The 109283-nt window shown below is 65.9% G+C and carries 119 protein-coding genes and 1 riboswitch (2 of these 120 running past the window's edge); of the genes, 49 read left to right on the top strand and 70 right to left on the bottom strand.

Annotated features, from left to right (window positions below):
• Positions 1–396: the beginning of a tRNA (adenosine(37)-N6)-threonylcarbamoyltransferase complex dimerization subunit type 1 TsaB gene (tsaB, locus tag ACK4FK_RS04165; protein WP_409741521.1), read on the bottom strand. Its footprint begins 756 nt before the window's first position; only the first 396 of its 1152 coding nucleotides appear in the window; the start codon lies at positions 394–396; the stop codon falls past the left edge of the window.
• Between the two features lie 29 nt (positions 397–425).
• Between tsaB and ddpX the strand changes: the two genes are divergently transcribed.
• A complete protein-coding gene (gene ddpX / locus ACK4FK_RS04170) occupies positions 426–1001 on the top strand; it encodes a D-alanyl-D-alanine dipeptidase (protein ID WP_409741524.1) in 576 nt (191 codons plus the stop codon).
• Here the strand turns inward: ddpX and ACK4FK_RS04175 are convergent.
• Genes ACK4FK_RS04175 through sppA form a run of 5 tightly spaced genes read right to left on the bottom strand, consistent with a single transcriptional unit; the run spans position 956 to position 4670 of the window.
• A complete protein-coding gene (locus ACK4FK_RS04175) occupies positions 956–2110 on the bottom strand; it encodes an FAD-dependent oxidoreductase (protein WP_409741526.1) in 1155 nt (384 codons plus the stop codon). The two genes, ddpX and ACK4FK_RS04175, sit on opposite strands and share 46 nt — an antisense overlap.
• Positions 2107–3054 carry an ornithine cyclodeaminase family protein gene (locus ACK4FK_RS04180; protein ID WP_409741529.1) on the bottom strand — a complete coding sequence of 316 codons (948 nt, stop codon included), beginning with the start codon at positions 3052–3054 and terminating at the stop codon, positions 2107–2109. The genes ACK4FK_RS04175 and ACK4FK_RS04180 overlap by 4 nt, the downstream gene beginning before the upstream one ends.
• A gap of 10 nt (positions 3055–3064) precedes the next feature.
• Positions 3065–3373: a LapA family protein gene (locus ACK4FK_RS04185; RefSeq protein ID WP_409741532.1), complete on the bottom strand. Its 309-nt coding sequence runs from the start codon at positions 3371–3373 to the stop codon at positions 3065–3067.
• A gap of 17 nt (positions 3374–3390) precedes the next feature.
• A complete protein-coding gene (ihfB, locus tag ACK4FK_RS04190) occupies positions 3391–3699 on the bottom strand; it encodes an integration host factor subunit beta (RefSeq protein ID WP_409741534.1) in 309 nt (102 codons plus the stop codon).
• 41 nt (positions 3700–3740) lie between these two features.
• On the bottom strand, positions 3741–4670 hold the full coding sequence (sppA, locus tag ACK4FK_RS04195) for a signal peptide peptidase SppA (RefSeq protein ID WP_409741536.1): 930 nt from the start codon (positions 4668–4670) through the stop codon (positions 3741–3743).
• Between the two features lie 92 nt (positions 4671–4762).
• On the opposite strand from sppA, the gene ACK4FK_RS04200 reads away from it, so the two are divergent.
• Both ACK4FK_RS04200 and ACK4FK_RS04205 read left to right on the top strand, forming a co-directional pair.
• Positions 4763–5185, top strand: coding sequence for a hypothetical protein (locus tag ACK4FK_RS04200; protein WP_409741538.1), 423 nt, complete (start codon positions 4763–4765; stop codon positions 5183–5185).
• On the top strand, positions 5182–6102 hold the full coding sequence (locus ACK4FK_RS04205) for a sterol desaturase family protein (protein ID WP_409741541.1): 921 nt from the start codon (positions 5182–5184) through the stop codon (positions 6100–6102). The genes ACK4FK_RS04200 and ACK4FK_RS04205 overlap by 4 nt, the downstream gene beginning before the upstream one ends.
• Here ACK4FK_RS04205 and ACK4FK_RS04210 read toward each other — a convergent pair.
• Positions 6099–6662, bottom strand: a complete 564-nt coding sequence (locus ACK4FK_RS04210) for a PAS domain-containing protein (protein WP_409741543.1) — start codon at positions 6660–6662, stop codon at positions 6099–6101. The two genes, ACK4FK_RS04205 and ACK4FK_RS04210, sit on opposite strands and share 4 nt — an antisense overlap.
• A 135-nt stretch (positions 6663–6797) precedes the next feature.
• Entirely contained in the window at positions 6798–7328 is a 531-nt protein-coding gene (locus ACK4FK_RS04215; RefSeq protein ID WP_409741545.1) for a sigma-70 family RNA polymerase sigma factor, read from the bottom strand.
• A 172-nt stretch (positions 7329–7500) separates the two neighbouring features.
• Between ACK4FK_RS04215 and ACK4FK_RS04220 the strand changes: the two genes are divergently transcribed.
• The 3 genes from ACK4FK_RS04220 to ACK4FK_RS04230 are packed head-to-tail and all read left to right on the top strand — an operon-like array spanning position 7501 to position 9714.
• A complete protein-coding gene (locus tag ACK4FK_RS04220) occupies positions 7501–8082 on the top strand; it encodes an invasion associated locus B family protein (protein WP_409741546.1) in 582 nt (193 codons plus the stop codon).
• Between the two features lie 4 nt (positions 8083–8086).
• Positions 8087–9262 (top strand): 23S rRNA (adenine(2503)-C(2))-methyltransferase RlmN, encoded by a 1176-nt coding sequence (gene rlmN, locus ACK4FK_RS04225; protein WP_409741548.1) that lies wholly within the window; start codon positions 8087–8089, stop codon positions 9260–9262.
• On the top strand, positions 9259–9714 hold the full coding sequence (locus ACK4FK_RS04230; RefSeq protein ID WP_409741551.1) for a hypothetical protein: 456 nt from the start codon (positions 9259–9261) through the stop codon (positions 9712–9714). Before rlmN ends, ACK4FK_RS04230 begins: the two co-directional genes overlap by 4 nt.
• Here the strand turns inward: ACK4FK_RS04230 and ACK4FK_RS04235 are convergent, their stop codons facing one another.
• From ACK4FK_RS04235 to ACK4FK_RS04255, 5 genes are all read right to left on the bottom strand, one after another.
• Entirely contained in the window at positions 9715–11979 is a 2265-nt protein-coding gene (locus tag ACK4FK_RS04235) for a methyl-accepting chemotaxis protein (RefSeq protein WP_409741553.1), read from the bottom strand. It lies immediately after the preceding gene.
• A 236-nt stretch (positions 11980–12215) separates the two neighbouring features.
• Complete coding sequence (cynS, locus tag ACK4FK_RS04240) at positions 12216–12665, bottom strand: cyanase (protein ID WP_409741556.1); 450 nt, start codon at positions 12663–12665, stop codon at positions 12216–12218.
• Between the two features lie 37 nt (positions 12666–12702).
• The gene (locus tag ACK4FK_RS04245) at positions 12703–13569 is read right to left on the bottom strand and encodes an ABC transporter ATP-binding protein (protein ID WP_409741559.1); all 867 of its coding nucleotides are present in this window, start codon (positions 13567–13569) and stop codon (positions 12703–12705) included.
• Between the two features lie 10 nt (positions 13570–13579).
• Positions 13580–14419 carry a nitrate ABC transporter permease gene (ntrB, locus tag ACK4FK_RS04250; RefSeq protein WP_409741562.1) on the bottom strand — a complete coding sequence of 280 codons (840 nt, stop codon included), beginning with the start codon at positions 14417–14419 and terminating at the stop codon, positions 13580–13582.
• Positions 14420–14467: 48 nt separating this feature from the next.
• Positions 14468–15859, bottom strand: a complete 1392-nt coding sequence (locus ACK4FK_RS04255) for a CmpA/NrtA family ABC transporter substrate-binding protein (protein ID WP_409741565.1) — start codon at positions 15857–15859, stop codon at positions 14468–14470.
• A 185-nt stretch (positions 15860–16044) separates the two neighbouring features.
• Here ACK4FK_RS04255 and ACK4FK_RS04260 point away from each other — a divergent pair, with 185 nt between their 5' ends.
• From ACK4FK_RS04260 to ACK4FK_RS04270, 3 genes are all read left to right on the top strand, one after another.
• On the top strand, positions 16045–17958 hold the full coding sequence (locus ACK4FK_RS04260) for a sigma 54-interacting transcriptional regulator (RefSeq protein ID WP_409741567.1): 1914 nt from the start codon (positions 16045–16047) through the stop codon (positions 17956–17958).
• Between the two features lie 143 nt (positions 17959–18101).
• On the top strand, positions 18102–18347 hold the full coding sequence (locus tag ACK4FK_RS04265; protein ID WP_409741570.1) for an AbrB/MazE/SpoVT family DNA-binding domain-containing protein: 246 nt from the start codon (positions 18102–18104) through the stop codon (positions 18345–18347).
• Positions 18348–18468: 121 nt separating this feature from the next.
• On the top strand, positions 18469–19263 hold the full coding sequence (locus ACK4FK_RS04270; protein ID WP_409741572.1) for a MipA/OmpV family protein: 795 nt from the start codon (positions 18469–18471) through the stop codon (positions 19261–19263).
• 59 nt (positions 19264–19322) lie between these two features.
• Here the strand turns inward: ACK4FK_RS04270 and ACK4FK_RS04275 are convergent, their stop codons facing one another.
• Positions 19323–20519, bottom strand: coding sequence for a M20 aminoacylase family protein (locus tag ACK4FK_RS04275; protein WP_409741574.1), 1197 nt, complete (start codon positions 20517–20519; stop codon positions 19323–19325).
• A gap of 204 nt (positions 20520–20723) precedes the next feature.
• Here ACK4FK_RS04275 and ACK4FK_RS04280 point away from each other — a divergent pair, with 204 nt between their 5' ends.
• The gene (locus ACK4FK_RS04280) at positions 20724–22001 is read left to right on the top strand and encodes an MFS transporter (protein WP_409741577.1); all 1278 of its coding nucleotides are present in this window, start codon (positions 20724–20726) and stop codon (positions 21999–22001) included.
• A 20-nt stretch (positions 22002–22021) separates the two neighbouring features.
• Here the strand turns inward: ACK4FK_RS04280 and ACK4FK_RS04285 are convergent, their stop codons facing one another.
• The 3 genes from ACK4FK_RS04285 to ACK4FK_RS04295 form a co-directional block, all read right to left on the bottom strand.
• Entirely contained in the window at positions 22022–23401 is a 1380-nt protein-coding gene (locus ACK4FK_RS04285; protein ID WP_409741580.1) for an MATE family efflux transporter, read from the bottom strand.
• Between the two features lie 100 nt (positions 23402–23501).
• Positions 23502–23726, bottom strand: a complete 225-nt coding sequence (locus ACK4FK_RS04290; RefSeq protein ID WP_409741581.1) for a hypothetical protein — start codon at positions 23724–23726, stop codon at positions 23502–23504.
• Between the two features lie 11 nt (positions 23727–23737).
• Positions 23738–24805, bottom strand: a complete 1068-nt coding sequence (locus tag ACK4FK_RS04295; RefSeq protein ID WP_409741584.1) for a class I SAM-dependent methyltransferase — start codon at positions 24803–24805, stop codon at positions 23738–23740.
• A 144-nt stretch (positions 24806–24949) separates the two neighbouring features.
• Here ACK4FK_RS04295 and ACK4FK_RS04300 point away from each other — a divergent pair, with 144 nt between their 5' ends.
• Together ACK4FK_RS04300 and ACK4FK_RS04305 are read left to right on the top strand one after the other, a co-directional pair.
• Positions 24950–25984 (top strand): GlxA family transcriptional regulator, encoded by a 1035-nt coding sequence (locus ACK4FK_RS04300; RefSeq protein WP_409741586.1) that lies wholly within the window; start codon positions 24950–24952, stop codon positions 25982–25984.
• Positions 25985–26103: 119 nt separating this feature from the next.
• Entirely contained in the window at positions 26104–27138 is a 1035-nt protein-coding gene (locus tag ACK4FK_RS04305) for a methionine synthase (RefSeq protein WP_409741588.1), read from the top strand.
• Between the two features lie 72 nt (positions 27139–27210).
• On the opposite strand, the gene ycaC is transcribed toward ACK4FK_RS04305, so the two are convergent.
• From ycaC to groES, 4 genes are all read right to left on the bottom strand, one after another.
• Positions 27211–27855 (bottom strand): isochorismate family cysteine hydrolase YcaC, encoded by a 645-nt coding sequence (gene ycaC / locus ACK4FK_RS04310; protein ID WP_409741591.1) that lies wholly within the window; start codon positions 27853–27855, stop codon positions 27211–27213.
• 131 nt (positions 27856–27986) lie between these two features.
• Entirely contained in the window at positions 27987–28976 is a 990-nt protein-coding gene (locus tag ACK4FK_RS04315) for a LysR family transcriptional regulator (protein ID WP_409741594.1), read from the bottom strand.
• A gap of 93 nt (positions 28977–29069) precedes the next feature.
• The gene (gene groL, locus ACK4FK_RS04320; RefSeq protein ID WP_409741596.1) at positions 29070–30719 is read right to left on the bottom strand and encodes a chaperonin GroEL; all 1650 of its coding nucleotides are present in this window, start codon (positions 30717–30719) and stop codon (positions 29070–29072) included.
• Between the two features lie 48 nt (positions 30720–30767).
• Positions 30768–31082, bottom strand: a complete 315-nt coding sequence (groES, locus tag ACK4FK_RS04325) for a co-chaperone GroES (protein WP_409741599.1) — start codon at positions 31080–31082, stop codon at positions 30768–30770.
• Between the two features lie 267 nt (positions 31083–31349).
• On the opposite strand from groES, the gene ACK4FK_RS04330 reads away from it, so the two are divergent.
• The 4 genes from ACK4FK_RS04330 (at position 31350) to ACK4FK_RS04345 (ending at position 36724) form a co-directional block, all read left to right on the top strand.
• Positions 31350–31754 carry a PaaI family thioesterase gene (locus ACK4FK_RS04330; protein ID WP_409741602.1) on the top strand — a complete coding sequence of 135 codons (405 nt, stop codon included), beginning with the start codon at positions 31350–31352 and terminating at the stop codon, positions 31752–31754.
• Positions 31755–31772: 18 nt separating this feature from the next.
• Positions 31773–32927: an alanine racemase gene (locus ACK4FK_RS04335; protein ID WP_409741606.1), complete on the top strand. Its 1155-nt coding sequence runs from the start codon at positions 31773–31775 to the stop codon at positions 32925–32927.
• A gap of 66 nt (positions 32928–32993) precedes the next feature.
• Positions 32994–34775: a sensor histidine kinase gene (locus ACK4FK_RS04340; protein ID WP_409741609.1), complete on the top strand. Its 1782-nt coding sequence runs from the start codon at positions 32994–32996 to the stop codon at positions 34773–34775.
• Between the two features lie 122 nt (positions 34776–34897).
• Entirely contained in the window at positions 34898–36724 is a 1827-nt protein-coding gene (locus ACK4FK_RS04345) for an ATP-binding protein (protein WP_409741612.1), read from the top strand.
• Positions 36725–36727: 3 nt separating this feature from the next.
• Here ACK4FK_RS04345 and ACK4FK_RS04350 read toward each other — a convergent pair whose 3' ends face one another.
• From ACK4FK_RS04350 to rsmI, 8 genes are all read right to left on the bottom strand, one after another.
• Positions 36728–37534, bottom strand: coding sequence for a dienelactone hydrolase family protein (locus tag ACK4FK_RS04350; protein ID WP_409741615.1), 807 nt, complete (start codon positions 37532–37534; stop codon positions 36728–36730).
• Between the two features lie 16 nt (positions 37535–37550).
• Positions 37551–38681 (bottom strand): DUF2336 domain-containing protein, encoded by a 1131-nt coding sequence (locus tag ACK4FK_RS04355; protein WP_409741618.1) that lies wholly within the window; start codon positions 38679–38681, stop codon positions 37551–37553.
• A gap of 183 nt (positions 38682–38864) precedes the next feature.
• Complete coding sequence (locus ACK4FK_RS04360) at positions 38865–39485, bottom strand: class I SAM-dependent methyltransferase (RefSeq protein WP_409741621.1); 621 nt, start codon at positions 39483–39485, stop codon at positions 38865–38867.
• Entirely contained in the window at positions 39482–40438 is a 957-nt protein-coding gene (gene gshB, locus ACK4FK_RS04365; protein ID WP_409741624.1) for a glutathione synthase, read from the bottom strand. The genes ACK4FK_RS04360 and gshB overlap by 4 nt, the downstream gene beginning before the upstream one ends.
• A 35-nt stretch (positions 40439–40473) precedes the next feature.
• Positions 40474–41310: a SirB1 family protein gene (locus ACK4FK_RS04370; protein ID WP_409741627.1), complete on the bottom strand. Its 837-nt coding sequence runs from the start codon at positions 41308–41310 to the stop codon at positions 40474–40476.
• 19 nt (positions 41311–41329) lie between these two features.
• Entirely contained in the window at positions 41330–41944 is a 615-nt protein-coding gene (locus ACK4FK_RS04375) for a BON domain-containing protein (RefSeq protein ID WP_409741630.1), read from the bottom strand.
• A 55-nt stretch (positions 41945–41999) separates the two neighbouring features.
• Positions 42000–42362: a YraN family protein gene (locus ACK4FK_RS04380; protein ID WP_409741633.1), complete on the bottom strand. Its 363-nt coding sequence runs from the start codon at positions 42360–42362 to the stop codon at positions 42000–42002.
• Positions 42349–43251 carry a 16S rRNA (cytidine(1402)-2'-O)-methyltransferase gene (rsmI, locus tag ACK4FK_RS04385; RefSeq protein WP_409741635.1) on the bottom strand — a complete coding sequence of 301 codons (903 nt, stop codon included), beginning with the start codon at positions 43249–43251 and terminating at the stop codon, positions 42349–42351. The genes ACK4FK_RS04380 and rsmI overlap by 14 nt, the downstream gene beginning before the upstream one ends.
• 55 nt (positions 43252–43306) lie before the next feature.
• On the opposite strand from rsmI, the gene ACK4FK_RS04390 reads away from it, so the two are divergent.
• The 3 genes from ACK4FK_RS04390 (at position 43307) to ACK4FK_RS04400 (ending at position 45893) form a co-directional block, all read left to right on the top strand.
• Complete coding sequence (locus ACK4FK_RS04390) at positions 43307–44665, top strand: penicillin-binding protein activator (protein WP_409741638.1); 1359 nt, start codon at positions 43307–43309, stop codon at positions 44663–44665.
• A 176-nt stretch (positions 44666–44841) separates the two neighbouring features.
• Entirely contained in the window at positions 44842–45375 is a 534-nt protein-coding gene (locus ACK4FK_RS04395) for a response regulator (protein ID WP_409741641.1), read from the top strand.
• Between the two features lie 23 nt (positions 45376–45398).
• Positions 45399–45893, top strand: a complete 495-nt coding sequence (locus tag ACK4FK_RS04400; RefSeq protein ID WP_409741643.1) for a hypothetical protein — start codon at positions 45399–45401, stop codon at positions 45891–45893.
• A 96-nt stretch (positions 45894–45989) separates the two neighbouring features.
• Here the strand turns inward: ACK4FK_RS04400 and ACK4FK_RS04405 are convergent, their stop codons facing one another.
• Positions 45990–46583: a HupE/UreJ family protein gene (locus ACK4FK_RS04405; RefSeq protein ID WP_409741646.1), complete on the bottom strand. Its 594-nt coding sequence runs from the start codon at positions 46581–46583 to the stop codon at positions 45990–45992.
• A gap of 103 nt (positions 46584–46686) precedes the next feature.
• Positions 46687–46918, top strand: a riboswitch (cobalamin riboswitch).
• Positions 46919–47032: 114 nt separating this feature from the next.
• On the opposite strand from ACK4FK_RS04405, the gene cobW reads away from it, so the two are divergent.
• From cobW to ACK4FK_RS04455, 10 genes are read left to right on the top strand one after another with little or no spacing between them, the layout of a single operon-like run.
• Positions 47033–48073 carry a cobalamin biosynthesis protein CobW gene (gene cobW, locus ACK4FK_RS04410; RefSeq protein WP_409741649.1) on the top strand — a complete coding sequence of 347 codons (1041 nt, stop codon included), beginning with the start codon at positions 47033–47035 and terminating at the stop codon, positions 48071–48073.
• A 24-nt stretch (positions 48074–48097) separates the two neighbouring features.
• Positions 48098–51853, top strand: a complete 3756-nt coding sequence (gene cobN, locus ACK4FK_RS04415; protein WP_409741652.1) for a cobaltochelatase subunit CobN — start codon at positions 48098–48100, stop codon at positions 51851–51853.
• Positions 51850–52494: a cob(I)yrinic acid a,c-diamide adenosyltransferase gene (gene cobO / locus ACK4FK_RS04420; RefSeq protein ID WP_409741655.1), complete on the top strand. Its 645-nt coding sequence runs from the start codon at positions 51850–51852 to the stop codon at positions 52492–52494. The genes cobN and cobO overlap by 4 nt, the downstream gene beginning before the upstream one ends.
• 15 nt (positions 52495–52509) lie before the next feature.
• Entirely contained in the window at positions 52510–53556 is a 1047-nt protein-coding gene (locus ACK4FK_RS04425) for a sirohydrochlorin chelatase (protein ID WP_409741658.1), read from the top strand.
• Positions 53553–54233, top strand: coding sequence for a precorrin-8X methylmutase (locus ACK4FK_RS04430; protein ID WP_409741662.1), 681 nt, complete (start codon positions 53553–53555; stop codon positions 54231–54233). Before ACK4FK_RS04425 ends, ACK4FK_RS04430 begins: the two co-directional genes overlap by 4 nt.
• On the top strand, positions 54230–55432 hold the full coding sequence (gene cbiE, locus ACK4FK_RS04435) for a precorrin-6y C5,15-methyltransferase (decarboxylating) subunit CbiE (RefSeq protein WP_409741665.1): 1203 nt from the start codon (positions 54230–54232) through the stop codon (positions 55430–55432). The genes ACK4FK_RS04430 and cbiE overlap by 4 nt, the downstream gene beginning before the upstream one ends.
• A gap of 10 nt (positions 55433–55442) precedes the next feature.
• Positions 55443–56162, top strand: coding sequence for a precorrin-2 C(20)-methyltransferase (gene cobI, locus ACK4FK_RS04440; protein ID WP_409741668.1), 720 nt, complete (start codon positions 55443–55445; stop codon positions 56160–56162).
• Entirely contained in the window at positions 56159–57961 is a 1803-nt protein-coding gene (cobJ, locus tag ACK4FK_RS04445) for a precorrin-3B C(17)-methyltransferase (protein ID WP_409741671.1), read from the top strand. The genes cobI and cobJ overlap by 4 nt, the downstream gene beginning before the upstream one ends.
• Complete coding sequence (gene cobM, locus ACK4FK_RS04450; RefSeq protein WP_409741674.1) at positions 57958–58761, top strand: precorrin-4 C(11)-methyltransferase; 804 nt, start codon at positions 57958–57960, stop codon at positions 58759–58761. The genes cobJ and cobM overlap by 4 nt, the downstream gene beginning before the upstream one ends.
• An 8-nt stretch (positions 58762–58769) precedes the next feature.
• The gene (locus ACK4FK_RS04455) at positions 58770–59186 is read left to right on the top strand and encodes a protease inhibitor I42 family protein (protein ID WP_409741676.1); all 417 of its coding nucleotides are present in this window, start codon (positions 58770–58772) and stop codon (positions 59184–59186) included.
• A gap of 2 nt (positions 59187–59188) precedes the next feature.
• Here the strand turns inward: ACK4FK_RS04455 and ACK4FK_RS04460 are convergent, their stop codons facing one another.
• Together ACK4FK_RS04460 and ACK4FK_RS04465 are read right to left on the bottom strand one after the other, a co-directional pair.
• On the bottom strand, positions 59189–59962 hold the full coding sequence (locus ACK4FK_RS04460) for a cobalt-precorrin-6A reductase (protein WP_409741678.1): 774 nt from the start codon (positions 59960–59962) through the stop codon (positions 59189–59191).
• On the bottom strand, positions 59962–61074 hold the full coding sequence (locus ACK4FK_RS04465; protein WP_409741680.1) for a cobalt-precorrin-5B (C(1))-methyltransferase: 1113 nt from the start codon (positions 61072–61074) through the stop codon (positions 59962–59964). Before ACK4FK_RS04465 ends, ACK4FK_RS04460 begins: the two co-directional genes overlap by 1 nt.
• On the opposite strand from ACK4FK_RS04465, the gene cobA reads away from it, so the two are divergent.
• The 6 genes from cobA (at position 61073) to ACK4FK_RS04495 (ending at position 65859) form a co-directional block, all read left to right on the top strand.
• A complete protein-coding gene (gene cobA, locus ACK4FK_RS04470) occupies positions 61073–61936 on the top strand; it encodes a uroporphyrinogen-III C-methyltransferase (RefSeq protein ID WP_409741683.1) in 864 nt (287 codons plus the stop codon). The two genes, ACK4FK_RS04465 and cobA, sit on opposite strands and share 2 nt — an antisense overlap.
• Entirely contained in the window at positions 61918–63246 is a 1329-nt protein-coding gene (locus tag ACK4FK_RS04475; RefSeq protein WP_409741686.1) for a cobyrinate a,c-diamide synthase, read from the top strand. Before cobA ends, ACK4FK_RS04475 begins: the two co-directional genes overlap by 19 nt.
• 88 nt (positions 63247–63334) lie before the next feature.
• Complete coding sequence (locus ACK4FK_RS04480) at positions 63335–63805, top strand: hypothetical protein (RefSeq protein ID WP_409741689.1); 471 nt, start codon at positions 63335–63337, stop codon at positions 63803–63805.
• Entirely contained in the window at positions 63802–64614 is an 813-nt protein-coding gene (locus tag ACK4FK_RS04485) for a GAF domain-containing protein (protein WP_409741692.1), read from the top strand. Before ACK4FK_RS04480 ends, ACK4FK_RS04485 begins: the two co-directional genes overlap by 4 nt.
• A 149-nt stretch (positions 64615–64763) precedes the next feature.
• Positions 64764–65294, top strand: a complete 531-nt coding sequence (locus ACK4FK_RS04490) for an SH3 domain-containing protein (RefSeq protein ID WP_409741695.1) — start codon at positions 64764–64766, stop codon at positions 65292–65294.
• A gap of 55 nt (positions 65295–65349) precedes the next feature.
• Complete coding sequence (locus ACK4FK_RS04495) at positions 65350–65859, top strand: group III truncated hemoglobin (RefSeq protein ID WP_409741698.1); 510 nt, start codon at positions 65350–65352, stop codon at positions 65857–65859.
• 7 nt (positions 65860–65866) lie between these two features.
• Here ACK4FK_RS04495 and ACK4FK_RS04500 read toward each other — a convergent pair whose 3' ends face one another.
• Complete coding sequence (locus ACK4FK_RS04500) at positions 65867–66535, bottom strand: glutathione S-transferase family protein (protein ID WP_409741700.1); 669 nt, start codon at positions 66533–66535, stop codon at positions 65867–65869.
• Between the two features lie 81 nt (positions 66536–66616).
• On the opposite strand from ACK4FK_RS04500, the gene ACK4FK_RS04505 reads away from it, so the two are divergent.
• On the top strand, positions 66617–67207 hold the full coding sequence (locus ACK4FK_RS04505; protein WP_409741701.1) for a TetR/AcrR family transcriptional regulator: 591 nt from the start codon (positions 66617–66619) through the stop codon (positions 67205–67207).
• Positions 67208–67210: 3 nt separating this feature from the next.
• Here the strand turns inward: ACK4FK_RS04505 and ACK4FK_RS04510 are convergent, their stop codons facing one another.
• The 5 genes from ACK4FK_RS04510 to irrA all read right to left on the bottom strand — a co-directional run bounded on the left by ACK4FK_RS04510 (position 67211) and on the right by irrA (position 71028).
• A complete protein-coding gene (locus ACK4FK_RS04510; RefSeq protein WP_409741704.1) occupies positions 67211–67819 on the bottom strand; it encodes a pyridoxamine 5'-phosphate oxidase family protein in 609 nt (202 codons plus the stop codon).
• Between the two features lie 43 nt (positions 67820–67862).
• Positions 67863–68453 (bottom strand): DUF3501 family protein, encoded by a 591-nt coding sequence (locus ACK4FK_RS04515; protein WP_409741707.1) that lies wholly within the window; start codon positions 68451–68453, stop codon positions 67863–67865.
• A 54-nt stretch (positions 68454–68507) separates the two neighbouring features.
• Entirely contained in the window at positions 68508–69872 is a 1365-nt protein-coding gene (locus ACK4FK_RS04520; RefSeq protein ID WP_409741710.1) for a heterodisulfide reductase-related iron-sulfur binding cluster, read from the bottom strand.
• A gap of 101 nt (positions 69873–69973) precedes the next feature.
• Positions 69974–70393, bottom strand: a complete 420-nt coding sequence (locus ACK4FK_RS04525; protein ID WP_409741713.1) for a rubrerythrin family protein — start codon at positions 70391–70393, stop codon at positions 69974–69976.
• A 215-nt stretch (positions 70394–70608) separates the two neighbouring features.
• Positions 70609–71028 (bottom strand): iron response transcriptional regulator IrrA, encoded by a 420-nt coding sequence (irrA, locus tag ACK4FK_RS04530; protein WP_409741716.1) that lies wholly within the window; start codon positions 71026–71028, stop codon positions 70609–70611.
• A gap of 310 nt (positions 71029–71338) precedes the next feature.
• Between irrA and fabA the strand changes: the two genes are divergently transcribed.
• The 4 genes from fabA to ACK4FK_RS04550 all read left to right on the top strand — a co-directional run bounded on the left by fabA (position 71339) and on the right by ACK4FK_RS04550 (position 74711).
• On the top strand, positions 71339–71863 hold the full coding sequence (gene fabA, locus ACK4FK_RS04535) for a 3-hydroxyacyl-[acyl-carrier-protein] dehydratase FabA (protein WP_409741719.1): 525 nt from the start codon (positions 71339–71341) through the stop codon (positions 71861–71863).
• A 105-nt stretch (positions 71864–71968) separates the two neighbouring features.
• Positions 71969–73201, top strand: a complete 1233-nt coding sequence (fabB, locus tag ACK4FK_RS04540; protein WP_409741722.1) for a beta-ketoacyl-ACP synthase I — start codon at positions 71969–71971, stop codon at positions 73199–73201.
• A gap of 50 nt (positions 73202–73251) precedes the next feature.
• Positions 73252–74082 (top strand): enoyl-ACP reductase, encoded by an 831-nt coding sequence (locus ACK4FK_RS04545; RefSeq protein WP_409741725.1) that lies wholly within the window; start codon positions 73252–73254, stop codon positions 74080–74082.
• Between the two features lie 77 nt (positions 74083–74159).
• Positions 74160–74711 (top strand): PAS domain-containing protein, encoded by a 552-nt coding sequence (locus tag ACK4FK_RS04550; protein WP_409741728.1) that lies wholly within the window; start codon positions 74160–74162, stop codon positions 74709–74711.
• Positions 74712–74717: 6 nt separating this feature from the next.
• On the opposite strand, the gene ACK4FK_RS04555 is transcribed toward ACK4FK_RS04550, so the two are convergent.
• Positions 74718–75869 (bottom strand): aminotransferase class V-fold PLP-dependent enzyme, encoded by a 1152-nt coding sequence (locus ACK4FK_RS04555; protein ID WP_409741731.1) that lies wholly within the window; start codon positions 75867–75869, stop codon positions 74718–74720.
• A 140-nt stretch (positions 75870–76009) separates the two neighbouring features.
• On the opposite strand from ACK4FK_RS04555, the gene ACK4FK_RS04560 reads away from it, so the two are divergent.
• Complete coding sequence (locus ACK4FK_RS04560) at positions 76010–76891, top strand: EamA family transporter (RefSeq protein WP_409741734.1); 882 nt, start codon at positions 76010–76012, stop codon at positions 76889–76891.
• A 31-nt stretch (positions 76892–76922) separates the two neighbouring features.
• Here the strand turns inward: ACK4FK_RS04560 and ACK4FK_RS04565 are convergent, their stop codons facing one another.
• The 3 genes from ACK4FK_RS04565 to ACK4FK_RS04575 all read right to left on the bottom strand — a co-directional run bounded on the left by ACK4FK_RS04565 (position 76923) and on the right by ACK4FK_RS04575 (position 77951).
• Positions 76923–77075: a hypothetical protein gene (locus tag ACK4FK_RS04565; protein ID WP_409741736.1), complete on the bottom strand. Its 153-nt coding sequence runs from the start codon at positions 77073–77075 to the stop codon at positions 76923–76925.
• Between the two features lie 112 nt (positions 77076–77187).
• Positions 77188–77457 carry a hypothetical protein gene (locus ACK4FK_RS04570; RefSeq protein ID WP_409741739.1) on the bottom strand — a complete coding sequence of 90 codons (270 nt, stop codon included), beginning with the start codon at positions 77455–77457 and terminating at the stop codon, positions 77188–77190.
• Positions 77458–77651: 194 nt separating this feature from the next.
• Positions 77652–77951, bottom strand: coding sequence for a hypothetical protein (locus ACK4FK_RS04575; protein ID WP_409741742.1), 300 nt, complete (start codon positions 77949–77951; stop codon positions 77652–77654).
• 239 nt (positions 77952–78190) lie between these two features.
• Here ACK4FK_RS04575 and ACK4FK_RS04580 point away from each other — a divergent pair, with 239 nt between their 5' ends.
• On the top strand, positions 78191–78403 hold the full coding sequence (locus ACK4FK_RS04580) for a hypothetical protein (RefSeq protein ID WP_409741745.1): 213 nt from the start codon (positions 78191–78193) through the stop codon (positions 78401–78403).
• Positions 78404–78445: 42 nt separating this feature from the next.
• Here the strand turns inward: ACK4FK_RS04580 and pssA are convergent, their stop codons facing one another.
• From pssA to ACK4FK_RS04600, 4 genes are all read right to left on the bottom strand, one after another.
• Positions 78446–79294, bottom strand: a complete 849-nt coding sequence (gene pssA / locus ACK4FK_RS04585) for a CDP-diacylglycerol--serine O-phosphatidyltransferase (RefSeq protein ID WP_409741748.1) — start codon at positions 79292–79294, stop codon at positions 78446–78448.
• Between the two features lie 81 nt (positions 79295–79375).
• Positions 79376–80068: a phosphatidylserine decarboxylase gene (locus tag ACK4FK_RS04590; RefSeq protein ID WP_409741751.1), complete on the bottom strand. Its 693-nt coding sequence runs from the start codon at positions 80066–80068 to the stop codon at positions 79376–79378.
• 106 nt (positions 80069–80174) lie between these two features.
• Complete coding sequence (locus ACK4FK_RS04595; RefSeq protein ID WP_409741754.1) at positions 80175–80588, bottom strand: VOC family protein; 414 nt, start codon at positions 80586–80588, stop codon at positions 80175–80177.
• A 61-nt stretch (positions 80589–80649) separates the two neighbouring features.
• The gene (locus ACK4FK_RS04600; protein WP_409741757.1) at positions 80650–81540 is read right to left on the bottom strand and encodes a LysR family transcriptional regulator; all 891 of its coding nucleotides are present in this window, start codon (positions 81538–81540) and stop codon (positions 80650–80652) included.
• 108 nt (positions 81541–81648) lie between these two features.
• Between ACK4FK_RS04600 and ACK4FK_RS04605 the strand changes: the two genes are divergently transcribed.
• Both ACK4FK_RS04605 and ACK4FK_RS04610 read left to right on the top strand, forming a co-directional pair.
• Positions 81649–82290, top strand: a complete 642-nt coding sequence (locus ACK4FK_RS04605) for a glutathione S-transferase family protein (protein ID WP_409741759.1) — start codon at positions 81649–81651, stop codon at positions 82288–82290.
• Between the two features lie 6 nt (positions 82291–82296).
• Positions 82297–83229, top strand: a complete 933-nt coding sequence (locus ACK4FK_RS04610) for a pyridoxamine 5'-phosphate oxidase family protein (protein WP_409741762.1) — start codon at positions 82297–82299, stop codon at positions 83227–83229.
• 21 nt (positions 83230–83250) lie between these two features.
• Here ACK4FK_RS04610 and ACK4FK_RS04615 read toward each other — a convergent pair whose 3' ends face one another.
• Positions 83251–83571, bottom strand: a complete 321-nt coding sequence (locus ACK4FK_RS04615; protein ID WP_409741765.1) for a hypothetical protein — start codon at positions 83569–83571, stop codon at positions 83251–83253.
• Between the two features lie 135 nt (positions 83572–83706).
• On the opposite strand from ACK4FK_RS04615, the gene ACK4FK_RS04620 reads away from it, so the two are divergent.
• Positions 83707–84333 (top strand): TetR/AcrR family transcriptional regulator, encoded by a 627-nt coding sequence (locus ACK4FK_RS04620; RefSeq protein ID WP_409741768.1) that lies wholly within the window; start codon positions 83707–83709, stop codon positions 84331–84333.
• Here the strand turns inward: ACK4FK_RS04620 and ACK4FK_RS04625 are convergent.
• Positions 84330–86150, bottom strand: a complete 1821-nt coding sequence (locus ACK4FK_RS04625; protein ID WP_409741770.1) for an ABCB family ABC transporter ATP-binding protein/permease — start codon at positions 86148–86150, stop codon at positions 84330–84332. The genes ACK4FK_RS04620 and ACK4FK_RS04625 overlap by 4 nt on opposite strands.
• Positions 86151–86276: 126 nt before the next feature.
• On the opposite strand from ACK4FK_RS04625, the gene ACK4FK_RS04630 reads away from it, so the two are divergent.
• Positions 86277–87125: a fumarylacetoacetate hydrolase family protein gene (locus ACK4FK_RS04630; RefSeq protein WP_409741773.1), complete on the top strand. Its 849-nt coding sequence runs from the start codon at positions 86277–86279 to the stop codon at positions 87123–87125.
• Positions 87126–87177: 52 nt separating this feature from the next.
• Here ACK4FK_RS04630 and ACK4FK_RS04635 read toward each other — a convergent pair whose 3' ends face one another.
• From ACK4FK_RS04635 to ACK4FK_RS04740, 22 genes are all read right to left on the bottom strand, one after another.
• Positions 87178–88221, bottom strand: a complete 1044-nt coding sequence (locus ACK4FK_RS04635) for a quinone-dependent dihydroorotate dehydrogenase (protein WP_409741776.1) — start codon at positions 88219–88221, stop codon at positions 87178–87180.
• Positions 88218–88901, bottom strand: coding sequence for a hypothetical protein (locus tag ACK4FK_RS04640; RefSeq protein ID WP_409741779.1), 684 nt, complete (start codon positions 88899–88901; stop codon positions 88218–88220). Before ACK4FK_RS04640 ends, ACK4FK_RS04635 begins: the two co-directional genes overlap by 4 nt.
• A complete protein-coding gene (locus ACK4FK_RS04645) occupies positions 88898–89242 on the bottom strand; it encodes a DUF952 domain-containing protein (RefSeq protein ID WP_409741782.1) in 345 nt (114 codons plus the stop codon). Before ACK4FK_RS04645 ends, ACK4FK_RS04640 begins: the two co-directional genes overlap by 4 nt.
• Positions 89243–89288: 46 nt before the next feature.
• Complete coding sequence (locus ACK4FK_RS04650) at positions 89289–89693, bottom strand: 3TM-type holin (protein ID WP_409741784.1); 405 nt, start codon at positions 89691–89693, stop codon at positions 89289–89291.
• A gap of 12 nt (positions 89694–89705) precedes the next feature.
• Positions 89706–90164 carry a cell wall hydrolase gene (locus tag ACK4FK_RS04655; protein ID WP_409741786.1) on the bottom strand — a complete coding sequence of 153 codons (459 nt, stop codon included), beginning with the start codon at positions 90162–90164 and terminating at the stop codon, positions 89706–89708.
• Positions 90165–90180: 16 nt separating this feature from the next.
• Positions 90181–90477 (bottom strand): hypothetical protein, encoded by a 297-nt coding sequence (locus ACK4FK_RS04660; RefSeq protein ID WP_409741789.1) that lies wholly within the window; start codon positions 90475–90477, stop codon positions 90181–90183.
• A gap of 21 nt (positions 90478–90498) precedes the next feature.
• Positions 90499–92037: a phage terminase large subunit gene (gene terL, locus ACK4FK_RS04665; RefSeq protein ID WP_409741792.1), complete on the bottom strand. Its 1539-nt coding sequence runs from the start codon at positions 92035–92037 to the stop codon at positions 90499–90501.
• Positions 92030–92317 (bottom strand): hypothetical protein, encoded by a 288-nt coding sequence (locus tag ACK4FK_RS04670; protein WP_409741794.1) that lies wholly within the window; start codon positions 92315–92317, stop codon positions 92030–92032. Before ACK4FK_RS04670 ends, terL begins: the two co-directional genes overlap by 8 nt.
• Positions 92318–92394: 77 nt before the next feature.
• Positions 92395–93582, bottom strand: a complete 1188-nt coding sequence (locus tag ACK4FK_RS04675) for a hypothetical protein (protein WP_409741797.1) — start codon at positions 93580–93582, stop codon at positions 92395–92397.
• On the bottom strand, positions 93579–94919 hold the full coding sequence (locus tag ACK4FK_RS04680; protein WP_409741800.1) for a radical SAM protein: 1341 nt from the start codon (positions 94917–94919) through the stop codon (positions 93579–93581). Before ACK4FK_RS04680 ends, ACK4FK_RS04675 begins: the two co-directional genes overlap by 4 nt.
• Positions 94920–94926: 7 nt before the next feature.
• Positions 94927–95862 (bottom strand): hypothetical protein, encoded by a 936-nt coding sequence (locus tag ACK4FK_RS04685; RefSeq protein WP_409741803.1) that lies wholly within the window; start codon positions 95860–95862, stop codon positions 94927–94929.
• Between the two features lie 10 nt (positions 95863–95872).
• The gene (locus tag ACK4FK_RS04690; protein ID WP_409741806.1) at positions 95873–97720 is read right to left on the bottom strand and encodes a hypothetical protein; all 1848 of its coding nucleotides are present in this window, start codon (positions 97718–97720) and stop codon (positions 95873–95875) included.
• Positions 97721–97733: 13 nt separating this feature from the next.
• Positions 97734–98216: a hypothetical protein gene (locus tag ACK4FK_RS04695; protein ID WP_409741809.1), complete on the bottom strand. Its 483-nt coding sequence runs from the start codon at positions 98214–98216 to the stop codon at positions 97734–97736.
• Positions 98216–100126: a hypothetical protein gene (locus tag ACK4FK_RS04700; protein WP_409741811.1), complete on the bottom strand. Its 1911-nt coding sequence runs from the start codon at positions 100124–100126 to the stop codon at positions 98216–98218. Before ACK4FK_RS04700 ends, ACK4FK_RS04695 begins: the two co-directional genes overlap by 1 nt.
• Positions 100126–100695, bottom strand: coding sequence for a hypothetical protein (locus ACK4FK_RS04705; RefSeq protein WP_409741814.1), 570 nt, complete (start codon positions 100693–100695; stop codon positions 100126–100128). The genes ACK4FK_RS04700 and ACK4FK_RS04705 overlap by 1 nt, the downstream gene beginning before the upstream one ends.
• Before the next feature lie 150 nt (positions 100696–100845).
• Positions 100846–101115, bottom strand: a complete 270-nt coding sequence (locus ACK4FK_RS04710) for a hypothetical protein (protein WP_409741817.1) — start codon at positions 101113–101115, stop codon at positions 100846–100848.
• A gap of 10 nt (positions 101116–101125) precedes the next feature.
• Entirely contained in the window at positions 101126–101944 is an 819-nt protein-coding gene (locus tag ACK4FK_RS04715; protein ID WP_409741820.1) for a phage capsid protein, read from the bottom strand.
• Between the two features lie 242 nt (positions 101945–102186).
• Complete coding sequence (locus tag ACK4FK_RS04720; protein ID WP_409741822.1) at positions 102187–102918, bottom strand: capsid assembly protein; 732 nt, start codon at positions 102916–102918, stop codon at positions 102187–102189.
• A 40-nt stretch (positions 102919–102958) separates the two neighbouring features.
• On the bottom strand, positions 102959–103195 hold the full coding sequence (locus ACK4FK_RS04725; RefSeq protein WP_409741825.1) for a hypothetical protein: 237 nt from the start codon (positions 103193–103195) through the stop codon (positions 102959–102961).
• Positions 103192–104829, bottom strand: a complete 1638-nt coding sequence (locus ACK4FK_RS04730) for a portal protein (RefSeq protein WP_409741828.1) — start codon at positions 104827–104829, stop codon at positions 103192–103194. The genes ACK4FK_RS04725 and ACK4FK_RS04730 overlap by 4 nt, the downstream gene beginning before the upstream one ends.
• A gap of 5 nt (positions 104830–104834) precedes the next feature.
• Complete coding sequence (locus ACK4FK_RS04735) at positions 104835–105074, bottom strand: hypothetical protein (RefSeq protein ID WP_409741830.1); 240 nt, start codon at positions 105072–105074, stop codon at positions 104835–104837.
• Between the two features lie 38 nt (positions 105075–105112).
• Positions 105113–105583, bottom strand: coding sequence for a hypothetical protein (locus ACK4FK_RS04740; protein WP_409741832.1), 471 nt, complete (start codon positions 105581–105583; stop codon positions 105113–105115).
• 149 nt (positions 105584–105732) lie between these two features.
• Here ACK4FK_RS04740 and ACK4FK_RS04745 point away from each other — a divergent pair, with 149 nt between their 5' ends.
• The 3 genes from ACK4FK_RS04745 to ACK4FK_RS04755 form a co-directional block, all read left to right on the top strand.
• Positions 105733–106365, top strand: coding sequence for a helix-turn-helix transcriptional regulator (locus ACK4FK_RS04745; protein ID WP_409741835.1), 633 nt, complete (start codon positions 105733–105735; stop codon positions 106363–106365).
• Between the two features lie 5 nt (positions 106366–106370).
• On the top strand, positions 106371–109160 hold the full coding sequence (locus tag ACK4FK_RS04750; protein WP_409741838.1) for an ATP-dependent DNA helicase: 2790 nt from the start codon (positions 106371–106373) through the stop codon (positions 109158–109160).
• Between the two features lie 110 nt (positions 109161–109270).
• Positions 109271–109283 carry the 5' portion of a tellurite resistance TerB family protein gene (locus ACK4FK_RS04755; RefSeq protein ID WP_409741841.1) on the top strand. It continues 419 nt past the right edge of the window, so 13 of the gene's 432 nt are visible here — the first part of the coding sequence; it begins with the start codon at positions 109271–109273; its stop codon lies off the right edge, out of view.

The following is a 109283-nucleotide window of genomic DNA, read 5'->3' on the forward strand; positions in this document are numbered from 1 at the left end:
ACCGGCATCGGCCGCGGCAAAGCCCTGCAGATAGACCTCGCCGCGCCGCGCATCGATTACGGCCACGATTCCCTTTCCGGGCTGCGCCGCCGCGAAGGCCAGGGCTTCGGTTGTCGTGACGCCATGCACCGGCCGGTTCAGGGCAAGCCCCAGGGCGCGCGCCGTGGCCAGGGCCGTGCGGATGCCGGTGAACGATCCCGGTCCGATGGTGGCCGCGATGGCATCGAGCTGCCGCAGTTCGAGGCCGGCCAAACTGCGCGCCTGCTCGAGCACCGGCAGCAGGCGTTCGGCATTGCCCTTGCCGCCGGGGGAGATCACGCGGGCCAGCACCTTGTCGCCATCGAGAATGGCGGCCGAGCAGGCATCGAGGGCCGTATCGATCGCCAGCAGCTTCACGGCCACGATCCGCAATGGTAGGAGAAGGCATGATCCAGCCTTCCCTCCACAATGCCGGCCTGGTCGAGATCGCCGGGCCGGATTATCCGGTGCTGATCGACATGCGCTATGCCGGCCACGACAACATCACCGGCGCGCCGATCTACAAGCGCCCGGCCTGCTTCCTGAACGCAGAAGCCGCCGCGCTGCTGCGGCGCGCCATCCAGCTTGCCGCGCAGATGGGGCTGCGGCTGAAAATCTTCGATGCCTTCCGCCCCACCGAGGCGGCCTGGGCCTTGTGGAATCATAACCCCGATCCGAATTTCCTCGCCGATCCGCGCAAGGGCTCGCCCCATTCGCGCGGCGCGGCGGTTGATGTCACGCTGGTCGATGCCGATGGCCACGATCTCGACATGGGCACCGATTTCGATGCCTTCACTCCGCTGGCCTTCCACGGCAACCTCGACGTCGCACCGGCGCAGCAGAAGAACCGCGCCCTGCTGCTGGGCATCATGACCGCCGCCGGCTGGGACTTCTATCGCAACGAATGGTGGCACTACCAGCTTTTCCAGCCGCGCCGCTATCCGCTGCTGTCCGACGCGGCGGCGGGAACCTCGATGATGTGACCGGCCGCCCAGCGCGCGGCCGTTTCGAAATCCACCTTCTCCTGCAGCACGGCAGCGATCCGCTCGCCCAGCGCGGGCCCGAACTTGAAACCATGGCCTGAGGTGCCGCACAGGGCATAACCGCATGCGCCGAGCCGGCGAAGCTGGAAGCGTTCCTCGGCTTCGACATCGTAGAAGCAGGTCTTGCCCTGCAGCACGCGATAGCCCTCCAGGCCGGCGATGCGGTGTCGCGCGCCATCCAGTATGGCGTCGATCTCGGCCGCCGAGGGATCGCGGCTGCCATCCGGGTCGGCGGCGGGCCCGAAGCGGTGGTCGCTGATCTTCAGCCCCGTGCGCATGCCATCCCGCGTCACCCGCGGCGGCACCAGATAGAAGCCTTTCACGGCTCCGATTTCGAGCAGCATCGGCGCGGTATGCCAGGCGGCGGTGAATTCAGCCGGCGGCTGCAGATAGACCACGGTCTGCCGTGACGGCCGCGATACCGGCGCCAGATCGGGCAGCAGCCGCGACGTCCAAGGGCCGGCGGCGACCAAGATACGGTCGGCGCGCAGACTATCGCCATCGGCCAGCTTCACGATGCCGGCTTCCGCATCGATGGCGGCGACGGCCTTTCCGGTCAACAGCGGCACGCCGCGCTCGCGCAGATGGCCGCTGAGGGCGGCGATAATCGACTCGGCAAACAGCAGGCCGCCCGAAGGGCAATAATAGGCATCCTCCAGCCCGTCGCCCACCAGCATCGGCCAGCGGCCGATCACGGTTTCTGCGTCGAAGGAGAGATGCTCGATTTCCTCGGCCGCCAGCGTGACGACGCATTCCTTGGCCCAGGCATCGCCCATGCCGCTCAGGACCAGCGTGCCGGTCTCGGCATAGAGCCGCATCTTCAGGTCACCCCACAGCCTCTCCCAGCCATGATAGGCCTCGCGCACCATGCGCAGATAGCCGCGCTGCGCGCCGTAGGGATAGCGGATCAGGCGATGTTGGTCGACCGAGCTGCCGAGCGGATTGGGCAGCCGGCCCTGCTCCACCACGCTGACATCGGCACCAGCGCGCTTCAGGGCCCAGGCCGTGGACAGCCCGACGATGCCGCCGCCCACCACGACGACCTTCATGGCTGCACGCTTTCTGCCACCAGCTCGGCCGCGGCAAGATCCTCGAGCGCGCTGCCGACCGACTTGAACAGCGTGATTTCGCCATCGTCCCGGCGCGCGAAGGCATCGGTGCGGCACAGGTCGAACAGATCGCCGCGCACCTGCTCGGCCGTCAACGCGCCATTGCGGATCGGCGCTACCAGATCGCCGGCCTCCTTCAGGGCGCCGGCGCGGGTATCGACCCAGACGGATGCACGCTGCAACGTCGCGTCGTCGGCCTCGCGCATCTCGGGCGTGAAGCCGCCGACGAGATCCACATGGGTGCCGGGACGCAGCCACTCGCCGCGCACCAGCGGTTCGCGGCTGAGCGTGGCGCAGGAAATCGTGTCGGCGGCGCGCACGGCGGCCTCCAAGTCGTCGACCACAGCGATCGAGGCATTCAGGTCGCTGAGTTTTTCCGCAATCGCCTCGGCGCGGAAACGGTTGCGGTTCCAGACCTCGATCCGCTTGTAGCGCCGTACGGCATGGTGCGCCCGGATCAGATGCGGCGCCAGCGAGCCGGCACCGACCATCAGGAACTGCTTCGCATCGCGCCGCGCCAGATAGTCGGCCGCCAGCGCCGAGGCGCAGCCGGTGCGCCGCAATGTGAGCGCGACGCCGTCGATGATTGCCTTCGGCGCTCCGGTCTTGGCATCGAGCAGCAGATACGAGCCTATCACCGAGGGCAGGCCGAGTTTCGCATTGTCGGGATAGACGCTGACCGCCTTGATGCCGATATGGCCGCCAGGTACCCAGGCCGGCATCACCAGCAGGGTACCGCCGGCGCCGCCGGCAGGATCGTCGATATGGAAATGGCTGCGCAGGGGAATCTGGCTGCCCTGGCTGCGGAAGGCGACACGCAGGTGCTGTACCAGCTTGCCATAGGGCAGCGCGGCGTGGACGGCGGCGGCTTCGATACTGCGCATCTTTCCGCCGTCAGACAGCCGGCGGCGGCACGGAGGGCAGATTGCCCGACGGCTCAGGCGGGGCAGCGGATCGTGCTGCCGCTTTCAGCGCATCCGCCTGGCGTTTGCGGCGGGCCGAGGACCAGGCGTTCAGGCGGCCCAGTACCGCGCCGGCGATCAGGCCGGTCAGGAAGATCAGGAAAACCAGCAGATACAGCGGCAGGTCGAGGATGAAGGGCAGCGGCTCGAGGCTGACGACGACGACCTGGCGGTTGGATACCGCAAAGACCACCAGGACAATCAGCAGTAGGGCGGCAAACAGGACGCGCAGAAAGCGCATGGCAGCCCCTTCAATGTTTACTCGTCGGAATCCGAAGTCTGGTCGCCCGACAGATTGAGCTTCTGACGCAGTTCCTTGCCGGTCTTGAAGAACGGCACGAATTTCTCCTGCACCTCTACGGCGGCACCGGTGCGCGGGTTGCGGCCGGTGCGTGCCGGGCGGCGCTTGACCGAAAAGGCTCCGAAACCGCGCAATTCGACGCGATCGCCGCGCGAGAGCGCGTTGGCGATTTCATCGAAGATCGTGCCGACGATCCGCTCGATGTCGCGTTGCGTCAGATGCTGATTGCGTTCGGCCAGTCGGTTGATGAGTTCAGACTTGATCATCGGCGTTTCCCTGCGCGGCGGTGGCGGGGCCCCCTCGTTCTTTACTCAGGGTGCCAAAGGGAGATCAGCCCGTCAAGCTTAAGCCGTTCGGAGAAAAGGCTTTTTCCAAAAAAGGCGCTCATGGCCCGGCTTCCCACCCCATCCAGCAAGCCGGTCGGGGGCTCGGACGGGATGTCCCGGAGCGGCAATTCGGCTGCGATTCCCCGGTTCCGGGCCAGCCAATCGCGCGCCTCGGCGAGGCCGCCCAGACCGTCGATCAGGCCGCTTTCCAGGGCTATCCGGCCGGAATATACCCGCCCATCCGCCAGCCGGGAGACCGTTTCGACCGGCAGATTCCGCCGCTCGGCCACCAGTTTGACGAACCAGGCATGGGTCTCCTGTACCATGCGCTGGATCTGGGCGCGGCCTTCCGGGCTCATCGGCCGGGTCGGGTTGGGCTGGTCCTTGAGCGGGCCTGATACGATGGTTTCGGCGCTGACGCCGATCTTTTCCATCAGTTTGGAGAATTCCGCGGTCTGGAACAGCACGCCGATCGAGCCGGTCAGCGAGGTCTCGCGCGCCAGTACCTGGTCGCCGGCAATGGCGATCATGTAGCCGGCCGATGCGCCCAGCGTGCCGATCACCGACACCACCGGCTTTTCCTCGGCCACCCTGCGTATCGCGCCGAACAGGGCCTCGCCGCCATAGGTGCTGCCGCCGGGGCTGTTGACGTGGACGATCAGGGCGCGGACGCGGTCGTCTTCGGCCGCCTCCTGCAGCTTTTCCATCCACCAGTCGTTCTCGGCGATCACGCCGCTGATCTCCAGCCGGGCCACATGGGCCTGGTGGCGGCGAATGACATTGCCGGGATCGACCCAGTAGAAGGCGCCCAGCGCGGCGACCATGACGGCAAGCACGGCGACGAAACGCCACCAGTTCAGACGGCGCGCCAGACGGCGGCGCTCCAGCCAGGCATCGGTATCATTGGACATGGCGACAAGGTAAGGGCGGCGGACCGGCTTGCCAAGGGAGCCGCCGCCAATAACACCTTGCCGCTGCACATAAAGCTACCAATACTGCGGCCATGGCCCTGCCGCTCGACCCCACCGTGCCGCTGGCCGGCATCGCGCTGATCCTGTTGCTGGTCTGGCTGACCGGCGGCCTGCGCCATGCGCGCCTGGCCGATACCAGCGAGGCCGCCGCCCTGCTGGGCGCCGGTGAGACCGGGTTCGCGGCCGCGGATATCGCCATATCCCGCAGCCACGACTGCGCCATCGCCCATGATGGCCAGGGCCATGTGGCCATGGTGTTTGCCAGCGGCGCAAAGCTGGCCGCCCGCAAACTGCAGCGCGACGAGGTCGCAACGGTGACGCTGACGCCGCAGGATGACGGCTGTGCATTGCTGGCGATCCGCACGTGGGCCTTCACGCATCCCAATTTTACGCTGCTGCTGGATCAGGCCGCAGCCGAAGACTGGCGCCGGCGCGTGACGGAGATGCCGGCATGAGCGAGCTGGCCTTTCGGCTGCCCGATCCCGTGATCCTTGCGATCCCGGCCTTCATCGGCCTGGCGGCTCTGGAGGTTCTGGTTGCGCGCCTGCGGCGGCATCCGGCCTATGAATTGCGCGATACCGCCGCCTCGCTGACCATGGGGCTGGTCAACCTGGTGCAGGCGGTGCTGTTTTCCGGCCTGATATGGTGGACCCTGCAGGCGGTGCATGGATGGCGGCTGTTCGACCTGCCCTTAACCCTGTGGACCTGGATCGCCCTGCTGTTCGCCGAGGATTTCATCTATTACTGGTTTCACCGCCTGAGCCACGAACATCGCATCTGGTGGGCGGCGCATGTGAATCACCACTCCTCGCAGCATTACAATCTCTCGACCGCATTGCGGCAGCATTGGACCGGCAACCTGGTCTTCACCTGGGCATTGTGGCTGCCGCTGGCCTTGCTGGGCTTCCCGCCGGCGCTGATCGTGTTCCAGAAGGGCGTCAGCCTGGTCTATCAGTTCTGGATCCATACCGAGCTGATCCGCCGCCTGCCGCGCTGGTTCGAAGCGGTGTTCAACACGCCCTCGCATCACCGTGTGCATCACGCCACCAATCCGCGCTACCTCGACCGCAATTACGCCGGCATCTTCATCATCTGGGACAGGCTGTTTGGCAGCTTCGCGCCGGAAGACGATGCCGAGCCCTGCCGCTATGGCATCGTGAAGAATATCGGCAGCTTCAATCCGCTGCGCATCGCTTTCCATGAATGGGTCGAGATCGGCCGAGACCTGCGCCGCGCCACCTCGCTGAGAGCGGCACTGGGCTATCTGTTCGGCCCGCCGGGCTGGCGGCCCGACGGCAGCGGCATCACGTCGGATATGCTGCGCGCGCGCTGGCAGGCCGAACGGGCGGGCCTGCACGGCACGGCCGACTAGAGCGCATCGAGCATGCCGCGGAATGTGGCCTGCAGTACGCCCTTTTCCAGGGCCTGAATGGGAATGCGCTGCGGCTCCGGCTGCTTGCCTGGCCCGGCCGAAACGCTCCAGGTCACGGCCCCCAGAACGAAGGCGACGCGCGCGGCATCGGCATCAGCCGCCACCGGCAACAGCAGACGGCGGACCCGGCTCATGCCCTCCTCCGGCCAGCGCTGCGTGCTTTCGGCATAGAGCGGCTGCCCCGTCTCGATCACCGTGGCATAGAGCTGCTCCATGTAGTCCCGGTAGGCGCCGCTGTATATTTCGGCAGTGGTCTTTCCCGTGGCATCGCGGTGGAAGCGCTGTACCAGTTCAGTGCCGACCAGACGAAAGCGCATCACCCTGCCGGTGCCGGCGGGCTCGGCCAGCACCAGGAAGGGCAGCAGACGGCGCGGCATGTCGAGGGGATCGATGGTGCCGCGCAGGGGCAGCGCATCCTCGACCCGTCTGGCCGACCAATAAGCGGCCAAATTGAGCAGGATGCGGTCGTCGGCAAAGGGAAGCGGGAGACCGGCGGTCACTGAAGATAACAACTATGTGATGAGGCGAATCGCTGAGGTGAATTGTGATTCGACAGTCAGGCAATTTTCATTTTATTACAATGAGTTACAACCTTACGGCGAATCGTTATCAATGGAAATATCGCCTAAGTCCGGTCAGCCTTCCATTCCCTCACCGTCTAGCTGTGTGCGCAGGCGCGCGAGCGCGAGGCGAATGCGCGACTTTACCGTGCCGAGCGGCAGCTTCTCGCGGTCGGCAATCTCGCGGTGGGAAAGATCGCTGAAAAATGCGAGTTGCAGAAGATGGGTCTGGTCGGCTGACAGGGCCTGCATCGCGCGCCGCAACCGTGCCTCGGCCTGCGCCTGATCAACGCCGCTGTCTGGCGCCGGCATCTCGTCGGGCACCAGAGCCGGATCGTTGGGATCGATCTCGGGCCGCCTCTCGCGGCGCAATCGGTCGATGCGCTTGTTGCGCGCGATGGTGAACAGCCAAGTGGCGACCGAGGCCTGCGCCGGGTCGAAGGTGGCGGCGCGGCCCCAGGCCGAGATCAGGCTTTCCTGCGCCAGTTCCTCGGCGACATCTTCGGGAGCACCGAGCCGCATGATGTAGGCCTTCAGGCGCGGCGCGTAATGTTCATAGAGCGCAGCGAAAGCGGCGCGGTCGCCGGCTTGGGCTACGGCTTGCATCAGAGCTGCCTGCCGGTCGCGGTCCATCCCTCTCTGCTCCATGCCGCCATGCTGCGCGAAGCGAGGCGATAACGCAAGACAGCCAATGATTTAAGGCAGCGTCGCCGGCCCTGCCATGATGTTGCCATGAAATCGGGTGGAAATCCCCCGACACCACCGCTATGTTCCCGCCATGACCGACAACAGGGTTTATCGACTGGCAGCTCCGCTGCTCGCCTCGCTCCTCCTTTTTCTGCCGCCCGGCCATGGCGACGCCCAGGCCCAACAGAAGCCGCAGAACAAGCAGACTGCTGCCAAGAGCGAGACCAAACGCATTGGCAGTTTCTCGGGCTGGGATGCCTATGAGCATACCGACAAGGGCGCCAAGCTTTGCTACCTGCACGCCCAGCCGGAAAAGAAGGAGCCGGCCGGCGCGAAGCGCGGCGAGATCTACATCCTGGTGACGCATAAGCCGAAGGAGAAGATCCGCAACGAGGTGAGCATCTATTTCGGCTATCCGCTGAAAACCGAGGTGCCGGCGCAGGCTGTGATCGGCACGGCCACCATCGAGATGTTCACCTACCAGGAAGCGGCCTGGGCGGCGGATGCTGCCACCGACCAGAAGCTGGTGGAAGCCCTGCGCAAGGGCAAAACGCTGGTGGTGAAAGGCGAATCCGCGCGCGGCACCAAGACCACCGATACCTACGACCTGAGTGGATTCACTGCCGCCCTGCAAGCCATCGACAAGGCCTGTGGCCTTGGGGCATCGTCGTGACGTCATGACCGCCATCGTGCCGGATATCGCCGCCCGTCCCGCCGCTGCGGCGACTTCGGGGCCGCGCGACCTGCTGGGCCTGACGCGGCTCGAGATCGCCGCCGCGCTGGTCGCCGCCGGCGAGCCGGAAAAGGCCGCCAAGATGCGGGCCAACCAGCTCTGGCACTGGATCTACTATCGCGGCAGCCGCGATTTCGCCGAGATGACCACGCTGGCCAAGGACATGCGCGAACGTCTGGCGGCAAACTTCACCGTGGGCCGCCCGCAGGCGAGCCGCGACCTGAAGAGTGTGGACGGTACACGCAAATGGCTGCTGAAATTCAGCGACGGCGAAGAAGCCGAATGCGTGCACATTCCGGAAGACGATCGCGGTGCGCTGTGCGTCTCCAGTCAGGTCGGCTGCACGCTGACCTGCAAGTTCTGCCATACCGGTACGATGAAACTGGTGCGCAACCTGGATGCCGGCGAAATCGTCGGTCAGGTGATGCTGGCGCGCGACCACCTCGAAGAATGGCCCTCGCCCAAGGACGGCCGCATGCTGTCCAACATCGTGATGATGGGCATGGGCGAGCCGCTGTATAATTTCGACAACGTATCCAAGGCGCTCAAGATCGTGATGGACAACGAGGGCATCGCGATCTCGAAGCGCCGCATCACGCTCTCCACCGCCGGCGTGGTACCGATGATCGAACGTTGCGGCGCCGAACTGGGCGTCAATCTTGCGATCAGCCTGCATGCCGTGCGCGACGACATCCGCGACGTGATCGTACCGATCAACAAGAAATACCCGATCAAGGACCTGCTGGCCGCCTGCGCCGCCTATCCGGGCCTGAGCAACGCACGCCGCATCACCTTCGAATACGTGATGCTGAAGGGCGTGAACGACACGCCCGCCGACGCCAAGGAACTGGTGCGGCTGCTGAAGGGCATTCCGGCCAAGGTGAACCTGATTCCGTTCAACCCCTGGCCCGGCGCGCCGTATGAATGCTCCAGCGACGAGGCGATCCGCAAGTTCAGCGACATCGTGTTCAACGCCGGCTATTCCTCGCCGGTGCGCACGCCGCGCGGGCGCGACATCATGGCCGCCTGCGGCCAGCTCAAATCGGCCAGCGTGAAACGCAGCAAGGCCGACATCCTGCGCGAACAGGCGGCCAAGGAAGCCGCCGGTCTGTCGGCATGACCATGGCGCCGCGCCTGTTTGTTCTTTCCGGACTGGCGGCGGCCGTTCTGCTGGCGGTAGGGGGCGGCGCACAGCCGGCATCCGGCCAGGTCATGCCTCCGGCGCAGCCTGCCGGCATCGGCGCCAGCATTGATGACAGCACCGCTTTCAACAGCACCGAGCGCTGGCTGATCCCGTATTATTTCCAGCGCAAGCATGCGGACCGGGCGCGCGCTTCGCGGGCCAAGTCCGTCCAGCGCAGTCTTCCTGCCGGCATCGCCACGGCGCCCCGGAAGGGTGACACCCTGCCGCTGGATGTGGCGGCCAGGCTGCACAATCTGCCCGGGCCGCTGCTGCGCGATCTTCCGCCCGCGCGACCCGACACCGCACGCCTGGTTGTCGGTGCCGATGTCATCCTGCTGCGCCGTTCCAGCGGCGAGGTGCTGGATGTGATGGCTGGGGTGATCAACTGATCAGGCCGCCCGCGCCGGCAGCCTGGCATCTCCGCGCATCTCCGCCATCCTTCCCGGCTTGGCTGGGGTTTCTGCCGCGGTCCTGAAAAACCCTACCAGTTCGGCCAGGGCGCCGGCCTGTTCGGCCAGGGCCTGGGCAGAGGCGGTGGTTTCCTCCACCAGCGCGGCATTGCGCTGCGTGGACTGGTCCATCTGCGCCACCGCCATGTTCACCTGCTCCAGCCCGGTCGCCTGCTCGCGCGAAGCGGCGGCGATCTCGGCGATGATGTCGGTGACGCCACGGATCGCCTGGTTCACCTCGGCCAACGCGCTGCCGGCGCGATCCACCAGGCCGGCGCCGGCACGCACATGGGTATTGGAATCCTCGATCAGCCCCCTGATTTCCTTGGCCGCATTCGCCGAACGCTGGGCCAGGGCGCGCACTTCATGCGCCACCACGGCGAACCCCTTGCCCGCTTCGCCGGCACGCGCGGCCTCCACGGACGCATTCAGCGCCAGAAGATTGGTCTGGAAGGCGATCTCGTTCATCACCGCAACGATATCGCCGATGCGCGCGGCGCTGGCCTCGATCCTGGCCATCGCATCGACCACGCCCTGTACCACCGTTCCGCTCGCGGCGGCTTTGTCGCGCGCCACCATGCTCAGGCCATCGGCGCGGGCCGCATTATCGGCATTCTGTTTCACTGTCGCAGTGATCTGCTGCATTGTCGCGGCGGTCTGCTCCAGCGCCGCCGCCTGGCTTTCGCTGCGCTGGGCAAGATCGAGGCTGCCGGTGGAAATCTCGGCCGATGCGGCCCTTACCTGCGTGGCGCTGTCGCCCAGCCGCGCGGCCACATCCCGCAGCATTGCCGCCATGCCGTTGGCACTCTGCTTCAACGCGCCGAATATGCCGGCGTAATCGCCCGTCACCTGCTGCCCGGTATCGCCACGGCCCAGCGCCTCGGTCACCTGGGCCAGCTCGCCCACCATGCCCTGCAGCATTTCGGTCAGGCGGTTGAGCTGGCGGCTGACATCGAGGAAGAACCCGTCTTTGCCATCCTGCGCCAGGCGCCCTGAAAGATCGCCGGCGATGATGCGGTTGACCAGTTCGGTGATCTCGGCTGCCGCCACCTTCTCGCGCGCCTCGCGCTCGGCCAGCTTGAGCCGCTCGCCGTCGCGCAGCACCTGACGCTCGCGCGAGGATTTGCGGCGTGCCCGCGCCTCGTCCCGCCATACGCGGTAGGCATGCCGAAGGGTGGCGAAACGCGCACCGCCCCCGAATAGGAGGCCGGCCAGAGCCACCAGGGGCAGGCCAAGCGTGAGGCAGGCGGCGAAGATGTCGGCGAACCTATCCTTCGGCTGCGCCAGCAGTTGCGTACAGGCGGCGCGCAGATCGGCGGCGACGCAGTCGCGCACACGGTTGATCTGCTCGATCCGTTGCGTGGTGACCTGGAACCAGTGCGGCGCCGCGATGCCGCCGGTCGAACCATGGGCGAAGCCGTCATAGATTGCCGTGCGCAGGCCTTGCACGGCGGCGAAGGCCGGCTCTCGGAAGACAGCATCGCAGAAGGCGATCTGGTCCTTGGTGGCGTGAGCACGGAACACGGTGAAATCGGCCTCCTGCAGAAAGCCAAGGCTCATGAAGCGCTGGAACACCGGCAGGTCGAAACGGCCTGCCGCCAGCGCGCCCGAGCCAGTGGCACGTTCCTGCGCAGATTTCTCCAGGCCCTCGAGCAGGGCGAGGAACGCATCCAGGCCGCGCGCCAGTTCGACATTGCCGAGCAGGTAGCCGATGCCGCGTACGCTTTCCAGCGCATGGCGGATCGGCGTGGTCCAGTTGGCGAAGGATTGCTGGGTGGTGAAATCCAGCCTGTCGATGAGTGACCGTGCCTGACGTGCGTGATCCAGCAGGCGGCCGAGCTCATCGCCGGCGGCAACCAGCGGGGCCAGCAGCGCATGCGCACGGCAGACATCCGTGGCAGCCTGCACCGCCAGTGCGTTCTGATCCATGGCCGCGCGCGCCGCCTGAAGCTGCTCGCGGAATTCGTGTCCCTTGCTGCCGATGAACAACGCGCTGGAGCCGCGCTCCCGCTGCAGGTCGTTGGCCAACTGGCCGATGGCGATGGCATAGCCGATTGCCGCACCGGCCGCGGGCGCCTCGTCGCGCAACTGCCGCTCCTCGAACAGGCGCGTGGCTGCGAATCCGACGAAGCCGAGAATGGCGAGGTTGGCCGACGCGGTCTTGCGGGCTGGCTTGGCGGGCGCGGTCTGGGGAGAAGTCGGCATGCGGCACCTCATTTATCGCTTTTGGGTAGCCGCCGAGGGCAGCACCATGACTCAAAAGCAAGCATGATCCGTGCCAGGAAAACTTTTGCGGAAACTGATCGTCACCATACGCACGGTCAACGAGCAGCGTCGCTGGCAGCACCAAAAGCAAAAAAATGCCGCCCGGCCTTGGCCGGACGGCATGCGCTGCGATGTTGCGCGGAAGGTAAAGCCGCCTTGGCCGCGGCGCGGCCGCGTCAGTAGCGCTTGTAATCGAGGAACTTGCCGGTCATGACGATCTTCACGCGATCGCCCTTGGGATCGGGCAGGCGTTCCATCGTCATGTTGAAATCGATGGCCGACATGATGCCGTCGCCGAATTCTTCCTGGATCAGCTCCTTCCAGGTGGTGCCGTAGACCTGCACCAGTTCGTAGAAGCGATAGATCAGCGGATCGGTCGGCGGGCCCGGCGGCAGCGAACCGCGATAGGGCGTTTCGGCCAGCAGCTTTTCCTCCAACTTGCCCAGGCCAAACAGCTTGGCCGTCTTGGCGGCCTGCTGCGGCGTCAGCTTCATCTGGCCGAGCAGGCCGGCGGTGAGGAAGATCGGCGACTGCTTAGGGTCGATCTTCTTGGTGATCTCTTTCCAGCTCCAGCCTTTCAGCCGCTTGGTGTCGAGGATCTTTTCGGTGACGGACTCGCGCTTCACGGTGTTTCTCCTGTTTCTTCAGATGGCGACGGACAATTCATTCGGCGGCGGCGCCGCCCAGACCGATCTTGGGTGCGGCGGCGTATACGTGCGGCGGCTTGCGGGACTCCCAGCCGGCCGGGGGCGTGAAGGCTTTCGAGCGCCGCACCAGGAAATCGAGCAGGTGATTGCGGATCGGATAGTAATCGGGCAGCTGATGCAGGGTCTCGCGCGTGCGGTCCTTGGGCAGCGTATTGACCAGGATCTCGGCGATCTTGGCGCCTGGCCCGTTGGTCATCAGCACGATGCGGTCGGCCAGCAGCATGGCTTCGTCGACGTCGTGGGTGATCATGAAGACGGTGAGGTTGGTGGCGGCCCGCAGGCGCAGCACTTCATCCTGCAACGTGCCCCGCGTAAGCGCGTCCAGCGCCGAAAAGGGCTCGTCCATCAGCAGCGTCTTGGGTTCAATCGACAACGCGCGGGCAATGCCGACACGCTGTTTCATGCCGCCGGAAAGCTGCGCCGGTTTTTTGGCTTCCGCGCCGCCCAGGCCGACCATGGCGATGTATTTGCGGGCATGCTCGGCCGCCTTAGCCTTGGACCAGGATGGCCAGCGCGACTGCACGGCAAACAGCACGTTATCGAGCACGCTCATCCACGGCATCAGGGCATGGCCCTGGAACACCACGGCACGGTCCAGGCTAGGCCCTTCGACGGCCTTGCCGTCGAAAATGATGGCCCCGTCGCTGGGCTTGTCCAGGCCGGCGAGGATGTTGAGCACGGTGGTCTTGCCGCAGCCGGAATGGCCGATGATGCAGACGAACTCGCCCTTTTCGACGCCAAACCACAGATCCTCGAACACTGCCTTGTCGGTGCCGGGAAACTGGCGCTTGAGGCCTTCGACGGAGATGAAATGCTGACTCATGGCGGCGGCCTCACTCCGGATAGGTGACGAGACGGGTGAGGAAGCCGAGCAACTGGTCGAGCAGCATGCCGATCACGCCGATGAACAGGATGGCGTTGATCACGTTGGCAATGGAAAGATTGTTCCACTCGTTCCACACGAAGTAGCCGATACCCGTTCCGCCGACCAGCATTTCGGCGGCAACGATCACCAGCCAGGCGATCGAGATCGAGATGCGCATGCCGGTGAGGATGGTCGGCGCAGCCGCTGGCAGGATGACGCGGAAGATCTTGCGGAAGGTGCCGACTTCCAGCGTGCGCGCCACGTTCAGCCATTCCCGGCGCACATTGGCGACGGCGAAGGCTGTATTCGTCAGCATCGGCCAGACTGAGCAGATGAAGATCACGAAGATGGACGAGATCGCGCTGTCCTTGATTGTGTAGAGCGCCAGCGGCATCCAGGCCAGTGGCGAGACCGGCCGCATCACCTGGATGAAGGGGTCGAGCGCCTGTCGGAACAGCGGCGACAGGCCGATCAGGAAGCCAAGCGGCACGGCGAACAGCACCGCCAGGCCGAAGCCGAGCGCAACTCGGCCGATGGAGTAGGCGAGTTGGATGCCGATGCCCTGATCGTTCGGTCCCTTCACGTAGAAGGGATCTGCCAGATGCTTCCACAACACGCCGCCCACATCGAGCGGGCCTGGCATGGCCGACTTGCCCTGGGTAGCGGTCAGGCCCATCAGCTTGGCATATTCCGGGTCCATGGCCTGGGTCTGGCCGGTGCCCGAGGTGGCGATGTGCCAAGCCCCGAGCAACGCGACCAGCAAAGCCACCGACACGATGGCGGCACGCAGGCGGAACGACATCTTCATTCCAAAGACTCCACGATTACTGAATCCAAGATCACTGGCCGGTGCCGCTCAGACGCGCTTGATCTTGAACGAGTTGATGTAGTCGTTCGGCTTCGAGGGATCGAAGGGCTTACCCATCACCGAGAAGGTCTTGTACGGGCTGCTCGGCGGCGTGAGACCCACATCCTGCATCAGCTTCTGCGTGTCGGTGGCCAGGAAGACCTGCTCGGCCACCTTCTGGTAATCGACATCGCCCTTGATCTGGCCCCAGCGCTTCATCTGGGTGAGAATCCAGATGCCAAAGCTCTGCCAGGGGAAAGGCGCGAAATCGATGCGGTCGGGCACCTTCTTCACGTTGCCCAAACCATCGGCATAGGTGCCCGTCAGCACCTGCTCGACCACCGTGACCGGCTGATTCAGATAGGCCGCCGGCGCAATGGCCTCGGCAATCTGCTTGCGGTTTTCCGGCTTGGTGGCGTAGGCCGTAGCCTCGATGATCGCGCGCAGCAGGGCGCGATAGGTATTCGGCGCCGTGGTGACGAATTCCTGGCTGGCAGCGAAGGCGCAGCAGGGATGGCCGTCCCAGATTTCCTTGGTCAACAGGTGAATGAAACCGACGCCATCATAGACCGCGCGTTGGTTCACCGGATCAGGCGCCAGAAAGCCGTCGATATTGTCGGCGCGCAGGTTCGCCACCATTTCCGGCGGCGGCACGGCGCGGATCTGCACATCGGTGTCAGGATCGACGCCATGTTCGGCAAGATAATAGCGCAGCAGATAATTGTGCATCGAATAGTCGAAGGGCACCGCCAGCTTGAAGCCCTTCCACTGCTTCGGATCCCGCTTGTCCTTGTGCTTCATGGCCAAGGTAATGGCCTGGCCGTTGATGTTCTCGATGGCCGGCGCCGCATAGGGGATCGGGTTGGAGCCGGTGCCGGTGGTGATCGCCAGAGGCATCGGCGAGAGCATGTGGGCGGCGTCGTATTCCTTGTTGATGGTCTTGTCGCGGATCACCGCCCAGCCGGCGGTCTTGATCACGTCGACATTCAGGCCATGCTTGGAATAGAAGCCCATCGGATGCGCCATGATGATCGGCGTGGCGCAGGTGATGGCGATGAAGCCGACCTTGAGGTCCTTCTTTTCCAGCGGGCCCTTGTCCTGCGCGAAGACCTCGCGTGCGGTGGCCAGCGGGAAGACCTGTTCGATCGCGGCCAGCAGCGTGCCGGCGCCGATGGCATGCAGCACGCGGCGGCGCGTCATGTCGTTGGGGATCAGGGCCCGCACCACGGCCTGATCGACCGCATTGGTCAGCCGCTTTTCCTCGTCGGCGGCCACGGCGAGCTGCTGCTGGCGCTGCAGCATGGCCAGCTCGGTATTGTGCTCGGCGAGCGAACGGTGGGCGCCGCAGGGACAGGCCGAAAGATCGTTCTGGTGATCGAACGGATTCTTGAACAGTGACATGCTGCCTGCCTCTCCTGTTGCGGTTGCCTCAGGCGGAAATCAGCAAGGAGCGTGCCATGGTCGTGAAAGCCACGATTGCCAAGGCTTTGATTGCCAGGCTATACTACGAATATTCGCAATATACGATTTTTCGTAGTTCTTATTACGATTAATCGTAGAATCGAGCTGCCCGGAAGGAGCACGTCATGGACGACTTCGGCTGCGCCTTCGAAGCCAATCCCCAGGCCATGCTGGCCATCGACCCGGCGCTGGACCGCATCATCGACGCCAATCCGGCGGCCTGTCGTCTGCTGGGGTACGACCGCGCCGCGCTCTGCGCGCTGAAGATGACCGAACTGCATCCGGGCCAGCGGCCGGCGCTGATCGTGTTCAGCGAGGCGGTGGCGGCCAAGGGCCGCTACTGGACGCGGAACCTAAGCCCGCGCCATGCCGGCGGCGGCGAGGTGAAGGTGGAATATCTCGGCGCGGCCCTGGAGGGCCGCGAAGCCGGGCGGCCGCCGTGCCTGCTGCTGATCGCGCAGGATCTGGAAGAGCTGCGCCGGCACAATGTCGACGACGAGGCCGATCACTACGTGCGCGGCGGCCTGGCGGAATGGCAGCGCGTGGAACGCTTCTTCCGCGACATCGAGCGCGAAAACCAGCTGATCCTGCGCGCCGCGGGCGAAGGCATCTACGGCGTGAATGCCGAAGGCAAGACCACTTTCGTCAACCCGGCGGCCGAACGCATGCTGGGCTGGAGCGCCGAGGAACTGGTTGGCCGGGACATCCATTCGATGGTGCATCACAGCCACCCCGACGGCTCGCATTATCATGGCCACGACTGTCCCATCTACGGCGCTTTCCGCGACGGCCATGTGCACACGGTGGACAACGAGGTGTTCTGGCGCCGCGACGGCACGCCGTTCTGGGTCGAATACACCTCGACGCCGATCCGCGACCGTGGCGCCCTGGTCGGCGCTGTGGTGGTGTTCCGCGACGTCAGCCTGAAGCGCGAGGCGGACGACAAGCTGCGCGCAGCGCTGGAGGAAGTGGAAAGCCTGCGCCAGAAGCTGGAACTGGAAAACGCCTACCTGCAGGAGGAAATCCGCGCCGAAAGCAATCATCGCGGCATCATCGGCAAGGCGGCCGCTGTGCAGAACATCCTACGCCAGGTGGAACTGGTGGCGCCCACGGATGCCACCGTGCTGGTGACCGGCGAGAGCGGCACCGGCAAGGAGCTGATTGCGCGCGCCATTCACGAAGCAAGCAAGCGCAGCGACCGACCGCTGATCCGCGTCAACTGCGCCGCGATCCCGCGCGAACTGTTCGAGAGCGAGTTCTTTGGCCATGTCCGCGGCGCCTTCACGGGTGCCCTGAGGGACCGCATCGGCCGCTTCGAGCTGGCCGATGGAGGCACGCTGTTCCTCGACGAGGTCGGCGAGATTCCGCTGGAACTGCAGGGCAAGCTGCTGCGTGTGCTGCAGGAAGGCCAGTTCGAGCGCGTGGGCGAGGAACGCACCCGCCATGTGGATGTGCGCGTGATCGCCGCCACCAACCGCGACCTGAAATCGGAGGTGCGGCTGGGGCGCTTTCGCGAGGACCTGTATTTCCGCCTGAACGTGGTGCCGATCGAATCGGTGCCCCTGCGCGAGCGGCGCGAGGACATCCCGCTGCTGGCCGCGCATTTCCTGCGCGGCGCCAGCCGCAAGCTCAAGACCGCCGGCCTGCGCCTGACCGAAGGCGACGCGCGGCGGCTCAGCCATTACGACTGGCCCGGCAATGTGCGCGAACTGGAAAACGTGATCGAGCGGGCGGCCATCCTGGCGCGCGACGGGCGCCTGCGCATTGAACTGCCGCAGGCGGCGCTGCCACAGCGCCAGGCGCCGGCCGCGGCCGATCCCCATGGCGGCCTGCTGACCGACGAGGATCGGCGCGAACGCGACCGCGCCAATATCCGCGCCGCCCTGGCCGCCTGCGGCGGCAAGGTGTTCGGCGCCGATGGTGCCGCCGCCCTGCTCGGGGTGAAGCCGACCACGCTGGCCTCGCGGATCAAGGCGCTTGGCCTTTCCCGCACCGGCTTTGCCGAAAAGGCAGGCAGCAGCCCCGCCCAGCAGCCCTGATTCCAGGCAAACCACAAAGGCTGGTGGTGCTGGCTGGCACTCCCACCCTCTTGTCTGCCAAAGCATTAGGCGCTTCACTCAGCAGGCCGTCCCGGGCCCGCCGCCGTTGCCTGCGCATGCTTTTCTCCTGCTGCGAGGCGATCATGGCCATCATTCGTCTGGACAAACAGGGCAGGCTGATCCTGCCCGCCGAACTGATCGGCAGCCACCATTGGCGCGCCGGCACCGAATTCAGTATCGAGGACCGGCCCGACGGCCTGCTGCTGCGGCCTTTGCGCGCCCATCCCAAATCCGCCAGGGCCAAGGCCGACGGCCATCATGGCAGTACCGGCCGCGACAGCGCGCTGGCCGATGCCGTGCGCGACCGCTACGCCAGACTGGGGCACTGATCCGGGCATCCTGCTGCCGGTGTGATGAAGGTCACAACCGGCCTACTCTCGCCAGATTTCCTTCCCGGCATATCTATGCGACGTCGTTCAACCGCTGTTGCAGGATATTAAAGGGAAAATCATGGCATTGAGCCGCCTGTTTGCCGGAGCCGTTGTTTCAGTCACATTGCTTGCTGCCGTGCCGCCGGCCCTGGCGCAGAATGACGGTGCCGGGAAGTCCGACTGGCGCCTGACGCTAGGTGCCGGCACCATGATGGCGCCAAGCTATCTTGGATCGGACGACTACGATGTCAGTGCGCTGCCGTTGCTCGATCTGCGTTATGCCGACCGCGTTTTCCTCTCTACGCGCGATGGCCTGGGTGCCAATCTGCTGCGCGACGGAAACCTTAGCGCCGGCCCGGTTTTGAAGTACCGGTTTGGCCGCGATCAGGATGACGATGATGCCCTGCGCGGCCTGGGCGACGTCGATCCGGCCGGTGAGGCCGGCGCCTTTGTAAAATACAGTGTCGCCAAGCTCAGCATGGGCGCCGAACTGCGCCAGGGCTTCGGCGGGCATGAGGCGGTCATCGGCGAATTCTGGCTCAACCGGCGCTTTGACCTAACCGAGAAGCTGGATTTCAACATCGGCCCAAAACTGACGCTGGCCAGCGGTGACTTCACCGAAACCTATTTTGGTATCGACGCCAGCCAGGCGGCGCGCTCCGGCTATCGCCGCTATGATGCGGACGGCATGTTTGTCAGCTACGGACTGAATGCAGCCCTCGGCTATAAGCTGACGCGGCAAGTCAGGCTGGGGGCTTTCGCCGGGATCGAGCAGATCGGCGGCGACGCAGCAGACTCGCCGATCGTCGATCAGGCCGGTTCGGCCACGCAGGCCAGATTCGGCCTGACACTCAGCTATAGCTGGATCTGGTAGACATATCGCTTGGCCGGACCGGATAAGATCGCCGGGTCCGGCCATCACGACATCGTCCGTCAGGCCGCGTCGCCGAGTTCCACATTCACCAGATTCACCCAGTAGGCCGCACCGGTGACGAGGATCTGGTCGTTGAAGTCGTAATGTGGCGTGTGCACGTAATGGCACGAGCCATCCTCGATACTGCCGCCATTGCCGATCAGGATGTAGGCGCCGGGCTTTTTCTCGAGCATGAAGGCGAAATCCTCGGCGCCGGTCAGCTTCTCGACATCGCCATCGGTCTTCGCCTCGCCCACGGTCAGCGCCGCGGCCTTCAGCGCCAGGGCGGTCTGTTCCGGCGCATTCACCAGCGGCGGATAACGGCGCAGATAATGATATTCCGCGCCGCAGCCATGGGCCTGGGCGATGCCCTGTGCCACTTCGGCCAGCCGCCGTTCCAGCAGGTCGCGGTCGGCCGGCGTATAGCTGCGCGCCGTGCCGCGGATCAGGACTTCGGAAGGGATCACGTTGGGCGAGCCATAGGCGCCGGCGGCGATATGGCCCACGCTGATCACGGCGGCATTCTGCGGCGAGACATTGCGGCCGATGATGCCCTGGGTGGCGGTGATGAAATTCGCCGCCGGCTGGGTCGGATCTGTGCCCATCTGCGGCATCGCGCCATGGCCGCCGGTGCCACGGAATTTGACGGTCCAGGTATCCGACGCCGCCATCATCGGACCCGGCCGGATGGCGAAATGGCCGGTGGGAAGCCCCGGCATGTTGTGCATGCCGTAGACGGCGTCGCAGGGAAATTTCTCGAACAGGCCATCCTCGATCATCACCCGCGCGCCGGCCTCGCCCTCCTCGGCCGGCTGGAAGATGAAATGCAGCGTGCCGGCGAAATCGGGATTCTGCGCCAGGTGCTTGGCAGCGCCGAGCAGCATGGTGGTATGGCCGTCATGTCCGCAGGCATGCATCTTTCCGTCATGCACGGATTTATGCGCGAAGGTGTTCTTTTCCTGCAGGTTCAGGGCATCCATGTCGGCACGCAGGGCAATGGCGCGCTGCCCCTGGCGTTTGCCCTTCAGGGTGCCGACCACGCCGGTCTTGCCCAGGCCGCGATGGATCGGGATGCCCCATTCGGTGAGCCTGGCCGCCACGATGTCGGCGGTGCGGTTTTCCTCGAAGGCCGTTTCCGGATGCTTGTGGATGTCGTGGCGGATCGCGGTGAGCTCCTCGCGATAGGCCTGCATCTCCTTCAGGAGGTCCTTGCTCATGACGGTTACCTTTTGGTGCGTTGGTATTTATGGCCGGGAAAGCTGGATCCAGCACAGCACCAAGCCGGCCGGCTGGCAAGAGGACCCGGCCGCGAATTGCACCGGTACATTACTGCCTCTGGACTAAAACGGAGACCGGCCCCATCATCCCGCCTGCCTGTCCGTCAGGCCGTCCCGAGACAATAATCATAACGAGCCCTAGCCATGGCCACCCGCAGCCTGTCGCCCCGCGTGCCCTTCCACCACGATTCGCTCAGCCAGTGGCAGAGCGTGTCGATCCTCTCCGGCGCCGCCATCATGCTGTCGCTGGCCATGGGCATGCGCCAGAGCCTTGGTCTGTTCATGCAGCCGATCACCCGCGACATCGGCATCTCGGCTGCCGACTTTGCCTTCGCGCTGGCGGTGCAGAACATCGTCTGGGGCATCGCGCAACCCTTTGCCGGCGCACTGGTCGACAAATACGGCACGCGCATGATCGCGCTGTTTGGTGGCCTGCTTTATGCCGCCGCCCTGATCATCACCGCCTATGCCGATGCCGCCTGGATGATCACGCTGAGCTCGGGCGCCATGATCGGCGTGGCGCTGGCCTGCACCACATCGGGCATCGCCGCCAAGATCGCCGCCAAGGTCGTGCGCCCAGAACGCCGCAGCCTGGCCTTCGGTCTGGTCTCGGCGGCCGGCTCCATCGGCACCTTCTTCTGCGCGCCGCTGGCCCAGGGCGTGATCCAGTCGAGCGGCTGGCAGATGGCGATGTTCGCCTTCGTGGCGCTGGCCGCCGCGATGCTGCCGGCAGCCCTGATGGGCGGCCGCGCCGACAAGGTACCCGTCGGCGGCCCCGCCGGTGGCCAGGCCGAGACGATGCGCAGCACGCTGGCCGAGGCGCGGCGCCATGGCGGCTATATCGTGATGGCCGCCGCCTTTTTCGTCTGCGGCCTGCAGCTCGTATTCCTCACCACTCACCTGCCGACCTTCCTGGCCGATTGCGGCGCCGACCCGATGCTGGGCGCGCAGGCGCTGGCGGTGATCGGCGCCTTCAACGTGTTCGGTTCATGGCTGTTCGGCTGGCTGGGCGACCGTTACCACAAGCCCATGCTGCTCGGCCTGATCTATATTGCGCGCTCGGTGGCCATCGCGCTGTATTTCATGCTGCCGGTGAGCAGTTTCTCCACGCTGGTCTTCGCCGCCGTGATGGGCACGCTGTGGCTGGGGGTGATCCCGCTGGTCAACGGCCTGGTGGCGCAGATTTTCGGCATCCGGTATCTCGCCACGCTGACCGGCATCGCTTTTTTCAGTCATCAGGTGGGCAGCTTCCTCGGCGCCTGGGCCGGCGGCGTGATCTACGACGCGCTGGGCTCCTACACGCTGGCCTGGCAGCTTGCCGCCGGTATCGGCGCGGCCGCCGGCGTGATGCAGCTTTTCATGAATACGCGGCCGACCGAGCGCGTGCTGGCCGCCCAGCGCGAGGCGGTGGCCGCGGAATAATCCGCAGCCACCGCCTGCCGCTAGCGGCTGAAGAGGCGCCACATTGTCAGCGACGTGGTGAGCGCGGCTCCGGTGACCAGGCCGATCCACAACCCGGTTACGCCAAGGTTCTGAACCTCGCAAAGCCAGATGCCGAGCGGTGCGCCAATCCCCCAGTAGGAGACGAGCTTGAACGTCATCGTCGCGGCGGTATCCTTGCGGCCGCGTAGCAGCCCCAGCGCCGCCAGCCCGGGATAGACGATCAGTTCCAGCAGCCCGAGTAAGAGCAGAAGACCGACCGCAACCTTGGCCGCGGCAACTCCCGCAGTACTGGAATCGAAGAACCAGACAGCCAGCGGTTCTGCGCTGACGGCCATCAATGCGAACAGCGCCGCGCCGGCACTCAGCGATATGAGAAGGCTGCTGGTTACGACCGCCCGGGCAATCGCCGCATTTTCCAGCGTCGCCGCCCGCGCCATACGTACCATGGAGGCCTGAAGCATGGCTGCCGATCCGGCATAGAGGATGCCCGACAGCCGGAGCGTCAGCGTATGGGCGGCGACATCGGCTGCACTGAGCACTGCCGCATAGAGCGTGACCGCCAGGAAGATGCCGGTCTCAGTCAGCATCGTCACGCCGATGGGAAGGCCGACGCGCAGCACGGCACCCAGACCATGGTGCTCGACCGGTGCGCTGGCCGGGGCTGTCGCCGGTATCGCCGCGGCGGCGCGCCGCGCCACAAACAGCAGCGCCGCAAGGGTTGCCGCTGCAACCAGCAGAGTGGACAGGCCCGCGCCGGTTGGGCCGAAGGCAGGGATCGGTCCAGCGCCCATCATCAGCACATAATTGGCGACCGCATTCAACGGCAGCATCGCCATCGTGACATAAAGAAAGACCTTCGGCTTTTCCGCCGCCGTGAGGATAGTGCGGTAGAACGTAACGCCCAGCATGGGAATGAGCGTCAGCGCCATGCTGCGCGTGTATCCCGCACCCTCATCGAGCAGGCCGCGCTCGAGACCGAGATATTCCAGCCAGGCCGGCGCGAACCAGACCGCCGGGACCGACAGGAGCGCCAGCAGGGCGACCATGACCCAGCCCATGCGCTCGAGCTTGGCGCGGGAAGCCGTGTCGGCCCGCGTGACCGCCGCCGTATAGAAAGGCGCCAGACCGCCGAGCGTCCCGGCACAGAAATAGAAGATGATGGAATAGAGATCGCTGCCGACCGCCACCGCCGCCAGGGCATCGGCACCGAACAGCATCGACACCATCACCGTATCGGTCACGCTCATGCCCATGTTGACCAGGGCGATAAGGGCAATCGGCAGGGCCAGACGCAACAGCGACCGTCCCTCTCCGGCATAGAGCGCCCAACTCGCGCCGGCATCGGTACGGACTGCAAACTCGGTATCAATCGTCGACATCGGATCATTCCTGTTCTGCATTGCTGACGGACAAGGGTTCGGCGGCCGCGGCGTGACACGCGGCCGCCGGTCCTCGGCGATCCCTGATCATTGGCCCGGATCAGAGGTCCCTGAGACGCCGCTCTGCGATCCAGAAGGGCCGGGTGGCTTCGTAATGCGCGGCGACGGGATCGATCCCCGCATCGCGCAGGGTGCGGGGATCGATGCGCGCCAGAAGGCGCCGTGCCGCGCGGCGGCGACGCTGGATGCGCAGCGCCTGCGCCAAGCGCCGCAGCCAGCCAGCCTGACGATCTTCGGCGCGGCGGCCGATCGCTGCCCAGACCACGGCCTGCAAGATCAGCGCCGCAGTTCGAGGATCAGGTTGAAGGGCGTTGCCGTGGCGCGACGGAACCGCGTGAAGCCATTGGCCCGGGCGAGTTCCGACAACCGGCCTTCCCCGGCCTGCGCGCCCAGCACGTGGGTCCCGTTCTCCGAAATCGCATGGGCGCAGCACAGGGCGGTGGAGCCAGCGTAGTACATGCGTCCGATCGGGTTTAGGTTGTCCTCAACCTTGTCGTTGGCGAAGGGCTCCACCAGCATCACCGTGCCGTCCGGCGCCAGGCTCTTGGCGGCATGGCGCAGCGCCACATCCGGATGCCCCATGTCGTGCAGCGCATCGAAGAAGCAGATCAGGTCATAATCCTGCGACGGATAGTCCCCGGCCTTGGCCACGCTGAAGGTAACGCGGTCGGCCACGCCGGCCTTCTTGGCGTTCTCGCGCGCTGCCTCGATCGACCCCTCATGGACGTCGAAGCCCCAGAACCGGGACTTCGGAAAAGCCTGCGCCATGATGATGGCGGAATGACCGTGGCCGCAGCCCACATCGGCCACCCGCGCGCCGGCCTCAAGCTTGGATACCACGCCCTCCAGGGCGGGCAGCCATTCCGGCACCAGATGGGCCTGGTAGCCGTTGCGGAAGAAGGCGGCCACGCCGCAATACAGGCGGTGATGATGATCGCCCCAGGCCACGCCCTTGCCGGTTTTGATGGCCGCGATGGTCTTGGCCTCGTCGAACCACAGCGAAGCCGTCACCTCCCAGGCATTGGGAATGAAGACCGGGCTGCTTTCCTCGGCCAGCATCATCGCCTGCTCGGGCGACAGCTCGTATTTCTGCTCGGCCGCATGATAGATCACGTAACCGCCCGCGGCATTGCAGTTCAGCCACTCGCGCACATACCGCTCGGCGCAGCCGGCGCGCTGGGCCACTTCAGCCGAGGTAAGCGGCCCGGCGCCGGCCATGGCCTTGTAGAGGCCGAGCTTATGGCCGATGCTGATCATCACGCCGCCGTTGCTGGCCGACATATCGGCCACGGCCATGCCGACCAGCGCATGCAGCTTGTCCTGATTGATGTTGATCGCGTTCATTACCGTCACCTGATGCGTAAACTACTTCGGGGGAGTGGGGTTTAGCGGCCCGCTTGCGGGTCGGGCGGCACATTGACGGTTGCCGGTCGCGTTGTTGAGAGCGTAACTTGTCAATACCGGTTCAAACGTGCCATCGGTGCCGGAATGTCGTCTCCGCCAAGCCTGCATGTCAGCCTGATCGCCATGCCCGAGGCCTCGGTTTCGGTGCTGTACGGGCTTTACGACCTGCTGAATGCCTTCCGCACCATGCAGGGCATCCTCGATTCGGCGACGAACTACCCGCCATTCGAGGTCGAGATCGTGGGCGAACAGGCCGGCGAGCAGCGTCTGGCCGGCGACACGCCGACCCATGTGCACCGTGCCATTGCGGACGTGACGACCACCGACATCATCATCGTGCCCGCCCTGGTCCTGGAGAAATGGCAGACTGGCCGTTATCCAACGCTGGTGACCTGGCTGAAGCAGCGATACGAGGACGGCGCGATCCTGTGTTCCGCCTGTTCCGGCATCTTCCTGCTGGCCGAGACCGGATTATTCGATGGCCGCCCGAGCACGATCCACTGGGTCTACAGCCGACATTTCCAGAAGGTGTTTCCCAATATTCCGCTCAGCCCGGAAAAGGCCCTGGTGGTGGCCGGCGATCGCGAGCAGTTCATCTCCTGCGGCGCCTCGATGTCGTGGCACGATCTGGGCCTCTACCTGATCGCGCGCCACGTCAACCCGTCCGCCGCCCAGGCGGTGGCGAAGTTTTTTGCCCTGCAATGGCATCGCGACGGGCTCGCACCCTTCATCGCCTTCGAAGGCCGGCGCGACCATGGCGACGCGGCCATCCTGACGGCGCAGACCTGGCTGGCGACGCATTATTCCGTGGCCGATCCCGTCGAGCAGATGGTGCGGCAATCGGGACTCGCCACGCGCACCTTCAAGCGCCGCTTCACCAATGCCACCGGCCATGCTCCGCTGGATTACGTGCAGCGCCTGCGCATCGAAGAGGCCAAGCGCCGGCTGGAACGCACCGGCGATTCGGTTGACGAGATTGGCTGGCAGGTTGGCTATGAGGAGCCGGCGTTTTTCCGCCGCCTGTTCAAGCGCGTCACCGGCCTGTCGCCCAGCAGCTACCGCCGGCAATTCCAGGTGCCCGACTATTCCGCGCGGGATACCGAGCCGAAGCGGGATTAGACGGGATCGGAATCGGCGTGCTCCGGATTGGTCCGCGCCGGCATTGACGTCACGGCGGTTTGCATCCGCCGCCGCGCGGACTAGATTGCGCCGAAGCATAGTTCCGGGAGGAAAATAAAATGGCAGCACCGATTCTGTTCCCCGCCACCCTGGCCGGCAGCCTGCCGAAACCCTTCTGGCTGGCCGAGACCAACAAGTTGTGGCCGCAATGGCAGCAGAGCGGCGAGGCGCTGGAAACCGCCAAGCGCGACGCCACTTTGCTGTGGATCAAGCGGCAGGAAGACGCGGGCCTGAGCGTGATCGGCGACGGCGAGATGTCGCGCCAGCATTTCGTGCACGGCTTTGTCGAGAATGTGGAGGGCATCGACCGCGCCCACAAGGTGGAGATCGGCATCCGCGCCGACCGCTACAAGGCGATGGTGCCACAGGTGGTGGGCGAGCTGAAACTGAAGGGCCGCGCCCATCCCTGGGAAGGCAGGTTCCTGCGCGAACATACCAGACTGCCGATCAAGTTCACCCTGCCCGGCCCGATGACCATCATGGACACGGTGGCCGACCGCCATTACGGCGACCGGGTGAAATGCGCCATGGCTTTTGCCGATCTGCTGAACCAGGAAGCCAAGGCACTGGAAGCCGAGGGCGTGGACATCATCCAGTTCGACGAGCCCGCTTTCAACGCCTATACGAAAGAGGCCGCCGGCTGGGGCATCGACGCGCTGCACCGCGCCATCGACGGCCTGAAGACCAAGACCGCCGTGCATATCTGCTATGGCTACGGCATCAAGGCCAATATCGACTGGAAACAGGGCCTGGGCAGCGAATGGCGCCAGTATGAGGATTTCTTCCCGGCACTGGCGAAAAGCCGCATCCACCAGGTCTCGCTGGAATGCTTCAATTCCCGCGTGCCGCCGCACCTGATGAAACTCCTTGAGGGCAAGGAGGTGATGGTGGGCGTGATCGATGTGGCGACCGATGCCATCGAGACGCCGCAGCAGATCGCCGAGACGATCAGGACGGCGATGCAGTATGTGCCCAAGGAACGCATCATCCCCTGCACCAATTGCGGCCTGGCCCCGCTGTCGCGCGAGGTGGCCATCGCCAAGGTGGCGGCGCTTGGGGCGGGCACCAGGCTGGCGCGCGAGATGTTCGGCTGAGACAGGCGATACCTCAGGAAACACGAAAAAGGCCCGGTCTTGTGACCGGGCCTTTCGCGGGCCACGCCCCGCTCACTTCGCCGGATTATTGGCGAAGTAGCTCGTCATCAGGTTCTTGTAGTCGGGGATATGGTCAGCCAGCAGCTTGGCCAGGCCTTCGATGTCATTGCGCCAGTCACGATGCAGCTCGCAGGCGACACCGAACCAGTTCATCAGCTGGGCGCCGGCCTGGCTCATACGGTTCCAGGCAGCCTGCTGGGCGATCTCGTTGAAGGTACCCGAAGCATCGGTCACCACGAAGACGTCGAAGTCTTCGGCGAGCGCCGAGAGTGCCGGGAATGCCACACAGACTTCAGTGACGACGCCGGCGATGATGAGCTGCTTGCGGCCCGTCGCCTTCACGGCTTTCACGAAGTCCTCGTTATCCCAGGCGTTGATGTTGCCCGGGCGGGCGATATAGGGCGCATCCGGGAACATCGCCTTCAGCTCCGGCATCAGCGGGCCGTTCGGACCGCTCTCGAAACTGGTCGTCAGGATGGTCGGCAGCTTGAAGAACTTGGCAAGATCGGCCACGGCCAGCACGTTGTTGCGGAACTTGTCGGGGTCGATGTCGCGCACCAGCGAGAGCAGGCCGGCCTGGTGATCCACCAGCAGGACAACGGCATTGTCCTTGTCGAGGCGGTTGTAGCTCTTCGGGGAGATGGTCTGGATGGTCATGATCGTGGGTCCTTGCGTGGAGGAGTGGGTTATCCGTCACCGGTGTCGTCCGGCGAGATGGAAGCTACTCGACACCATACGGCCCGATTAGACGGGTCGTTTCGGACTCACTGTCCGGTCAGGCCGAACAATCAAGGACGCGAAGATTTCTTCGTTTGGGCCGCTTTTTTGTGGATTCTCGCGCGGCCGGCACCCGATTTTGGCCCGGATGCCATCCAGGGCGGCGTGCCGGCGAAGGCCGCGGCCAGATGGTCGACGATGGCCCGCAGCTTGCGCGGCATGTGGCGGGTCGGTGGATAGACGGCGTAGATCCCATAGGATGTCGGCACGGCCTCGGGCAGAACCTCGATCAGCGCGCCGCCACGCAGGGCATCGGCGACGATAAAGCGCGGTAGCACGGTGATGCCCAGGCCGGCAATCGCCATGTCGCGCATCGCCTCGCCGTTATTGGCGACGAGGCGGCTGCGGGTTTCGACCACGCGCATATCGCCCCCGGCCTTGACCGGCTCGAACCGCCAGAGCCGGTCGGTATGCGTGTTGGCATAATCGATCGTGGCGTGATGGGAGAGATCCTCCACGCTTTTCGGCAGGCCATGCTGTTTTGCGTAAGCGGGACTGCAGCAGACCACACGCTCGCTCTCGCAGAGCTTGCGCGCCAGCAATGATGAATCGTCAAGATTCCCGATGCGCACGGCGAGATCGTAACCAGCCCCTATGATGTCGACGGCGCGATCGTCGAAATCCAGTGCGATCTCCAGTTCGGGATGGACTTTGGCAAAGCCGCTGATCATCGGCGTCAGATAGGCCACACCAAAACTGACCGGCGCCGTCATGCGCAGGCGGCCAGTCAGCGGCCCGTCCTTGGCAGCAGCGGCATCCACCGCCTCTTCCATACCCTGCACCAGCGGCAGCAGCGTCTCAAACAGTTCGGAGCCGCGCTCGGTGGGTGTCACGCTGCGCGTGGTTCGGCGCAGCAGTTCGACACCCAAGGCATTCTCAAGATTGCGCACGCGGTCGCTGACAACGGATTTGGACAGCGCCAGCCGCGCGGCGGCAGCGGTGAAGCCGCCGGCCTTCACCACTTCCAAGAAAGCGAGGATGTCCTCGTAGCGCTGGGTCATCGACAGAATCTAGACGAGCCGCGCGTAACGAAAAAGGCCCGGTCTTGCGACCGGGCCTTCTCATTATCAGTGCAGGACTGATGGGCTTTGGACTTAGAAGTCCATGCCACCCATGCCGCCCATGCCACCCATACCGCCGGGGGCGCCGGCCGGGGCCTTCGGCTCCGGCTTGTCGGCCACCATGGCTTCGGTGGTGATCAGCAGCGCGGCAACCGAAGCCGCACCCTGCAGGGCGACGCGCACGACCTTGGCCGGGTCGATCACGCCGGCCTTGACCAGGTCGACATACTCTTCGGTCTGGGCGTTGAAGCCCCAGTTGGTATCCTTCGACTCCAGCAGCTTGCCGGCAACCACGGCACCGTCGACACCGGCATTCTCGGCGATCTGACGGACCGGCGCCTGCAGGGCGCGACGGATGATCTCGACGCCATGCTTCTGGTCGCCGTTCTCAACCTTCACCTTGTCGATGGCGCGGGTGGCATAGAGCAGGGCGGTGCCGCCGCCCGGAACGATGCCTTCCTCGACCGCGGCGCGGGTGGCGTGCAGGGCGTCGTCAACGCGATCCTTGCGCTCCTTCACCTCGACCTCGGTGGCGCCGCCGACCTTGATGACGGCCACGCCGCCGGCCAGCTTGGCCAGACGCTCCTGCAGCTTCTCGCGGTCGTAGTCCGAGGAAGTCTCCTCGATCTGCGCCTTGATCTGCGCGCAGCGGGCGTCGATGTCCTTCTTCTTGCCGGCGCCGCCGACAATGGTGGTGTTCTCCTTGTCGATCGACACCTTCTTGGCGGTGCCCAGCATCTGCAGGGTGACCGACTCAAGCTTGATGCCCAAGTCTTCGGAGATGAGCTGGCCGCCGGTCAGGATGGCGATGTCTTCCAGCATGGCCTTGCGGCGGTCACCGAAGCCCGGCGCCTTCACGGCGGCAACCTTCAGGCCGCCGCGCAGCTTGTTGACCACCAGGGTGGCCAGGGCTTCGCCTTCCACGTCTTCCGCGATGATCAGCAGCGGACGGCCGGTCTGCACCACGGCTTCCAGAACCGGAAGCATGGCCTGCAGGCCCGACAGCTTCTTCTCATGCAACAGGATGTAGGGGTTTTCCATCTCGCAGAGCATCTTCTCTGCGTTGGTGATGAAATACGGCGACAGGTAGCCGCGGTCGAACTGCATGCCCTCGACGACGTCCAGCTCGGTCTCCAGGCTCTTGGCCTCTTCAACCGTGATGACGCCCTCGTTGCCAACCTTTTCCATCGCCTTGGCGATCATATTGCCGATTTCGGCATCGCCGTTGGCCGAGATGGTGCCGACCTGGGCGATTTCCTTGGCGCCGGCGATCTTCTTGGCGCGGGACTTCACGTCCTCGATCACCTTCTCGACCGCGAGGTCGATGCCGCGCTTCAGGTCCATCGGGTTCATGCCAGCGGCAACGGCCTTGGCGCCTTCGCGCACGATGGCCTGGGCCAGCACGGTGGCGGTGGTGGTGCCGTCGCCGGCCTGGTCATTGGCCTTGGAGGCGACTTCGCGCACCATCTGCGCGCCCATGTTCTCGAACTTGTCGGACAGCTCGATCTCCTTGGCGACGGTGACACCGTCCTTGGTGATGCGCGGAGCGCCGAACGACTTGTCGATCACGACGTTGCGGCCCTTCGGGCCCAGCGTCACTTTGACGGCATCGGCGAGGATGTCGACGCCACGCAGCATCTTGCCACGCGCATCGGCGCCGAACTTGACGTCTTTAGCAGCCATTGCTGTTTCTCCTTGGAATTAATCTGACTGTTTGCTTGAGGCAGCCGATCAGGCGGCCTTCTTCTTCGCGGCGGCGCCTTCCAGCACGCCCATGATGTCGGACTCCTTCATGATCAGGAGCTCTTCGCCATCGAGCTTCACCTCGGTGCCCGACCACTTGCCGAACAGCACGCGGTCGCCGACCTTCACATCCAGCGGCTGCACCTTGCCGTTCTCGTCGCGGGCACCCGGGCCGACGGCGATCACTTCGCCCTGCATCGGCTTTTCCTTGGCGGTATCCGGGATGATGATGCCGCCGGCGGTGCGCTCTTCTTCGGCAACGCGCTTCACCACCACGCGGTCATGCAGCGGACGAAACTTCATGCGATCCTCCTTGAGTGTTGTCGCATAGATCAGGGTCAGAATTTCATTCAACCTAGTAAAATCAACGCGTTATCGTTAATTTCACCCGGTTGTTAGCACTCTCGGTCGGAGAGCGCCAGACACTTAAGCAGCCCCGTCCCGTCCGTCAAGGAGGGCTGCCCGGATTCCGCCATAATTTTTCCATGGCCGCCCCGGGTGTTAACGCGTCCGGCCGGGGCGGCTAGCCTGCCGGGGCGACAGGACGGAGACCCGAGAAGGAGTGACGCCATGACCGCCGAGACCAGTCTGCCCTTCGCCGATCTCATGGGCCTGACCATCACCTCGGTCAGCCCCGACCGGGTGACCGCCGAACTGCCGGTGCGGGCCGATCTGTGCACCCGGCCGGCCGTGCTGCATGGCGGCGCGGTTATGGCCTTCGCCGACACGCTGGGCGCCGTGGCCACCATGGCCTGGCTGAAGGCCAATCTGGGCGAGGGCTGGGGCACCACCACGATCGAGAGCAAGACCAACTTCCTGGCCGCCATTCCGGCCGGCGAGACAGCCCATGCCGAATGCACGCCGATCCACCGCGGCCGCACCACCCAGGTCTGGCAGACGAAAATCAGCCGGGCCGACGGCAAGCTCGCCGCCATCGTGACGCAGACGCAGCTCGTGCTGGCGCCGCGCGCGTAAACGGATTATGCGGGACACATGACAATCACACTTGCCGACCTGCCCACGCCCTCGCTGATCCTCGACCGGCAAAGGCTGCTCAACAACATCGCCCGCATGCAGGGTCGCGCCCGCGACCTGGGCGTCACCCTGCGGCCGCATCTGAAGACGGCGAAATCGGCGATGGTGGCCGAACTGGCTGTCGGCAAGGGTGGCCCGCTCACCGTATCGACGCTGGCCGAGGCCGCCTATTTCGCCAAAGCCGGCTTCACCGACATCACCTATGCCGTGCCGATGGCGCCCGCGAAACTGCCGCAGGCGGCCGCCATCATGCGGGACGCGCCGGGCCTGAAGCTGATCACCGACAACCTGGACGTGGCACGGGCCATCGCCGAGCGGGGCCGCGCGCTGGGCGTGAGGTTTGCCGTGCTGATCAAGATCGATTGCGGCCTGGGCCGCGCCGGCATCGCGCCGGATTCCGATCTGCTGCTGCCGCTGGCGCAGGCGCTGTCGCAACCCGGCGCGATGCTCGCCGGCGTGCTGACCCATGCCGGCCACTCCTATCATGCGAAAAACATCCCCGAGATCGAGCGCATCGCCGAGGACGAACGCCAGGCCGTGCTGCTGGCGGCCTCGCGCCTGCGTGCGGCGGGGCATGACTGCGCCATCGTCTCGATCGGCTCGACGCCGACGGCGCTGTTTGCCAGGACTCTGGACGGCATCACCGAGATGCGGCCCGGCAATTTCGTGTTCTTCGACCTGTTCCAGGCCGGGCTTGGCTGCTGCGGCATGGAAGATATCGCGGTCAGCGTTCTGGCCAGCGTGGTGAGCCACCATCATGGCCGCAATCATCTGCTGATCGATGCCGGCGGACTTGCGCTCTCCAAGGATACCGGCGCCAACGAGCATGCGCCGGGCACGGGCTATGGCCGGGTCTGCCGGCCGGGCGATGCCCTGCCCCTGCCGGGCCTGGCCATCCATGATGTGCATCAGGAACATGGCCTGATCGGATCAATGCAGGGCCATGCTGTGGAATTTGCCGCCCACCCGCCGGGCAGCCGCCTGCGCGTGCTGCCCAACCATGTCTGCATGACGGGTGCAATGTATGACCGCTATCACGTGGTGGATGGCGGCCGCGATGCGGGCGGTAACCCCGCGGTGATCGCCGAATGGGATCGTGTGAACGGCTGGTAATCAAAAAGATGCGTTGCATCGCCGGTGCCTTTTCCGGTTGAGTCCTGGCAGGGGGACAATTCCCGGATGAACAATCCAGACCTGCCGATTGCCGGCCCGGCTGCCGGCGAGACTCTGTCCGAGGCCCTGCACGCCGCGGCGGCACCCCGCAGCCGGCTGCATGACCCCGTTCTGGGCAGTTTCCGCCAGGTTGTGCCGATCAATGCCGGCGTTACCCTGATCAATGCCAGCGCCCTGGCGCTGCTGCTGTCCAGCGCGGTGCCGGTCGAGTGGCTGGTTGCCTGGTGGCTGCTGCATTCCGTTCCCGCCATCTACATGCTTTTCCGCTGGCTCGCCCGGCCGCGCCGCGCCGCGCCTGCTGGCAATCGCCAGCGCATGCGCCGCTATGACACCGTCGCCGCCGCGATCTCGGGTGCGAGCTGGGGCGTTGCGGCGCTGTTCCTGCCGCTGTTGAGCGAACAGCAACAGTTGCTGGTGATCATGGTGGCCGCCGGCATGATCGCGGGGTCGGCCGCCACGCTGGCGGTCGTACCCAGTGCCGCCGCCACCTTCATGCTGCTCACCGCGGCGCCCTATATCGTGTTCTTCATCCAGCAGGGCACGCCGGTCAGCCTGGCCATGGCGGTGCTGTCGATCCTCTATGTCGGCGCCATGGTGCTGACCAACCGCATCGTCAACGGCGTGATCCGGCGCAATCGCCGGCTATACGAAGAGAACCGGGCGCTCTACGACCGCATCCGCGCCGCCCAGACCGAATTGCTGGACATCGCCGAGAGCACGGAGGCTTTCGCCTTCCTCGACGCCGAGGGCCAGTTGCTGCTGTGGAACCGCCGGCTGCCGGCCCTGCTGGGCCTGGATGAGTCGGCGCTGAAACGCGGCGCGCATTTCGAGGCCTTGCTGCGCCGGGCCGGCCTGCCCGACCTGCTGGCGACCAGCGAAATCGCCGGCGGCATGCTGCAGCTGCCGAACGGGCGCTGGGTGCAGGTGGAACGGCGCGCAACGCCGCAGGGCGACCACGCGCTGATCTTCAGCGACGAAACCGCGCAGCAGCAGGCCAGCGCGCAGTTGCAGGCGCAGAATGCAAGGCTGGAGGAACTGTTCCGCCAGGTGAGCCAGGCACGCGACGCCGCCCTGCGCGCCAGTCAGGCCAAGTCGATCTTCCTGGCCAACATGAGTCACGAGCTGCGCACGCCGCTGAATGCCATCATCGGCTTTTCCGACATCGTGCAGAAAAAGATGTTCGGCGCGACCTCGCCGAAATACGACGAATACCTGAACGACATCAATGGCAGCGCGCGGCATCTGCTGGCGGTGATCGACGACATCCTCGATCTGGCCCGCATCGAGGCCAACCAGATCGTGCTGCACGAAAGCGACGTGATGCTGGACGAGGAAATCCCGGTCTGCGCCCGCCTGGCGGCTTCGCATTACGGCCGCGCTGCCCATGCCGTGAGCGTGACCGTGCCCGACGGCCTGCTGCCCCTGCATGCCGATGCCCGCCTGATCCGCCAGATTCTGATCAACCTGATCGGCAACGCGCTGAAATTCTCGCCCAGCGGCATGACGGTGCAAGCCGGCGCCCGCCTGGACAGCGAGACCGGCGAGATCGTGCTCTGGGTGCAGGATCACGGCATCGGCATTGCGCCCCAGGATCAGGCCCGCATCTTCGATCCCTTCGAGCAGGCCGATACTCAGCTCAGCCGCAATTACGGCGGCGTCGGCCTGGGCCTGTCGCTGGTACGCGCCTTCGTGAAGGCTCATCAGGGCCGCATCGGCATCGACAGCGCGCCCGGCAAGGGCACCCTGATCACCGCAACCTTTCCGGCCGAACGCACCGGCAAGGCCTGATTCCCGGCCAAAGGCGCGGCAAATCCGCGCAAAGGACATAAAAAAGCGGTTACCGGCGCAGAGCGTGTTGGACGGCGGGCATGATTTACGGTTGATTGGGCCGCGAAATTTCCCAACCAGCCATGTCGCAGCCCTCCCCATATAACGCCCCCCGCGGCGCCTCTGCTGGCGGTTATGGCGGCGCGACCACCACACCCCTTGGCGCGGACGATGCCATGTCTGCGGCCGGCGCGCCGTTCCACAGCAGCTTCCAGATGGTGCTGCTGATCTATGCCGGCACCACGGTGGTGTTTCCCAGTGTGACCAGCCTTCTGCTGTGGCAGCAGACCCGGGCCGAATGGATTCCGGGTTGGTGGCTGCTGCACATGCTGGCGGTCGCGGTCATCGTGCTGGACTGGTTTGTGCGCGGTCGCCAGCGGCCCGAGGCGCCGCCGCGCTGGCAGCAGCCCTTCGATATCGTGGTGGCTGGCTTTTCCGGCCTGGTCTGGGGTGCCGCCGCGCTGGCCATGCCGCAGATGGATTCTTCCAGCCAGCTTCTGCTGGTGGCGGTGATCGCCGGCGTGATCGGCGGATCGGCGCCGGCGCTGGCGCTGATGCCGGCGGCCGGGGCTGCCTTCATCGGCAACGTGGCCTGGCCCTATGCCGTGTATTTCCTGCTGCAGGGCGGCGTGATCGGCTATGGCATGGGCGTGCTGATCGCCGGCTATGTGGCGGCGATGATCATCGCCAACCGCGTGCTGCATCGGGTGCTGCTGCGCAACTGGCGCCTGAGCGCGGAAAACACCGCATTGTACGAGCGCATCCGCCGCGCCCAGGACGAACTGCTCGATATCGCCGACAGCAGCGAGGCCTTTGTCTTTTTCGACGATCTGGGCCGCATCCTGCTGTGGAACAACCGATTCCCCCCGATGCTGGGCCTGAACGAGGTGGAGCTGCGGCGCGGCGATGCCCTGATGCCGCTGCTGCGGCGGGCCGGCATGCCCGGCGACCTGACCGACAGCCTGGAGGCCGAGCCGCCCGGTACCGCCGCGCGCCGCGCGGCCGGGCGGCCACTGCTGGAACTGCCGGGTCGCGGCTGGGTCCGCGCCAGCCTGCGCCGGCTGCCGCATGGCGACCGCGCCCTGATCCTGGTGGACGTCACCGACCAGCAGCAGGCCAGCGTGCAGCTGCAGGACCAGCATGCGAAGCTGGAGGAACTGCTGCGGGAAGTGAGCCAGACGCGGGACGCCGCGCTGCGCGCCAGCCAGGCCAAATCGATCTTCCTGGCCAACATGAGCCACGAGCTGCGCACGCCGCTGAACGCCATAATCGGCTTCTCGGACATCATCCGGCAGAAGATGTTCGGTACCGACTCGCCACGCTATGCCGAGTATATCGACGACATCTACAGCAGTGGCCGACACCTGCTGGCGGTGATCAATGACATCCTCGACCTGGCCCGCATCGAGGCCAACCAGATCGTGCTGCATGAGGGCCTGGTTGATCTCGGCGAGGAGATCGATACCAGCATCAGGCTGGCTGGCCGGCAGTTCGAACGCGCCGACGCCCTGATCAGCGCACAAATTCCGGCCGGCTTGCCGAACCTGCATGCCGATGCGCGGCTGGTGCGTCAGATCCTGATCAACCTGATCGGTAACGCGCTGAAGTTTTCGCCGCCCGGCGCCGCCGTCGAGGTCGGTGCCCGCCTGGACGGAGAGAATGGCGCCTTGTCGTTCTCGGTGCGCGATCACGGTATCGGCATCGCGCCACAGGATCAGAAGCGCATCTTCGACCCCTTCGAGCAGGCCGACAGCAAGCTGAGCCGCAGTTTCGGCGGCATCGGCCTGGGCCTGTCGCTGGTGCGTGCCTTCGTGCAGGCCCACCAGGGCCGCATCGACATCGACAGCGCGCCCGGCAAGGGCACGCTGATCACCGTGAGCTTTCCGCCCGAGCGCACGCGCCGGGAGTGACGCCTACCAGAAAAAGCCGAGCTGGTGCAGAAAGGCATCCATTGCCGACTGCCACAGGCCGGGCCGCTCCAGCAGCTGGTGGCCTTCGTCGTCATCGACCGGACCGAAGAGATACAATTCCGCACTGCCGCCGGCGCCGGTATAGGCATCGTGCCAGCGCCGGATCATGGCCGTGCTGTGATGGCGATCGTTCTCGGCATACAGCCACAGCGAGGGCGCCTCGGCCCCGGCTCCGGCCCGCACGAAGACCTCCCGGTTGAAGTCCTCCATCATGCCGTTTTCGGCGATCCAGCCGCCGGCGAAATTGATGCTGCCGACCAGTCCGGCCGGGTGCAGACCGGCATAAACGACGCTGAGCAGGCCACCGCGCGAATGCCCCGCCACCAGGATGCGGCGCGCGTCGATGTCAGACCGCTGCCGCATGAAATTCACCGTCGCGCCTACGTCGTCCAGCGCATGCTGCAGCCCTTCGGCAAGCTTGAGCGCATTCCACTCGTAGCTTTCCAGGTATTCGCCTTCCGAGCCGCCGCGGCCACGCCGCATCGGTGCGACGAAGGCGAAGCCGCGATCATGGAAATAGCGCGCCTGACTCTCGTAGCGCAGCACCGCCCGGCGCGGGATGCGGCCACGGTCGGCGCCCTGCCCGGTAGATCCGTGGTTGAACACCACCAGCGGGGCAGGGCCTGCCGTATCGGCGGGCGGATAGTAGGTGGCATTTATGGTAAACGGCCGGCACAGCACCGGGTCGACAACACGGCTGGGGATCGTGAGGCTTTCGCTGGTAAGACTGTTAGTCGGCACAGCGATCATGATCTGCGGCGCCCGTTCAGGCCGCCATCCGTTGCGCCGCCTGGGCGCGCGAGCGCCGGCGGGCTAGCCAGCGCTGTTCCTGGGGGTCCCACAGGACGGTGAAGTCGGCCAGCACCATCGCGGTGACCATCTCGGCGAATTCCGCCCGTTCGGCGGCGCCACGCATGAAATCGAAGCCACGCGCCAACTCGATCACCGCCTCGACCATCTTGAAGTAATCCTGCGGCAGGCGGCAGCGCTGGTAGATCGCGGTCAATCCGCGCCGGCCGGGATCGTGGATCAGCAGTCGCGCATTGCCCAGCGATATGCCGGCAAGCTGCGCCAGCGCCTGTTCGAAAAAGGCCAGATCGCCGCCGGACAGCGCACGCAGCACCAGCATGCCGCTGAGCTGGCCGCGTTTCTGCAGGTCGGCGACCAGATCGGCCAAGGCCGGCGGTTCGGCGCCGTCGCCCAGCAGGCCGAGCAGCGTGCGCTCGCGCAGTTGCATCATGGTGTCGGCCGCCATGGCGGGCGGAATCTGGTAGCGCGCGATCAGCGCCTCGCGCAGCGTATCGGAAATCTGCGCGATCAGCCGCGCGGCGAATTTCGGCGGCAGGTTCGGATGGCGCGCCAGCGCATCGCCCAGGCCACGGCTGTCGGGGAACCGGTCCAGCGCGCGATCCATTTGCGCGGGGCCTATGCGGGCACCGCGATTGTTCATCAGCACCACCACGGCGGGCTCGGCCGCATAAGCGATCAGCGCATCGGCAAGATCGGTCGACACTGCGGGACGGCCGGCGATGGCCGACTGGTGCTGCGGCGACACCGCCTGCAGCAGCTCGATCAGGTCGGCATCGCTGAAAACCGGCGAATGCCGCAGCAGCGGCGTTGCCACGGCGGCGATGTCGCGCGCCAGCCGCAGGGCCATGCCGTGCGGCAGTTCGGGACTGTCGCGCAGGTGCTCGGCCAGGGCCTGGCGTACGCTGGCTTCCGCATCGCGGGCCAGCGCCGCGATGATCGCCTGCGCGAGTTGGCGCTCCGTCGCGGTCAGCGTGCGGCCGCCATAGGCGCGCGCGACTTTCGCGGCCGTGTCGGCCCGCGCCGCCGGCGATGGATCCGCCAGCAGCCGCTCGACATCCTGGATACTGAGAAACGCCCCGTCTGACACCGAAATCCTGCCCCGCGGTCCGATGTTGGCGGCGGACAATAGCAAAGGAAGCCGAAATGTCACGATCAAATCGCGGCGCCGCTGCCACGCGGCACGCCGTTTACTTCTGTATGCAGCCGCTGGCTGCACGATCCGCGCGTCGCAGGCCGCCGGATTCAACCGATTGGATTTACCGGGGCCGGCCTAAACGCGGCGGAAGCGGCTGAACTGGAAATTCTGCATGCGCCCGGCCGGCGTCTGATGCCCCTCCAACAAAGACTGCTGGAGTACGAATCCTTCGCCGAGTTCCGTCTGCAGGCTTTCGGGGCTGTAGCGCCGCACCGGCAGGCCGCTGCAGCGCTCAGGCCCATCGAGCGCGAAGCTGCCGATCACCACGTGGCCGCCAGCGGGAACCGCAGTGCTCAGAGCCGCCTTGTAGGCGGCGCGATCTTCGGGCGCGGTGAGGAAATGAAACACCGCGCGGTCATGCCACAGATCGTAGCGCCGCTGCGGCTGCCATGCGGTAATGTCGGCCACGATCCAGTCGACGCGGGCCGCGCCGTCGCCCAGCCGCGCCTGCGCCCGGGCCAGGGCCGCGCTGGCAATGTCGAGTACGGTGATATCGCGCCAGCCCTCCGCCAGCAGCGCATCGACCAGCCGCGAGGCGCCGCCGCCGATGTCGATGACGGATGCGGCCGCTGGCACCAGACCGGTCTGCGCGATCAGGCCGAGCGAAGTCTGCGGCCGGTCCTGGAACCAGCTCACCTCCATCTCGCCCTTGGTCGAGTAGACTTCCTGCCAGTGCTGCTCGCGCGCGCCGGTCATGCCAGCACGCGCCGCTTCAGCGCATCCTCGATGGCATCCCATATCTCGGCTTCCAGCCGCACGCCGTCGAAACGGTTGATCTGCTGGATGCCGGTGGGCGAGGTGACGTTGATCTCGGTGAGGTAGCCGCCGATCACATCGATGCCGACGAAAATCAGGCCCTCGCGCTTGAGATGCGGTCCGATGATGTCGCAGATCTCGCGGTCGCGGTCGGTGAGCGTGGATTTTTCCGGCCGGCCGCCGACATGCATGTTGGAACGCGCCTCGCCCTTGGCCGGCACGCGATTGACCGCGCCGGCGGGGCGACCGTCGATCAGGATGATGCGCTTGTCGCCCTGGCGCACCTCAGGCAGGTAGCGCTGCACGATCACCGGCTCGCGCGAGAGCTTGGTGAACATCTCGAGCAGCGAACCCAGATTCTCATCGTCAGGCCGCAGCCGGAACACGCCGGCGCCGCCATTGCCGAACAGGGGTTTCAGGATGATGTCGCCATGCTCGGCGCGAAACGACTTGATCGCCTCCATGTCGGACGAGATCAGGGTGGGCGGCATCACGCCGTCGAAATGGGTGACATACAGCTTTTCCGGCGCATTGCGCACGGCCACCGGGTTGTTCACCACCAGCGTCCTGGGATGGATGTGCTGCAGAATATGGGTGGCGGTGATGTAGGCCATGTCGAAGGGCGGGTCCTGACGCATCAGCACAACATCCATCTCGGCTAGGTCCACCAGCGCCGGCTCGCCCAGCGTGTAGTGGTTGCCGCGCTCGTACCGCAGGCGCAATGGCCGGGCCCGGGCCAGCACGCGGCCGTCGCGGAAACTCAAATCCTTGGCAAGATAGTGGATCAGCGTATAGCCGCGCCGCTCGGCCTCCAGACCCAGCATGAAGGAACTGTCGCCATCGAAATCGATATGTTCGATGGGGTCCATCTGGATCGCCACCTTGAGAGCCATGGCACAGTCCTTCTGTTTGTGGGAGACGCGATTTTCTAGTTGAGCTGCAGTCGAATGTGGCGCAGGAAGGCTTCGGCCTCAAGACTTGCCGCCTCGTCCCCCGCCAGCATGAGGAACCGTTCGGTGGCGGCGATCGCCTGGCGGATACGGCCGAGCTTGCCCTCGACCACGCCGAGCTCGCGCCAGGCCGCCGCGAAATTCGGCGCCACCAGCAGCATGCGCCGCAGCGTTTCGGCCGTGCGCTCGAGATCGCCCGCGCGCCAGGCACGCCCCTTGATGTTGTTCTGCAGGCGCAGCAGCACCTCGCGTGCGCTCATCGGCCGCATGTGTTCAGGCCGCACATCCTCGCCGCCGCCCATGCGGCGCAGCAGATCCTGCATCTCGGGTGGCGCCGCGATCCTTCCGCCATGGAAGGGGTCGAGCACCAGGCCGCCATCCTCGCCTTCCAGCCGGATCAGGAAATGGCCGGGAAAATCCAGGCCGCTGACCGGCCAGGCCTGGGCCTTGGCCGCGTAGATGTAGAGGATGCCCAGCGCCACCGGCAGGCCCATGCGACGGTCGATCACCCGGATCAGGTCGGCATTCTGCGGATCGTCATAGGTCTCGGTATCGCCGCGATAGCCGAACTCCACGCCGATCACCCCGGCCAGCGCCATGGCGCGCGGCGCCACTTCGGGACCGGCATCGACGCGGCTGAGCGCAGCGGCGATATCACCCAGATGGCGGCGATAGGGCATGAGATCGATCGCGGGGCGGTCAAGCGCGGCCAGCAGCAGGGCCGCCTCGGCGATGTCGAGGCCGTCATCGGGGGCGGCGCCGAGGGCTTTCAGGGCTGTTTCGATTGCCTCCGTGTCGCCCATCGCACCGCCCATCGCACTGGCCGCCTGCGGGTTACACGGGCCGGCGACGCGGATCGGTCTTCAGCCACACATGGCTGACCACGCGCCGGACGCCCTTGATCACGCGCGCATGCTCGGTCACGCGCTGAAGCTCGTCCTCGCTCTGCGCCAGGCCGATCAGATAGATCGTGCCGTTCACCGTCTCGATCGAGTAGTTGATGTCGACGATGCTCTTATCGGTGGCCAGCTTGGCGCGCAACTGCGTGGTGATCCAGGTATCGTTGGCGGAATCGATCAGATCGCCCGACGACGTCACCTGCAGTTCGTTGATCACTTCGTGGATGCGGTCGGATGCCGCCCAAGCCAGGCGGGTGGCCTCGTCGCGGGAAAATTCCGTACCCACCACGCCGGTCAGCAGCACACGGCCCTCGACCACCGTGATCGACAGCTTGCGCCACAGATACTGGTTCTCCTTGAGCAGCTTGTCGTTGATCAGCAGCTGAATGCCCTTGTCGTTGGCGGCGTTCTTGGCGCCACGCTCCTCGGCGGCGGCGATGCCGGCCGTCGCACCCGCACCGACGGCCAGGCCGACGCAGCCACTGAGCAGCGGCGCGGCGGCAAGGAGCAGAATCAGCGGAACGAAACGCAGATGTTTGGATGAACGCACGGACGACTCCCCTGCCTGTGATGGAACCAAAACAAATCCCGGCCGGCGCGGCCGCTCAGATCCGCCAGGCATCGCGGATATGGCGCGGCAGCCGCCCGGGGGCAAGCAGCACGGCATCGAAGCGCAGCGACAGGGCGGCGGCATCGGGTTGCCGGGACAAGAATACCGCAGCCGCCTGCGCAATGCGACGGCGCTGGGCCGCCTGGATCGCCTCTGCCGCACGATCCTGCTCGGCGCGCCATTTCACCTCCACGGCCACCAGCAGCGGGCCGCGACGGGCCAGGATGTCGATTTCGCCGGAGGGATGGCGCCAGTTGCGCGCCAGGATGCGATAGCCCTGCAGACGCAGCCACCAGGCCGCCATGCTTTCGCCGCGGCGGCCGGTGCGGTTGCGGCTGTCGCGGTCAATCTTCTCCATCGTCGCGCAGTTCAAGGGCACGCGCATAGACCGGCTTGCGCGACAGGCCGAGTAGGGTGGCCACCTCGTCCACCGCCTGGCGCAGCGGCAGCCGCGCCATCGCCTCGGCCAGCGCCGCGTCCAGGTCGGCGTCGCTTGGCGCGGCGGCGGCCGGCGGCGGCCCGATCACCAGCGTGACCTCCCCCTTCGGCGGGCCATGCTCGGCATAATGCGCCGCCAGCTCGCCCAGGCCGCCGCGGCGTACCTCCTCGAATTTCTTGGTCAGCTCACGTGCCACCGCCGCCTCGCGCTGCGCTCCCAGCATGGCGGCCATGTCAGCCAGGCTGTCGGCCAGGCGCTGGGCGCTTTCCAGCAGCACCAGCGTGGCCGGCACGGATTTCAGCTCGGCCAGCCAGCTTCGCCGGGCCGCCGATTTGGGCGGCGGGAACCCGGCAAACAGGAACCGGTCGCTGGGCAGGCCCGAGAGGCAAAGCGCGGTGGGCACGGCCGAGGCCCCCGGCAGGGCAGTGACATGCAGGCCGGCGGCAATGCAATCCTTCACCAGCTTGTAGCCCGGATCGTTGATCAGTGGCGTGCCGGCATCGGAAACCAGCGCCACCACCGCGCCGCCCTGCAGCTTTTCGATCAACTGGGGCCGCACTTTCGCCGCATTATGCTCGTGGTATGGCAATAGATGGGCCTTGATGCCGTAGCGCTGCAGCAACGGCCCGGTCACCCGGCTGTCCTCGCAGGCAACCAGGTCGGCCCGCCTCAGCAGGGCCAGGGCCCGCAGGGTAATATCGGCGGCGTTGCCGATGGGGGTGGCCACCAGATATAAGCCGGGGGTGAATTGCGCCGCGTCCACCCCGGAGAGCAGAGCTTCGGGCAGCGGCAGGATCGGGTTTGTCATGGGCGTCGGAATGAGCTGCGTGCATTACCTTAAAGCGGGCCTTTCCGCGCTGTCTATGCTGGCAGCCCTTTCCCTGCCGCTAACGCTCGGCGCCTGCCAGGGCGGCACGGTCCAGGGCGGCCTGCCCGGCCTGCTGGAACGGATCGGGCCCGGCGCACCTCAGCGCGTGGCGCCGCAGCCCGCATCCCCGCCCGGCAGGCAGGCCAACATTCCGCCGACCGGGCAGCCCGCCCCGCAGATGCCGCGCCCGGCCGCGCCTTCGCTGGCGATCGAGACCCAGCCCCTGCCCGGCCCGATGCTTGTGCGCCCCGGCGATGGCAACGTGATCCGCATCGCCTTCCTGGCGCCGCTGAGCGGCCCCCATGCCGGCCTGGGACGCGCCCTGCTGGATGCGGCGCAGATGGCGTTGTTCGATCTGGCCGACGACCGGCTGGCCCTGCTGCCGCGCGACACCGAGGGCCAGCCCGAAAAAGCCGCCGCCGTGGCGCAGCAGGCCATGGCCGAAGGCGCCCAGATCATCATCGGGCCGCTATTTGCCAACGAGGCCGCAGCGGTCGGCCCGCTGGCGCGCGAACGCGGCGTGAAGGTCCTGAGTTTCTCCACCGACCGCAGCGTGGCCGGCAACGGCGTTTTCCTGCTCGGCTTCACCCCCGACCAGCAGGTCGAGCGCGTGATCGGCTTTGCGCGCACCCGCGGCATGACGCGCTTTGCCCTATTGGCGCCGGACTCGGCCTATGGCAACGCCGTGGCGCAGGCGACCGATCTGGCCACCCGGCAGACTGGCGGCCAGTTGCTGCGGCAGGACCGTTATCCTGGTGACACCGCCGATCTGACGCCGGTGGTGCGGCGCTTCGCCACCGGCCTGCGCGCCCTGCCGCCACGCAGCACGGAAGAACCCGCGCCCGCCGAGACCGCCGAGTCCCATCTGGCCCGGCCGGTGGATGCCGTGCTGCTGCCCGAAGGTGGCGCCCGCCTGCGTGCGCTGGCACCGCTTTTGCCCTATTTCGACATCGATCCGCGCACCGTCCGTTTTCTGGGGACCGGCCTGTGGGAGGATGCGGGCCTTGGCAGCGAGCCGGCCCTGGTGGGCGGCTGGTATGCCGCGCCGGCGCCCGAGGGCTTTGCCGAGTTCAGCCGGCGTTTCGAACAGGCTTTCGGCCGCCGGCCGGTACGCCTGGCCAGCCTAGCCTACGATACCACGGCACTGGTTGGCATCCTGGCGCGCCGCGAGGATCCTGCGCCGTTCAGCGATGCGGCCCTGACCAATCCGGACGGCTTCGCCGGTTATGACGGAATTTTCCGCTTCCTGCCCGACGGGCTTGTTCAGCGCGGCCTCGCCGTGCTGGAAGTGCAACGCCGCGGCAGCCGCGTCATCGATCCGGCCCCGGCCAGTTTTCAGCAGCCCGCCAACTGACGCAGCCTGCCGCATCCCGTCGCATTACCGGGAAATAACTGCCGTCGCCGGCATAGCCGTGATATCCGCATATTCAGCCGCAATTACTACCTAGACGGGCTTCATACGCTGGCGTCTTTCTAGTACTATTTTTTTTCCTATCCTTTTTCCGGTTCCCTGGCGGGAGGGATCCTGCGATGAGTGAAAGCATGGCCGATCACGAGCGTATCGATTTCTCGAAGATCAATTTCCTGATTGTCGAGCCGAACCGGGTCATGGGCCAGATGGTCCGCGACGTGCTGATGATGCTGGACGCGCAGTATCTGGACCGCGCGCGCGATTACGACAGCGCGCTGGCCGTGCTGCGCCTGGGCCGCACGGACGTGATGATCACCGAATGGGCGTTGCGCGACGAGAAGCTGGGCCGCACCGGCATGGATATCGTGCACTGGATCCGCAACGATCCGGGCTCGCCCAACCGCATGATGCCCATCGTGATGATGACGGCCAATTCGGAAGAGGAATATGTCTGCCGCGCCCGCGATTGCGGCGTTTCCGAATTCGTTGCCAAGCCCTATACCGTCAATGCCTTCTACACCCGGCTGGTTTCGGCGATTGCCCGCCCGCGCCAGTTCGTGCGCATCGACGAGTATTTCGGCCCCGACCGGCGGCGACGGCGCAGCGACGACTATGCCGGCCCCGAGCGGCGCCTGCCTTCGGATGCCCTGTGATCCCGCCGCATAGCATTTCCTGAATGGCCAGAAAAAAACCGGAATTCCTGCCGCCCCAGCAGGATCTGCGCCGCAAGGCGGTGAATTTCAGCAAGGGCTTTCGCCTCAAGCTGGAACCGGCGGAACTGCGCCGTCTGGAAACGGTGGTGGAAAAGGCCAGGGACGCGCTCAGCCTGGATGTCTCCGACAAGCTGAAGCAGCTGCGCGCCGCCCTGGAGGATGTCGCGCGCGGCGAACAGGCAGACCGGGCCATGCGGGCCATCCGCATGCTGTCGCTCGACATCAAGGGCGCCGGCGGGATGTTCAATTACCCCCTGCTGACCGAATTCGCCAAGTCGCTGAACGATTTCGTCAAGGGCATCGACCAGCCCTCGCCGCTGCAGCTCGACATCATCGCCGCCCAGATCGACGCCCTGTATGTGGTGATGGGCCAGCGCATAGAGGGTGAAGGCGGCAAGCTGGAGCAGGAGCTGCTGGCTGCCCTGCGCCAGGCCATCGAGCGGCATAAAAGCGTCTAGAAGCCTAGATAGCCTGCCATGGCACCAGGACGGCCAGCGCTGCGGCGCCGGCCACGATCCAGTAACGCGGTTCCGCGATGAGGGCTAGATAAAGCCTCAACCGACAAGGATGACGATGCCGGCCAGCGCCACGGCGGCGCCGGCGGCGCGGGTCAGCATCGGCAGGGCCAATTGCTGCGCCAGGCGGGCACCGAGCAGGCCGCCGGCATGCAGCAGGGCGGTGGCCAGCACCATGCCGCCGGCATACAGCGGGGCCTGCGAGGCATCGCCCATCTCTGTGCCATGGGCATGGCCATGCAGCATTGCGAAAGCGGCGGTCACCGCCATGGCGGCGGTCAGCGGCGGACGCACCGCGAAGGCAACGGCCAGACCGAGGATCAGCACCGACAGCGCAATACCGGCCTCGACGCCGGGCAGCGTGACGCCGGCCAGCGCCAGGGCAAAGCCGCCCGCCATCGGCACCACGAAGGACAGCGGCAGCAGCCACAGGGCGCGTCCGCCATGCTGGATCGCCCAGAGGCCGACGGCGATCATCGCCAGGAGGTGGTCGAAGCCGTGGAAGGGATGCGCGAAGCCGCCGGCGAAACCAAGCACGGCCTGATCGCCGCCCGGATGGCCGGGATGGGCGAAAGCGGTGCCTGCGGCCAGGACCAACATGGCGGACATGGTCAGCGTGCGGTGAAACGACATCGGGAACCCTCTTGGCGTAGTTGCAACCCACCCGGCCCCTTTGTGCCCAAGCGGGCTGGATTTGACAAGGCCGGGCAGCGGTTTGACAAGGCAGAACCGGAAGCTTACGGTCCGCCGCGATGGTTCGCCGTGCCGGCTTGGCCGACACGGTGATGAAAAGGGAATGCGGTGCGGGCGGCCGGAAGGCAAATGCCCAAAGCCGCGGCAGCCCCCGCTACGGTAGGCGGTGAGCGGCGCGCAACAGGCCACTGGACAGAATATTGCGTCGTCCGGGAAGGCGCGCGATCCGCATCGACCCGCAAGCCCGGAGACCTGCCATCGCTTTCGGTCGAAGCGGAACCGCTGGACGGGGTGTGCCGGCGACCGGGTTGTGCCATCCTGCCCCATCGCAGCGGCGGATCGGCGCTCCTGTTCCGCGACGGCGTCATGCGATCAGGACGCTTGAATCCATGCAGAAGACCACGGCAACCAAAATCCCGGCCACCATCGTCACCGGCTTTCTCGGCGCCGGCAAGACCACGCTGATCCGACACCTGATCCAGAATGCCGGTGGCCGCCGGATCGCGCTGATCGTCAATGAATTCGGCGAGGTGGGCATCGATGGCGAATTGCTGAAAAGCTGCGGTGCGCCCGATTGCGGCGAGGACGATATCGTCGAACTGGCCAATGGCTGCCTGTGCTGCACGGTGGCCGATGATTTTCTGCCCACGCTGCAGAAACTGCTGGAACGGCCGAATCCGCCCTCGCATATCGTGATCGAGACCTCGGGCCTGGCATTGCCCAAGCCGCTGGTGCAGGCCTTTTCCTGGCCGGGCGTGAAAACCCGCACCACGGTGGACGGCGTGGTGACGCTGGTGGATGCCACCGCCGTCGCCGCCGGCCGCTTCGCCGATGACGAGGCCGCATTGGCGGCGCAACGCGCAGCCGATCCCAATCTGGACCACGACAATCCGCTGGAGGAGCTGTTCGAAGACCAGCTCGGCTGCGCCGACCTGGTGCTGCTGACCAAGACCGATCTGCTGGCGCCGCACGACCTGCCACGCGTGCAGGCCGAACTGGCGGCGCATCTGCGGCCGGGCGTGAAGACCGTGCCCGTGCGCCAGGGTGAGGTGGCAGCCGACATCCTGCTGGGCCTGGCCGCCGCTGCCGAGGACGATCTTGCCACGCGCAAATCGCATCACGACACCGAAGACGATCACGACCATGAGGATTTCGCCAGCTTCGCCGTCACCCTGCCCGAACAGCCGGCGCCTGAGGCTTTGCTGGCGCGGCTCAATCCGCTGATCGCCGAGCACGACATCCTGCGCATCAAGGGCTTTGTCGCGGTGGCCGGCAAGGGCATGCGGCTGGTGCTGCAGGGCGTGGGCGCCCGGCTGCAGCATTATTACGACCGCGACTGGCAGAGCGGAGAGGATCGCGCGACAAGGCTGGTGGTGATCGGCCGCGCCGGCCTGGACGAAGCCGCCATCCGCGCCGCGCTGGCGGCCTGACCGAACGGCCTGGGGGGAACCGGCTTGCATCTGCTCAATGCCATACCGGGCGGCACGGCGGCGACGGATGCTCCCGTCGATCTGCAGCAGACGCCCGGCGACATCGTGGTGTTGAGTGCCGCCGATTCCGAACTGGCGGCCTTGAGCGCGGCCTATGCCGCGCTGCCCGGCGATTTTCCCAGCCTGCGTCTGGCCAACCTGCTTCAGCTCGGTCACCCCTATGCCGTCGACCTCTACGTCGAACGCGTGATCGCCGCGGCGCGGCTGGTGATCGTGCGGCTGCTGGGCGGGCAGAGCTATTGGACCTACGGCGTGGAACGCCTCAGCGAGGTCTGCCGCGCCAGGGGCATCGCGCTGGCCTTCCTGCCGGGCGACCGCCAGCCCGATCCGGCGCTGGATGGATTCTCGACGCTGGACGACGATACGCGCACCACGCTGTTCGGCTACTTCCGCGAAGGCGGCATCGACAATCTGGGCCAGATGCTGCGCTGCGCCGCCGGACTGATCGGCCGCGATGAAGATCCGTTGCCGGCAAAGCCCCTTCCAGCGGCCGGACTGTACTGGCCGGGCCATGCCGAACCCGACCTCAACGCCCTGCGCAACATCTGGGCCGAGCGTAAATGCGCGGTGCAGCCGGTGGCCGCCATCGTGTTCTACCGGGCCCTGCTGCAGGCGGGCGATGTCGCCGCCGTGGATGCCCTGATCGAAGCCCTGGCGGCCGAGGGCATGAGCCCGCTGCCGATTTACGTCACCAGCCTGAAGGACCGGCTGTCGGCCGACCTGGCCTCGACACTGATCGAGCAGGCCCTGCCCGATGTGATCCTGAATGCGACCAGCTTCGCGGTCGGCAACCCGCGCGGCGAGGGCGGCGACGATCCGCTGGGCCAGAGCGACTGCCCGGTGCTGCAGGTGGTTTTCGCCTCCAGCCCGCGCGAACAATGGCAGGACGGCACGCGCGGCCTGAGTGCGCGCGATCTTGCGATCGCCGTGGCCCTGCCCGAGATCGACGGCCGCATCATGACCCGCGCCGTGGCCTTCAAGGCCGAGGCCGTGTTCGACCGGCGCACGGAATGCAGCATCGTCCGGCTGGTGCCCGATGCCGGACGCTGCGCCTTCACGGCGAAGCTGGCCGCCGCCTGGTCGCGACTGGCCCGTCTCTCGCCGGCCGAACGCCGCATCGGCATCGTGCTGGCCAATTACCCCAACCGCGACGGACGCATCGGCAATGGCGTCGGCCTCGATACGCCGCAGAGCGTGGTGCGGATTCTGCGCGCCATGAAAGACGCCGGCTACGAACTGAACGCCCTGCCGGTCAGCGGCAACCGCCTGATCGCGGCACTGACCGAAGGCGTCACCAACGATTTCAGCCAGACCCGGGCCCGCCGGGTGCGCGCCCATTATCCGCTGGCGCTGTATCGGCGCTTCTTCGCCGCCCTGCCCGCCGCGGTGCGCGAGGCGGTGACGGCCCGCTGGGGCGCACCGGAAGACGATCCGCAGCTGCAGGATGACGGATTCGCCCTGCCCGTGCTGCCGCTGGGCAATGTGGCGGTGATGATCCAGCCGGCGCGTGGCTACAACATCGACCCCGCCCGCAGCTATCACGACCCCGACTTGGTGCCGCCGCACAACTACATCGCCGCCTATGCCTGGCTGCGCGAGAGCTTCGGCGCCGACGCCGTGCTCCATTGCGGCAAGCATGGCAATCTGGAATGGCTGCCCGGCAAGGCGCTGGCGCTCAGCGATGCCTGCCTGCCCGAGACCGTGCTCGGCCCGCTGCCGCAGCTTTATCCCTTCATCGTCAACGATCCCGGCGAGGGTACCCAGGCCAAGCGCCGCACGGCGGCGGTGATCCTCGATCACCTGACGCCGCCGTTGACCCGTGCGGAGATCTACGGCGATCTCGCCGCGCTTGAGCAGCTTGTGGATGAATATTACGAAGCCGCCGGCCTGGACCGCCGGCGCCTGCCGCTGCTTGCCGAACGCATCATCGACGAAGCCCGGCGCCTGGGACTGGATGCCGATTGCGACATCCGACCGGGCGAGCCGACCGAAAGTGCGTTGCTCAAACTCGACAATCACCTGTGCGACCTGAAGGAACTGCAGATCCGCGACGGCCTGCATGTCTATGGCGTGAAGCCGCAGGGCGAGCAGTTGGTCGACCTGCTGGTGGCGCTGGTGCGCCTGCCGCGCGGCCGCACCGGCCGCAGCCGCCCCGGCGACGAGTCGCTCCTGCGTGCCCTCGCCGCCGACCTCAACCTGGGCTGCGATCCCCTGGGCACCGATTACGCCGCGGCGTGGACCGGCCCCAGACCTGCGGTGCTGGCCGACCTTGTCGCATCGCCCTGGCGCAGCTTTGGCGACACGGTGGAGCGCCTAGAAGTGCTGGCCAAGCAGCTGATCGCCGACCGCCGCATGCCGGAAGACCACTGGATCGCCACGCAGGCCGTGCTGCATGTGGTGGATTACGAATTGCGGCCGGCCGTACTGGGATGCGGGCGCGCCGAGATCGACAACCTGCTGCGCGGCATGGACGGCCGCTTCGTTCCGCCGGGACCGAGCGGCGCGCCGACGCGCGGCCGGCCCGATGTGCTGCCCACGGGCCGCAACTTCTTTTCTCTCGATGCGCGCAGCCTGCCGACGCCGGCGGCCTGGACCCTGGGCTGGCAATCGGCCGATGCATTGTTACAGCGTCACCGGCAGGATCACGGCGAGTGGCCGCGCGCCATCCTGCTCAATGCCTGGGGCACCGCCAACATGCGCACCGGCGGCGATGACATCGCCCAGGCGCTGGCGCTGATCGGCGCGCGACCGACCTGGGAAGCTGGCTCGGGCCGCGTCACCGGCTTCGAGATCGTGCCGCTGGACCTGCTCGACCGGCCGCGCGTGGACGTCACGCTGAAGGTGAGCGGTTTCTTCCGCGACGCCTTCCCGGCCCAGGTGGCCCTGTTCGATGCCGCCAGCCGCGCCGTGCAGGCACTGGACGAACCCGATCACCTCAATCCGCTGGCCATGCATGCCCGCGTCGAGATTGACCGGCTGACGGCCGGCGGCCTGCCGCTGGAGGCCGCAAGGCGCAGTGCCGGCTATCGCGTGTTCGGCGCCAAGCCGGGCGCCTATGGCGCCGGGCTACAGGCCCTGGTGGACGAAGGCGGCTGGAGCGGCAGCGACGACCTGGCGCGGGCCTATATCGCCTGGGGTGGCTATGCCTATGGCGCGGAAGCCGAGGGCATCGAGGATTATGCCGGCTTTACCCGCCGGCTGGCGCGCACGGATGCCGTCGTGCAGAACCAGGACAACCGCGAGCACGACCTGCTCGATTCCGACGATTACTACCAGTTCGAGGGCGGTGCCTATGCCGCCGTGCAGTATGCCTCGGGCAGCGCCCCGACCGCCTATCACAACGACCATTCCCGTCCCGAGGCGCCGCGCATCCGCCGCCTGGAGGAAGAAATCGCCCGCGTGGTGCGGGGCCGCGCCGCCAATCCGAAATGGATCGCCGGCGTGAAACGGCACGGCTACAAGGGCGCCTTTGAGATCGCCGCCACGGTGGATTACCTGTTCGCCTTCGCCGCCACCACCGGGCTTGTGCGCGATCATCAGTTTGACGCGCTGTATGAAGCCTATCTCAACGATACTGACACCCGCGCCTTCATCGAGGAGAATAACCCGGCGGCGGCGCGGGAAATCGCCGAACGGTTCCAGGAAGCAATCCGGCGCGGCCTGTGGCGGCCGCGCGCCAACTCGGCGTCCGACCTGCTGGAAAGGATGCTGGCCGCATGAAAGTGAAAGAGCAGGGTCTGAGCGAGGACGAGGTCAATGCCCGCGCCAATGAAAAGGCGAAGAAGCGCAAGGAAGTGCGAGATCGCATGCTGGCGACCAAGACCATCGAGAAAGGCCTGCTGATCGTCCACACCGGCAAGGGTAAGGGCAAGTCCACCGCCGCTTTCGGCCTGGTGATGCGCGCCATCGGCAACGGGTTCCGCATCGGCATTGTGCAGTTCGTGAAAGGCAAGTGGCAGACCGGCGAGCGCCCCGTGCTGGAAAAATTCCCCGACCAGGTGACGATCAAGGCCATGGGCGAGGGCTTCACCTGGGATACCCAGGACCGCGCCCGCGACATCGCCGCGGCAAAAGCCGCCTGGGCCGAGGCGAAGCGCATGATCGAGGCCTGCCGCACCGATCCGCCCGCTTATGACATGCTGGTGTTCGACGAGCTCAACATCGTGCTGCGCTACGACTATCTCGATCTGGCTGATGTGGTGGATACCCTTCGCCGGCGGCCGCCGATGCTCCATATCGTGGTGACCGGCCGCAACGCCAAGCCCGAGCTGATCGAGGCGGCCGACCTGGTGACCGAGATGACCGAGATCAAGCACCCCTTCCAGGCCGGCGTGAAAGCGCAAAAAGGCATAGAATTCTGAAGCGAGCCCAGCCCCATGTTGCAGAATCCCTTCCCCAAGACCCCATTTGAGAAAACCGGCGTAATGCTGTGCGGCCATGGCAGCCGCGACGACCGTGCCGTGGCGGAGTTCACCGCGCTGGCCGAGCACATGAAGCGCCGCCTGCCGCAATACGATGTCGATTTCGGCTTCCTGGAATTCGCCACGCCGATCATTCGCGATGGCCTGGATGCCCTGCGCGCCAAGGGCAATACCAAGATTCTCGCCCTGCCCGGCATGCTGTTCGCCGCCGGCCATGCCAAGAACGACATCCCCAGCGTGCTCAATCGCTACCAGGCAGAGCATGCGGATGTGAGCATCCAGTATGGCCGCGACCTGGGCATCGACCTGAAGATGCTGCGCGCTGCCGGCGACCGCGTGCAGCAGGCGCTGGATGCCGCCGGCGGCCATGTTGGCCGCCACGAGACGGCTTTGGTGGTGGTGGGCCGCGGCACCTCGGATCCCGATGCCAATTCCAACATCGCCAAGGTCATGCGCATGCTGTGGGAGGGGTTCGGCTTCGGCTGGGGCGAGACCGCCTATTCCGGCGTCACCTTCCCGCTGGTGCAGCCCGCGCTGGAGCATGTGGCAAAGCTCGGCTACAGGCGCGTGGTCGTATTCCCGTATTTCCTGTTCACCGGCATCCTGGTCGAGCGCATCTACGAACACACCGACCGCGTGGCCGCCGCCCATCCCGGAATCGAATTCGTCAAGGCAGGCTATCTGAACGACCATCCGCTGGTGCTGGAGGTGTTCGAGGACCGGCTGCAGGAAATCCTCGCCGGCACCAACAACATGAACTGCCAGATGTGCAAATACCGCGCGCAGGTGCTGGGCTTCGAGGATGAGGTCGGGCTGGCGCAGGAAAGCCACCACCATCACGTGGAGGGCATCGGCACAAGAAGCCATGACCATGGCGATCATCACCACCACCACGATCACCACCATCATGGCCATGATCATGGGCATGATCACAACCATGGCCACCATCCCTATCCCCATGCCGACCACCCGCTCGGCCCGAAGACACTGGCCAAGGGATGACCGTGAAGGCCGGATACGATTATCTGCGCGATCCCGACGCGATCTATCGCCTGTCGTTCCAGATGATCCGCGCCGAGGTGGATCTGTCGCATCTGCCGCCGGGCATCGACGAACTGGCCCTGCGCCTGATCCATGCCTGCGCCATGCCCGAGATCCTGCCCGACCTGGTGTGGACGGCGGATCTGCCGCTGGCCGTGCATGATGCCCTGCGCGCTGGCAAGCCGATCCTGAGCGATGTCGACATGGTGGCCTATGGCGTGATCCGTTCGCGCCTGCCGGCAAACAATCCGGTGCTGAGTTTTCTCAACACGCCGGAGGCGCGCGAGATCGGCCGGCAGAAGCAGATCACCCGTTCGGCGGCTGCCGTGGAATTGTGGCAGCCGCACCTGGCTGGCGCCGTGGTGGTGATCGGCAATGCGCCGACCGCCCTGTTCCGCCTGCTGGAGTTGCTGGAGGAAGGCGCGCCCAAACCGGCGGCGGTCCTCGGCTTTCCGGTCGGTTTTGTCGGTGCGGCGGAATCGAAACAGGCGCTGATCGACGCGGCACCCAGGGGCGTGGCTTATGCCACGCTGAAAGGCCGCCGCGGCGGCAGCGCCATGGCCGCCGCCGCGATCAACGCGCTGGCGAGCTGGGAACCGGCGAAGGAAACGCCGGCGAAAGAGAAAGCGGCGCCATGACCCTGCCCTGGCTTTCGGTGGTCGGTCTCGGCGAGGATGGCCTGAACGGCCTGGCGCCGGCCGCGCGCGCCCTGGCCGAGGATGCGGAAATCCTGATCGGTGGCGAACGCCATCTGGCCCTGCTGCCCGAACTGCCCAACCAGACGCGCATGACCTGGACGCGGCCGCTGCTCGACCTGGTCGAGCGCATCACCGATTATCGTGGCCGGCGCGTCTGCGTGCTGGCGACCGGCGATCCGATGTGGTTCGGCATCGGTGTGACCCTGGCCAAACGTGTGCCCGCCGATGAAATGCGCATCTTCCCGCATGTCAGCGCTTTCAGCCTGGCCGCCGCCCGCATGGGCTGGGCCGTGGATGCCTGCGACTGCCTGACCTTGCACGGACGTCCGCTGGATCTGCTGGGCCTGTATCTGCAGCCGCAGGCAAAGCTGCTGATCCTCTCCGACAACGGCCAGACGCCGGCGCAGGTGGCCGCCTTCCTGACCAAACGCGGTTTTGGCAGCGCCACGATCAGCGTGCTGGAACATATGGGCGGCGTGGCGGAACGCCGGCAGGACGGCGTGGCGAAAAACTGGAGCATTGCCGATTGCGCCGACTTCAACACGCTGGCCGTGCAGTTGCATGACGGCCCGGGCCTCAGTCGCCTGGCCGGTCTGGATGACGACCTGTTCCTGCATGACGGCAACATCACCAAACGCGAAATCCGCGCCGTCACGCTCTCCAGGCTGGCGCCCTTTGCCGGAGACCTGCTGTGGGATGTCGGCGCCGGCTCTGGTTCGATCGGTATCGAATGGCTGCGCGCCGACCGCCGCAACCGCGCGATCGCCATCGAGGAACGCGAGGGAAGGCGCGGCATGATCGCGCAGAATGCGCTGGCGCTGGGCGTGCCTCATCTGCAGATCGTGGCCGGCAGCGTGCCGGCGGCGCTGGATGGTCTGCCGTCGCCCGATGCCATTTTCATCGGCGGCGGCATCATGACCGATGGCCTGATCGCGCGTTGCTGGAACGCGCTGAAGCCCGGCGGCCGGCTGGTGGCCAATGTGGTGACGCTGGAAGGTGAATCAAAGGTGGTGCAGGCACGCCAGAGCTACGGCGGCGATCTCGGCCGGTTCGGTGTCCATCGCGCCGAACCGGTCGGTCGGTATCACGGCTGGCACGCCATGATGCCAGTGACGCAGTGGAGCGTGACAAAAGAATGAGTATCCGGAAATGAGTGGGACTCTCTATGGCCTGGGCATCGGGCCGGGCGATCCGGAACTGATCACCCTGAAAGCCCTGCGCCTGTTGCAGGCTGCCGACGTGGTGGCCTATCCCGCGCCCGAGCAGGGCGACAGCCTGGCGCGCCGCATCGTGGCGCCACACTTAAGCGGCGGCCAGGCCGAGTTGGCCATCCGCATGCCGCTCAGCGTGGCGCGGTTTCCGGCCCAGGCCGTGTATGAACAGGCCGCCGGCGATCTCGCCGCGCATCTCAAGGCCGGCCGCAACGTGGCGGTTCTGTGCGAAGGCGACCCGTTCCTCTATGGCTCGTTCATGTATCTGTTCGGCCGGCTGAGCGAGGATTTTCCGGTCGAGATCGTGCCCGGCGTGTCGTCGCTCACCGCCTGCGCCGCCGCCCTGCAATATCCTCTGGTGTCGCGCAACGACGTGCTGACCGTGATCCCCGCGCCGCTGGACGACGAGACCATCGCGCACAAATTGCTGCATACCGATGCTGCGGCGATCCTCAAGCTGGGCCGGCACGGCCCGCGCGTGATCGAACTGCTCAACCGCCTGCATCTGGCCGACCGAGCCCGCTATATCGAGCGCGCCACCATGGCCGAGCAGCGCATCCTGCCGCTATCCGAGGTCGATCCCACGGCCATTCCCTATTTCGCCATGATCGTGGTGCATCGCAAAGGCCGGCAGCATTTCATGGAGTTCGGGGCATGAGCGGAAAACCGGCCCTCGTGCTGCTGACCCCCAATGCGCGCGGCGTGGCGCAGGCGCTGATGGCCGCCTTTCCCGCCTGGGAGGTCTATGCACCCGACGATGCGGCTCTGGTCCACACGCTTCCGCTGGGCAGGGCAACCGATACCATCGCGCAGTTATTCGCCGCCGGTCGGCCGGTGATCGGCATCTGCGCCGCCGGCATCCTGATCCGTGCCGTCGCGCCGCGGCTTTCCGACAAGCACAGCGAACCGCCGCTGATCGCGGTGGCCGCCGATGGTTCCTCCGTGGTGCCGCTGCTGGGCGGCCACCACGGCGCCAACCTGCTGAGCCGCCGCATCGCCAGCGTGCTGCAGGGCATTCCGGCGATCACCACCGCCGGCGACCTCGCCTTTGGACTGGGCCTGGACGAACCGCCGGAAGGCTACACGCTCGCCAACCCGGAAGATGCCAAGGGCCTGATGGCGAACCTGCTGCGTGGCGGCGGCGTGCGCATCGAAGGCGATGCGCCCTGGCTGGCCGATAGCACCCTGCCGCTCAGCGCCGATGGCCGCATGGTGATCGAAGTCACGCACCGCGCTATCGAGGGCAGCCCGGATCATCTGGTTTATCATCCGCGCTGTATTGCCATCGGTGTCGGCTGCGAACGCAACGCCAGACCGGTGGAACTGATCCGCCTGGTGCAGACCACGCTGTCCGACCACGGCATCGCACGCGACAGCATCGCCGGCGTCTATTCGCTGGACCTGAAGGCCGATGAACCGGCGATGCAGGAACTGGCGCGATGGCTGGGCGTGCCCTTCCGCGTCTTCGATGCCGCCACGCTGGAAGCCGAGACGCCGCGCCTGGCCAATCCTTCCGATACCGTGTTCGCCGAGGTCGGCTGCCACGGCGTTTCGGAAGGTGCGGCCCTCGCCGCCGCCGGGCCGGATGCCACACTGATCGTGCCGAAGGTGAAATCCGAACGCGCCACCTGCGCCATCGCGCTTTCACCCCTGCCCTTCGATGGCGCATCGCGCGGATTGCCGCGCGGCGAGCTGCATGTGGTGGGCACCGGGCCGGGCGATGCGTCATGGCTGACACCGGAAGCGCGGATCGTGCTCAGCGAGGCCACCGACTGGGTCGGTTATGGCCTCTATCTCGACCTCTATCCCGAGCTGGCGGCCGGCAAGGCGCAGCACCGCTTCGAGCTGGGCGAGGAGGAAAAGCGCGTGCGCGCCGCTCTCGACCTGGCGGCGCAGGGCAAGCGCGTGGCCCTGGTCTGCTCGGGCGATCCCGGCATCTACGCCATGGCGACGCTGGTGTTTGCCCTGCTGGAGCAGGAATCGCAGCGCAAGGACTGGCAGCGCGTGGCGATCAACGTGGCGCCCGGCATATCGGCCCTGCAGGCGGCGGCGGCACGGTCGGGTGCGCTGCTTGGCCATGATTTCTGCACGATCTCGCTGTCCGACCTGCTGACGCCGCTGGACATGATCCTGCTGCGCATCAAGAAGGCGGCCGAGGCCGATTTCGTCATCGCCTTCTACAATCCGGTGTCGCAGCGCCGCCGCACCCAGCTTGCCATGGCGAAAGATATCCTGCTGCAGCATCGTCCGCGCGAAACGCCTGTTGTGCTGGCGCGCAATCTGGGCCGCGAGGGCGAACGGGTGACGTTGACCACGCTGGGCGACCTCGATGTCGAGCAGGTCGACATGCTGACTGTCGTGCTGGTGGGCAGTTCCGCCAGCCGCAGCATCACATTGCAGAATGGCCGCCGCTTTGCCTACACGCCGCGCGGCTACGAGAAGAAGTTCACCCCATGACCGTCCACTTCATCGGCGCCGGCCCCGGCGCGCCCGACCTGATCACCCTGCGGGGCGCCCGGCTGATCGAATCCTGTCCGGTCTGCCTCTATGCCGGCTCGCTGGTGCCCGAGGCGGTGGTGCAACTGGCACCGAGGGGCGCGCGCGTGGTGGATACCGCGCCGCTGAACCTGGACGAGATCATGGCCGAGATCCAGGCTGCGCATGACAGGGGCCAGGATGTGGCGCGCGTGCATTCCGGCGACCCCTCGCTCTATGGCGCCATCGCGGAGCAGATCCGCCGCCTGAAAACACTGAATATCCCCTACACGATCACGCCCGGCGTGCCGGCCTTCGCCGCCGCCGCCGCCGCCTTGCAGACCGAATTGACCCTGCCCGATATCGCGCAATCCGTGATCCTGACCCGCACGGCGATGAAGTCCTCCGACATGCCGGCAGGCGAGACTTTGGCCAATTTCGGCCGCACGGGCGCCACGCTGGCCATTCACCTGTCCATCCGCAATATCCGCCATGTGGTACAGGAACTGACGCCGCATTACGGCGCCGATTGCCCGGTGGCCGTGGTGGTGCGTGCCACCTGGCCGGACCAGCAGATCATCCGCGGCTGCCTGTCCGACATCGCCGCCAAGGTGCGCGCGGCCAAGATCACACGCACGGCCCTGATCCTGGTGGGCCGGGTGCTGGACGAGGCTGCTGATTTCAGCGACAGCGCGTTGTACGATCCGAAGCACGTGCATGTGCTGCGGCCCGGCCCGAAAGCCAGGGCCAAGAAAACCGAATCCCGGGCAGCGAAGCAATGAGGCCGACCATGGCGATCTGGCGCATATTCTCCGTTCTGCTGCTCTGCGGTGTTCTGGTTGCCTGCGCCGACAGCCGTGAGGCCGCCGTGGAGAAACCCGCGCCGCTGACGCTGGATTTCGCCCAGTCAGGCGGCCGCTTCATTCTGATGCAGGGCGAGGAAGTGCGCATCCGCCTGGCCGCCAATCACAGCACCGGCTATCGCTGGAGCATGATCAGCGAGGCGCCCGGCGTGGAGGCGCTGAGCCTGGCCGAGGAACCGGCCTATATCGCCGAGGGCGGCATGCCCGGCCGCGGCGGCACGGAGGTGTGGCATTTCCGCGCCACCGGCACCGGGCCGACCATTTTGTATTTCGTGTATCGCCGGCCCTTCGAACCGAACGGCCCGGCTGCGCGCGAGGCGATCTACACCTTCGAGATCCGCTGAACCTATACCGCGCTGAGATTCGCCCAGGCGAGCGCGGCGCCCACCGAATCCAGAATCTCGCCCGGTGGCAGCGGCGGCCGTTCGACCATCAGCACGGGAATATGCAGTTCGGCAGCGGCGGCAATCTTGCCGGCCGCGCCGCCGGAATTCTTGGTCACCAGCAGTTCGATGCGATGCTGCTGCATCAAGGCGCGTTCGTCCTCTGGCCGGAACGGCCCGCGTCCGAGGACGAGCTCGCCCGGCGGCAGCACCACGCCATCGGCTGGCGGATCGATCATCCGCGTCAGGAACCACCGCCCATTCCCGTGCGGCTTATCCTCGCCGCCCAGCGGCACAAAAGGCCCGATTTCCTGCCGCCCCAGCGTGAGGAAGATGCGCTGCGCCGGATGGAAGCGCAGGAACACCGCCGCCGCCGTCACGCTCGGCATCATCGTCCAGCGGTCGCCCGGCGACGCTACCCAGGGCGGCCGCACCAGCTTGGCGCGCGGGACGCCTAAGGCCTGGCAGGCCTCATAGGCATGGCGCGCCATCTGCGCGGCGAAGGGATGCGTGGCATCCAGCACCAGATCGATCTTTTCGTTCACCAGATAATCGCTCAGGCCCGCCACGCCGCCGAAACCGCCGACACGCACCTCGCCTGGCGGCCGTTCCGGATTTTCGGTGCGACCGGCCAGCGAGGAAATACAGCGGATTTTCCCATGATGCTGCAGCTCGCGCGCCAGTCGCAGGCCTTCGCCGGTGCCGCCCAGCAGCAGCAGGTTGCGTTTGCGCGCCATCAAGAGGCTCCGCTGCTGCGGCCAACGATGCTGCCGGCACGATCCACCGCCACCACGTCGATGCGAATCCTTGCCGGCGCGACGATACGCCCGGCCGCCTCGCGCGCCAGATTCGCCACATGATCGCCCAGCGGCAGACGCACCTGCTGTGCCATATGCAGCACTTCCAGGGCCGTGTTGGCCTCCATCGCGCGAGCGACCAGCGCGGCATCGCCGCCGCATTCGCCCAGCCATTGCGCCAGCACGGCCTTGTCTACCTGGCTGCGGCCGGAATGCAGGTCCATCTGGCCCTGCGCCAGTTTCACCAGTTTGGCGAAGCCGCCGCCGATGGTCAGGCGCGGCAGCGGATGCTGGCGCAGGTATTTCAGCAGCGCGCCGGCGAAGTCGCCCATGTCGAGCAAGGCGATTTCAGGCAGATCGTAGAGCGCCTGCACGGCCGCCTCCGAGCTTGAGCCGGTGCACCCGGCGACATGATCGAGGCCTGCTGCAACCGCCACATCGACGCCGCGATGGATCGAGTGGATCCAGGCCGAACAGGAAAACGGCACGACGATGCCGGTGGTTCCCAGGATGCTTAAGCCCCCCACGATGCCCAGCCGCGGATTCCAGGTGCGCTTGGCCAGGTCTGCGCCGCCCGGCACCGCGATCTCGATCTCGACATCCGGCGCCGCGCCATGGCGGGCCGCCAGCGCCAGCACCGCCTCGCGCATCATCTTGCGCGGCACCGGATTGATCGCCGGCTCGCCCGGCGGGATCGGCAGGCCGGCCCGCGTGACCATGCCCACGCCCTCGCCGGCGCGGAACACGATGCCGCTGCCGGGCGGACCATGGCGCACTTTCGAAAGGATCAGCGCCTGGTGGGTGACGTCGGGATCGTCGCCGGCATCCTTGACTATGCCGGCCTCGGCCCAGCCCTCTCCCATCGCCTCGCGCGCCAGGGCAAAGCTGGGCGTCTCTCCCTTCGGCAGGGTGATCGAGACCGGATCGGGAAAACGGCCGGTCAGCAATGCCTCATAGGCAGCCGCCGTCGCCGCCGTGGCGCAGGCGCCGGTGGTCCAGCCCCGGCGCAGGGCGGAGGCAGCTTCGGCAGGCATTTCGGCGGCCTGGGTCATGGGGGGCGAAGTATACACCGGCGCGCTGCCGGTGTACCTTGCCGCCATGCAAATACCCGCTCTGCAGATGCCGGTTTTCCCCTCCGGCTGGGTCTGGCTGGCCGGCGCCGGCCCCGGCGATCCGGGGCTGTTGACCCTGCATGCCGTGAACGCCCTGAACCAGGCCGACGTGGTGATTTACGACGCCCTGGTGGGTGAGGCGATCCTGGCCTGTGCCCGGCCCGGCACGCTGCTGGAATATGCCGGCAAGCGCGGGGGCAAGCCCTCGCCGAAGCAGCGCGACATCTCGCTGCGGCTGGTCGAACTGGCGCGGCAGGGCAAGCGCGTGCTGCGGCTGAAGGGCGGCGATCCCTTCGTCTTTGGCCGCGGCGCGGAAGAGGCACTCAGCCTGCGCGAGGCCGGCATCCCCTTCCGCGTCATCCCCGGCATCTCGGCCGGCGTGGGCGGCCTGGCCTATGCCGGCATTCCGCTCACCCACCGCGACACCAATTCCTGCGTCACCTTCCTCACCGGCCACAATGCCAGCGGCGAGGTGCCCGACAGCGTCGACTGGGCCGCGATGGTGCGCGCCTCGCCGGTGCTGGTGATCTACATGGCGATCAAGCATCTCGACATACTCGTGTCCAAGCTGCGCCATGCCGGCCTGGCGGGCGAACGTCCCGCCGCGCTGGTCAGCCATGCGACCCTGCCGCAGATGCGCGTTCTGCGCAGCAGGCTGGACGCCATCGTGGCGGCGGCGGCGGCGGCGAAGATCGAGCCGCCGGCCCTGCTGGTGGTGGGCGAAGTGGTCGACCTGCACGCGCTGTTCGGAACCAGCGACCTGCAGGCCAGGCTCGCACCGCCATGCCCGATCGCCATCTGACCCGCGGCCTGGTGATCGCCGCGCCGGCATCGGCCAGCGGCAAGACGACCGTGACGCTCGCGCTGCTGCGCCTGCTGGCGCGCGAGGGTTGCATCGTCGCGCCCTTCAAGGCCGGACCGGACTACATCGACGGCGCCTTCCACCGCGCCGCCAGCGCCGGGCGGCCCTGCTACAACCTCGATGCCTATGCCATGCGGCCCGAGACCATCGCCGGCATTCTGCGCGCCGGTGCCATGGGCAGCGAGCTTGCGGTGATCGAGGGTGTGATGGGCCTGTTCGACGGCGCGGCGAACGGCGATGGCGCTACAGCCGACATCGCGGCGCAACTGAAGCTGCCGGTGCTGCTGGTGGTGGATGCGGCGCGCCAGAGCCAGTCGGTGGCAGCCCTGGTGCATGGTTTCCGCAGCTTCCGCGACGACGTGCGGGTGAGCGGCGTGGTGCTCAACCGCGTCGGCACGGCACGGCACGAGACCCTGCTGCGCAAGGCGCTGGCCGGTATCGACATGCCGGTGGTGGCCGTGCTGCCTTCCGACAAGAAGCTGGCGCTGCCAAGCCGGCATCTCGGTCTGGTGCAGGCCGAGGAACGGGGCGGCCTGGAGCTTTTCCTCGACCGCGCCGCCGACTGGCTGCACCGCCATCTCGACCGCGCCGCGCTGGATGCGGCTCTCGCTCCGCTGCAGGTAGAGGCCGATGCGGCGTTGCGGCCGCTGGCGCCGCTGGGCCAGCATATCGCGGTGGCGCGAGACGAAGCGTTCGCTTTCGCCTATCCGCATCTGCTGCAGGGCTGGCGTGAGCAGGGCGCGAGCCTGAGTTTCTTCTCGCCGCTTCACGGCGGCTCACCCGACGCGCATGCCGACGCGATTTTCCTGCCCGGCGGCTATCCGGAACTGCATGCCGGAAAGCTGGCCGGCAATACGCGCCTGATGCAGGGCCTGCGCGCCGCCGCCATGCGGCAGGCCGCGATTTACGGCGAATGCGGCGGCTTCATGCTGCTGGGCAGCAGCCTGACCGATGGCGAAGGCCGGCAGCATGCCATGGCGGACCTGCTGCCCATCGAAACCAGCTTCGCCCAGCGCAAGCGCCGCCTGGGCTATCGCCGCATCGTCAGCCTGGCCGACACCGCGCTGGGGCCGAAGGGCAGCCGCTTTCGCGGCCATGAATTCCATTATTCGGTGCAGATGGGCCGCACCGACCGCGCGGCGGCGCTGTTTGCCGCCTGCGATGCCACCGGAGCCGATCTGGGCCCAACCGGCTGCCGCCAGGGCAGCGTATTCGGCAGCTATCTGCACCTGATCGACCGCGAGGACTGAACGCCGCGCTGCGGTATCATCTTACGGCAGTCCCGGACCGCGCCTGATTTAAGGTGGAAAAGGAATCAGGGAACGCTCTCGCGCCGGCATGATCAAATGGATCGACATCCTCTCGCCCCGGCTACGCCACCTACATCGGGACTGGCTGCATTTCCGTGCCCATAACCTGATGCCGGCCGTGGCGGATTATAACGGCTTTGCCCGTGTCGAAGCGGTGGCGTCCATTCAGCAATACAGCGCCATGGTGATCATGCCTGCCGTCGGCGAGCCGCAGTTCAAGCATGTGGGCGACGGCCTGGGCGGCGTATTGCCGGCCTGCAGCAGCGGCATGCGGTTCAGCGATCTGGCATCGCCGGTGATGCGCGCCGCCCTGACTGGGCCGTTCCACCGCATCGCCACCAGCCGGCAGCCGGAAACGCGGCGCGGCAACACGCGCGGCGGCGAGACATCCGATTACGAAATGCTGCTGCTGCCGTTTTGCGACAGCCGGCTGCGGGTCTGCATCATCCACGCCGTCTACGACCTGGCCGGCATCGACTGGAAAAGAGCTTTGGTATGAAAGAGCCCGCCATCCCCGAAGACGAAGAGTATCGCCTGGCGGCACTGCGGGCGTTGCCGCTGCTGGATACGCCGCCGGAACCGGATTTCGACGCCCTGGTGCAGCTCGGGCAGGCCATGTTCGATGTTCCGACCTGTCTGGTCACCCTGGTCGACAGCCAGCGCCAGTGGTTCAAGGCGCGGGCCGGACTCGAAGCCGCCGAAACGCCGCGTGCGCATTCCTTCTGCGGCCACGCCATCCTGCAGAACCGGGTCATGGTGGTGCCGGATGCGACCGAGGACGAACGGTTCCATGATAATCCACTGGTGACCGGCGTGCCCTTCATTCGGTTCTATGCCGGCGCCCCGATCCAGCTGCCCAGCGGCTATACCATCGGCACCGTCTGCATCCTGGGGCCTGAACCGCGCCGGGATTTCGGTGCCGCGCAGCAGGATCTGCTGGCCAAGCTGGCGATGCTGGCGCTTTCCGCCATCACCCTGCGCGCGTTGCGCAGCAATTTCGACCAGGCGCGCCGGGAAGCCGACCGGCGCCGCCTGCTGGTGCTGGCCAGCCCGGTGCCTCTGGCGCTGGCCGATGCGCAGGGCCGGCTGGAGGTGTTCAACGAAGCCTTTGCCGCACTCTGCCTGCGCCTGCCTGAGGAGGGCGGCGCCGTCGACAAGGCGCTGGGCTTCGGCCAGTGGCCGCCGGCCGCGATGGCCCGCAACGGATCGGACATGGCGGTGCTGACCTTTGCTGACCGCGACGTCCGGCTGGCGGTCTACCGCGATCCTGAAGGCTACATCCTGAGTCCTGCGCCCGACGGGCTCTGAATCGGGGCATGGCCGAGGCCGCCGCGCCCAGGCGGCCCCGGCGTTGCGCGCCGGGGAACGGCTGCTACGATCCTGCCCAGGCAGCCCGATTCGCGGCTGCGTTGCATGGGTTAACCCTTCCTTTGCCGCTTTGCGCTAGTACCCGCAGAATGCCGTCGCGTTTTGTCCTCATCCTGCTTCTGTCGCTGGTTGCCCCGCCGCTGGCGCCGCAGGCCGCATGGGCCGATGACGCGCCCCCGCCGGTGGCAGAGAAAGGCCCCGATTCCGGCCTGCCGCTGCCGCGGTTCGTCAGCCTGGCCGCCGACAAGGTGAATGCGCGCACCGGGCCGGGCTCGCGCTATCCCATCGCCTGGCAGTACCAGCGCCGCGGCCTGCCGGTGGAGGTGGTGGCGGAATACGAATACTGGCGCCGCATCCGCGACCATGACGGCACCGAGACCTGGGTGCACAAGAACCTCACCTCGGGCAAACGCTTCGCCGTGGTCGACGGCACGGTGCGCAGCCTGTTCAAGAAGCCCGACGCCGCCACCGACGTGCTGCTGACCGCCGAGCCCGGCGTGATGGCCCGCCTGCGCAAATGCCCCGATCTGGCCTGGTGCCAGGTGGAGATCGCCGGCACCAAGGGATGGATGCCGCGCAGCCATCTCTGGGGCCTGTATCCCAACGAAGTCTTCGACTGACCTGCGGCATCGCGCCACGGCGCGGCGCGGCAGCCGCCGCCCTATCTTGCCCGCCATGGCCGATCACAACGACAGCGACAGCACCTACGAACAGCGCCAGGCCCGCCGCGCCCAGATCGCGCCCGGCCATGCCGTCGGCGTGACCGAGGCGATGGTGCATGACGTGGTGCATGCCTTCTACGGCCGCATCCGCACTGACGCCATGCTGGGGCCGATCTTCGAGGGCGTGATCAGGGATAACTGGGATCACCACCTGGCCAAGATGTGCGACTTCTGGTCGTCGGTGCTGCTGATGACCGGGCGTTACGATGGCCGGCCGATGCCGGCGCATATCCGCATCGATGTCGGGCAGGGCGCCGGCCTGACTGACGCGCATTTCGCCCATTGGCTGGAACTGTTCCGCGCCACGGTGCGCGACCTCTGCCCGCCGGATGCGGCCGCGCTGTTTGAGGATCGCGCGCAGAAGATCGCCGCCTCGCTGCTGCAGGGCGTGCAGTTCAGCCGCGGCCAACTGCCCGACTGGCTCGGGCCGGTGAAGAGCGAACCCGCCAAAGACTCGGCGTGAGGCACCATCAGGCGTGAAGCGGAGGTCCGTCTTTCGCGTAATGCACCATGCGCTGGCCCGGCAGCAGATCATAGGCTGACTGCCAACCTGGAAGACCGGCAATGCGATCCAGCCAGGCGCGGATTCCCGGATGCGTGACGGCGAAATCGTAGCCCGTCTCATCAGCCGGGAAATGCAGATAGGCCATCATCGAAATATCGGCCACGGTAAAACCAGTTCCGGCCACGAAGGCCGAAGACACCACCTGCTTTTCCAGGATCCCGAGGAAGTCATCCAGCCGGCGGCGGAAATATGTCAGCACATGGGGATCGGGTTTCGGCGTGAAGCTGCGCATGAAGCGATAGGACGCCATATAGCCGGTAAGCTTATGATTGTCCCAGAACAGCCAGCGCAACACTTCGTATTTCTCGGCCGCCGTGCCTCCGCCGAACTTGCCGTATTTCTCGGCCAGTTTCATCAGAATCGGTGCGGTTTGGGTTAGCTTGACACCATCTTCCTCCAGCACCGGAATCTCACCCATCGCATTGATATTGGCGCGCCATTCGGCCGAACGCGTCACGCCGCCAGCGAAGTCGGTCCAGACCGGCTCAAAATGCTGGCCACAGAGTCTCAGCATCAGCGCCAACTTGTAGCTGTTTCCGGACTCCGGAAAATAATGCAGACGATAAGACGGCATCGCGGATTCCTGTCAAGAACGAATGTACTTGTGAGAAGAACATTTGTTCTGTACAGTATACTCGAACGAGGCAATGTCAACATGCATGACAATATGGCCATCTCAGATCGTCAGCAGGCGCTGATGGAAGTGACACTTCGCATTATCGGGCGACTGGGTGTGGATGGCGTGACACATCGCGCGGTTGCCGCCGAAGCCGGGTTGTCACTCGGCGCGATCACTCATCACTTCAGTTCGCGTGACAGCCTGGTGGAGGCCGCCTTGCACTACGCCTTGGCGCGTGAAACTGGGCGTCTGCGCGCGCTTAGCCTGTCACTGCAGGATCACGTGATGGATATCGATGCCTGGATCGGCGCGCTGGCTGCGTGGTATGCCCGAGAACTGAAGACCGATGCAGAGGTACATATCGCCTGCTATGAGGCTTTTCTGGCTGCGGCGCGCAGCCCGCGCTACCGCGACATTATCCAGCAATGGTTCTTCATATGGCAGCGTAGCGCCGAATTGGCCCTGAAGGCCGCTGGTTCGACGCGGCCTCAGCAGCATGCCGAGCTCTTTGTTTCCGCACTTATTGGCTTAGTCCTGCAGCAACTGGCCGCGCCGCGCCGCAACTTCCGCCGCGATGCCGTAGCGCTGCTGACCGGGCTGGTCGACGGCCTGCTCGGTCGGCGCTGAGCGCTAATATAGCCGGCTCTTGTAGCTTTCTTCCAGATTGGCATCGGCCGCTTCGGCATCCAGCCCGCCCACCTGGTCGGCGATCACGCGGCCCAGCGTGGGGAAGGCATCGCGCGGCACCCGGCTTTCCGGCTGCCACAGGCCGGAGCGGATCATCGCCTTGCCGCAATGGAAAAACACCTCGCGCACACTGATCTTCAGCGCCGAAGCCGGCAGCTTGCCCTGCACCGCCAGCGGCGCGAGCAGGGCCGCGTCCGTCACGATCCCGGCGCGGCCATTCACGCGCAGGCTTTCGTTGATGCCCGGCACCAGAAACAGCAGGCCGACATCTGGGCTCTGCGTCACGTTGCGAAGCGAGTCGATCAGGTTGTTGCCGCGCCGGTCAGGCAGCAGCAGCGTGGCATCGTCGATCACCTGCACGAAGCCCGGCGCATCGCCGCGCGGCGAGGCATCGGCGCCATCCGGCCCGTGGGTGGCCAGCACCACAAAGGGCGAGAGGGCGATGAAGGCCCTGGCGTGTTTGTCCAGCCGGCTAAGGATTTTCTTCTGCACCAGCTCGCTGGGCTGATCGTAGCAGCCGCGCAGGTCGGATTCACTGGAAAGAACGGTCATGCTGGGCTCCTTGGTCGGCGCCCAGCATAACGGTTTCCGGGATTTAGGCGAAATCCTTCGCCAGACTGTCGCGCACCGCGTCCGGCATCACGGCGATATGGCCGTAATTGGGATGCTCCACCGCCAGCAGCACGCGCGTGCCGGGCTTGCGGAAATCGGCGATCTGCTCCGCCGTGAAGGGGAAGCGCAGGAAATGTACGCTCGAGGTCTTGCCGTCCTCGCGATTGCGCTCGGCATCGTCCTCGGGCACGGCCTTGATCTTGTGGCCGCCGAATTCCAGCGTGATCATCTGGTCGATGTTGGTGAGCTGGGCCAGAATGATCGGCCGGCGCGCCGCATCCTCCACTTCGATCATGAAGGTGGCCACCAGTTCGCGGCCCTTCGGGATCAGCGGCTCGTAGGCGCGCAGTTCATCTTCGAGCTGCTCGGCGCCGCCCTTCTCGATGAACAGCATTTCCTGGATCTGCCACCACATGGTGGCGTAGTTCTCGAAATAGAAGGTGCAGAACGGGCCGACGCCGACGCGGCGGTTCTTCTTGATCGCCACCACCTCGGCGCGCTTGTCCTTGCGCACCCTCTGGAATTCGTCCAGCGGCAGGATATCGGCGTGGGTGATCGTGGTCTTCAGTGCCATATACACATCATCCTCCTGAAAGCGCGAAGCCCCTCCGCCCCCTCAGCAAAAAACTCAGATCAGCCCATAGGCGCGGGCAAACAGCTCGACCGGATGCTCGGCCTTGGCCGGAAGGTTGAAGCCGTCCTTGTCCTTGCCTTCGCGCTCCATGCCCTGACGGATATGGATCGCCGCCAGCGGGCATTCGGAGGCGATATGCGCCTTGTTTTCCTTCACCGCCGTGCGGGCGACCGGCTTGCCCACCTTCATGCCGACCTCGAAGAATTCCTTGCGCACGCCCCATGAGCCGCCATGGCCGGCGCAGCGCTCGATCACGGCCAGGTCCTGGCCAGGCTTCATCTCGGGGATCAGCTTCATCAGCTCGGTGGCTTTCGCGCCCATATTCTGCGCGCGGGCATGGCAGGCCAGATGCAGCGTGACGCCGCCATCCAGCGGCTTGAGCCCCGGCGCGAGGCCTTCCTTCTTGGCGATGTCGACGATGTATTCAGAGATGTCGAAGGTGGCCTGGCTCAGCTTCTTCACCAGCGGATCGTTGGGCAGAATGAGAGGCCATTCGAATTTCAGCATCAGCGCGCAGCTCGGCACCAGCGCCACGATGTCGTAGCCCTGGTCGATCAGCGGCGCGAAGGCCTCGGCTACCGCGCGGGCCTTCTTCGCCACATCGGCGATATCGCCCTGCTCCAGCCGCGGCATGCCGCAGCAGCCGGGATATTCCACCCGCAGCTCGACGCCGTTATGAGCGAGGATCTTCTGCGCCGCGATGCCGATATCGGGGTTGTTGTAGTTGCCGAAACAGGTGGCATAGATCGCCGCCTTGCGTTTGCCATAGCCTGGCGCGGCGGAGTTGACCGCGGCCGGTTCGGACTTGGCCCGCGCCACCAGCGTCTTTGCATTGAATTTCGGCAGCTCGGCATCGCGATGGATGTCGGCGACCGCTTCCATGATCGGCCGGGTCAGGCCGTTGCCGCGCTCCGACGCCCAGTTGGCGATGGGCGCGACCAGGCCGGCCAGCTTGCCGTTGCGGTCGGTCTGCGAGAGCTGATCGCCGACGGCATCCTTGTGGCCGTGATGCCGCTCGGCTGCGCGGTAACGCAGCATCAGATGCGGAAAGTCGAGATTGAACTCGTGCGGCGGCACATAGGGGCACTTGGTCATGTAGCACAGATCGCAGAGCGTGCAGGCATCCACGATCGGCTTGAAATCCTTCGAATCCACCTCGTCCAGCTCGCCGGTGGGCGAGGCATCGACCAGGTCGAACAGGCGCGGAAAGGAATCGCACAGGTTGAAGCAGCGGCGACAGCCATGGCAGATGTCGAGCACGCGCCGCATCTCGGCGTCGAGCTTTTCCAGATCGTAGAAATCGGGATTCTGCCAATCCAGCGGGTGGCGGATCGGCGCCTCAAGGCTGCCTTCGCGCATGGAAAACTCCGGAATGCGGGTGCGTCTAACGCGGAACTGCCCGGACGGCGCGGAATCGCTTCGGCGCCGTCCGGATCGTTACGTCACCTGATGCGCGGCGATCAGCCGAGCGTGTCGAGCGCCTTCTGGAAGCGGCCGGCATGGCTCTTCTCGGCCTTGGCCAGGGTCTCGAACCATTCCGCGATTTCGTCGAAGCCTTCGTCGCGGGCGGTCTTGGCCATACCGGGATACATGTCGGTGTATTCGTGGGTCTCGCCGGCAACGGCGGCCTTCAGGTTATCGGCCGTGCCGCCGATCGGCAGATCGGTGGCCGGGTCGCCGACTTCGGCCATGAATTCAAGATGGCCATGGGCATGGCCGGTCTCGCCTTCCGCGGTCGAGCGGAACACAGCGGCGACATCGTTGTAACCCTCCACGTCGGCCTTCTGGGCGAAGTAGAGATAACGGCGGTTCGCCTGGCTCTCGCCGGCGAAGGCTTCCTTCAGGTTGGCGTGGGTCTTGGTGCCTTTGAGTGCGGGCATGGCTGGTCCTCCTTGTTCTTCCCTGCAAACCGCCGGGACCGGGTTGGCCCCGGGGCGGGCGCCCCGCTCTGGCCCCCCACTGCCAATGGGGGGCAGCGGGACAGAGATTCGGGACGCTGCGGATTATGGGCCCGGATGTCGGGGTGTCAAGGTGGTTTGGAATAATTCTAATTTATGACGGCTCGACACCGTCTCGGCCGTTCCGGACGGCGCGGTTAGTCTTCCAGCCGCACGATCACGTCGACCCGGGCGATCCTGGCGCCATCGGGGGCGGAGGGCAGGCGGGCCACGGCGACCTCGGTTTCCGGGATGTCGCGCAACTCGCCGGTGCGTTCGTAATAGAAATGGTGATGGGCCGACAGGTTGGTGTCGAAATAGGCCCGGCCGGCATCGACCGTCACCATACGGAGCAATCCTGCGGCGGTGAACTGGTGCAGGCAGTTATAGACCGTGGCCAGGGACAGCCGGGCGCCGCGCTCGGCCGCCTCGCTGAACAGGCTTTCCGCGGTGACATGCCGGTTGCCGCGCGAAAACAGGATTTCGGCCAGAACCAGGCGCTGGCGCGTGGTGCGCAGGCCGGCGGCCCGCAACTGCTCGGCGGCGGCCCGGAAGCGGGGTTCGATCACCTTGGTCATGGTTTGCATATATAGCAGTATCGAGCCGCCGGCCACAGGAATGTCATATCTGGCCGTTCCCGGCCGTTTTTCCACGCTGCCGGCTGTACAAGCTCCTGGCCGTACAGTTGTAACAAAGTGCAACGAAACTGTTGCGACCCGCCCCCGGATCACTACATTGTGGCCGGAAGGCGAAGGCAGGTCCGATAGTTATGGCCCGGAAGCCGCGGCATAGCCGCCGCATCCGGCGCTGCGGCTGCCGGGAGGATCGCCGGCAGAGATCGGGCCCGACCCGCATCGGGCGTTGCTAAAGGGTTGAGGGTTTCCCAAAGTGGAACAGAAGAACAGTTACAGCTACGAGGAGCTTCTCGCTTGCGCGCATGGCAAGCTGTTCGGCGAGGGCAATGCCCGCTTGCCGCTGCCGCCCATGCTGATGCTGGACCGCATCGTCAAGATCGTCAGCGATGGAGGCAAATACGGCAAGGGCGAGATCGAGGCCGAACTCGATATCAAGCCCAACCTGTGGTTCTTCCCCTGCCATTTCGAAAACGACCCGATCATGCCGGGCTGCCTGGGCCTGGATGGCATGTGGCAGCTGGTCGGCTTTTTCCTCGGCTGGATGAAGGCGCCCGGAAGGGGCCGTGCTCTCAGCGTCGGCGAGGTGAAATTCTCCGACATGGTGACGCCGACGGCCAAGAAGATCACCTACAAGATCGATATCAAGAAACTGCTGCTGCGCAAGTTCGGCATCGCCATCGCGGATGGCACCATGTATATCGACGGCAAGCCGGCTTACGAATGCAAGGACATGCGGGTCGGCGTATTCCCCGATGGCATGGCGCCGGCCGCGACGTAACAGCCGGCAACAGGCTGCGTCAGTTTATCAAACGGGTGCATTGACTGCGGCTGCCGGACCCGCGCGATCGGCGATCCGGCCCGTATCCTGAGGAGTTTCACGCCCATGCGTCGCGTCGTCGTTACCGGTATCGGCATCACTTCGTCCATCGGCAACACTGTCGATGAAGTCGCCGACAGCCTGAAGGCCGGCCGTTCCGGCATCGTGTTCGCCGAGGACTACGCCCGGCTCGGCTTCCGCAGCCAGGTGCATGGCACGGTGAAGATCGATCTGGAAGCCGCCATCGACCGGCGCCAGAAGCGTTTCATGGGCGATGGCGCGGCCTATGCCTATCTGGCGATGGAACAGGCCATCGCCGACAGCGGCCTGGAGCAGGGCGATATCGTCAATCCGCGCACCGGGCTGATCGTCGGATCGGGCGGCGCCTCAACCAAGAACCTGGTCGCCGCCGCGGACATCGTGCGCGAGAAGGGCGGCCCGAAGAAGATCGGACCCTTCATGGTGCCCCGCACCATGTCGAGCACCTGCTCGGCGGTGCTGTCCACCGCCTTCAAGATCAAGGGCGTCAATTATTCGATCAGCTCGGCCTGCTCGACCTCGGCGCATTGCATCGGCAATGCCGCTGAACTGATCCAGCTTGGCAAGCAGGACGTGATCTTCGCCGGCGGCGGCGAGGAGCTGGACTGGACCTTAAGCTGCCTGTTCGACGCCATGCCGGCGATGAGCTCGGCCTATAACGCCACGCCCGAGAAGGCCTCGCGCGCCTATGACAGGGATCGCGACGGTTTTGTGATCGCCGGCGGCGGCGGCATCGTGGTGATGGAAGAGCTGGAGCATGCCAAGGCGCGTGGCGCCAAGATCTACGCCGAGCTGGTCGGCTATGGCGCCACCTCCGATGGTGCCGACATGGTCGCGCCCTCGGGCGAGGGTGCGGTGCGCTGCATGCAGATGGCGCTGGCCGAAAGTGCGCGCGGCAGCAATGCGCCGATCGACTATATCAACACCCACGGCACTTCGACGCCGGCCGGCGACATCACCGAGCTGAACGCCATCCGCGAGGTGTTCGGCGAGGCCGTGCCGGCAATCAGTTCGACCAAGTCGCTGACCGGCCACAGCCTGGGCGCCGCCGGCGTGCAGGAAGCCATCTACAGCATGCTGATGATGCGCGACAATTTCATCGCCGCCTCGGCCAATATCGAAAACCTCGACCCGGGCGCCGAAGGCTTCCCGATCGTGCGTGAACGCCGCGATAACGTGACGCTGAACCGCGTGATGTCGAATTCCTTCGGCTTCGGCGGCACCAACGCGTCGCTGGTGTTCCAGCGCTACGAAGCCTGACCGCCTCTTTCCGACCATAACAAAAACCTCATTCCCTTCCGGATTCCGAAATGACCGAAATGCGCGCGTTGATGAGTGGCAAGCGCGGCCTCATCATGGGGGTCGCCAACGATCACTCGATCGCCTGGGGCATCGCCGACATGCTGCACCGGCATGGTGCCGAGCTGGCCTTTACCTTCCAGGGCGAGGCCTTCGAACGCCGCGTGCGTCCGCTGGCCGAGAGCGTGAATGCCAAGGCCGTGGTGCCGTGCGACGTCGAGGACGAAACCTCGATGCGCCAGGCCTTCGAGAAAGTGGGCGCGGCCTTCGACAACCAGATCGACTTCGTGGTGCATGCCATCGCCTATTCCGACAAGGAAGAGCTGAAGGGCCGCTATCTCAACACCACGCGCGGCAATTTCAGCCGCTCGCTGCTGATCTCCTGCTATTCCTTCACCGAGGTCGCACGCCTGGCCATGCCCTACATGAGCAAGGGCGGTTCGCTGATCACGCTGACCTATGAAGGCAGCACGCGGGTGATGCCGAACTACAACGTGATGGGCGTGGCCAAGGCGGCGCTGGAAGCGAGCGTGCGCTATCTCGCGGTCGATCTCGGCCCGCAGAATATCCGGGTGAATGCCGTATCGCCAGGCCCGATGCGCACGCTGGCCGGCTCGGCCATCGGTTCGGCCCGCGCCACCTTCAAGTTCACCGCCCAGCACAGCCCGCTGCGCCGCAATGCCTCGCTTGAGGAGGTTGGCGGCGCCGCGCTGTTCCTGCTCTCCGACCTGGGCGCCGGCGTCACCGGCGAGGTCGTGCATGTCGATTCCGGCTTCCACGCGCTCGGCATGCCGAACCCGGCCGACCTGCAGAACGGCGGCAACGGCAACGGCGAAGGCTGACCCGACCAGGGCCTGACCGGCCGGACGTTACCGTTTTGTAATTTCCATTTCAGAACTGGGGTTTCTATCCTGCCGGTATGGATTCCGGTCTTGCCTCGCTGATCGGGGATATCCCCGATCCAAAAATACGCCTCGTCGCGCAGCATTGGCTGAATCTATACCGTCAGGCGGGCGGCATTCCGTCTTTGCGCCTGATCGATCCTCTTCAGCTGCATCAGGCCCTGCCCGACACCTGGATCCTCGACCTGCATGACGATGGCATGCCGAGCATCCGCCTGGCCGGCGAGACGCTGGCGGACTGGTTCGGACGCAGCCTGAAAGGCCTGCGGCTGGATGAAGTCTACAATGCCCAGATGCTGCCGCTGATGCTCGACATGGTGCGCCGGGTGACCGATACGCCGGGTATCCTGCTGCAGCATGCCAGCAGCACGCCCGCTACGCGCAGTTTCGCCGTGCCGTTCGACCGCCTGATCCTGCCGCTCTGCGACGACGCCGGCGCCATCCGCCACGTGCTTGGTGTCTCGGTATTCAGCAGTCGCGACGGGCATGGGCATGGTCCCGAGCGGACCAGCATCGAAACCGAGAAACTGTATCGGGTGGGCCCGGCGATGACCGAACACGCCGCCTGACGCGGTTCAGCCCAGCGCACTTTTCAGCACGCGGAACAGCCGCTCCACATCATCATCGGTGTTGTAGACATGCGGCGTCACCCGCATGGACTGGCCGCGCACGCTGACAAACACGTTGCCTGCCGCCAGCCGGACCGGCAGGTCGGCCGGCACGCCGTTCTTGAAACGCAGGCCGAGGAAATGGCCGGCGCGTTTCTGAACTGGCGCCGAGCCCAGGCCAAATTCCTCGCGCGCCCGTGACGCGATCATGGCGGTGCGCGATGCCAGCGTGGCCTGAATGTTTTCCACGCCCCAGCCGAGCAGCAGTTCAAGCGCCGCCTTCGCCGCCGGCATCAGGGCGAAATTGCTGCGCTCGCCCACATCGAAACGGCGCGCGCCGGGCTGGTAGTCGGTCTTGTAATCGACCAGGCCGGCGAAATTTTCCGAATCCCGGCGCGCGATCCAGTTCTGCTCGAACGGCATCGCCTGCTGCCAGCGCCTTGCCACATAAAGATAGCCGAAGGAATACGGCCCCATCAGCCATTTGTAGCCGCCGACGGCGAGGAAATCCGGATCGATCGCCTGCACGTCGAACGGCAGTGCGCCAAGCGACTGCGTCGCATCGATCACCAGCGCGGCGCCGACGTCTCTGCAGGCCTGGCGGATCGCCACCAGGTCGAGCAGGCCGCCATCGGTCCAGTGGCAATGCGGCAGGGCAACGATGGCCGTTTTCGCGTCGATGCGCGCCAGCACCGCCGCGGTCCAGTCGTCGTCGGCCGGGCGCGGCACCTGCATATGGGCGGCATTGGCCGCGCGGGCTTTTTCCATCCAGGGATAGACATTGGACGGAAACTGCTCGGCCAGCGTCAGCACGCTCTGCCCCGCCTGCAGCGGCAGGGCATGGGCGGCCACCGCAAGGCCGTAGGACGCTGCCGGCACCAGCGCGATATCCTCGGCCGTCGCATTCACCAGCCGCGCAAACAGCCCGCGCACGATCTCGGTATCGGTGAAGAAATCCTGCGGCGTCACCTGCCAGGGCCGCGCCTTGCGCGCCATGCCGGCCTCGCCGGCCGCCACCACCGGCCGGGCCAGCGGCGACATATAGGCGCAGTTCAGATAGGCGATATCGTCGGGGATATCGAAGAGGGCGCGTTGCGAAGGCAGGATCTGTGTTGTCATGGCCGAAGCTTAGCGGCGCGGCCACCGCGCTGGCCATGGCCGGGAAATGTATGGCGACAATTTTGCACCGGCCCGGGACTGGCCCTGCCCCGGCCGGGGGCGCAGAGTGCGGCCAACGAAAAGCGAAAAGCCAGCCTCCGATGCCGCTTCCCCATATCGCCCTTGCCGTCCTGATCGCCGCGATCTGGGGTTTCAACTTCGTCGTCATCCGCATCGGGCTGGATGCCTTTCCGCCCTTCCTGTTCAACGGCCTGCGCTTTGCCGTCGCGGCCCTGCCCTTCCTGCTGCTCTTCCGCCATCCCGGCGTGCCATGGCGCTGGGTGATCGGCACCGGGCTGGTGCTGGGCGTGGCGAAATTCAGCCTGCTGTTCCTCGGCATGGCCCATGGCATGCCGGCGGGCCTGGCATCGGTGGTGATGCAGGCCCAGGCCGTGTTCAGCGTCGCCTTCGCCGCGCTGCTGTTGAGCGAACGGCCCGGCACGGTTCAGTGGATCGGCCTTGGCATCGCCGCCGCAGGCCTGGCGGTGATCGGCAGCGATCTGGGCGTCGACACGCCGATGCTGGCGTTTCTGATGCTGATCGCAGCCGCCGCCTGCTGGGGCTTCGCCAATATCCTGACGCGCCGCGCGGCGGCGAAACAGCCGCTTGCCTTCATGGTCTGGGTCAGCGCGGTGCCACCGCTGCCGATGCTGGGATTGTCGTGGATCTTCGAAGGCGAAGCCGCGATCATGCAGGCCCTCGCCAGCCTGGATGCGAAAGGCGTGCTGGCCGTGCTCTATATCGGCCTGCTCTCCACCACGGCCTGCTTCGCCGCCTGGAGTTTCCTGCTGCGGCAATACAAGGCGTCATTGGTGGCGCCCTTCACCCTGCTGGTGCCGGTCTTCGGCCTGGCCAGCGCGGCTGTGGTGCTGGATGAAATGCCGTCGGCCTTCGAACTGGCCGGCTCGGCGCTGATCCTGCTCGGTCTGATGGTGAATGCCGGATTGCTGACGCGCTGGATGCGCCGCCCGGCCGCCGCCTGAAAAGGCCTGGAACTTTTAAGGCTTCATCGTCCTACAGCTTCATCGCCAGATCGCGAATCGCATCGCGACAGGCATCGGCCGTGCGCTCCAGATAGGACCGTGCCTCGGGACGAAGGTCATCCTGCTGCAGTTGTTCGTTGATCGACGCGAGAATAGCGCGCAGGTGCCGTATACGACCCGGCATATCCTTCTCCCCCTCAGGCGAATCAGTCATCACCCGACGGAGAGTGCCGTCTGCATGGTTAACAAAACCTGAGAGGACCGGGCCTGGATTGCCTGCGATCGGATCGCCGTGATCAGGCCGCCACGCCCTGCTGCGCTTCGCCGGCGAACTGGCGGATGCTGTCGAGCATGTGCCGCGGCACGGGATCGTGCCCCTTGAGGATCAGCACAAGGGCGGCGCGGGTGACGCCGAGCTTGGCGGCGTAATCCTCGAAGCTGATGCCATTGCGACGGCAGGCATCCAGCACCAGCGGCTGGACATCGCGGGCGAAGAACTGCTTCGCGCCATAGCCTCGGGTTTCAAGCGTGATCTGACCATGGGAAATCGGATTCGGGCGGTACACGGTTTGCCTCCTTGCAGTTCCGTCTGGCCGCAGCGGGGCCGGCGGGGTTGCGCCGGTACACAAAAATTTGGCCATCGGCGCGACGGATTCAAGAGGAAATTCTGCCGCAGACCATCTGCCGCAACCCGGTGACGCGACGATTGGCGCGACAGGGCGGCGCGATAAGCCCGTGACGACTTTTCGAGGGATGCGTTCTAAACGCTGAGGTCGGCGTTGCGGCCCATGCCGCGCGGGCGGCTGCGGTCGGTCTTGGCCTCGGTGGCGGCAGCGTTGTTGTCGCTGTTCTTGCCCTTCTGGCCCTTGGCGCGGTCGGAGCCGCCGGTGTTGCCGGAAGCCGTCGCCGCCATGCGCGTATCGGCCCGCACCGGCACGGCCGTCACCGCCGCAGCCGCCTGGGCTGCGTTGGGGGCCTGGTTCTGCTGGGCCAGGCCATGGGCAGCCGAGGGCGCCTGGGTCTGGGGCAGAGCCGTGATCGGTGGAACCAAAAAGCTCATGTTTTACATGTATGATGGGGTATAACGCTTGACAAGTAGATTATGTCCGAAAGTGGTTAATACCGAATCAATCCACAGCTTAAACGCGAAGGCAGGCGCCGCTGACCCAGTCCAAGACGAATAAATCAGGAAAAACAGCCAAAAAACCCGGCCTTCTGGCCCGTCTGTTCGGCGGCGAGACCCCGGCTAAGCCGACCCCGCCGCGCCAGTATACCGGCCCGGCCAAGGATCCGCGGGCCGTGCTGGCCCAGCAGATCAAGGCCATTCGCGCACGGCTGAACCCGCAGCTGCTGAAAATCGCCGAGAAGCTGGCCCGGAAGGGACCGCCGGTGACCGACCAGGAGCGGGCGACGCTGGCCATCGAGCTGTTCCTGGCGCAGAAGCGGGATGGCGGCGATTTCGCCGCCAAACTGAAGGCCAAACTCGAAGAGCAGAAACGCCGCAGCCACTAGGCCCGGTTTCAGTCCGGCCCAGGCTTAAATCCGAACCCGGCTTCAGTGCAGAATGGTGCGGGGCGGCTCGCCCTCGTCCTTTGACGGCGGCGCGGTTTCGGTGGCGGCCGGCGCGCCGGCCTGCACGGCATCGCCGCGCTTCAGGCGGTCATGCGCCCTGATCGAGAACGGGATCGAGCCGAGATAGGCCAGCTCGAGCGCCGCCAGCGTATACCATGGCTGGTTCAGCAGGCCCGCCACCAGCAGGCCGACGCCCAGCAGCACCAGGCCGACATATTCGCGCGGCACCCGCACGCGCTTGAAGGAATAGGTCGGCACGCGGGAAATCATCAACCCGCCGATGATCAGCAGCCACAGGGCGTTCAGTGCCGGCGACTGGAAGAAGTCGCTTTCCATTTCCAGGTTGATGATCAGGAACAGCAGCGCCAGGCCAGCGCCTGCCGGCGACGGAATGCCGGTGAAGAAGCTGCCGGTCCATTTCGGTTTTTCGGTATCGTCCAGCGCGGTGTTGAAGCGCGCCAGCCGCAAGGCGGTACAGACGCTGTAGGCCAGCACCACCAGCCAGCCGGTATTGCCGTTGCCGAGGTCGTGCAGGGTCCAGAAGTAGAGCACCATCGCCGGCGCGACGCCGAAGCTGAGGAAATCGGAGAGCGAATCCAGCTCGGCGCCGAAGCGCGAGGCGCCTTTCAGCAGCCGCGCCACGCGGCCATCCAGCATGTCGAACAGCGCCGCCACCGCGATCGCCACCACGGCGAACTTGAACTGGCCCAGCATGGCGAAGCGGATCGCCGTCAGCCCCGAACAGAGCGCGATGATGGTGAGGATATTGGGCGCCAGCGTGTTGAGCGGCAGGTTGCGCAGGCGCTGCGGCGGCTTGAGGTTCATCGGCATCGGATGTCTCCTTCGCGGGCGCCTGAGCCTAGACGGGCCGCTTTACCGCTGCGTTAACGCGCCCGGCCATCCATCTGCGCCTCAGCGCACTTCGCCGCTGCGCGGCTGCTCGTTCGCGCCGTCCTCGGCGATCACCGTCTCGCCGGCGATCATGCGCTGGCCCACGCAGACCAGCGGTACCATGCCGTCATCGAGATAGACGTCGACGCGGCTGCCGAAGCGGATCAGGCCGAAGCGTTCGCCGGCGCGAAGCTGCTGGCCGTCCTGCACCTCGCAGAGGATGCGGCGGGCAACGAGGCCGGCGATCTGAACCACCGCGATCTCCTTGCCGGTCTTCAGCTTCAGACGCATCGACTGGCGCTCGTTGTCGGTGCTGGCCTTGTCCAGCGCCGCATTGAGGAACTTGCCCGGGCGATAGGCCAGTGCGGTGATCTCGCCATCTGCTGGCGCGCGGTTCACATGCACGTCGAACACGTTCATGAACACCGAGATGCGCTGGCGCGGATCGGAGCCCATGCCCAGCTCCTCCGGCGGGGCGGCGCGCTCGATCATCTGCACCACGCCATCGGCCGGCGAGATCAGCAGGCCGTCGCGCACCGGGGTGACGCGCGGCGGGTCGCGGAAGAAATAGGCGCACCAGCAGGTCAGGATCACACCCAGCCAGCCCAGCGGCTCGGCAATCCAGAACAGCACCAGCGTCACCACCGCGAAGATGGCGATGAACTTCCAGCCTTCGCGGTGAATCGGCACCAGAACGGAACGGATCGTGTCCATAGACGGCTTAACCCTTTGAAAAAAGCAGTGGCTGCAATGTAGCGATTGCCGCCCCCGTCTTAAAGGTCCGGCCGTCCCGATCCTGCGGAATTTCCCGGCCGGGCGGTTAAATGTCCGCAAAGACCTCCAGCAGGTTCCCATCAGGATCACGGAAGAACAGCGTCCGGTGCCCAAAAGGCTGGTCGGTAGGCGGTATGAGCAACGGGATGCCTTGCCGCAGCAGTTCGTCGGCGCATTGGTCGACCTCTGCCGGCGCGACCTTGAAGGCAAGCTGCAAGGCCGCGCTGCCCTGCGGGGTGGGAGCATCTTTCGCCGTCAGGCCCGGCAGCGCCAGCGCCAGCGTGTTGGGCCCGATGCGATATTCGATCCAGCGCGGCGAAAGTTCCCGGATCAGCGGAAAGCCCAGGACCTGTTCATAGAAGTGGCGCATGGCCGCCATGTCGCGGACGAAAACCACCGTATAGTCGATGGCGCGGATGGACCGAAAGGCGGATGAAGCATTGCGGGAGGGGACGTTCACGGCGGCGGCCTCGTCAGTATGGTGCGTTCATCCTGCATGCTGCCGCGTGGCTTGTCCGGTTCTAATTCTGAAGCACCGGATTGGCCCGCAGGCGGTCGGCGGCGAAGTCGAGGAAAGCACGCAGCTTGGCATTGGTGCGGCGGCCTTCGGCATGCAGCAGATGCACCGGGATCGGCGGGCGTTCATGCTCGGCCAGCAGAACCTTCAGTTTTCCGGCCTGAACTTCAGGCGCCACCATGTAGGAGAGCACCCGGGTGATGCCGCGTCCGGCCACGGCGGCAGCGATCACGGCCTCGGCCGAATTGACGAAAAAGCGCGCCGGCGGCTCGATCACCTCGTCGCGGAAATGCCAGCCCTCGGCCACCACTGGCGGCGCGAACAGCAGGCAGGTGTGATCCATCAGGTCGCGCGGCTTCACCGGCGCGCCGTGGCGGGCGATGTAGTCGGGCGAGGCCACCACCACGGGCCGTACATGGCCGACGCGTACAGCGCTTAAACTCGAATCCTGCAGATGCGCGATGCGCACCGCCAGGTCGAAGCCTTCCTCGATCAGGTTGGTGACGCGGTCGAGCAGCAGCAGCCGCGCCGAAACATCGGGATAGCGGTCGAGGAAATCCAGCACCACAGGGGCCACATGCCGGCGGCCGAACATCAGCGAGGCCGTGATGCTGAGCTGGCCGCGCGGCGCGCCATGCAGGCCGGCGGCCGAGGCCTCGGCTTCGTCGAGGTCGGCCAGGATGCGGCGGGCATCGGCGAGGAAGCGTTCGCCCGCCTCGGTCAGGCGCACATGACGGGTGGAGCGCTGGAACAGGCTCGTGCCCAGCCGGTCTTCCAGCAGGGCGACGGCCCGGGTGACCGAGGGTGGCGACAGATTCAGCCGCCGGGCGGCCCCGGCAAAGCCGGCTTCCTCGGCGGCGGCGATGAAAACCCGCATGGCTTCCAGGCGGTCCATGATTATTTCATAAACTGAAATACTGATTTGTAAAATAGGCCAATTCACTGCGCCTGCAGAAACATCATATTCAGGGCCACCTTATTCATCCTGCTGAGGACAAGGCCCATGCCCACCGCCCCCGCCCGCCCGATCCGGCTCTATGGCTTTCCGCTGTCGGGCCATGCCCATCGCGCCCGGCTGTTCTTGTCCCTCCTCGGCCTGCCGGTCGAGCTCGTCGACGTCGACCTGCGCAGCGGCGCGCAGAAGCAGCCCGACTTCCTGCGTCTAAATGCCTTCGGCCAGGTGCCGGTAATCGATGACGATGGCGTCGTGGTGGCCGACAGCAACGCCATCCTGGTCTATCTGGCCAGCAAGTATGACGCGAGCGGCCGCTGGCTGCCGCGCGACCCGGTTCTGGCCGCCGAGGCGCAGCGCTGGCTGTCGGTGGCCGCCGGGCCACTGGCCATGGGCCCGGCGCTGGCGCGCATCATCGCCCTGTTCAAGGCACCCTTCGATCATGAACGCGCCAAGGCAACGGCGGTGGCGCTGCTCGGCATCATGGACGCGCATCTGGCCACGCGCGATTTCTTCGTCGGCAATGGGCCGACGATTGCCGACATCGCGCTCTATTCCTACACGGCGCATGCGCCCGAGGGCGGCGTGGCGCTGGAGCCTTACGCACATATCCGCGCCTGGCTGCAGCGCATCGAGGCCCTGCCCGGCTTCGTGCCGATGATCAAAAGTCCTGTGCCGCAGGCGGCGGAGTAGATCGTCATGGGCCGCTTCCATGCCGGCGAACGGGCTCTGCAGGCGCGGCTGCATCCCGACCTGCCCGCGCGTATGCAGCAATCGGCCGGGCCGGCGATCCGCGATTTCATGCCCGACCAGCATCGCGAGTTCTTTGCCATGCTGCCCACCCTGTTCGTCGGCAGCGTGGACGGGCAGGGCCGCCCCTGGGCCTCGGTGCTGAGCGGCCGGCCGGGTTTCGTGTTGTCGCCCGATCCGCGGATTCTGCATGTGGCGGCAAAGCCCATCGCCGGCGATCCGCTGCAGGATCATCTGCGCCTGGGCGCGCAGCTCGGCCTGCTTGGCCTGCAGCCCGAGACGCGGCGGCGCAACCGCATGAACGGTCATGTCGCGACGCTGGACGATAGCGGCTTCACGGTGGAAGTCGAACAGAGCTTCGGCAACTGCCCGCAATACATCCAGGCGCGCGCGCCGCGCTTTGCCGCCGCGGCACAGACCCCGCCGGTGCGGCCGGAAACCGCGCGGCTCTCGCCGCGCGCTGCTGCCCTGCTGCGCCAGGCCGACACTTTGTTCATCGCCACTTCGGCCGATGGCGAGGGCGTGGACATGTCCCATCGCGGCGGCCGGCCGGGCTTCCTGCGCGTGGAAGAGATTGATGGCGCCACGCGGATCACCCTGCCCGATTTCCGCGGCAACAAGTTCTTCAACACGCTCGGCAACATCGCGCTCAACCCGCGCGCCGGGCTGCTGGTGATGGATTATGCCACCGGCGACCTGCTGCAGCTCACGACGCATGCCGAGATCATCTGGGACGGACCCGAGGTGAACGGCTTTGCCGGCGCCGAACGCCTGCTGCGCCTGGGCGTCGAGGCCGGCCACATCATCGAGGGCGGCCTGCCCCTGCGCTGGAGCGAACCGCAATACGCGCCGCAACTGGCCGGCACGGGAAACTGGAATTGACAGCCCGAGACCAATCGGGCGTCAGGCCGCCGCGTCGCTGAGAATCTGCTGCGCGACATTGTCGACAACGACCGGGCTCTCGAAATAGGCCACGGTCGGATCGGTGTCGTATTTCTCGCGCACGAAGGCGCGCCAGGCATCGGTGTACATCGCCTCGGCCTCGCGGCGCGAATTCCAGAAATAGACGCCACCCACGGTTCGGCCGTCCTCCGACAGCAGGTAGGTCTTGCGCAGCAGGCCCGGTACGCCGCGATACTTCGGCGCGGTGCTCAGGAAGATGCTGCGCGCTTCTTCGCGCGTGACCGGCTTGGGCAGGATGAAGGTCGTCAGGGTGGTGATCATGGGCATCTCCGTCATGCGTGGCGCGCCTTTGCATGGAAATCAGCCGCGAATAGCGCTAGGTTTTTGACATTGTGTCTAGAAATCACTTTTTTGACATAGTGTCAAATACTTTTCGCCGCCGCAAAGGAGAAAAAGGTGAGACCGCGCGAATTTGACGAAGACGACCTCCTGCGCATCGCCTTCGATCAATTCTGGCGCAAGGGGATAAGGGGAACCTCGTTGTCCGACATCGCGCGCGATACCGGCATCCAGCGCGGCAGCCTCTATAATGCTTTCGGCAGCAAGGAGGCGCTGTTTCTCCGCGCCTATGAACGCTATTCCGGTGACTACCTCAACGCCGTTCGCAAGGCGCTCGGCTCAGGGAGTGTGCGGAAACGCCTGACGGCGTTTTTCGACATGACGATAACGAATTTCCGGTCCGGTTCGCCGCCGCGCGGCTGCCCCACCACACGCGGATTGATGGAACTGGCATCCGAGCAGGACGGTGAACTGGACGACAAGGCGCGGCAGGCATTCGCAGATCTGATTACCCGCATCACCGGCCTGCTCCGCGACGCCCTGTCCCAGGGTGCCGAGCACGGCGAATTCGATGGCGACCCAGAAGCCGCCGCTTTGCACATCATGACCGTGACCCGTGGCCTGGCTGTGCTGGAGCGGGCCTTCGGCGACGAGGCCCGGCTGCGCGGAATCGCAGCCCATACGGTGGATCTCCTGCTTGGCGGGCCATCGCCCGAACAAGCCCGACGATCGCGCGCGCGCTAATCTCCCGCCGCCGAGAGCACGCCGACGCTGTCCTCGTTCTCGGCGGCACGCGCTTCCTGCTGCTTGTGCCACAGCGCGGCATAAAGCCCGCCGGCCTGCAGCAGGGTGTGGTGGCGGCCGCGTTCGGCGATGCGGCCCTGATCCAGCACGATGATCTCGTCGGCATCCACCACGGTGGACAGGCGATGGGCGATCACCAGCGTGGTGCAGCCTTCCGCGGCGCGGGCCAGGGCCGCCTGGATTTCGCGTTCGGTATGGGTGTCGAGCGCCGAGGTGGCCTCGTCGAACACCATGATCTTGGGCTGCTTCAGCAAGGCGCGGGCAATCGCCACGCGCTGCTTCTCGCCACCCGACAGTTTCAGGCCGCGTTCGCCCACCATGGTGGCCATGCCATCGGGCAGGCGCGCGATCAGGCCATCGAGCTGCGCCAGCCGCGCTGCTTCCTGCACCTCGGTATCCGTTGCCTCCACGCGGCCGTAGCGGATGTTGTAAAGAATCGTGTCGTTGAACAGCACGGTATCCTGCGGCACGATGCCGATGGCGCGCCGCAGGCTGGTCTGGCTGACCTCGCGGATATCCTGGCCGTCGATGCGGATATTGCCGTCCGACACATCGTAGAAACGGTAGAGCAGGCGCGAGAGCGTCGACTTGCCGGCGCCCGAGGCGCCCACCACCGCCACCTTGGCGCCGGACGGGATGCGGAAGCTCACGCCGGCCAGGATTTCACGGCGCGGATCGTAGGCGAAGCGAACATTGTCAAATTCGACCTCGCCACGCGACACGTTCAGCGCCGGCGCGCCGGCCTTGTCCTGCACCTCCTGCGGTACATCGAGCAGCTTGAACATCGCCTCCATGTCGATCAGGCCCTGCTTGATCTCGCGATAGGCGAAACCGAGGAAATTCAGCGGCAGGTAAAGCTGGATCAGGTAGGCGTTGACCATGACGATGTCGCCCAGCGTCATGGTGCCGTCGCGCACGCCCAGCACGGCCAGGCTCATCACGCCGATCAGGCCGATGGCGATGATCGCGCCCTGGCCCAGATTGAGCAGAGCCAGCGAGGTCTGGCTTTTCACGGCGGCACGTTCGTAGCGGCTGAGGGCCTCGTCGAAGCGGCGGGCCTCGTGCGCCTCGTTGGTGAAGTATTTCACCGTCTCATAATTGAGCAGGCTGTCGATCGCGCGGGTATTGGCGCGCTGGTCCTCGTCGTTCATCTGGCGCCGGTATTTGGTGCGCCATTCGGTGATGCTGAGGGTATAGAAGATGTAGCCGGCGATGGTGCCGACCGTGATCAGCGCGAAGCTCCAGCCATAGAGCCACCACAGGATGCCGCCGACCAGCGCGATCTCGACGATGGTGGGCAGGATGTTGAAGGTCATGAACTGCAGCACGAACTGGATGCCCTTGGTGCCGCGTTCGATCACCCGGCTCAAACCGCCCGTCTGCCGCTCGAGATGGAAACGCAGGGACAGCGCATGCAGGTGGTTGAAGGTCTGCAACGCCAGGTCGCGGATCGCCGCCTGGGCCACCTTGGCAAACACCGCGTCGCGCAGCTCGCCAAACCCCTGGGCCGCCATGCGCGCCACGCCATAGGCGAGCACCATGCCGAGCACCGCACCAATCGCCAGCTGGTTCGCCGAGACACCGGAATTCAGCAGGTCGACCGCGCGCTTGAAGAAATATGGCACTGCAACATTGACCAGCTTGGCCAGCACCAGGAACAGCAGCGCGATCACCACGCGCCGTCGCAGGTCGGGCCGGCTGGCCGGCCAGAGTCGCGGAATCAGCAAGCCGGGTAGTGTTTTTTTCAAGTCGGTCATGATGGGCGAAGGGCTGGAGCTTGGGTTAGGCTGGCGATGCTTGATCGGGGTGTGTACGGAGCGTATCGTTTGCTCCCCCAACAATCGACCCCGTTTTTTCCTTATTTCTGGCTAGGGAGCAGTCCGATGAAAGTGGTGAGCTTCGTCCGCAATGGCAAGAGCTCGTATGGCGTGGTTTCCGGCGACGGCATAGTCGATGTCGGCGCCAAACTCGGCAGCAAGTATGCCGATCTCGCCGCGGTTCTCAAAGCCGGCGCGCTGGCCGAGGTCGAATCGACTGCCAAAGGTGTGACGGCCGACATGAAACTGGACGGCACCACCCTGCTGCCGGTGATCCCCAACCCGGGCAAGATCATCTGCGTCGGCGTCAACTACGACGAACACCGCCGCGAGATGGGCCGCGAACCGCCGGGCCATCCCACCATCTTCGTGCGTTTCCCCGAAAGCCAGGTGGCCCATGGCCAGCCGGTGCTGAAGCCGGCCGAATCCGACCGGCTGGATTATGAAGGCGAGCTGGCCGTGATCATCGGCAAGCCGGGCTTCAAGGTTTCGGAAGACAACGCCTATTCCATCATCGCCGGCTATTCCTGCTACATGGATGGCTCGGTGCGCGACTGGCAGACCCATACCAGCCAGTTCACCCCGGGCAAGAACTTCCCCGCCACCGGCGGCTTCGGCCCCTGGATGGTGACCGCCGACGAGATCCCCGATCCCCAGGACCTGATGCTGGAAACCCGCCTGAACGGCCAGACCGTTCAGAAATCGGGCACCGACCTGATGACCTTCAACATCCGCAAGATCATCAAGTATGTCACCACCTGGGTCGAACTGAAGCCCGGCGACGTGATCGCCACCGGCACCCCCGGCGGTGTCGGCACCAAGCGCAACCCGCCGCTCTACATGAAGGACGGCGACGTGGTGGAGGTCGAGATCAGCAAGGTCGGCCTGCTGCGCAACCCGGTGAAGAACGCGTAAGCGGTACTGAATTCCGGTTTCAAACGGCGCCCTTCGCGGCGCCGTTTCTTTTTCAATTCTTCCCCACCGCCTCGGCCACGCTCTTGAAGCCGTCACGCTTCAGCAGGGCGGCAAGCTCGCTCTTGATGCGGCCGACCAGGCCCGGGCCTTCATAGAGCATGGCGGAATAAAGCTGCACGGCCGAGGCGCCGGCGCGGATGCGGGCATAGGCATCCGCGCCCGAGGCGATGCCGCCCACACCGATCAGCGGCATGCGGCTGCCGATCCTGCCATGAAGCTGTTTCAGCACGGCCTGTGCGCGCTCGCGCAACGGGACGCCCGACAGGCCGCCGCTCTCGGCCTTGTACCGGCTGCGCAGCGTATCGGGCCGCGCAATGGTGGTGTTGGTGGCGACGATGCCATCCAGCCCATATTGCAGCGCGAGGTCGGCCACCGCATCGATGTCGTCTTCCGCCAGGTCGGGTGCGATCTTGACCAGCAGTGGCGTCTTGTATTGTGCATGCAGGGGCTGCAGCCGGGCGAGCAGCGCAGCCAGTTCCTCGCGGCCCTGCAGGTTGCGCAGGCCCGGCGTGTTGGGCGAGGAGACATTGACCACGGCGAAGCCGCAGAGCGCGGCCAGCCGCGCATAGGAGATCGCGTAATCGCCGGGGCGATCGCCGGAATCCTTGTTGGCGCCGAGATTGACCCCGACCAGGCCCATGCGCCCGCGCCGCGCCTCCAGCCGCGATGCCACCACATCCAGCCCTTCATTGTTGAAGCCCATGCGGTTGATCACCGCGTGGTCTTCCTCCAGCCGGAACAGGCGCGGCTGCGGATTGCCCGGCTGCGGACGCGGCGTGACGCCACCGACCTCGACGAAGCCGAAGCCCAGGCGCAGCATGGCATCGGGTACCTCGGCATTCTTGTCGAAGCCGGCCGCCAGACCCACGGGATTGGAAAGGCGCCTGCCGAACAGGGTGGTGGCCAGCACCGGATCGTCAGCCTGGCGCGGCGGGATGACCAAACCGGTCTTGAGCAGGTCGAGGGTCATGCGGTGCGCACGCTCGGACTCCACATGCCGCACCAGCGGCCAGACCAGACAGCGATAGAGGTTCATGCGACGGGCTCCGGACGGGCGGGCGACGGGCTGATCGGCGCCGGGCTGGCTGGCAACGGGGCGCCGAGGGACAGCTTGGCGAGGGTATCGAATTCCAGCGCGGGATACCGCGTTTCACGCAGCAGGATGACATCTTGCAGCAGAAAACGCAGATCGAGCGGCAGCGCGGCGATCCGCGCGGCAAAATCGGGCGGCAAGGCTGAAGGCGCGGCATAGCGCGCCAGCGTGACATGAACGAGATCGTAGCGCGGCGCGCCGCCGGGCGGCGGCGGCAGGATGTCCGCCAGGCGCCGGCGCAGCGACCAGACCGCCTCAGCCGCTTCGCTGCGGTCATCGGCAACGGCGATGACGGCCGTGGGCGTGGCGCGCAGGGCGGCGAAGCGCAGCGTCACGGGTGGCTGTGCAGCGGCCCAGCCGCGCAGGGTCGCCTGAACTGCCGCCGCGTTCGCGGCCCAGTAGGCCTCCTTGTCGAAATCCTGCCGCACCGGCGCGACGGCATAGATCGAAAGATGCTGATGCGACGGCGGCACGAGGCGCAGGCCGCAGGGGTCGGCAATGGTGGCGATCTGCGCCAGCAGCGGCTGCAACGCCGCCTGCAGATCGGCCGGCGCCAGCGCGGCCACGCCGTAGGAGCACGCCGGCTGCTGCCAGAAGGGATCGAGGCTGAATCCGCCGCTCATGGTTCGAGGTCGGGAAAGACATGCCGGCCATCCGGACCGAGCGGCAGATTTTCGACGCGATGCACGGCCGCGACCGGCAGGTCGCCATAGAGATGGGGAAACAGATCGTCGTTGCGCGACCTTTCCCATTTCAGCGGGGCCGCAAGAGATTCCGCCCTCACATAGAGCAGCACCAGGGCGGGCAGGCCAGCGTAATGCTTCGCCGCCGTCTCGGCCACCTGGGCGGATGTCGAGAAATGGATGAAGCCGTCGCGGATGTCATGCGCGCTGCCAGTGAAACGGCCGGCGGCTTGCGCGGCCGCCCAGTCGGCGGCAGTGAGGATGCGGTAGATCGTGGTCATGGCGATGGCATAGCAGAAAGCCTGCCGGCCGGGGAGAGTTCCGCCGTCACTTCGCTCGCCCGGTCGTCTTTTCGAAGCTGCGCAACCCGGCCATGCCGAGCATGGCCAGCACCAGTTCGAACAGGCTGTCGATGCGGATATCCGGCGGCTGCACGCCCGGCGCCCAGAGTGCGGCGGCCCAGAGGAACAGCGGGTGGCCGAGATAGGCCCAGCCCACGCCGGCGGCGCAGATCCAGCCGACTGCCGGCCGCCAGCCGGCCACGAACACGCTGCGATGCGCCGCCTCGATCTTGTTCAGCTCGACCTGCAGGGCGCCCGGATTTTGCCGGAGCTTCTCCAGCACCGCTTCGGCCTGGGCGCGTTCGGCATCGGAAGTGAACAACTTGTCGAAGACATTGCCGATCGCCTCGATGGGCGAGGCGATATTGGCCACCAGCAGTTTGTCCAGCATGGCAGGGTTCCTTCAGGCGATGTCGTTGTAGAAGGCATGGCGGCCGATCACGGCGCAGGGCGTATGGCCCCGCGCCCAGCCCGGCGCGATATCGACGGTGTGATAATGCGTGGCACCGAAGGTGTAGTCGGGCAGCCCGCCGCTCAAGCCCTGATCGGCAACCTGCAGCGCGATCCTGAACTCTGCGTCGCGCTCGTCCACCCGCTCCAGCTTGGCGCGGTTGGGATCTTCAGCCAGCCAGCAGGAGAACTGCCAGGGCCGCAGGCAAACCTCGGCCACGCTGCGGCCCCACCAGCCGGGTTTGGCGGCACGGTTCAGGATCACGCTGGCCACCGCCATCATGCCTTCCCGCCCCTCGCTTCGCGCCTCGCCCCACACAGTGCGGGCCAGCGTGTCGCGGGTGAAGGCCTGGTCGCCGAAGGCGGCGGCGCGACGCGCGTGACCGGCCGGCAATCTGCGGGGGATCGTCATGGCGCTGCCTCCTTCATCATGCGGTGCGTGCCGGCAGGTCGAGCTTGGCCTCGATGCGCAGCAGGTGTTCGGTCAGGCGCGTCTCGACATCCTTCAGGTAGCCGATCGAGGCATAACGCTGGGCGACCTCAAGCTTGTAATCCGAAAGCGCGGCGCGCGTGGCGGTGATGGCGGCGCGATGCTCGGCCTGCAGCTGCGCGATCTGGTGTTCCGCGCGGTCGCGCTGGCGCTGGATCATCCAGAACAGGCCGGCCAACACCGGCAGCTCAACCGCGCTGAGCCACCAGGTCCAGTCGAGGGCAAGATTGGCCATGGCGTATTCCTTTCCGGTTCTTCAGACTTCGAAGTCGCTGGATGCGACATGGGTTTCGCCGCCCAGGCGCCAGCTCGGCCGATCCGGGCGCGAGGGCAAGAACCCGAGACGCACGGGTTCCGACAGCAGGCAGCCGGCCACGGCATCCAGGCCGTCGTCGCGGCCCAGGCTGGAGCGGCCCTGATGGCCCGGCCGCCATTCGCGCATCTCGGTGAAGAAAGGCGTCTGCGCCACGCTGTCATGGGCCTTGAGTGCGCCGGCAGCCAGCACGGTGTCGAAGGCTTCGAGAATGCGCACCGCCTTGGCCTTGCGGCTGGTGCATTCGATCACGCCGGTGCCGCAACCGGCCTCGGCCAGGGCCCGGCGCAGCAGGCCGGGCAGGAATTTACCCAGGCCATTCGTCTCCAACCGGATGGCCGGCAGATACAGTTCCTTGGCGAATTGCGCCGCCTGCCGGCAGAGCTGGCTGGCGGCGTCAGTGGGATCGCGCGGATCCTGCTGCAGCCAGCGGATGCGGTGCAGCCAGTAGCCGCCCTCGCCATCGGCGAACACGGCGGCGATCACGCTGCCATCGCCCTTGCGCGGGGAACCGTAGGATGGATCCCACCAGCAACTAGCCGAAACCATGCGCTTAGGGCCGATCTCGATGCGAAGCCGCTCGCCGCTCAGCACATCGACCTTCAACTCGTCGCCATAGCTGTCGATCAGGTCGGGATCCAGACGGCCGTCTTCGGCCGAGGTGGGGCGCAGCAGCATTTGCGCGGCAAAGCGTGCGGGGCCCGTGCGGCGGCGGATCAGATCCAGCCGCTCGCGCGGGAAACGCTCGGGCCAGCGGCTCTGGCCATGCTCGTCCAGCACCGGCAGCACCAGACGCTGGAAGCCGGCCAGGAAGGGCGCTTCCTCGCCGGTCTCGCGGCGCGGCTCAAGCGCGTAGATCGAATAATAGGAATGCGGCGTGCCGATATATAGCTGCGTGCCCTCGGGCACCAGCACGTAATCGATTTCGGCCAGCCGGGCGCGCAGTTCCTCGCGTTTGACCGGCGTGTCGCAGGTGGCCGGCACCTCCACGTCATCGCAGAGCACGATATCGGCGCGGCAGCCGGTGATGTTGCCGTTCAATCCGCGTGCCAACATCGAGGGATCGCGCCATTCCTTGGTCCGCCGCACGGTGAACTGGTCGGCGGCCCACTGATCGCGCTTGAGCGGGCGCAGCGAGACGGTGAGCGGATGGCGTTCTATGACGCGCTTGACGTTGCGCACCATCTTGCGTGCCAATGCCTGTTCGGCCGCCAGCACGAGGATGCGCAGGCTCGGGTCGCGCAGCAGCAGCCAGGCAGCGAAGAGCCCGACCAGGGTGGATTTGCCGGCATCGCGGAAGACCAGCAGCAGCAGTTCGCGCTTGCCTTCCACCCAGTTCTGCTCAAGCCAGGCGAGGATCTCGCGATGCAGATCGGGCATGCCAAGATGCTGGCGCTGGTTCCAGAAGCGTACGAACTCGACCAGCGAGACCTGGATGGCCACCTCGCGCGATACGCTGCGGATCGGCGTGACATCAATCACCGGCAACCTCGTCCAGGCGGGCCACCATGCGGCGATAGGTGTCGAGGTCCAGGTCGATGCCATCGGCGGCATCGGCGGCATCGACCTTGTCCAGCCCCAGCAGTTTGCGCAGCAGGGCGATATGGCCAAGCACGCTGCGCGCGGTGGCATGGCACTGGGCCATTGCTTTCTCGTTGCCGGGCAGCTCGGGTCGCACGGGCAGGGAATCGTAGACTTCGGTTACGGCCCGCAGCTTGCGCCAGGCCACGCTGCGGAAATCGTCCGCCGTGTCGTGACTCATCGTTCACTCCCAATGGATCAGCAGGCTGGCCAGCAACAACAAGGCCGCGGCCAGATCGGTCAACGATGGCGACGGTGTCATGGCGCCACCTCCAGGCGGATTGCGGCGCGGAAGGTGTCCGCGCGCGCGTTGCAGGTTTGCGCATCGCCGCCAACCGCGATGAAGCTGGCCGCCTGGCCGGCAGCGTCGAAACCATCCCGCGTGCGGCTGCAATCGGCGGCGCGCATGCGCCAGGGCAGGATGCCTTCGCCGGGCGGCGCATGATCGATCCAGAGCAGACGACTGCCCTTCGGGCCATGCACCAGATCGATTGCCATGGCCGGCGCCGGCCATGCCGGGTCGAAGGGCTCGCCGAACAGCAGGCTGGCCAGCAGGCGACGATGGTAGGACGGGTCGAGCGCAGCCATCAGCCAGTCCCAGGTGGATGGCAGGCGCAGGTTGATGTCGGTGAGGTGGAAGCCGGAATCCGAGCGCATGCCCTGAACATGCAGGATGCCGGTGCCCCAGCCCGACGCCTGGCCGATCATTGCCGACAGGGACGGCAGGCGGTCGGCCAGGTCCGGTGCCGCCGCGGCATGATACAGGCCGCGCTGCCAGCGCCGGCCCGCCTGATCGGCTGCGGCTGGCTCGAACTGGCCCTCGCAGCGGCACAGTAGCGTGGCGCCGGCGGAATTCAGCAGCACCGCCGCCAGTTCGATGCGGTCGCTGTCGATGGCGGCCTGCAGCAGGTTCGGGCCGAGCGGACCGGACCGCTGCTGCTCGAGGAAAAAGGCCGCCGCCAGGTCTTGCGCCGTCAGCCAGTCGAGGAAATGCCGGGCGGACGGAAAGCGGCGATAGCCCCATGGCCGCGGCGACCAACTGCCTGACGACTGGCATGGTTTCACGATCAGCGGGCCGTCATACTGCCAGGCACGGAGATCGTCCGGCGCCAGCGGCACGAGCTGCGGCAATGGCGGCAGGCCCAGAAGCCGACCCAGCAGCGGCAGGCCCGTCGCCTTGTCGGCCAGCGCGGCGGCGAGGGCCGGCGAAAATGCGGCATGGCCGTTGTCTTCATTCAGCCGTGCAGCCGCATGCGCCATGGCGTCGCTGCAGGCCAGCGCGTATGCGCCCGGCCCGCGCGGCGCCATGGTCATGATTTGTTCCCGATCAGCGCTTTCCAAAACCTGCGCCGACAATCCAAGCGCCTTCGCGGCCGCGGCGAAATGGGCGGCCTTGTCGCGGCTTTCCCGGCTGGGCGCAACAAGCAGCAGCAGCGCGTCGATCATGCCGCCGCCTCCAGTTCGGCCGGATCGATCACCATCATGCACTCGGCCAGGCCATCGCGCCGCGCCGGCCCTTCGATTTCGATCAGCACCAGCCGCGTGAGCCAGTACAGCGCGCCGGCGAAGACCGCGAGATTGTGCCAGTAGCTGTTGTCGCAGGCCTGGCGCCACAGGCCATCCTCCAGGAAAAGGCAGGCGCCCTGGCAAAGCGGCAGCACCGGGCAGCGTGCACATTCCGCCCGCGTCGACCAGTGATGCGCGGTATCAAGGCGGATCTGGTCGATCGCCGTGACATGGCCGATGCGATGCTTCGTCTCTGCCGACATGTTCTGACAGGTAAGCGCATTGCCCTTCAGATCGACGGCCAGCTTGGATGGATCGTCCATGCCGCATTTCTGTCCCAGGCTCGCAGCCGGGCGCGCCTCGGCGATGTGGCGGAACAGCGTGCCGATCTTGTCGCGGATCGTGCTGACCGCCATCGCCTCGCCGCGCGCGATTTCCCAGAACAGGTTGCGCATATAGGCCCGGCCATCCGCATCCTTGCGCAGGGATAGGCGCATGCCGCCCTCATCATAGGGCAGCAGCACCTCTTCGGTGACCAGCGGCAGGCTGTCAGCCGGAACGCCGAGATGTTCCGCGATATGATGCCGCACGGCGGTCAGCGACATGTTGCTGCGATGCAGAACCGTGTTGAAGCTGATGCGGCCCTGCGGCGCCAGACGGTCATACAGGCGGCGCAGCATGGCCCGCTGGGAAACATTCGCGAGCGGATCCGGACCGCGGTATTTCATCGCCGGGCCATCATGACTGATGCCGATACCGAAATTCAGACGGTCCAGCCAATCGATTTTTTCTTCATCCAGCAGCGAGCCGTTGCTGACCAGGCCGAAGGATGCCTGCGGAAAGCGCTCGCGCAGGGCTTCGGCCAGTGGTTTGAGCGTTTTCCAGTAGGCAAAAGGCTCGCCGCCCCAGAATTCGATCCGCCGAGGCTCGCCGGCCAGCCATTGCGGCAGCAGATCGAGAAAAGCCGCAACATCGCGCGGATCGCCCTGCAGATCCTGCGGCTGGGCGGCCTGATTGCAGTACTGGCAGGCATAATTGCATTTCAGTCCCAGCTGAATCTTCAGCACGCGCGGCGCCGCGGCTTTGCCGGCGGGCGTCGACGGACTGACCGGAAAGGCCGCCGCGAAGCTGCCGGGCGGCTGGTGGTGAAGTCCCACCGGCCGCAGGTCGACGGCGCTGCCATCCTCCCAAAGCAGGCTGGCATCGGATGGTTGCCACAGCAGGGTGTGCCGCCGGCCTTGAGGGCCGGCCATACGGAGACGATAGCGCGCCGTCATGGTGACCTCAGACCACAGTGACAATTTTTTCGTCGACGCCGGGATAATAGCGCCAACCAATTTTTATCTTAATTCTATCACCTGGAAATAGGCCGAGGGCTCCCACACAGAAGAAGGCTTTTCCTAATTTGAGATTTAGTACTTGCTTCGAGAGATAACCGGCATCTACTTCGATATGCACTCGCATATTATTTTCTGCTAAATATTCATCATTACTTTCATCTATCAACGAAATTGAGAATTTCTCAATTTTCTCAGAAGAAATACTGTCGGGCCCAGAAATTCTTAAAGTAGGCCATGCCCAATGACCTCCTAATATCGTCTCATAATTATCGATCTGTATCCCATCAGGAGAAACAACTTTGGCGTTTACAAAATTATGCGCAATGCCGAATTTCGGATTAAATTTTGCATAAAGTATTGCACGAGAAAAATCATTGTCTGCGTATGGCATCATGCAAGTAAGGACAGTGCACTGCTGACGATCATAGTAAATGAATTTTTTGTGAGACCTTGCCTGCCAAGTTAACAATGTTCGATTTACGGGTGTTTCCAAATGACCGTCTGTACGGCATGGAATTATCCACTCCGCGCGTTCACTCAGCGCTCCTCGACCTATTAACGCATCATCCATCGTCATGGAAGTCTGGCTTATTTCCTGCACATAACTTCCAATTCCATCTTCACGAATTGGGTTGGACGCCCAGAATGCTCTAATTGATGAACGTGGAATCCAACTATCAGCAGGCGTGGACCTGCTAACGCAGAAAGGCTCCACTGGATTAGCTAGAAGTTCGGCGGCTAAATCTTCGGTTATTATTTTGTTTCGATTTAAGTATCCTCCCGATGGTCGGAAGGTACGTGCCGTAATAATACCATTATCAAAGATAACTTGCGTAACATATGGAATTGGCAAGTATGGATAAAGGAAATGCCTGTTCATATGATCCTCTTCATGCGCAATCACAATTGCAATTGCAGTTGCAATTACAGTTGCAGTTACAGTTCGAGTAGCAGTTGGTAGCGCCGCAGTTGCAGTTGCGCCAATCGCGGCGCTGCACGTCGAAGCCGACCTCGGTGCGCAGCAGGTAGTAGCTACCGTAAATGCGCTGATTGACCTGACTGACAGGCTGATTGGTGACGCTGGAGCCGCCGGCAAAGTCGTAGCCGGGATTGACGTAGCCAAGCCCAAGCCCCCAACTCCACCAATTTGCGTTGGGCATGCTCCAGAAGCTGTCGCTCTGGCAATTGCCGTTCGGCACGGTACCGGCACAATTTGCCACCTGCTGTTCAAGATAGACGACTTCGCGCGTGCGATGCAGGATCGCATCGCCGATATCCTGGCCACTGGCGAGCTGGAACCCGGTCTGCAGCGGCGATGTGCCGGCGCTTTTGATGCTTGGCGCCTGCAATGGCCCCGTCATGACATCACCGGCACGCGCCACTGAATCATCCGGCAGCGACTGCCAGCCAACATCACCATCGGTGGCCGAGACCTTGATCAGGATCTGCCCTGCCGAGCCGCCATAGGGCACGCCGATCCCCGGAGCGCCATCCTGCCCGGGAATGCCCTGAGGCCCGATTGGCCCGGCCGGACCGGTCTCGCCTTGCGGACCCTGCGCGCCCTGCGGCCCCGCCGGGCCGGTTTCTCCCTGCGGACCCTGCGGCCCGGCAAGGCCGCGAGCCACCAGAAGCGTCCAGTGCGTTGCGTCGGTGTCGGGAGATGCGGTGTTCGCGACATCGGCGATGCAAATATACGCGCTACCATCATGCTGCACGGCATCGTCGCGCTGATAGGATGCTGCCGCCTGCCATGCGCCGCGCCAGGTCAGTCCGCGCGGCCCCAGCGGACCGGTTTCGCCCGGTATACCCTGAAGACCCTGCGGGCCCATGGGACCTTGCAGGCCCTGCAGGCCCTGCGGGCCCTGCGGGCCGGTATCGCCACGGCCGAAATAAATGCCGCCCGACCAGTCTGCAGATACAGACGAGAGCTTGAAGAAAAGCTGGCCTGCATCGGCTGCCAGGTAGGCGAAACCCGCAGCCTGCGCATCATGCAGCCCGCGATCGGCAAATGGGCCGATGGCGTCCGGCGTGAAGGACTGGCCGGCCGGACCCTGAAGGCCCTGGATGCCGGGTGGTCCCTGCAAACCCTGCGGACCGGCCGGACCTTGCGGACCGGTAGCGCCCGGCGGCCCCGGATCGCCTTGAGGCCCGGGCGGTCCGCCGATGCCTTGCGGACCCTGGGCACCGGTATAGCCGCGCGGACCGACCGGACCGGGTTCGCCTTGCGGGCCGCGTGGGCCGACCGGCCCGGCCGGAATGTTGCCGCTGCCGAGCAGAACCGGTTGGCCATCGGCATCGAAGGCGAGAATCCGGTTGGCGCGATCGCCGGCGGCAATCTGCAGATCCTCGGCCGGGTCCAGATCCGCATGCGGCGGCAGCTTGATGCTGCGATCCGCCTTTTCATCGACCTGCTGGATCAGCCAGGTCAGCCGCTCGAATTCCGCATTCAGGGCGGCCGCGCGCAATACCCCGCCCTCGGAGAACCGCGCGCCGCTGCTGACCGGCAGAATGCGGGCCAGCGTGATCCGTTGGCCGGCGACCGGCATGTCATCGCCGAAATCGACATAACCTCCCCCGGCACCGTCATCGATCAACTCGACCGAAAAATCCGTATGTGCGGAATCGTCAACCCAGACATGGACCTCCTCGACGCCGCCGACGGCGAAGTCGAACCCGAACCGGTTCTGGCTGCCGGTAGCGATCAGTTGCACCCGTGGGGGCAGGCTTGATGCTGACATCTCGTGGCTCCGTTTATGGCTTGGTGATGATCTTCTTGAGCTGGTTGCCGCTTTCGATCAGCCCGGCGCCGGCCTTGGCGAACGATGCGAGCGTGCCAAAAGGGTCTGGCCCTGAGCTGCGGCTGAGCAGATTGAGCTGAATGCCCGACTGCAGGCTGCGGATCTGGCGGTCGATCTGGCTGTTGATGTCATCGCGCTCGCGTTCGCTCTGGGCCAAAAGATTGTCGAATACGGCATCGCCGGAACCATCGCCGCTGACCCCGCTGCCGGCGAAGGCGGCGCGCTGCGAGGCCATGCTGCGCGCCAGACGGTCGCGGCGGTCGCGCTCGGCTTTGGTGCGCTGTTCTTCCAGCGCGGCCATCTGGTCCTGCGCCTGCTGCATCTGGATGGCCTGGGCCTGGCGCTGGGCTTTCTGCTGCTGGCTGCTTTGAGCAATCGAACTGACCGCCCCCAGCGCCGTGCTGGCCGCCATCAGGAAAGTCTCGATACCGCTCATCAGTCAGCTCCCTTGATTTCAGTGATCGCGGATAGCAGCGTGCAAGGCAAAGGTGCGGCCTGCTCGATGCGCCACAGCGGCTGATCCGTGCCGCGCAGCCAGCCCAGGCCGCGGATTTCGATGTCGCCGCTGAACGCCGACAGCGGCGCGTCAAAACTGTCGCCGATGCGGCCAAAGGCCTGCGGCTGCAAACCGCGCCCCACGTCAACGCTGAACGCCTTGCTGGCATGCAGGCGGAAGATCGCCCGCACCAGACGGGCCGGGCCGCCCTGGCTCGTCACCGCGCCATTGCCCAGTTCCGGCGGCAGCGGCCGGATTTCATGGCTGTAGGGCAACCCGATCTCGACCGCTCGCGCCGCGCGAGCAAGCGTTATGGCGCCATCCTGAACAACCTGCCGCCCATGCGGCTGGCCGTCTGCAACCATAACCACCTCGCGGCCCTCCAGATGTTCGAGGCCATTCCATGTCCGCTTCGGAAGATCGCTGCTCTGCACAATATGAGCGTCGCAATATGTGTCGGGAACAAAGCGTTCGATGCGCATGTCGCCGCCGCGACGCACAGCCGCGTAGATCACATTGTCGACCACGGCGATGGCACGAAAACTGCCGTCGGTCTGGAAGACCGTCCAGGCCGCGACCTGCTGGGCGCGATACAGCGTCAGCGCGGCGATGTCTCCATTCGCCATGACCACCAGAAACAGGCGGTCGCGCTGCGCGTAGTCCTGATCAATGGGATCGACGAATACATGGCTGGACAGCAGCGCCAGATCGGCCGCCGTGTAGGATTGGTCGATATCGGTATAGATGAACTCGCGCAGCTCCTTGCCGGTCCGCGACAGGAACAGCGTGGCGCCATCGACATGCCGCGGCGGAACGGCGCGATCGGCAAAGGAGCCAACCCTGGTCTGCCGCTCGGCGCGCAGCTTGGTTGGCGTCAGCGGTTCGCCGGTCACCATCCATTCCGCCCCGGTGGTGAAGAGCTGCAGGTGCCGGCCCGCCACCACGGCCCGGATGGCATCGACCTGGTCGGTCAACAGGGCGAATTCGATGGCTTCATCGTCCAGGCCGGTGCCCTGATCGAAATTGTCGATATCAGATGTCTTCGACAGCCACACACGGTTGGGCAGATCGCGGGAACCGGCGAAGGCGAGGCGATCCTGATATATCGTCGTGCAGACCGGCCAGCCATGAATTCCGGAGAAGGCCGGCTCCTCCCAATCCGTTGTCGCAGAGGTATTCTCCAATGCCTGCAGCACGGTGGCCTGCGCCACTCTCGGGCTGGTGACGGAGTCAATGCGCACCGCCTTTTTCTTGATGCGGAACTGCAGGTTTATGTGTCCGGCCAGGAAGAAATCTTCCGACGCCGTGAGCGAGATCGTGCCGCCGGTGGCCGACGGAATGAGGGTCACGTCATTCTTGGCGAACTTGAATGTCGGCTCGTATCGCGCCGCGCTGCCATCCGCGGCCGCAAAGACAAAAGCCTCGATGCGCCAGTCGGTGTGGCTGCGCCGGGTGATGCGCTGCGGTGGCAGGTCGGGATGGCAGAGAAACAGGGTGTCGGCGCTTTGCGTCCAGCTCAGATTGGGCAGCATCGCTGCCGTCCAGGGCGCAGTGCCGGTGAAAACCGGGCTGCCGTCGCGGAAGACCCGCAGCGCGGCATCCGTCAACACCAGCAGATAGGCCTGTTCGGTGTTGAACATGAAGGCGATCAGCCGCACGGCGGCAACGCCCGCCAGCACGGCGATATGTTCCAGCCCCGGCCTGCGCGTCACGCCGCCGGTCGGTCGCAACAGCACGTTCCGCAGCCGGGCCGCCCCGTTGGTATAGCCCTGCAGATCGGACCGTCCCCACAGATCCGGGGCGATCTCGCCCGCCGTGAAGTTGTTCTTCGCTATGGTGAGTTTCGGCATCAGCCGCGGACCTCCACCAGGGTGAAATCCTCGATCCGGCCCGGCTCGTCCTGCTGGCTGTCGATGGTCTTGGCGCGGCGGAATTCCGCCTCGGCCAGTTGATGCAGCAGTTGCGCCCGGGTCGTGCTTTCGGTCAGCGGCAAACAGAATTCGGCCGCCAGGCGGGCAATCAGCGCCAGATCGAAGAAGGGCGGGAAACCGCTTTCATCGGGACGGCTGACATAGGTGAGCAGCACGGCATCGGCGTTGCACTCCAGGCGGCGGCCGGCGATGCGATAGACCAGGCCGCGGCCGCGGCCGGGCTGGCCGGCGGCCAGCGCCCGCAGGAAATCCGGCGGCAACTGGAAAGCATGGCGGTAATCGCCCGCCGGCTGCTGGTTCAGGCGCGGCAGATCCGCCTGCTGGGTGGCGAAACGCCAGGGATGTGCCGAAAGCAGGGCATCGCGCAGGCTGGTATAAAGATGCCGTGCGATGTCGGCCTCCACGGTGGCATCGTCGAAGCCGGTGATCGGCTTGGCCCCCAGCGTGATCAGCGCACGGCTGCATAGATCGGTGGCGGTCAGCGCCATGTCGAACTCCTGTAAGAAGGGGGCCCGTTGGGACGCCCCGATGCGGTACGAGGAGAAACCGCACCGGAGCGCCCCCGGGCCGCGCGGCCTGGCCGCCGCAACCCTGGCAGGGGCCTGTCCCGCTGCCCCTGCCGCTGCGGCGGCGGATGCCTAGTCGGTGTTGCCACCGCCCAACGGCGTCAGATCGGCCAGGTCGACCACGCCATTCTGGCTGCTGGCAACCACGAAAATGCCGTGCTGCGGCGATGTTCCCACGCCGGTATTGGCCAGGATGAAATCACCGACCCGCAGCATCTCGGCTGCGGCATTGAAATAGCCGCTGCTGTCGACGGTGCCGGCCGGATCGGGCGTGCTGTAATGCCAGAGCGTGAAGCCGTTGGCATAACCCAGCACCGAGAGGGTTTTCGAGCTGTAAGCCATCTCAGCCTCCTCACACTTCGCGGCAGCGCAGGGTGACGATGCCGGCCGGATCAATCAGCGCGGCGCCCTGGCTCATCATGTTGTTGATGAAATGCGCGGCGCGGTCGCCGTGCCAGGTGATGTCGGATTTCACCTCCTGACCCGAGGCATGACCGATCGCGGTCTTGTGGTACCAGTGGCAGAAGCGCACGTTGCTCTGCAGGGTCAGCCCGCTATGGGCCATCCACAGCGTGCCGAGCCACTGCTTGGCCTGGGCGCCCTTCCACGGCAGATCCTCGTCACCGACATAATCGGCATCGGCGAATTCGGGGATCTCAAGCAGCTCCGACCATTGCCGCCAGCCGACCACGGCATAGCGCTGGCCGTCATCGGGCACATCGGCATTGCCGAGCATCTCGAAGGCGGTCAGGATCTTGGCCTTGGTCAGGCCGTCGCTGTCGCCGCCGGCGAAACTGGCCGAAAGGTCGAGCGAGCGGATGATCAGCTCGTCGGTCTTGCGGCCCAGCGCATAGGCGCCGGCATTGACGATCACCTCGCGCTCGTTATGGCCGACCTTCAGCTCATCCAGCGCATCGAGCCATTCGCCGGCATAATAATCCTGCAGCAGGCATTCGACGGAGCCATGGTCGACATTCATCACCGGCACCTTGCCGTGGCGGGCCTTGGTGCTGGCCGTGCCCTTGCCGACCTTCTGGAAGGTGGTCGACGACCCTTTCACGGATGTCTTCGACCGCACCGTCGGTCGCAGCTTGGCGCCCAGGCGCTGATACGCCTGATGCACGTCGTGCTCGAACTGGCGGACGAAGGATTGTTCGATTGTGGGCGTCACGGGACGCTCCTTTCGTCACAGGGTTGCGGTGCCGTCCCGCAGGAATGGCGGGACGGCGGTTCATGCGGCCCGCGGCGTTATCCCGCCGAATATGGACGGGGCGCCGTTGCCGCCGCGCCTTCCGGCCGCGCCGGAAAAACCCGGTTCGCGGTTGTCGGCAGGCGGGAAATCTCTGGCCGGCATCTGCGCTGCGGTAGTCCTGCAATGAGGACGGCACGTTCGCAGCCGCCAGCCAGCCGCGATCAGCCCGGATAAAGCCTGCGGAAACCTTCAGTCACCTTGGCGAGGATTTCGGGGTCGCGTTTTTTCCAGTAGCGCGGATCGCGCATCAGGCCGACGAGCTGATCCTCGGTCAGTGCCGCGCCGCCGCGCTCGCCGGTGACCAGCCCGGGATCGCCGCCCTGCATCATGGTCTCCAGCGCGACGATGCCTTCATACGAAGAGGCCAGCGCCTCAAAGACGGATTCGGGCAGGTTGCGCCGACCCCATGTTTCCAGGGTTCGCGCCATCTCGGCGAAACGGGCCTCGCTGCCATAACGCTGCACCAGCCGCTCGCGTTCGCCGCGATAGCGGTATTCGCCGGCCAGGCGATGCAGATGCGGCGCCACATGGTCGCAGGCCAGATCGTAGACCAGCTGCGCCTGGGCCGGCGTGAAACCAGCGGCATGCAGGCGCCGGTTCACGTCCGGATCCGGCAGCAAGGCCGGGTCCTTCAGGCTGATCTCGTAGCCATCCGGCGAATCCGGCACCCCAAGCGAGCGCAGGAACCGCCGGCGGCTCTCGTCATCGGCATCTTCGCCCGGCACGCTGACCATGCCGGCCAGCTTCTGCTCCAGTGCGCGATAGGATCTCAGCAGCAGGTCGACACGCAATTCGCCGGTCTGCGGATCGCGGAATTTCTCCGGGATCGCGTCGCCGTCTTCCCTGTTGCCGGCGCCATCGCTGCGCGCTTCGCTTTCAAGCAGTGTCGTCATCATGCATCCTTTCGATGATCCCTGAATGTTCCAGTGCGTGTCAGGCTGCGCTGCCCAGCTGCCCGCGCGCGACCAGTTGCGCGATGTAGGCCGCCAGGTGGCGCTGACCTTCGAGGTGCCGCAATTCGGCATCGCTGCAATCGGGCGCGGCCCGCCGGTCGATGGTGATGCGCCGCAGATGACCCAGTACGCGTTCGCCGTCGCCGCCGCGGAAACAGCGCGCGAAGGCCGCCGCCAGATCGTCGCTTTCGGCAGAAAACGAATGCGCGTCGCTCATATGCCGGCTCCCTGTTGGGTCGCGGGATTCTGCAGCAGTTGCTGCAGCATCTGCTGCAGGCCCGCGCCCATCGCCGGATCGGCGAGCGCGGTGTGATCCGGTCGCTGCTCGCCGGCCTCGACCAGGAATTCGCCCGGTACGCCGAGCGTCCGGCCCAGCCAGCGCGCCACGGCCAGGGCATCCACCACCTGCATCGCCTGCGGGCCCAGCGCCTGCAGTTGCTGCAGCCAGTTCAGCGTGCTTTGCACATCGCCCTGCGCCTGCATCCGCGCCAGCGGCGATTGCAGCACCAGCGTCACCTCGCGGCCATCCAGCGCAAAGCGCGGAATCTCGCCGCGCCGCTGCAGGATGGTGACGGCGCGCTGTACCAACGGCACCAGCAGTTCCGCCTGCAGCCTGCCGAAAGTGGCGCCAAGCTGGCGTGCCATCTCGGCCGAGCGTTCCAGCACTTCCGTCGCCGTCATGCGCGGCGCGTCGATCTGGCCCAGGCGATCGGCCAGCAGGGCATGGCGGATGCGGCCACGCAGATCGTCGAGCACGAGCTGCGAGATGTCGAAACGTCCGGGCGCAGCCAGCGGCGTGAGGCCGGAGGAGCCGACCGCCTTGGGGATGATCGCGCCGGGCACCAGCTTCACATTCGCCGGATTCAGCACGCCATCGTCGTCGGCCTGCCAGATGCCGGTGACGGCAATGGAGGCGTTCTTGAGCACAAGCTCGACCACCTTGTTGGCGGTCTTGATATCGGGCAGGGCCTTCATCACCGGCGAGCGGCCATAGATTTCACCCGGCGCCTTGAGCCAGCGGAAAGCGATGAACGGCGTCTGATCGAAGCGGCCCTGCGCCAGCATCGCCGAGGCATCGTCGACCGACGCGTCTTCCAGCAGCGCGGCATAGACATGGCCCTGCAGCGGCAGCGGCGCCGGCAGCACGCATTCCAGCACACCCAGCCGCGCATCGGGCTCGCGCCGGCGCCGTTCGACGAACCAGGCCTGATCCTCCAGCGCCGGATAGCGGCGCGACAGCGTTTCCAGGCTCATGTCCTGGCGCCGGAACACGGTGTCGAGACGGCAGCCGGCGCCTTCCTCCAGCACCAGGTCGCTCAGCGGCACGGCGGCGAAGCGGAACGCGCTGGCCTCGCCAAGCGGCGCTTCCTCGCAGGCCAGGCAGGCCGTGCCGGCCACCACCAGATCGAGATAGGCCTGGTGAATCTCGACACTGAAATTCGAGCGGTCGAACTGCGCCTGCAGCAGTTGCGCGGCGCGGTCGAGTTCGGCCGACATGGCGCCTTGCTGCTCCTGCGGCACGTCGCGGCCCGGCTGGAACGCGAACCAGCGCGACCAGGGCGGCGTAAGCTGCGACAGCATGCTGCCGGCCAGTTGCTCGGCCGCGTCTGCGGCGGTGGCGTCAAACAGGCGCTCGGCCGTCTGTCCCGGCCGCCCGCCCGGGCTGCCCGGCCGGCGCGCCGGCAAGGCGAAATCGTAGCAATCCTGCCAGAGCGGTTCCCAGACGCCGCGCTGGCTGCGCGCACGGGCATGCCGCTGGCGCAGGGCTTCGGGCTGCAGCAGATCGGCAAGGGCGGAGTCCTGCCGCTGCGATCCCGGCGCCACAGAGAAGAGATGTGCGGGGCGGGCCATCGGCATCACTCACCCAACAGCCGCTTCGGCGCGGGCGTCGGCGACTGGCCGTCATTCAGACCACGCCAGGAGGTGGCGATGGTTTCGCCCTGGGCGCGGCGGCGGCGTTCGCGCGCCGCCTTCCCGGCGATCTCGGCGTCGCTTTCCGTCGGCACCGGATCGGGAGCCGGCGGAGGGGGCGGCGGCGGCGGAGGGGGCGGCGGCGGCGGCGGCGGAGGGGGCGAAGAGCCGAAAATCCCACCCATGGGCAATCCTTTTCGAATATCGGGTTTTCTATGTGTTCCTAATGTTTCGACATATAGAACAAATAATGTACATTGTCAAGGCATATTTTCCGCGTTTCGAGAAAAAGTTCCCATGGTGTTCTTATGCGCCAGCTATGCAGGCCGATCAGCCGCTTGACGGTCTCGACGCAGGAGAAGGGCAGCGGCGGCGCTAGACGGCGCGGGGGTTCCAGCACCGGCACGGTGAGGGCGCATTGGCCCAGCCGGCGCAGGTGCGCGGCCAGGTCGGCCTCTCGGCTCCAATTCGGAAATCCTTTGATTTCAAGACGATGAGCCAGAGGATCAAGCCCGACCCAGCCCTGTTCCAGCGCCAGATAGGCAAAGCAGTGGCGAAAACCAGGCTTCAGGCGGCGCAGTTTGGGCAGCCGGGTTTCCTCGGCGAAAACCACCACGGCGCGCCCGGCGATCCCGGGCGCGCCTGCTGTCTGGACGTGTATCGGGTCGGGGACCTGATCGGTTTCGGTTGCCATAATCTGCCGGCCTGGTCCCGCAGAGTGCGGAACATTCGTAAAATTCCCGCGTTCTTGTATCTTATATTTCCCTTTATGTTCTCATGTCAAACTCGTAATCAGAGAATATTCCTGTAGCCAAATCGACCAATTTATAAGACGATCTTCCCATGCTGACTCACCGGGCGATTTGGGCCGCCATCGACGGCCTGGCGGAACGCTATGGCCTTACCGCCTCCGGCCTCGCCCGCAAGGCCGGGCTGGATCCCACCACCTTCAACCGCAGCAAGCGCGTCTCGCGCGACGGCAAGCAGCGCTGGCCCTCCACGGAATCGATCTCCAAGGTGATCGAGGCCACCGGCGCCAGCGTGCCGGAATTCATGAGCCTGCTGGGCGACGGCACGCCGATGGCCGGCACGCACCGCATCCCCCTGATCGGTCTGGCCCAGGCCGGCAATGCCGGCTATTTCGACGATGCCGGCTTTCCTACCGGCGAGGGCTGGGAAAAGGTGCCCTTCCCGCAGATCGACGATCCGCAGGCCTATGCCCTGGAGATCAGCGGCGACAGCATGCTGCCGGTCTATCGCGACGGCGACATCGTGATCGTCTCGCCGGCGGCCAGCGTGCGCCGCGGCGACCGCGTGATCGCCAAGACCGTGCAGGGCGAGGTGCTGTGCAAGACGCTGGCGCGGCGCACGCTGACCCGCATCGAACTCTCATCCTTCAATCCCGCCTATCCCGACCGCAGTTTCGACGTGCCCGACATCGCCTGGATCGCCCGCATCGTCTGGGCGGCGCAGTAGCGGCGATGAGCGACTCCCTGCGCGTGGCCATCGCCCGCCTGCCGGCGCTGGTGGCCGGCGGCGGTATTGCCTGGTGGGCGGAAGCCGGGCGCGTCGAGAAACTCTCGCCCGATGCCGCCGCACGCCGCGCCCGCGCCGCGCCACCTCTGCTGGTGCATGGCCGCGCAACGGCCACGCGACTGGGCATCGAATCCTTTCCCGCTTTCGACCTGCTCGACCTGTTTGCCTTCGTGCGGCCGGCGAAATTCTGCCTGCCGACGCCCCATGGCCTGCTGGCGCGCATCGGCCTGGATGCGGCTGACGACGAAGAGGCCGCGCAGTATCTGCACGAGGCGGCGCTGACCCTGCTGAACGATTTGCCGCAGCAGAAGCCCCGCACGTTGCGCCGGGCCGCGCGGCTGGCGCAGACGCTGCACAAGGCGGGTTGGCCCTGGGCGCCCTATCTGCTGGCCGCGATGGGGCCGGAAGCGGCCGACGTGCCGGCCGGCGGCTTCGGCGGCCTGGATGTGTGGCAGGAACTGCCCGAATGGGTGGATTACGCGCCGCCGCCGCCGCCCGACACACAAAGCGTTTCGCCCACGGAGGCGCGCGAGCGGCTGGCGCACCTGCTGGGTACCGCTTCGGAGCTGCGCGAATCCCAGGCCGACTATGCTGCCACGGCGGCGCAGGCCTTCGCGCCGCGCGAGATGATCGGCATGCCGGAACTGGTGCTGGCCGAGGCCGGCACCGGCATCGGCAAGACGCTCGGCTATATCGCGCCGGCCAGCGTCTGGGCCGAGAAGAATGGCGGCACGGTGTGGCTGTCGACCTATACCAAGAACCTGCAGCGCCAGATTGACCGCGAACTCGACCGCCTGTTTTCCGATCCGGCCGAAAAGGCGCAGAAGGTGGTGATCCGCAAGGGTCGCGAAAATTATCTCTGCCTGCTCAATCTGGAAGACGCCGCCCAGGGCGGCGCAGCGCGGCCGCAGGATCTGGTGCCGCTCAGCCTGATCGCACGCTGGGCCGGCGCCACGCGCGACGGCGACCTGGCCGGCGGCGATTTCCCGGCCTGGGCCGTGGATTTGCATGGCCGCAACCGCACGCTTGGCCTGACCGACCAGCGCGGCGAATGCATCCATGCCGGCTGTCCGCATTACCGCAAATGCTTCATCGAGCGCGCCGTGCGCAAGTCGCGCAAGGCCGAGATGGTGATCGCCAACCATGCGCTGGTGATGATCCAGGCGGCGCAGGGGATGAACGCGGCCGAGGACGATCCGCAAAAGCCATTGCGTTACGTGTTCGATGAAGGCCATCACCTGTTCGATGCGGCCGACAGCGCCTTTGCCGCGCACCTGACGGGGCAGGAAGCGATCGAGCTGCGGCGCTGGCTGCGTGGACCGGAAGGCGGACGGCGCAGCCGTGCGCGCGGACTGGCCAACCGCATCGGCGATCTGGTCGCCCAAGACGAGCGCGGCCGCAATGCGCTGGAAGCGCTGAGCGAAGCAGCGCGCGCGCTGCCCTCCGATGGCTGGCTGGCGCGCATCGGTGATGGCAACCCGGCCGGCCATGGCGAGAAATTCCTGAGCAAAGTGCGGCAGCAGGTTCTGGCGCGCAGCGCGCAGCCCGACTCTCCCTATGGCCTAGAATGCCCGACAAAGGAGCCCGTCGCCGGCCTGCTGGAAGCGGCGGAGAATTTCGCCACCGGCATCGAGCGTATTCTCGAACCGATGAATACGCTGGCGAAATCCTTGAGCGACATGCTGGCTGACGAAACGGCAGACCTCGACACTGCCACGCGGGCGCGCATCGAAGGCGCCTTGCGTGGCCTGCTGCGCCGCAAGCTCACCCTGGAAGCCTGGCGCAGCATGCTGCTGGATTTGCGTACCGAAACGCCAGCCACCTTCGTGGACTGGTTCGGGCTGGAACGGATCGACGGCCGCGATTTCGATCTTGGCCTCTATCGCCACTATCTCGACCCGATGCTGCCTTTTGCCACGGCCGTGCTGAAGCCCGCCCATGGCGTGGCGATCACCTCGGCCACCCTGCGCGATATGGCCCCGGCGAAAGCCGATGCGGCGCCAGGGCAGGACTGGGCCAGCGCCGACATCCGCACCGGCACGCGCCACCTGCCGCAACCCGGCCGCCATGCCGCTTTCCCCTCGCCCTTCGATTATGCTGCGCGCACCCGCGTGCTGGTCGTCACCGATGTACGGCGCGACGCGATGGACCAGGTGGCCGCCGCCTACCGCGAACTTTTTCTGGCAGCCGGCGGCGGCGGGCTGGGGCTTTTCACGGCGATCTTCCGCCTGCGCGCCGTGCAGAAACGCATCCTGAAACCCCTGGCCGAAGCCGGCCTGCCGCTTTACGCGCAGCATGTCGACCCGCTGGATAACGCCACGCTGGTGGATATCTTCCGTGCCGAGGAACATGCCTGCCTGCTGGGCACCGATGCGATGCGCGACGGCGTCGACGTGCCGGGCGCATCCCTGCGCCTGGTGGTGTTCGACCGCGTGCCCTGGCCGCGGCCAGACCTTTTGCACAAGGCGCGCAAGGCGGCCTTCGGCGGCCAGGCCTATGACGACCTGCTCACGCGGCTGAAGCTGAAACAGGCCTATGGCCGGTTGTTGCGCCGGGCCGAGGATTTCGGCGTATTCGTCGTACTGGATGCGCAGTTGCCCTCGCGGCTGCTCTCGGCTTTCCCGCCCAGCGTGGAGGTGCATCGCATCGGCATCGCCGAGGCCGTGGCCGAGACGCGCGACTTCCTGCAGCGGATGCAGGCGAACCGCGTGACGCAGGACACACTGAAAGCCTGACCCGTCACGCTTTCGCCGCATTCCATCGCTAGGCGTGACTGGCGCGGGCCGGGCCGATCCGGCATAGTGCTGCCCGCAAGAATGCCCACCGCCGTTATCCCCGGAACCCGATGTCGACCATCA

The sequence above is a fragment of the Ferrovibrio sp. genome (assembly GCF_046297895.1).
Classification (GTDB): Bacteria; Pseudomonadota; Alphaproteobacteria; order Ferrovibrionales; family Ferrovibrionaceae; genus Ferrovibrio.

Coding starts and splice junctions, on each gene's coding strand:
- ddpX (WP_409741524.1), top strand. CDS start 426: ATGATCCAGCCTTCCCTCCACAATGCCGGCCTGGTCGAGATCGCCGGG.
- ACK4FK_RS04175 (WP_409741526.1), bottom strand. CDS start 2,110: ATGAAGGTCGTCGTGGTGGGCGGCGGCATCGTCGGGCTGTCCACGGCC.
- ACK4FK_RS04180 (WP_409741529.1), bottom strand. CDS start 3,054: ATGCGCAGTATCGAAGCCGCCGCCGTCCACGCCGCGCTGCCCTATGGC.
- ACK4FK_RS04185 (WP_409741532.1), bottom strand. CDS start 3,373: ATGCGCTTTCTGCGCGTCCTGTTTGCCGCCCTACTGCTGATTGTCCTG.
- ihfB (WP_409741534.1), bottom strand. CDS start 3,699: ATGATCAAGTCTGAACTCATCAACCGACTGGCCGAACGCAATCAGCAT.
- sppA (WP_409741536.1), bottom strand. CDS start 4,670: ATGTCCAATGATACCGATGCCTGGCTGGAGCGCCGCCGTCTGGCGCGC.
- ACK4FK_RS04200 (WP_409741538.1), top strand. CDS start 4,763: ATGGCCCTGCCGCTCGACCCCACCGTGCCGCTGGCCGGCATCGCGCTG.
- ACK4FK_RS04205 (WP_409741541.1), top strand. CDS start 5,182: ATGAGCGAGCTGGCCTTTCGGCTGCCCGATCCCGTGATCCTTGCGATC.
- ACK4FK_RS04215 (WP_409741545.1), bottom strand. CDS start 7,328: ATGCAAGCCGTAGCCCAAGCCGGCGACCGCGCCGCTTTCGCTGCGCTC.
- ACK4FK_RS04220 (WP_409741546.1), top strand. CDS start 7,501: ATGACCGACAACAGGGTTTATCGACTGGCAGCTCCGCTGCTCGCCTCG.
- rlmN (WP_409741548.1), top strand. CDS start 8,087: ATGACCGCCATCGTGCCGGATATCGCCGCCCGTCCCGCCGCTGCGGCG.
- ACK4FK_RS04230 (WP_409741551.1), top strand. CDS start 9,259: ATGACCATGGCGCCGCGCCTGTTTGTTCTTTCCGGACTGGCGGCGGCC.
- ACK4FK_RS04235 (WP_409741553.1), bottom strand. CDS start 11,979: ATGCCGACTTCTCCCCAGACCGCGCCCGCCAAGCCAGCCCGCAAGACC.
- ACK4FK_RS04245 (WP_409741559.1), bottom strand. CDS start 13,569: ATGAGTCAGCATTTCATCTCCGTCGAAGGCCTCAAGCGCCAGTTTCCC.
- ntrB (WP_409741562.1), bottom strand. CDS start 14,419: ATGAAGATGTCGTTCCGCCTGCGTGCCGCCATCGTGTCGGTGGCTTTG.
- ACK4FK_RS04255 (WP_409741565.1), bottom strand. CDS start 15,859: ATGTCACTGTTCAAGAATCCGTTCGATCACCAGAACGATCTTTCGGCC.
- ACK4FK_RS04260 (WP_409741567.1), top strand. CDS start 16,045: ATGGACGACTTCGGCTGCGCCTTCGAAGCCAATCCCCAGGCCATGCTG.
- ACK4FK_RS04265 (WP_409741570.1), top strand. CDS start 18,102: ATGGCCATCATTCGTCTGGACAAACAGGGCAGGCTGATCCTGCCCGCC.
- ACK4FK_RS04270 (WP_409741572.1), top strand. CDS start 18,469: ATGGCATTGAGCCGCCTGTTTGCCGGAGCCGTTGTTTCAGTCACATTG.
- ACK4FK_RS04275 (WP_409741574.1), bottom strand. CDS start 20,519: ATGAGCAAGGACCTCCTGAAGGAGATGCAGGCCTATCGCGAGGAGCTC.
- ACK4FK_RS04280 (WP_409741577.1), top strand. CDS start 20,724: ATGGCCACCCGCAGCCTGTCGCCCCGCGTGCCCTTCCACCACGATTCG.
- ACK4FK_RS04285 (WP_409741580.1), bottom strand. CDS start 23,401: ATGTCGACGATTGATACCGAGTTTGCAGTCCGTACCGATGCCGGCGCG.
- ACK4FK_RS04295 (WP_409741584.1), bottom strand. CDS start 24,805: ATGAACGCGATCAACATCAATCAGGACAAGCTGCATGCGCTGGTCGGC.
- ACK4FK_RS04300 (WP_409741586.1), top strand. CDS start 24,950: ATGTCGTCTCCGCCAAGCCTGCATGTCAGCCTGATCGCCATGCCCGAG.
- ACK4FK_RS04305 (WP_409741588.1), top strand. CDS start 26,104: ATGGCAGCACCGATTCTGTTCCCCGCCACCCTGGCCGGCAGCCTGCCG.
- ycaC (WP_409741591.1), bottom strand. CDS start 27,855: ATGACCATCCAGACCATCTCCCCGAAGAGCTACAACCGCCTCGACAAG.
- ACK4FK_RS04315 (WP_409741594.1), bottom strand. CDS start 28,976: ATGACCCAGCGCTACGAGGACATCCTCGCTTTCTTGGAAGTGGTGAAG.
- groL (WP_409741596.1), bottom strand. CDS start 30,719: ATGGCTGCTAAAGACGTCAAGTTCGGCGCCGATGCGCGTGGCAAGATG.
- groES (WP_409741599.1), bottom strand. CDS start 31,082: ATGAAGTTTCGTCCGCTGCATGACCGCGTGGTGGTGAAGCGCGTTGCC.
- ACK4FK_RS04330 (WP_409741602.1), top strand. CDS start 31,350: ATGACCGCCGAGACCAGTCTGCCCTTCGCCGATCTCATGGGCCTGACC.
- ACK4FK_RS04335 (WP_409741606.1), top strand. CDS start 31,773: ATGACAATCACACTTGCCGACCTGCCCACGCCCTCGCTGATCCTCGAC.
- ACK4FK_RS04340 (WP_409741609.1), top strand. CDS start 32,994: ATGAACAATCCAGACCTGCCGATTGCCGGCCCGGCTGCCGGCGAGACT.
- ACK4FK_RS04345 (WP_409741612.1), top strand. CDS start 34,898: ATGTCGCAGCCCTCCCCATATAACGCCCCCCGCGGCGCCTCTGCTGGC.
- ACK4FK_RS04350 (WP_409741615.1), bottom strand. CDS start 37,534: ATGATCGCTGTGCCGACTAACAGTCTTACCAGCGAAAGCCTCACGATC.
- ACK4FK_RS04360 (WP_409741621.1), bottom strand. CDS start 39,485: ATGACCGGCGCGCGCGAGCAGCACTGGCAGGAAGTCTACTCGACCAAG.
- gshB (WP_409741624.1), bottom strand. CDS start 40,438: ATGGCTCTCAAGGTGGCGATCCAGATGGACCCCATCGAACATATCGAT.
- ACK4FK_RS04370 (WP_409741627.1), bottom strand. CDS start 41,310: ATGGGCGGTGCGATGGGCGACACGGAGGCAATCGAAACAGCCCTGAAA.
- ACK4FK_RS04380 (WP_409741633.1), bottom strand. CDS start 42,362: ATGGAGAAGATTGACCGCGACAGCCGCAACCGCACCGGCCGCCGCGGC.
- rsmI (WP_409741635.1), bottom strand. CDS start 43,251: ATGACAAACCCGATCCTGCCGCTGCCCGAAGCTCTGCTCTCCGGGGTG.
- ACK4FK_RS04390 (WP_409741638.1), top strand. CDS start 43,307: ATGCTGGCAGCCCTTTCCCTGCCGCTAACGCTCGGCGCCTGCCAGGGC.
- ACK4FK_RS04395 (WP_409741641.1), top strand. CDS start 44,842: ATGAGTGAAAGCATGGCCGATCACGAGCGTATCGATTTCTCGAAGATC.
- ACK4FK_RS04400 (WP_409741643.1), top strand. CDS start 45,399: ATGGCCAGAAAAAAACCGGAATTCCTGCCGCCCCAGCAGGATCTGCGC.
- ACK4FK_RS04405 (WP_409741646.1), bottom strand. CDS start 46,583: ATGTCGTTTCACCGCACGCTGACCATGTCCGCCATGTTGGTCCTGGCC.
- cobW (WP_409741649.1), top strand. CDS start 47,033: ATGCAGAAGACCACGGCAACCAAAATCCCGGCCACCATCGTCACCGGC.
- cobO (WP_409741655.1), top strand. CDS start 51,850: ATGAAAGTGAAAGAGCAGGGTCTGAGCGAGGACGAGGTCAATGCCCGC.
- ACK4FK_RS04425 (WP_409741658.1), top strand. CDS start 52,510: ATGTTGCAGAATCCCTTCCCCAAGACCCCATTTGAGAAAACCGGCGTA.
- ACK4FK_RS04430 (WP_409741662.1), top strand. CDS start 53,553: ATGACCGTGAAGGCCGGATACGATTATCTGCGCGATCCCGACGCGATC.
- cbiE (WP_409741665.1), top strand. CDS start 54,230: ATGACCCTGCCCTGGCTTTCGGTGGTCGGTCTCGGCGAGGATGGCCTG.
- cobI (WP_409741668.1), top strand. CDS start 55,443: ATGAGTGGGACTCTCTATGGCCTGGGCATCGGGCCGGGCGATCCGGAA.
- cobJ (WP_409741671.1), top strand. CDS start 56,159: ATGAGCGGAAAACCGGCCCTCGTGCTGCTGACCCCCAATGCGCGCGGC.
- cobM (WP_409741674.1), top strand. CDS start 57,958: ATGACCGTCCACTTCATCGGCGCCGGCCCCGGCGCGCCCGACCTGATC.
- ACK4FK_RS04455 (WP_409741676.1), top strand. CDS start 58,770: ATGGCGATCTGGCGCATATTCTCCGTTCTGCTGCTCTGCGGTGTTCTG.
- ACK4FK_RS04460 (WP_409741678.1), bottom strand. CDS start 59,962: ATGGCGCGCAAACGCAACCTGCTGCTGCTGGGCGGCACCGGCGAAGGC.
- cobA (WP_409741683.1), top strand. CDS start 61,073: ATGGGGGGCGAAGTATACACCGGCGCGCTGCCGGTGTACCTTGCCGCC.
- ACK4FK_RS04465 (WP_409741680.1), bottom strand. CDS start 61,074: ATGACCCAGGCCGCCGAAATGCCTGCCGAAGCTGCCTCCGCCCTGCGC.
- ACK4FK_RS04475 (WP_409741686.1), top strand. CDS start 61,918: ATGCCCGATCGCCATCTGACCCGCGGCCTGGTGATCGCCGCGCCGGCA.
- ACK4FK_RS04480 (WP_409741689.1), top strand. CDS start 63,335: ATGATCAAATGGATCGACATCCTCTCGCCCCGGCTACGCCACCTACAT.
- ACK4FK_RS04485 (WP_409741692.1), top strand. CDS start 63,802: ATGAAAGAGCCCGCCATCCCCGAAGACGAAGAGTATCGCCTGGCGGCA.
- ACK4FK_RS04490 (WP_409741695.1), top strand. CDS start 64,764: ATGCCGTCGCGTTTTGTCCTCATCCTGCTTCTGTCGCTGGTTGCCCCG.
- ACK4FK_RS04495 (WP_409741698.1), top strand. CDS start 65,350: ATGGCCGATCACAACGACAGCGACAGCACCTACGAACAGCGCCAGGCC.
- ACK4FK_RS04500 (WP_409741700.1), bottom strand. CDS start 66,535: ATGCCGTCTTATCGTCTGCATTATTTTCCGGAGTCCGGAAACAGCTAC.
- ACK4FK_RS04505 (WP_409741701.1), top strand. CDS start 66,617: ATGCATGACAATATGGCCATCTCAGATCGTCAGCAGGCGCTGATGGAA.
- ACK4FK_RS04510 (WP_409741704.1), bottom strand. CDS start 67,819: ATGACCGTTCTTTCCAGTGAATCCGACCTGCGCGGCTGCTACGATCAG.
- ACK4FK_RS04515 (WP_409741707.1), bottom strand. CDS start 68,453: ATGGCACTGAAGACCACGATCACCCACGCCGATATCCTGCCGCTGGAC.
- ACK4FK_RS04520 (WP_409741710.1), bottom strand. CDS start 69,872: ATGCGCGAAGGCAGCCTTGAGGCGCCGATCCGCCACCCGCTGGATTGG.
- ACK4FK_RS04525 (WP_409741713.1), bottom strand. CDS start 70,393: ATGCCCGCACTCAAAGGCACCAAGACCCACGCCAACCTGAAGGAAGCC.
- irrA (WP_409741716.1), bottom strand. CDS start 71,028: ATGACCAAGGTGATCGAACCCCGCTTCCGGGCCGCCGCCGAGCAGTTG.
- fabB (WP_409741722.1), top strand. CDS start 71,969: ATGCGTCGCGTCGTCGTTACCGGTATCGGCATCACTTCGTCCATCGGC.
- ACK4FK_RS04545 (WP_409741725.1), top strand. CDS start 73,252: ATGACCGAAATGCGCGCGTTGATGAGTGGCAAGCGCGGCCTCATCATG.
- ACK4FK_RS04550 (WP_409741728.1), top strand. CDS start 74,160: ATGGATTCCGGTCTTGCCTCGCTGATCGGGGATATCCCCGATCCAAAA.
- ACK4FK_RS04555 (WP_409741731.1), bottom strand. CDS start 75,869: ATGACAACACAGATCCTGCCTTCGCAACGCGCCCTCTTCGATATCCCC.
- ACK4FK_RS04560 (WP_409741734.1), top strand. CDS start 76,010: ATGCCGCTTCCCCATATCGCCCTTGCCGTCCTGATCGCCGCGATCTGG.
- ACK4FK_RS04565 (WP_409741736.1), bottom strand. CDS start 77,075: ATGCCGGGTCGTATACGGCACCTGCGCGCTATTCTCGCGTCGATCAAC.
- ACK4FK_RS04575 (WP_409741742.1), bottom strand. CDS start 77,951: ATGAGCTTTTTGGTTCCACCGATCACGGCTCTGCCCCAGACCCAGGCG.
- pssA (WP_409741748.1), bottom strand. CDS start 79,294: ATGCCGATGAACCTCAAGCCGCCGCAGCGCCTGCGCAACCTGCCGCTC.
- ACK4FK_RS04590 (WP_409741751.1), bottom strand. CDS start 80,068: ATGGACACGATCCGTTCCGTTCTGGTGCCGATTCACCGCGAAGGCTGG.
- ACK4FK_RS04600 (WP_409741757.1), bottom strand. CDS start 81,540: ATGGACCGCCTGGAAGCCATGCGGGTTTTCATCGCCGCCGCCGAGGAA.
- ACK4FK_RS04605 (WP_409741759.1), top strand. CDS start 81,649: ATGCCCACCGCCCCCGCCCGCCCGATCCGGCTCTATGGCTTTCCGCTG.
- ACK4FK_RS04610 (WP_409741762.1), top strand. CDS start 82,297: ATGGGCCGCTTCCATGCCGGCGAACGGGCTCTGCAGGCGCGGCTGCAT.
- ACK4FK_RS04615 (WP_409741765.1), bottom strand. CDS start 83,571: ATGATCACCACCCTGACGACCTTCATCCTGCCCAAGCCGGTCACGCGC.
- ACK4FK_RS04625 (WP_409741770.1), bottom strand. CDS start 86,150: ATGACCGACTTGAAAAAAACACTACCCGGCTTGCTGATTCCGCGACTC.
- ACK4FK_RS04630 (WP_409741773.1), top strand. CDS start 86,277: ATGAAAGTGGTGAGCTTCGTCCGCAATGGCAAGAGCTCGTATGGCGTG.
- ACK4FK_RS04635 (WP_409741776.1), bottom strand. CDS start 88,221: ATGAACCTCTATCGCTGTCTGGTCTGGCCGCTGGTGCGGCATGTGGAG.
- ACK4FK_RS04640 (WP_409741779.1), bottom strand. CDS start 88,901: ATGAGCGGCGGATTCAGCCTCGATCCCTTCTGGCAGCAGCCGGCGTGC.
- ACK4FK_RS04645 (WP_409741782.1), bottom strand. CDS start 89,242: ATGACCACGATCTACCGCATCCTCACTGCCGCCGACTGGGCGGCCGCG.
- ACK4FK_RS04650 (WP_409741784.1), bottom strand. CDS start 89,693: ATGCTGGACAAACTGCTGGTGGCCAATATCGCCTCGCCCATCGAGGCG.
- ACK4FK_RS04655 (WP_409741786.1), bottom strand. CDS start 90,164: ATGACGATCCCCCGCAGATTGCCGGCCGGTCACGCGCGTCGCGCCGCC.
- ACK4FK_RS04660 (WP_409741789.1), bottom strand. CDS start 90,477: ATGGCCAATCTTGCCCTCGACTGGACCTGGTGGCTCAGCGCGGTTGAG.
- ACK4FK_RS04670 (WP_409741794.1), bottom strand. CDS start 92,317: ATGAGTCACGACACGGCGGACGATTTCCGCAGCGTGGCCTGGCGCAAG.
- ACK4FK_RS04675 (WP_409741797.1), bottom strand. CDS start 93,582: ATGATCGACGCGCTGCTGCTGCTTGTTGCGCCCAGCCGGGAAAGCCGC.
- ACK4FK_RS04680 (WP_409741800.1), bottom strand. CDS start 94,919: ATGACGGCGCGCTATCGTCTCCGTATGGCCGGCCCTCAAGGCCGGCGG.
- ACK4FK_RS04685 (WP_409741803.1), bottom strand. CDS start 95,862: ATGAACAGGCATTTCCTTTATCCATACTTGCCAATTCCATATGTTACG.
- ACK4FK_RS04690 (WP_409741806.1), bottom strand. CDS start 97,720: ATGTCAGCATCAAGCCTGCCCCCACGGGTGCAACTGATCGCTACCGGC.
- ACK4FK_RS04695 (WP_409741809.1), bottom strand. CDS start 98,216: ATGAGCGGTATCGAGACTTTCCTGATGGCGGCCAGCACGGCGCTGGGG.
- ACK4FK_RS04700 (WP_409741811.1), bottom strand. CDS start 100,126: ATGCCGAAACTCACCATAGCGAAGAACAACTTCACGGCGGGCGAGATC.
- ACK4FK_RS04705 (WP_409741814.1), bottom strand. CDS start 100,695: ATGGCGCTGACCGCCACCGATCTATGCAGCCGTGCGCTGATCACGCTG.
- ACK4FK_RS04710 (WP_409741817.1), bottom strand. CDS start 101,115: ATGGCTTACAGCTCGAAAACCCTCTCGGTGCTGGGTTATGCCAACGGC.
- ACK4FK_RS04720 (WP_409741822.1), bottom strand. CDS start 102,918: ATGACGACACTGCTTGAAAGCGAAGCGCGCAGCGATGGCGCCGGCAAC.
- ACK4FK_RS04725 (WP_409741825.1), bottom strand. CDS start 103,195: ATGAGCGACGCGCATTCGTTTTCTGCCGAAAGCGACGATCTGGCGGCG.
- ACK4FK_RS04730 (WP_409741828.1), bottom strand. CDS start 104,829: ATGGCCCGCCCCGCACATCTCTTCTCTGTGGCGCCGGGATCGCAGCGG.
- ACK4FK_RS04735 (WP_409741830.1), bottom strand. CDS start 105,074: ATGGGTGGGATTTTCGGCTCTTCGCCCCCTCCGCCGCCGCCGCCGCCG.
- ACK4FK_RS04740 (WP_409741832.1), bottom strand. CDS start 105,583: ATGGCAACCGAAACCGATCAGGTCCCCGACCCGATACACGTCCAGACA.
- ACK4FK_RS04745 (WP_409741835.1), top strand. CDS start 105,733: ATGCTGACTCACCGGGCGATTTGGGCCGCCATCGACGGCCTGGCGGAA.
- ACK4FK_RS04750 (WP_409741838.1), top strand. CDS start 106,371: ATGAGCGACTCCCTGCGCGTGGCCATCGCCCGCCTGCCGGCGCTGGTG.